The organism is Weissella sagaensis (assembly GCF_010306265.1).
GTDB lineage: Bacteria > Bacillota > Bacilli > Lactobacillales > Lactobacillaceae > Weissella > Weissella sagaensis.
In genome coordinates, this window is sequence record NZ_BLKA01000001.1 from 57672 (window position 1) to 173014 (window position 115343).

A 115343-nucleotide genomic window follows, 5' to 3' on the forward strand; every position below is an offset into this window, starting at 1 on the left:
ACTGCTGGTAAATCATCTGTTGTAATCGTTCGTGCTTGGATATTAATTAATTTACCATCTTGCATTTCAAAATCAATCCGACCGATGTGATCACCATAACGACCGGCTGCAGCTAATAATGAATTGGCATGTTTTTCACCATAGGCAAGTAAGTGATGTGTATGCGCGCCAATAATAATTTGTAATTCACTATACCGTTCTGCTAAATATCGGTCTGTTGGCAGTCCAAGATGTGACAATAAAATATTAATATCTGTTTTACCAGCTAATTGTGATAATACTTTAGCTAACGCTTGATCGACATCTTCCGGTTGCCATCCCAATAATGGATACGTTAACTCAAATGGCGCAGTGAGTCCTAAAACACCAATTCTCGTTCCTTTTGGTGTCGTGATAATTTTGTATGGTAATGCCCAATCAGGTAGTTTTTGTGTTTGTTTATCCGTCATGTTCCCCAAAATTACTGAGAAATTGGCGTTATCATATAAATGATTAAGCTGTTCATGATTTAGACCAAGACCTTCATTGTTACCGATTGTTACGCCATCATAACCAATTTCATTCATCAAATTAACATTGGCTTGCCCACTCGTTGCTTCAGTTAGCGGATGTTGTCGATCAATAAAGTCGCCAATATCAAATGTCAACACACTCCGTTTATCACGAGTCAGTTGGCGCTTACGCGTAAGTAAATATCGTCGAATTTTAGGCCAACGTTCCAAATGTGAATGCAAATCATTGGTATGTAAAATTGAAATTTTATCTGACATTTTTACCTCCGTTTTGCAAAATCATCGTGTTTACGTTGCATGATGGTTTCGATTTCTGTAAAAGTTAATGGACTCCCCCATGTTGGTCGCTCTACTGCTGTTAAATAATCTAAGTCAGCACTATCAATACCCACATTTATATTTTCAGGAATGGCCACCATTGTATGATGAATATGACCATGCAAATTAATACTATTCTGACTCTTACCAAAAATTAATGGATAATGTGTTAAAAAAAATTGATGATGGTTCGCTTTAACGATACAGCCTACATCTTCGAAAGTATACTTGGCCCGACCATCACTTAGAATTGGATTATGATGACTTAAATATTTAAATAACGACCGTGCATCATGGTTCCCCTTAATCAAGGTAATATGTCCATTGAGCTGTTCCAAAATTTCTGCAACTAATTCGTTGGCACGTCTTTCAGGTCGTACGTGGTTCATCATCGCCACATCTCCTAAATGATAAACTTGATCATTTTTAGACACACGTGTATTCCATGCAGTTATCAAACCTTCATGTTCACCATGAATATTATCGTACGGTCTTGGTGAAAAATGCTGACTAGTTAGTAAGTCTTCATGATAAAAATGTGTATCTGCCGTAAAAAACTCCATCATCAACCTCGTTTCTTAACGCAATTTACCTTGAGCATAGCTATTTAACCACTTTACTAATTGATCAAAATTATCAGGAAAGTCATTGTATCCAACAATTGTTCGCTGCTCTTCATCTGCCCTTTTGATGGTTAGCCCCCACTCTTGCACAATGCCGGGCTGTTTTTTAGCGTAATCGTCATGCCAGTCAGCTATCAACGCTTCTAATTGTCGTTCAACACTCGACCATTGAAAAGTAATATTTTGCCAAACATCAGCAAAAGGACGTAAATTTTTATCGATTGTAATTTGCAATCGATTTTTTTGAGAAAAATCAAATTTTTCATCAGTTATATCCATGATATCTAAATCTAATGCAGCCGGTGCATTAATATAAAAAGCATGATCAGCAATCTTTTTAGCGTAGATATAATCAAATCCGGTTTCTAAATTACCTTGATAAAAAGTTAAGTATTCTAATGTCATATTATTTATCAATCACAATTAAATCAGTTGTGATCCCCTCAGTTAAGTTTTCAAATCCATCGGCCGTTACAACAACATCATCTTCAATCCGGACACCACCAATATTTGTCACATAAATGCCTGGTTCAATCGTTAAAATCATACCCGCTTTAATTTGATCTTCTGCTGGTGCATTGACTGATAAAATAGGCCCTTCATGAATATCAAGACCAACGCCATGCCCAGTTGAATGCGTATATTGGTCGCCGTAGCCAGCATCAGTAATAATATCACGTGCTATTTTATCAACTTGACTAACAGCAACACCATCTTTAACTGCTGCAATCGTTGCTTTTTGTGCCTCTAAAGTCACATCATAAATTTCTTGCAATTGATCATCAATTGCGCCGAATGCAATCGTGCGCGTAATGTCAGATGTGTAACCATCAACATAATAACCAAAATCAATCGTCACTAATTCACCATTTTCAATTGGCTTATCTGAATATGTGCCGTGCGGCAAAGCACCTCGATACCCTGAGGCAACAATCGTATCAAACGATGGCTTATCTGCGCCATGTTGTTTCATTTTGTAATCTAATAGATTAGCAATCTCACGTTCAGTCATTCCCACATGTAGTTCTGATAACATGTCATTAAAACCGGCTACAGCCACCTGAGCTGAATGACGAAGCTTCTTTAATTCTTGTTCATCTTTTATTTCACGTAACGCTTCAATTAAATTAGGAACCGGGGCAATATCAGTACCAACAAAATTTTCATCAATATAATCAAAATCTCGAAATGGCAATGAATCTTCAAACCCCAACTTATCAATTTTAAAACGACGAGCAGCTGCCATTGCAACACCCCAGTAATTACGGGTTACTAATAATTCAACACCTTCTGGTAATTGATCACGATAAGCATCTTCATAACGTGAATCCGTAATCAAAGCAACTTGGTCAGTACCAACTAAAACAAGACCATCACCAGTACCACCAGTAAAACCAGTTAAATAGGCCATATTCATGCCATCAGCAATTAATAAACCATCAATTTTTAAAAGTGTAAACACTTGTCGTACATTTTCAATTCTCGTTGTCATCTTTGCCCTCATTTCTATACTAACTGTATTATAACAAATTGTATCACGTGCTTATTGATAAACTATTGGTTCACTGATTAAACAGTGATTGATAGTCCGCCAATTTAAAGTTACGCCAATCCCAGCATTTACTGGCACAGGTAAATATCCATCTTTAACATAAGGTAAATTATCTGCAATATCAGTCTCATAATAATGATCAAACTGAGCACTATCTACCGGAATCGTATTAGCCCCCGGTAGACTAGCCAAAATTAAATCAACTGCACGTCCTAATCCAGTACCTAGCATGCCACCAATCCATGGCGTCATCTGTGATTGATTAGTCAATTGAATGGCTGTTTTGGTTTGCGTGATGCCCCCCAGTTTTCCTTGCTTGAGTGTTAAAGCTGCCGTGGTATGATGGGCAATTGCTCTTTTGACATCAGTCAGGTTATTTAACGACTCATCTAAACTCAATTTTAGCTGCGATAATTTTTCTTGTGTCTGCTGATGTTTTAACCATGCCGTTGCTGCATACGGCTGCTCAATCATCGCTAGCCCAGCCTGGTCTAACAGTTGCAAGTCTGCTAATCTATCAGAGTTCCAAGCAGCGTTTGCGTCTAATGAAAACATCTGGTTAGGAAAGTCCTTTACCAAAGCTGCAACCATTTGTAGATCAGTTGTCTGATTAATTTTTATTTTGATTCGTTGGTAACCTTTTGCAATCGCATCGATAACTAGTTGTTGCGTCATTTCCCAATCTACTTGCATCCCAATTGCTTTGCTTACCGTAACTTGTTTGATTTGGCCACCTAACAAAGTTGCCAAAGATTGCTGGGTTTGCTTACCATACGCATCCCAAAGTGCCATTTCGATAGCGGCTTTAGCAAATGATAACGTTGTTTTGGATGCTAACCATGCTGCACCATCTTCTGGCCTGTCAAATGTTTGATCAATTAACAACTTGCTGAGTTTTTGCACCATTATTAACGATTGTTGATGTGTCTCATTTACATATTGACTATCAGCAAATGATTGAATTTCACCATATCCCACAACACCAGTTGTTAATTGCACCGCAACAAGTGTAATTGGCCGATGCTTAGTCGTACCATGGGCCGTTTTGAAAGGAGATTTTAACGTTAACATCAATGGATAAAGTTTAATTTTTTGAATTTTCACTGCAGGCCCTTTCCACCATCGTTATTAATCAACCACCAAGTTATTTAAAATATCTGTCACGGTCACCGTTTGTTCAAAATGTACGTTATGCCCGGCATGCGGTATTTGATGCCAAGTGACTTGTGGTAATTGTTGACTCATGCGTTGGTTAATCCGTGTAAACTTCCGATCATTCATTCCTGTTATCAGTGTAACTGGTACCTGCAGTAATGACAATTGTCCCCAAAAGCTGGGCATAGCACCTGTCCCAAAAAAGTATAATGAATTTGAAACATTTTCGGCGTATTGATTAACCCGTTGGTCATGCATGAATTTTTGTTTTGCTATTGGTAAAAGGCGTTGACTATTAAATAGTGGTAGTTGTTCCCATTCCGTAATAAATTGATGCATACCAACTGTAACAACCTTTGCTGCTTTTTTGGCATCAGCAATAATACGTTGTTGGCGTAATCTTTGTGTTGCTAAACCAGCTGTGCCACCTTCCAAAATGAGTTTAGTAATTCTTTTAGGAAATACCGTTGCATATGCTAATGCTAACCGCGCACCCATTGAATAACCAACTAAGTTAACCTTTTGAATGTCCAATTGATTCAATAACGCATTCAGATCATTAACTTGTTCACGCCATCGAAATCGTTGTGCCGGTTTAACCACTTGCGCATTAGGACCGAATCCTAACAAATTTAAGTAAATTCGTGTCCCCTTGGGTTGAACATTCTGATACTCAGCCATGCTCCCCATAAAACCATGCATAAATAGCCAAACTGGTTGACCTGCTCCTGCAATCATCACGTCATATTCATAATTATTTATGACAATTTTTTTGTTCACAATAGCGCCTCTTTAATAGCTTGCGTTAGTTTTTGATGTGCAACCACATTTTGTTCACGATTACTCTTAACTTCAATAATTCGTAAACGAGTTGCCGGTGTGTGCACTAACTCGTATAACAAATCTAAATCATCTACCAACTTATATTCTGCATCATAAAGCCGCGCAATCCGCTCAATTACAATTGGTAACGGTGTCCCAAACATTGGTTCAAAATAAGCTTTTGCTGCTGCTTGTGGCAAGAAAGAAAAAATCCCACCACCTTGATTGTTAACGACTACAATCGTCAATGGTACATGGGCCTGATGACTCAACATCAACCCATTCATATCATGGAATAAGGTCAAATCTCCAGTTAGTAGTGTTGTGGGTTTGCCTGTCATCGCCATACCAAAAGCTGATGAAATGGTTCCATCAATGCCATTAGCACCACGATTAGCAGCAATTTTTATCGGATAATTTGGGACATAATAATTATCCATATCACGGATTGGCATTGAGTTAGCAATAAATAATTGTCCGTTTTCTGGCAAATCAGCTAAAGCAGCTGGAATTTGATATTCCACACCTTTTTCGTCTATTTTCGTCATAAGTGACATTAACGTTGCGGATACTTTTTGCCATTGTTCTAAGAAAGTTGCTTTTCTTACACCCGGCTCAGCAAGTAAATCGGCTACTACTGCATCTACATCTGCAACAACTGTTGTTTGTGCATGACGTGCATGATCATGACCAGCATGTTCTTGACCAATTTGCACAACTGGAATTTTAGCATCACGTAACCAAGCTATTACTTTAGCTGAAACCGGTGTGCCACCAAAACGTATCACAATTTCTGGTTTTAAGTCATCCTTTATGATATTTGCTGCCAATAAACTATCGATACCATTAATGGCATATTCACTAGGTCTAAAATTACTTAATACATCTGCTAGAACGGGTAATTGATAATGCGCTGCTAATTGTTTTAGTTTAGCAATATCCCAACCAACTTCATCGGGTCCTAACAACATCATTGCTTTAGGTTTTCGTAACAATGCTGCTAATGCCTGTGCGTTCTGCCAACTCATTTGTTGTTGACCAACTAAAACACGTTGTGCTGCCACCGTTGGCCAAGATTCACCTAAAATTGGCATCAGTGGCTTGCGTAATGGTAAATTAATTTGAATTGGACCAGCTGGCTTAGTTATTGCCAAACCGACTAATTCTTGCACACGATAATCAATATAGTCTGTAACATCCTCATGATCATCTTGTACAGTAATGGCTGTAAACGCTTTTGTATGTTCACCATATAAGTTTGTTTGATGCACTGTTTGTGGCGCTCCTACTTCCTGTAACTCTTGTGGACGGTCGGTTGTTAGTGCGATTAAGGGAATATGTGAAATACTTGCTTCCATGATTGCTGGTAAATAATTACCTGTTGCTGTACCAGATGTTGCTAATAAAGCGACTGGTTGATGTGTTGTTTTAGCAATGCCTAGGGCAAAAAATGCTGCAGAACGCTCATCCACGTCTACCGTAACACGGACATCATCACGCAACTTTTGCATCTCAGCTAATAGCAACGCAATCGGTGTTGTTCTTGAACCTGGTGACACAACGAAATCACGGACTCCTTGCAAAACAAGGGCAGTTAGTAAATGTTTAATATTAGTGGTTAAACTATCAGTCATGTAATGTTTGCTCCTTTAATACATTCATCATCGGTAATAATTTTAAATCCGTTTCTTGATATTCCATAGCAGCATCAGAATCGGCTAAAATACCAGCACCCGCAAATAAGTTCACTAACTTATTGCGATACCACATTGACCGAATACCAACAATAAATTCACCATCCCCATCTGGCATTATCACACCAATCGGACCACTAAATAAGCCCCGTGGATATTTTTCAATTGCTGCAATCGTCTCTAATGCCCATGTGCTTGGCTTACCACCTAAGGCAGGGGTCGGATGTAATTGTTTAATAATTGCCAATAAACTATTATCAGCAGACAAAGTGCCAGTGATTGGGGTGTATAGATGTTGCACCTGTGGATTTTTTAAAATTTGTGGTGTCTCTGGCATTTTCAACTGTGTAATATTGGCAGCCTCTAAATTAGACTTAATAGTCGCGACAACCGTTTGATGTTCACGACGATTTTTTTGATCATGCCATAGCTCATTAGCTAGTGCTTCATCAGCAGACTCATTTTCCCCACGTTTAATCGTCCCAGCTACTGCAGCCGTTGCTAGTTGACCGTTAGCAACTTTCACCAGCCGCTCTGGTGTTGCAGAAACGAATAATTCCCCACCATGCTTTAATACAAAATGATAACTCGTTGGTTGTGTCTTTTGTAAACTTTTAATGATTTGACGCTCATTTAATGCTGCCGTTAACTGAATTTCTCGTTGACGTCCCAAAACGACTTTTTCATGCACCATATTTTGTTGCATGTCATCAATTGCGACTTGAATCCGTGTATGCCAATCTGTTTCGTCTTTTATAGTTGCAAAATCAGTCCCACTTGATTGTGTTTGCCGTACAAGGTCGATTTTTTGACCCATTACTTGTTGTTTTACAACATCATAAACAACAGCTGGTTGGAAAAAGTAACCGTTCATTAATCGAGAATCATTAATTTGCTGCTCGTCAAAAGCAAAGCCACCAAAAACTGGTTGTAACTGATTTTTTTGAACTTTAGCTAACCAAATTTGTGCTTGTTCAAATGAACCACCAATTAACTCAGCTTGTTTACCAAAACCATAGTACTTTGTTTGCCCGTCAGGGGATGCAAAATACACAGCATCATTCGCTAATTCAAATGACCACTGTAAAGCTTCTTCAGTTACAAATGTCATAATAAGACCTCTCCTTTTAATCTGTTACTTATCGATTTTTATTTTATTGTTCAAATTATTTATCATATCTTTTTTACAAATTTTTTCATAATTATAGTATACAATATGCCTTAACGATACACCCGTTTTCACCAAGAAATCCTATGTAGTAACGATAAACAAAAAAGACCTACTAATTAAATTAGTAAGTCTTTTTAACAGCTAATTACTTAGCAATAATTTCTTTGTATTCTTCACGAGATACAACTGATACTTGGCGCTTGTCACGGCCCATACGACCGAACTTTACAACACCATCAGTCAAAGCAAACAATGTATCATCGTTACCGCGTCCAACGTTCACACCTGGGTAGATGTGAGTACCACGTTGGCGGTAAATGATTGATCCAGCTTTGATGTCTTGTCCGTCGGCACGCTTTGTACCTAGACGACGACCAGCTGAGTCACGACCGTTGGCTGATGAACCACCACCTTTGTGGTGAGCAAGCATCGTCAAGTTATTCAAATTTAATTGCATGATTTAAATCCTCCTATCCGATGGCTTAGGCAATTGAGTCAATGACAACCTTAGTATAAGGTTGGCGGTGACCTTGCTTAGCATGTGAGTGCTTCTTTGGCTTGTACTTGAAAGTAACAACTTTCTTTTCCTTACCTTGCTTCTCAACAGTTCCTGAAACAGTAACACCTTCAACATAAGGTGCACCTAATTTGCCATCAGCGAAGACAACTTTGTCAAAGACAACCTTGTCACCTTCGGCGGCGTCCATCTTTTCGACGTAAATTACGTCACCGGCAGAAACTTTGTATTGCTTTCCACCGTTCTCAATGATTGCATATGATGCCATGAGTCTGTAGACCTCCATAAAAAATTTTTTGTAAAAACTTAGACTCACCAATACCCGCGGACTAAATTAATCACTTAATACAGGTATTGAGTGGTTGCAGTTTGTGAGATACCACAAACACAACATAAAATATTATAACCTAATGCATAATGAAATTCAATCATAAGATATTAATTCACGCCATTAATATAAACCTACCAATTGAAACGAATAAATTAAGCTATTGCATTTTCCCTCTAACCAAACCATGTTTAAAACGAATAACATTGTAACGAAATAATTCAATCTTGTGTGGTATATTATATTAAAATAATATTTTAGAGGATTAATATGAAAAAACATGTTCAACCAATAATTATTCTTTTAGTAATTGCTATTTTTGTTACCAGTCCCATTATTTTAAACAAAACTCCAATCTTGGGTGTTGATGGCTATTTCCATTATGGACGTTTATATGAAAGTGCCATGCAAATTAAGCATTTAAATTTTTCGATGCTTAATCTGTACTCATTTCAACAATCAGGCCGGATTGTTAATGCGCTATATAGTCCTTTTTTGACCTACTTGTTAAGTATTATATTATTAATAGCGGGTTCTTGGTTAAAATTCCAAGTTATTATCAATATATTAGTCTTATTATTAGCAGGACTAACCACCTATTATGTGTCACTAAAACTTGGTTTCAATAAAACCATAAGCATCGGTTTAGGTATTATTTATTTATCTTCCAATGCTATCGCTTCTTTTTTAATTGTCTCTGGTTGGCGTTCGATTGGTTTAGCTTTGCTCCCACTAATCATTCTGCCCATGATGGACATGTTACAAGATAACATAAAATTAAAAAATGCACTTTTCCTAGCATTGGCTGTTAGTTTACAAGTTCAAGGACATTTGTTGAGTGCATCTTTTGCAATTCCTGTGCTCATCGCACCCTTTATTATCGGCTTTATCAAAACACAACACAAAGGTGACATGCTTAAATATTTAGTAACTGCAGTCATTGTTGCCATTATTTTATGTTTGAATTCTATTTTGCCTTATTTGCAAATATCAAACCACAACACATTGGTGCCACCAACACGTATTGATGTGACAACAAACATCTTTAATCCATTCAATGCTTTATCAACTAATGGCATTCCTTTACTAGGTAATCACATTTCAATAGTGGAAAATATTTTAGCAGTCTTAGCTATTTTAAGTTTAACGATGCTTATTTTATTTTGGAAGCAATTACATACGCTCACTAAAATATTAAATTTATCTGGACTAACCTACTTTGTCTTAGGTAGCAATTTGATGCCTTGGTCATCAATACAAACTCATTTACCACAAATCATGCATTTTTTACAATTCTCGTTTAGATTGACATTGGTTGGTGAAATTTTCATTTTATTGGGTACTACTTTAGCCATTAAAGAATTGATAACGACTACCTTTAATGCTAATACTACTATGCCCTTTATCGTAACCGTATTAGCAATACTCAGCGTTATTAGTATAACTGTTTCCGTATCAAATAATGTGATTACAAATACAAGAAACACAACGACTATTGCCCAAAGTGCGGCTATTAATCAAAAGGATCTAAGATTACATCCAATAGATGGTCACCCTGTTAATACCGTTGTCGATCTTATGCCAACTTGGCATAACAAAGATCTCAGTCAATTCATAAATACCGTCGACCGTACAACGCCAGACTACTTACCAATTAATAAAATTGATGAAAATTTAGATTATTATAATTTATATACAGCTCATGTTTCTGAAAAACATAACTTATTCAAAAAAAGTGTTTCACCTCATGGTGTGTTACATATTTTTTGGACCCAAAGTCGGCGTCATGACATTGAATTACCTGCTTTTGTTTATCAAAATACTCTGGTGCATTTAAATCATCGTCTTTTAAAAAACACAACCATTACCAAAACAGCAATTGGTACGATAAAATTGCATGGTATGAAAGGTCATAATGAACTCACTTTGCAATATGAGTCATCTACATTATCAAAGTTATTCATTGTGTTATCTGATGTAAGCTGGTTGTTATTAGTAATCTTTTTATTATTTGCTAAAAAAATGGATCAAAAAAATTATAGATAGTTACTATATCCTTAAGCTCCTAGTATTTTCGCTTCTACAAAAATACTACAAATTAAAAATAGTCCTAGCAATGTTGATTTAACAACATTGCTAGGACTATTTTTTTTGCAACTGGTGGGGTTCGAACCCACAACCTCTCGGGTAGAAACCGAGTGCACTATCCAGTTGTGCTACAGTTGCATAGACAATAGATGCTACAAATATGCATCCGCCTCATCTATTGTACGTTTATTTTCATAATGAATCAAGCTTACTTCTCATTAAAAATTTTTTGAATTGTCTCATCCAATGCTTTCTGCGTCAGATTTAATTCGACTAACCCTAATTTTAAAAAAGACCGCCACGCATGCGCAAAGTCAGCTTGTCGCTTTTGATGGTAACTATTTAATAACATAGTCTTGATGCCCATATATTGATGTGCTAAATGACGTTGTGGAAATTTTTTAAACTGGTCAATATCCTCATCGGTCATCACCATCAAATGCGTCCATTGTTGCTTTAAACTAATTGTCAAAAATTGAACTAACGCTTGCGTATACAGATTAATAATTTCTTCTTCAGCTACTGACAATGTCTCACTTGGCACATTAATCATGATTGACTGTGTTGCCATCATTAGTTTACTTAATGTAACATCTAAATTCAAATAGTCATTTAACAAAATTTGTTTGGGACCAATTGGGACTGACCACTGATTACTAATCATATGTGACATGTCTTTGGTCAGCCGCAAATATTGTGCAATATCCAGTTCTGGCATCTACGCTAACTCCTCAACTGATTTTGGTATCAACACCTCTGGTTTAATAACCGGCTCATTGGCATCATTTGTTTCGGGATCGTTTACTGCCGTCTTTTCAAACACAAGTGGTTCGCTTTCGATTGCTAAATAACGTCGTTCTACAAGGTACCAAGCACCAATAAAATCATAATCTAGCAAAACATCTAACCATGAAATAGTATCCTGACCATCCATTACTTGAAAATGCCAGCGTTGTGCATTTGAAGCAGTTGCATCATTCACATAAAACAAACGCACTTCGACACCACGATCTAATACTAATCCGGCACCATTTGGAATCGCCTGTAAAAAGTAATTTGAATCAGCTGACAAGACAAACAATCGATCCAACATGCCCGCAGGCAATTCCTTTTGTTTCATTGGATACAAAAAATCATCTTGCGTTTCTAAAATATTATAATCAACTTGATAATCAAATTCTTGTTCCATGTAACGACCAAATGTCGTTAATAAATTAGCAATTGGTCGGATTCGTGCCGCTGTTGTTTTTTTACGAAAATTTTCCACCAACAAATCAGTAATTGCATCAGCATTAAAATAAATTTGCCGACGAGTTAGTGACCAATAAAACAAACGCTTTTGTGTCCCTAATTCAGTAAAATAAGCGCCACCATTATCATCATGATTAACTTCAAATTCAAAAGTCGCTGGTTCATCTAAACCAGGGAATACTAGCGTTAATTCTTCTCGCTCTGCTGGTGTCAAAATATCATATGTTGTAACTTTAGCAAATTGTAAAAATCGATCAAAAGCCAATAAATACCAATCAGCTTGCGAATATTGACGTGGCACGACAACCCATTCTGTATCTAAAGACGATGTCGTTAATTGTTGTGCCAACAAATGAACCTTCTTAGGATTATCCGCACTAGCTAATTCATTAACCTGTGCTAATAATTCTTGAATACGTCCAATATCATTTGCAAGTAAATTAACATATGAGTTAACACGTTGCTGTAGATGTTTAGTCATATTAAACACCTCCTTGCTCAGAAGTAGCTTTTAAATTTGATACATAACTTTCATACAAATTAACAACTGCTTGTTGGAAGTTATCAAATGTCCCAAATGCGTCTACAATTGCACGTTGTTCATAAATTAAGATTGTATCTTCCTTTGAATAGCTTAAAATTTGTGCGTTATTCTCTGCAATCAATGCGGGTACTGTTTGCGCTTTAGCGTCAGCTGCGTCTAAATGTTTCAATCGTTCTTTTAATACTTCACGTTGCTCAGACTGACCACGATTACCAAATAGGCCCCCACGTTCTTCGGTGGTAGATAATTGTGCTAATAATTGTGTTCGTTCTGCATCACGTTGATTTTGACCGTCAACAATTTTTTGCAATGTTTCATTTGCACGAGTGGTGTCTTCGATTACCTGTGCGTTATACCGCTGGCCACGTTCAGCTAAACTAACCGCCTTATCAAGCTTTTCATATTCATCATCGTCAAAAATAAAATTAACAGCCAATGGATCTAAAATACCAAAATGACGACGGTCCCACCAATTACCGAAGTATAATTGAAAAACACCCAGTTGTGTTTCTTCATAATAAAAAAATGGAAATGTTTTTGATAGATAACTAATTAATTTTTGACCTAAATGATGACTTAATTCATCACGAATATCATCCACTAAAGTTGCTAATGGCCGATTTGATGCCGTTTCTGATTGATGACGTACCTTTAAATCATACTTTTGATTGTCCAATAGTTCATAAATTTTGCGATCATCCCCCGATACAACCGCAGTTTGAATATCTGCTAAATAATCTAACTTGGTTTGTAACTTTTGTTGTAATCCGGATTGATCTGACGGTAAATCTGTCTGAATATATGGCGTACTTTCCATCTCAACCCCTCCTATTTTTATTGATAAATTATAAATACTGGCAAATAAAATCCGCCTATTACTATCATACAACGATAATGCAAAAAACAACGCTACTTAAGATTAAGTTAGCGTTGTTTTTATAATTTTTTTAGAAATTTTAGTATTGCTCTAGATAATTATCAATTTCCCATTGTGAAACTTCACGACGGTAAGATTGATATTCAAGACGTTTAGCATCAACAAAAGTACGTGCCATGTGCTTTCCGATAGCTGATTGAATAACTTCATCTTCCTGCAATTTGCTTACAGCTTCAAGTAATGTATCTGGCAAATCAGTGATACCTGCACGACGACGTTCACTTTCATCCATTAAGTAAATGTTACGGTCGACAGCATGCGTTGGCTCTAACTTGCGCTCAATACCATCTAGGCCAGCCGTCAAAATAGCTGCAAACGTCAAATAAGGATTAGCAGTTGGGTCAACAGAACGTAATTCTAAACGTGTTGAGTTACCACGAGAAGCTGGAACACGAACCATTGGTGAACGATTTGAACCTGACCAAGCAACATATACTGGTGCTTCGTAGCCAGGTGTTAAACGCTTATATGAGTTAACTGTTGGATTTGTAATGGCAGTAAAGCTAGCGGCGTGTTCTAACACACCACCTAAGAAATGATAGGCAGTCTCTGATAACTGTAACTCACCCTCTTCATCATAAAAGGCATTACCTGCATCATTAAACAATGACATGTTAACGTGCATACCATTTCCATTGATTCCTGAAATAGGCTTTGGCAAGAATGTTGCATACAAGCCATGCTTACGTGCAATGGTTTTAACAATAAGCTTAAACGTTTGAATGTTATCAGCAGCATCTAAGGCATCTGCATACTTAAAATCAACTTCGTGTTGACCAGGCGCAACTTCGTGGTGCGCAGCTTCTACTTCAAAGCCCATCTTTTCCATCTCAAGAACGATTTCGCGACGTGTGTTTTCACCCATATCCAATGGTGCCAAATCAAAATAGCCACCCTTATCATTCAAGTTCATTGTTGGCTTACCTTTTTCATCCAGTTTAAGAAGGAAGAATTCAGGTTCCGTACCAAGATTAAACTTTGAAAAGCCATCGGCAGTCATCTGCTTAAGCACACGCTTCAAGTTACTACGTGGATCACCTGCAAATGGTTCACGATCTACTGTATAGATATCAGCAATTAACCGGGCCACTTTTCCACCATGTTCATCTGTTGCCCATGGAAAAATCATGAAAGTTGCCAAATCAGGATATAGATACATGTCTGATTCTTCGATGCGTACAAATCCTTCAATTGATGAGCCATCAAACATCAAATTATTTGATAGCACCTTTTCTAGTTGTGAAACAGGCACCTCAACGTTTTTGATATTGCCAAAAACATCTGAGAATTGCAACCGTAAAAACTCAACATTTTCATCTACAATTTTCTGTCGGATATCATCTTTTGTGTATGCTCTACGTACCATTAAACTCACGTCTCCTTTATACTGTATACAACTTTTAAAATTTCTGCTGACCATTAAAACGCCCAATATTTAATAACTCATCTGCTAACATATGGCGTAAACTTTCTTCGGAAGGTGCTGTATTATTTTGCTTGCGAAGTTTCTTTGCATCTACTTCGCGAATTTCTGCTACAGTGTAGCCCGCATCTAAATACTCAGCAATTTGGAGTAGACGATCAACATCTTCTAAAGAAAAACGACGTTGTTTACCTGCACCTCTTTGCGGTTCAACCAAACCTTGTTGATCATAATAACGTACTTGACGATCAGTTAACCCCGTTAATTCTCGTACGACACTCATCGGTAAGACAGCCAAATCACGTCGTAATTCTCGTCCACTCATATTACCGACCTCCCTATGCTTAGCATAATACCACTCTCTAATACACAGATGTGCTTTGATGTCAGCTATTCTAACATAAAAGCGTTTAATTGGTCTAAAATTTGGTCTAGCTGGTCAGGTGATTGTACGATATCGTACCATTGAATGTCAGTAAATTGATTATTGAACCAAGTCATTTGTCTTTTCGCATAACGTCGTGAGTTTTGCTTGAGTTTTGCTACGGCATCTTCATAGCTACTAATTCCTGATAAATAATCAAACAATTCTTTATAGCCAATTGCTCGTTGAGCCGTACTGTCATCTGGTAGTGTTTGCACAAATTTTGCTTCATCTAAAATTCCCATCGTCATCATTAAATCCACACGTTGATTAATACGATCATATAAAACTGACCGCTCTGTTGTTAACCCAATAATTGATGCATCATAGCGTCGTTTCGGCTCTGGTTGCAATGATGAAAAAGGCTGACCAGTATGCGTGCTAACTAATAAAGCACGTATTAAACGGCGTATTTGTCCAGGTAAAATCCGTGTCTCACTAATTGGATCAACCACCTTAAGCGCCGAACGGACCGCTATTTCACCTTCTTCATGTGCAATTTGTGTCCAATGCGCGACAAATTCTGGATCTGAAACATCAGGCACAACAGCTAACGGTCGATCTCCTAACAATGCTTGAACATAAAAGCCTGTCCCACCAACTAGAATTGGCAATTTGCCACGTGACGCAATATCAGTAATCGCTTTTTGAGCAGCTTGCACAAATTTTGCAGCCGAATAATTTTCAGTTGGATTGGCAATATCAATTAAATGATGTGGTACTTGGGCTTGTTCTGCTGGTGTTGCTTTAGCAGTACCAATGTCTAACCCCCGATAAATTTGCATCGAATCACCTGAAACAATTTCACCATTAAATTGTTTCGCTAACTTTAATGACAAGGCTGTTTTGCCTACAGCCGTTGGTCCCACAATGACAACCAATTTTTGCATAATTAATTCCTTTTTTTATATTTAATTGCTTGATAGACATTATCCGTAATAACCCCTGCTACTGGTAAATGCATCAATAACCAAGTAACAGTTGGTCGATTAATCGTCCACCAATAAGTTGGTAATTGCCATGGCATAAAAATACGCAAAGGTAAATAACGATAATCCAAATTAACCTGTTGAATAATATTTTCTTTGGCGAGTTGCCAACATTTTCGATTAGGATAATGCCGTAAATAACCAATAGTAACTTGCTTATCTAAAGCACGCCATTCACGCAACGGTTGTTCCCAAAAAGATTGCAACATCACAGGATTTGATAATTGGCATGCCCTTAATTCTTGGTATAACTGATGCGCACCTTGGGCACCCTTTAATTCAATTAGTAATAACCCTTGATAATTTGTTTGCTTTACTAATGTCAAAAAATCACTAAATGTTGGTAAATCCGCAGTTGTCTCCTCATTAATATCGTGTTTGAGTACCAAACGATGATCACTTAATTGTACATCGATTTCTAGACCATCTGCTTCGATATTAATTGCTCGTTCAAATGCCAATAATGAATTTTCAGGTGTACCATGATCATGCACACCACGGTGCGCAATGACGGATTTTTTTAGTAATTGCATTCTAATACCTCTATTTATTAAATGGTTATAAATATGTTAAAATAATTTTAACAAATATTTGGAGGAACATAACATGAAAAAATTTGGGGCGGGCCTTCTAACAGGCGTTATCGGTACAATTGCAGCAACTGCAGCGACTGCTTTTACATTTCACAAAGTAGCAGTTGAGCCAATTGAGGAAGAAGAAGCAAAGTTTGAAGAAACAGAACGTAAATCTGCTCGTAAAGCTGCGCAATCACACGGTAACCGCTTTTAATTGTTATTACCATAATATCAAAAACCAGCTAGATGGTTTAAGCAATTATGCTTAACTGACCTAGCTGGTTTTCATTTATTATTGGTTTGACTTTACTTTCCCCTTGTAAGTATTGAAACCACCTTTCAATACATTTACTTGGTTGTAACCATCTTTGTGCAAAACCTTAGCAATACGGGCAACAAATTGGCCATTCTCATCGTAAAGAAAGACTGGCTTGTCTTTACGTAACGCTGCATGGTTTTCTTTTAATAACATATATTGAATGTTTCGGGCACCAAAGATGTGCTTTGATTTGAACTTAGCTGGTTCTCGAATATCAACAATATCATGGCCATGACTTTGTGCTTCAAAATCTTCACTTGATAATACTGTTGCCGACTGCTTTAGTAATCTATTAGTCCAGATACGACTACCGACCATCCACAATAACCAAATCAAAATAATTACAGATAACGTTATCCACATACTTTAATTCCCCGTTTCTTAATACAATCCTTCTAATATCATACCAAAATTCACGTCATAAATCTTTGAAAAAATAAGAATTCATGCGTATTTATTTAAAATTAAAAAACAGAGGTTACGACATAATGTCATAATCTCTGAAAATGCTTTTTCATCTATTAATTAGTGAATAAACGTCAAACCAGAAGCTGAGATTGTACGAGTGTGGTATGCCATACCAGCATAATTACCTTCTGAAATTGAAACTGAGTTACCATTAACTGCATCAACAACAGCAACGTGACCTAATGCACCAGCACCTAGCTCACCTGGGGCAAATACAACAACAGAACCTACTGCAGGTTGTCCATTAACAACACGACCAGCAGCAGCAGCAGATGAAGCCCATCCTGATGCATTTCCCCAGTTGTTACCAACCCATGATAGCGCATTCTTTACAAACCATGTACATTGACCAGCTGGATAAGAGTTACCTGCTGTATTATATGTTGGTGCTGCCACCTTTTCTGGTGCTACAGCTTGCGTTGTCATTACTGTTTTTTCTGCAACTGGTTGTGTTGCTTGTGGTGTCTCTACAGCTTGTGTTTGAGGTGTAGCCTGAGCTACTGGTTTTTGAACTTCAGCTGATTGTGATGTCATAGCCTTATCAGCACCATCAACGTCCAACTTCAAAACTTCACCAACACTAATCATGTGAATATCTGACACACCATTGGCAGCCGCAATATCATCAACTGATTCACCAGTTGCTTCTGAAATTGTTGAAAGTGTATCACCTGATTGTACTTGGTATTCTTTACCAGCTGTTAACAAAACTGACTTAACATCCTCAACAGTCTTAGCACGCCAAGAAGTGTGGCTATCACCATTATCTTTTGTGTCATCTGCTGACACAGTTGATGTTTGTGTCATTGGTAAAATAGCTGCGGCAGCTACAGTAGCAGCTGCTACCAGCCAGTTTTTGTTTGAACGTTGTGCATTTAAAGTCATTATTTATTCCCCTTGAATGTAATTACTCTCTGAAAGATACAAGAATTATATCAATTGGATTTAACATACAAGTTACATTGGTATAACAATTTTTAATAAAAACTTAGGATTTATGATGCGAATTCTTAATTAATCACTTAAAACACACTATAAAACGCATTATTCGTTTAATTTACCTAATATCATTAAAAACAAAAAAATAATTTGTAACATATTGTTACAAATTATTTTTGTTTTTTAATTAAACTTGTGCTTGGAGCGCTAATGAAGCAGCACCATATGCACCTGCATCATTCCCCAACTCAGCCAGCTTTACTTCAGTAACATCACGAGTCATTTTGAAAGCAAAGTCTTGGAAATTTTTCTTAACCTTGTTCAACAAAAAATCACCTGCAGCAGACACACCACCACCAATAACGATTGCTGAAGGATTTAAAATATTGGCAATATTAGCAGTTGCCAATCCTAAGTAAAATGAAACCTTATCAACAACTTCATTAGCTAAGTAATCACCTGTTTGTGCTAAATCAAAGACAATTTTTGATGTGATCTCATCACCATTGGCAACCATTGACTTTAGCTTTGAATCACCAGCGTATGCATCGGCATAATCATGCGCTAAACGAACAATTCCGGTTGCTGATGTATACTGTTCTAAACAACCATAGTTACCACAAGTACATAGGTAACCACCTGGCTCAACAATCATATGACCGATTTCACCTGCAGCACCCTTAGCACCATGAACTAATTTACCGGAATCAACGATTCCACCACCAACACCGGTACCTAATGTCACAAAGACAACTTCCGGTTGATTATTACCAGCACCACGCCATTGTTCACCTAATGCAGCTGCATTAGCATCATTATCAATTGCAACACTAAATCCTAATCCGGCCTCTAAGTCAGCTTTAACAGGTTGTGGTTCTTTCCAATTTAAATTAAAAGCACCCTGTACTGTACCCGTTTTTTCATCGACAGTTCCTGGTGTTCCCATACCCACACCAATAATGCGTTCTTTATCTAATTGGTAAAGATCTAAATGATAATTAATTGAAGTAATAATATCAGGGACAATATGGCTACCTTCATCCATAATGTTTGTCTTGATAGACCACTTTTGTTGGATATCACCTGTAGCCGTCATAATTGCAAACTTAATGGTTGTACCACCTAAATCAATTCCGATTAATTTATCTTTAGCCATAACTTCAAACCTCTTTTTAAAATATTATAAAATAGTCAACGCTTTCTTGACCATTATACCGACAAATAGCCAATTACACAACACAACGTGAAACCGTTTACAAACCATCTCGCTGTTTTTTTTCTTCATTTTCATGCTCGTGTCCTAATACTAATTTAACCTGAGCGTATCGCTTGTTATCTAACAAGCCAGCTTTATATAAATTATCAACTTCAATTGCTGCCAATTCAATATCCCATAAACGATTCCCCAAATGAATGTAAATATCATATTTTTTTAATAGCTGTAAGACGTCTAAAAAAGTTTTCATTTTATCACTCTCTCTTTTACTAACGATTAAAAATTTTCATTAATAATATCACAATGTAAAAAAACCAAACGGTCGTGCCCACTAACCTCTGTTTATTAGTCGCATGCTCCTTTAAAAACATAGGCGTTAATAAAAAGCCTGAAACTAAACCACCTATATGTGCCGTTATAGCAATATTACTACCCCAAAAAACCGGCAATAGTGACAAAATCACAAAAATACTTAAGGTCTTAGCTTGATATAACCAATATCCACCATTGTCCAACAAACCAAGTACAAAAATCATACCAAATAGTCCAAAGATAGCCCCTGATGCACCAGCTGAAATTGTATTAGCTGATCCAAAAGCCATACTGGTCAAGCTACCCGTTAATAGTGCAAGCACATAACTAAGGATAAATTTAATACTACCGACATATTGTTCAAGTAAACGACCTAAATAGTAAAGCGTAATCATGTTTAATACTAAATGCATCAGTGTTACATGCAAAAATCCTGCAGTTAATAACCGCCACCATTCTCCAAATAAAATAACTGCTGGTGTAAATAACGCCCCCATCTTATATAACACTGGTGCCATGATATTTATTTGTTGGCTAATGATGATTTCAACCCCAAAGACAACCACCATAATTGCAACTAAACTTACCGTCACAGGCGCTTGCCGCCACGCATGTTTAAAATTATTCATTATCTATTTCCTCATCTATTACAATGACTTGATCAACCATTTGATCGGTTGTTTCAAGTGGCCAAATTGGTTGACTAAAGACGTTAGCTGTAATTGATACGGCAATTTTTGTCGCAGTAACCTGTGGTAGCCATCGATCATAATAGCCACCACCAAAGCCAACTCGGTGACCATTCTGAGTAAAAGCAATACCCGGTACTAGCACAAAGTCTATTTCACTCGGTGTCACAACTCGGCCATCAACTGGTTCTAACATACCAAACTTATGACGTTCATAGCGGGTATTTTGTGTAATTGTCATAAACACCATTTGTTTATTAGGTAATACTCGTGGTAAAACAACCACCTTACGTTGTAATAATGCGGTTTGTATTAATAAATCCGTTGGTAATTCTTTTGCTTGTGATATTGTCAAAGCAACCACTTGTGCTGATTGCCAAGCTGGTAATGCTGTTACTTTACTAACAATCTGTTGCATAAAATAAGCATATTGTTCATCTGAAAAAACTGCTAAATTTGCTAAAGCTTGTTGGCGTACATTTTGCTTCGTTACCATAGACCCTCCATAAAATAAAAGCACTAAATATCATCTCCATTTTATTGGATGAATCTAGTGCTTTCGTTATAAACTATTTATCAGCTGAGCTTGCGTGTTCAACATCTTTCCAGTAAGCTGCATAAATGGCTTTACCAATTTTTTGGTTAACATTTTCAGTTGCCTGATCAACCCCTGGCACCACAACTGCCAAAGCAACATCAGAATTTGGCACAAATGAAATAAGCGAACTCGTCAATGTTGGTTGGCCATTTGTGAAAGTTTCAGCAGTACCTGTTTTAGCTGACACAGCTGGCTTAATATCCTTTAAGCCAGCACCAGTTGCATAACTAGAACTACTGTGTACAACTTCATTCATACCATCCCAAATTAATTGACGTTGATCTGCATTCCAATTAACCGTTCCCATAATTTCAGTCGGAATTGTGGTTGTCACTTTCTGATTTTTCGAATTATGATTCGTTATTGATTGCACGATATGTGGGCGAACACGATACCCACCATTTGCAATGGTTGCAACATACTGCGCTAATTGCATTGTTGTGTACGTATCGTATTGACCAAAGGATTCATCCAATGCCTTACCAATATCTTCACGCGTTGTCTTACCACGTAATCCCGTGATTTCACCTGGCAAGTCAATTCCCGTTTTAACACCTAACCCAAAACGTGAAAAGCCATCACGCATTGTTTGGAAGACACTTGTTGGTAATGAAGCTAATGACATGCCATCATAATAGTTTAAACCACCTAGTTTCAACATTACCTGCATCACATACGTATTAGATGACATCATTAGTGCTTTATCTGCTGTTAATGGCATATTACCACTACCATTTTGATTCCACCATGATGTTTTAGGTGATGTACCAGCAACTTTAATTGGCTGATCGGTCAAAACATTATTTTGTGGTGTAATGACATTGTTCATAAAACCAGTTGTAATCGTTGCCGGCTTAACAACTGATCCGACAACGTTTGCTTGATTAACTGTTGATAAAGCATCCGAAGTTAACGCACCGGTCGTTGCATCACGGTTAATTCCTGAAGAAGCATAAACACCACCTGTTTTGGGATTTAATACAACTGCATAAGCGCCAGTTGTATTGCCACCAGGGATATTATCCCGCAGAATTTTTTCAACATCATCTTGGAATTTATTATTAATGGTTAGATTTAAGTCACCACCAACTTGACCAGCATAAATCTTGTCTTCGGTTGTTTGACCATCCTTATTTGTCGTGACTTTAACGCGCCCCTTTGAGCCCTTCAAAGTATCTTCGTATTGCTTTTCTAGGTAGGACGTTCCAACAATATCATCACGCGCATAACCCTTCGCTAATAATTCATTGACTGAATCTGAAGGCAATCCACTCTTAGAAGTTGACGTTGCACCAATTAATGATTTAATGTCTTGCCCACCTGGATAATCACGTGTGTAATAAATACCAACACGCACACCAGGCATCTTTGATTGCCGTTCCCCAATATTAGCTATTTCCTCTTGAGAAACATCGTTTTCCTTCAAATAGACCGTTGAAAGTGAATATGCATTAGCCATTTTTTGGAAAATTTTCGCCTTATTAAGCTGGGCATCGTTCAATGAGAATTGTGATTTATGTTTTTCAATATAATCTGTTAAATCGTCAACATATTGATCGGTCCCAGGTGCTGCTGTGGTACCTGAAGCCGCCACAACTTTGGCCGCCCGTTTAGGCGACTGGATATAATACATCGCAAAATTTGCTGTAGATATTTGTTGGTCATCGTTTAACTTTAAATATGATCCAACTTGATTGGCAATATCATACATCCCTTTATTTGTAATGGTACGCGGTTTTGTATAGGTAATCGCCTGTGAACCTTTATTTGTAACGAGTACCTTACCTGTACTGTCATAAATCAAGCCACGTTGTACATTTATTTTTTCAATACTAGATTCAGAACTGGTAACCTCTGTTTTATATTTAGCACTATCTGTGATTTGTAAATTCACCAAGCGCCAACCTAATGCCACTAGCATCAAAATCACAATACCCATCAAAACATTCAATCGAACCGGGATTCGTGACATTGAGCCTTTTTTAATCTTTAGCCGGCCACTACGGCGTTTAGGAGATCGCATAATCTAAACCCTTTCCTTCATACTCTAATCTACTTATTGTAGCATAAAAAAAGACAATCATACCTTAACCAAATATGTAGATAATAAATTTTTCTCACGACATTATTATAAATCGTAGTCGAGCCGTTGTCATTTTTATGTTTTAATAGAGGTAATTGAAATTATTTTGGAGAACAATGTTATGTCTAAAACCTTTAATCCCCTTAAATGGCGATCTTCAACTAAAGCTTTATGGATTAGTTTCCTATTACCTGCGTTAATCATGTTAATTTACTTTGCTTGTCGCCACATGGCACCATTTGGTCCAAGTTCTATTTTAACTGTTGATTTGGGACAACAATATATTGATTTTTATGCTGGTTTTCGTCAAACTATCCTTCACGATCCTTTGCGGATTTTCTATGATTTTGCGAAAGGTCTTGGTGGTGAAACATATGGTGATTGGGCTTACTACTTGCTAAGTCCGACCAACTTTTTATTATTACCTTTTTCAAATGTGCATTTACCGGCCGCCATTTTATTCTTAACTGTTTTAAAATATGGCTTAGCCGGCTGGAGTTTTGCGTTTGCTTTACGCAAAGCACATTGGCAAACGGGTTGGCGTTTACCTTGGTTTGCCATCACCTATGCGATGATGGGTTGGTTTGTCGCTAATGACTTAAATATTCTTTGGTTAGATGCTGCTATTTTATTGCCCTTAATCGTTGTTGGGTTAGAATACTATCTCACCCATCAAAAAGCCTGGGCCTTTATATTGGCATTAACTGTCATTATTATCGTTAACTATTATATGGCTTATATGATTGGCATTTTCCTAATCCTCTATTTCATTTGGCGCTTAACTTGGCAGGCATACTCCCTTAAAGAGCGCCTCATCATGACCCGCCGTTTTATTACTGGTGGCCTCACTAGTATTGGATTGGCAATAATTGTTTGGTTACCCACTGCCTTTACGTTGATGAATAGTAAAGGACAACATATGCTTGATAATCTGAATTGGAAGTTTGATTATCAGCCAGCTGACATCCTGGGTAAACTATTTTTAGGGACTTTCAATTTTGATCAAATGCCGACGGGATTACCAAATATTTTTATTGGTAGTCTCCCAATTATTATCTTGTGGTTTTTCTTTACTTATAAATATATTCGGTGGCAGACGCGACTCACCGCATTTGTGATTACGACTATCTTAGTTGTTTCTATGATGTATGCGCCTTTAAATTTATTGTGGCATGGATTCCAATTTCCAGTTTGGTATCCTTATCGTTTTTCATACGTCTTTAGTTTCTGGATTTTATGGTTAGTTGGTTCAATATGGTCACCTGCATTACGGCTTTCTTGGCGCCAATTTTTCTCACTCCTAATTTGTGCTGGTGGCGTCATCTTGTATCTAACCACGCGTTTGGATGCATTAAATTTTTTGACCGATACACAGCTTTATATGGGCAGCGGGTTCTTTTTAGCCTTATTATTATTACATCTCACATCGATGAAAACACGTCTATGGTTACCTCTCGTCACTGTACTTGTTATTGGAGAAATGACATTAAGCACTGTTATGACGCTTAATAATTTTAGTTATTTGACGAATACCGAATACCAAACTTATATTCGTAGTTTAAATCAAATCACCAAAAATTTACCCAAAAGCGATCATGATTTTTATCGTGTTGCTCAGTCGTTCCAGCGAACCAAAGGTGATCCGCTTCAAGGTGGTTATAACGGGGCTTCTACTTTCAGTTCAGCATTAGAACATCAACAAAGTGATATCATGGCCGCCCTTGGTCAACCTGAAGGTGACAATTATATTGCTTACACAAGTGGCACACTATTATCTGACTCATTATTGGGGATGCGTTATCTCTTGCAGCCAACTGGCAATGAGCCTAACGTTAGTGGTACACCAACAAATATGCAAACTTATTCACGTTCAGATACCAACGGTTATTACAAATCAATCAAACAAACTAATCAGACTATCCTATCGCATAATGCGAATGCTTTACCGTTAGGTTTTGCTGCAAGTTCTAATGTACGTAACATTACTTTTAAAGAAAATGATCCACTTCGTAATCAAAATGTTCTTTGGGAAGGATTAAACGGTTACAAACAGCAACCTATTTTTGAAAGTGTAAACTTTTCTAAATCTAGTGCTAATAATGTCATTGCACCGACAACGATCACAGGTGCTTTTTTGAAAAAGCAAAACACTAATGCAAGTGCTAGTTTGTCCTTAACTTATACACCAACGTCAAATAATCCTTATTATCTAACGTTAGGTAATGCGGTTACGAGTGATAATGTCGACATTCAATTAAATGGTCAATCATTACCTGTTGTGCCAAGTCATCGTCATACAATCATCTTGCCGTTGCCTGCTTATACAAAAGGACAACCGCAAGAATTAACGTTCTCGCTTAAGAAAAAAGACGTTTGGTTGCAAAACGTTTCCTTATATCAAGGTCATGCTACGCGACTCACAAAACAAGCAAAACAATTACAACAGCACCCTTATGAAATCACAAAACAATCACCAACTAAAATTATTGGTGATATTACGATTCCAAATAAGGATGATCTCATGATGACAACAATTCCAGCTTCACCTGGTTGGGAAGTCATCGTTGATGGTAAAAAAGTTAAGACGATTACAATCGGTAATTTCTTTATTGGCGTGCCCTTAACAACTGGTCATCATGAAGTGATTTTTAAATTTAAAACACCCTTTTTCAAAATTAGCGCCATTATTTCATTAGGTATGATACTATTGATTACTGGAATAGCATGGTCTGAAAATAAGAAAAGAAAACATTCTTTGTCTTAAAACACCTCAAATCACTTTACACCCGCAATTCTGCGTGGTAATGTAAATCTTGAAACTTTGGGGATAACCATTAGTCTTAATAAAAATTCATTATATTTACAGGAGAACACGTCATGGCTGAAGAAAAAACATTTCCAATGACTCTCGAAGGAAAAGCCAAAATCGAAGAGGAATTAAACACACTTATCACAGAAACGCGTTCTGAAATTACTGGTCGTATTCAATTAGCTCGTAGTTTTGGTGATTTATCAGAAAATTCTGAATATGCGTCTGCAAAGGATGAACAAGCTTTTGTTGAAGGACGTATCAAAACTTTGCAAAATATGTTGGACAATGCTGAAATCATTGATTCATCAGAAATTGCTGTTGATGAAGTTGCTGTCGGTAAAAAGGTTACTTTTAAGGAACTACCTGATGAAGATCCTGAAACTTACAGTATCGTTGGTGCTGTTGAAGCTAATCCTTCAGAGGGTAAAATTTCAAATGAATCACCAATTGCTGCTGCCTTAATTGGTCACAAAGTTGGCGAACGCGTTACCGTTACTTTGCCAAATGGTTTTGACATGGCAGTTGAAATTATTTCAGTTGAAGTGGCTTAATCAACACCTAGTTAAAAAGCTAGCTGCGGATATTATCCGTAGCTAGCTTTTTTCTATTATTTCACTTTTGTTATCACTTGCAAAACTTCTTGCCCATATTTATCAGCTTTTGCTTGACCAATTCCTGATACAGTTAACAATTCTGCCATTGTTGTGGGCTTTTGGCGCGCCAATGCAACCAAAGTACGATCATTAAAGATAATAAATGATGGCACTTCAGTCTTTTTTGATAATGCTAAACGCCACTCACGTAATCGCTTAAACAATTGTTGCTCATCTTCATTTAAGTCTTCTTGTGTTAATGGTGATTCAGCAGTTATGCGGTCATCTGAAACTAGCGTTGCTTCTCGTTGCATAACTTTAATATCGCCGTGCAAAACTTGCAACCCTGTCTTCGACACTGTTAGTCCCCGATACTCACCCGTCACTTGTAAATAACCAGATGCTAGCAAAAAATCAATTAATGCAGCAATTCGTACTCGTGGTATGCCTTGCATTAGTCCAAACGTTGGTAACTTTTCAAAATGTGCCCAGTTAAACTTATCCGGCACCCGTCCTCTCAGCGTTTCAGCTGTCACCATTTTCCCAAAAGCATCTTTATTTTGACGTGAGTTACGCATCCGCACCACATGACTTAACACCTTTTGAGCATTTGTGGTAATATCCGTTACTGCTCGTGTATCTAAACAATTGGTACAATGGCCACAAGGTAGGGTCTCTTCACCAAAATAACGCGTAATATATTGTTGCAAACAAACCGTAGTTGCCCCATAATTGGCCATTTCTTGTAATTTTTTCTTTTGTAATCGTTGATATTCATCAGTTTGATTATCACTATTTTCAATAAAAAATCGTTGCGTTTGTAAATCGGCTGCCGAATACAATAAAATAGCTTCTGATGGCAAGCCATCACGACCAGCACGCCCAATTTCTTGATAATACGCTTCAATTGATCCCGGGATACTATAATGAATGACAAAGCGGACATTTGATTTGTTAATTCCCATTCCAAAGGCATTGGTTGCGACAACAACATTTGCACGATCAAACAAAAAATCATCTTGTGCCGTGGCACGTTCCTCATCCGACATCCCTGCATGGTAACCAACAACTGATAACCCTTGTCCCACCAGGTCCTCTGTAATACTTGTTACCAGTTTCCGTGTAGGGACATAAATAATACCTGCATCTTCTGTATGTTTTTTTAAATAGCGATACACATAAGCATCTTTATCACGCTTTTTCAAACCTGTTTCAAGACGAATTGTTAAATTATCACGAACAACACTGGTACGCACACTATGCTCAATTGCCAACCTTTTTTCTAAGTCATCCTGCACACGTTTTGTTGCCGTTGCAGTTAGTGCCATAACGCGCGGTGCTGACATTAAATTATTAATCAGATGCACCGCTTCTAGATAACTAGGCCGAAAATCATGTCCCCATTGCGACAGCACATGTACCTCATCAATGACAACCAAAGAAATATCTAATCGATTTAATAATGCATAAGTACCTTCACTCTTCAACCTCTCTGGTGCTAAATATAATAATTTTGCCTGGCCATTTAATAAATGATTCATTGCATGACGATATGCGTCATCATCTTGTGTTGAATTTAATGTAACGGCATCAATGCCATTAGCAATTAATTCATCAACTTGATTTTTCATTAATGAAATCAGAGGTGATATCACAACTGTTATGCCCGGTAACATTAATGCTGGAATTTGATAAGTCAGTGATTTCCCACCACCTGTAGGCATAATACCTAAGGTGCGTTCACCTGCCAACACAGCATCAATGATCTCTTCCTGCCCTTCACGAAAGGCATCATAACCAAAAGTTTGTTGCAATGTTTCTAGTGCTGATTGCATATTTCCTCCATATACTTATTCAGTAAAAATGAATTCAAAGAATTTTACCATCAAATTTACATTTTAAAAGCAGCAAGCTACCGATATCATAATTGGCACCTTGCTGCTTATTTTGACTTGACGATTAACTGCTCGATTAGCCGCAATTACTTTAGTTATTATCGGCATTACCAACGGCATCATTGGTATCTTGTACATCATCAGTCTTGCCCAAATGCTCATCATAATTAGCAGAATAATAAACCTTACCCGTCTTTAAATTAGCAACGAAGTAAAGATAGTGCTTATCACGATCAATTGGGTTCAAAACAGCATCAATAGCTTCTAATGATGGGTTATTAAATGGCCCTGGTCCAAATCCTGAATAACGATACAAATTGTAAGGGTTCTTACTTTGTACATCCTTATTAGTCAAGTTTGTTTTCTTTGTCTTCATCGCATATTTTGTTGCGACATCAGATTGTAATGGCATCTTATCATCAATACGATTCAAAAAGACACCTGCAATTGTTTGACGACTTGTTTGATCAACACCTTCACGTTCAACAAGCGAAGCAACAGTTAACATTTCGTGAACTGTCAAACCAGAGTCTTTAATGCTCTTAAAACGGTCCTTTAACTGAATGTAAGATTGCGCAACCATTTGGTTCACTAACTCGCGAACGTTGTTAGCATCTTTCCAATTATAAGTGGCTGGGTATAGATATCCTTCTAGATGATAACGAATGTCTTTGGCTTGTGCACTTGAAGCTTCTGAATCTAATAAACCAGGATAAGCATCCTTTAAACGGTTAAAGAAGGCTTTGTCATTCACCGCCTTTAAAAATTCAGCTTTCGTAAATTTCGTTTTATTGTTAACTTCAGTTGCAATGTCATCAATCGTTTCACCCTCACGTACGGTAACGGTCTCTTGATTATTTAATGGCGACGAAGCACCACCACTTTGCAAAGTTTTAACAATTTCAGCAACTGTGTCAGATGGTGCAAATAGGTAATAACCTGACTTTAAATTAGAAATATTATTAGCAGACACATAATGTGTAAAAGCACTCTTTGAGCGCAATAACTTGGCCTTATCTAATTTATCTGCAATTTCGTCTGTATCGGCACCCGCTTTAATTTTAACTTGCTTACTCTTCTTATCCTGTGTATTTAATGCAGAATAATCACGGCTATCTTGATAATGGATCACAAAACTCACGCCACCAACAATAATTGCTAATAGAATGGTAATAATCACGATAACTCGGCTAGTACCACGACGGCTACGCTTTTTACGTCGCCTGTGATTACCGTTATTCATAATAATTTCTCCTAAATATATCTTTTTTACCAATAATGACGACAACAAAAATAGTCGCCATTACGATAATTATATCAGTAATAGTGACTATTTAAAAAGCGCTTAATTATATCTTAACGTATTTCGGCACCAAACTGCTCAGCTAAAGCACTAGCAATGTGGTCAACTTTTTGACTTGTTTCATCATCAAGCATCGTTTGCTCTGCATTCACAAAAGTTAATCCAACAGCAATTGACTTCATGTCACTTGGCATATTTTCACCAGTATAAACATCAAAAATGACAATATCATGCAAGTGCTTACCACCAGCTTGTTTAATAGCCAATTCAATTTGTGCCGCTGGTATATCGCGATTAACCAAAATGGCCAAATCACGTGAAACTGCTGGGTAACGTGAAATAGCTTCATAACGACCAGTGACTTTAGGCAAATCAATAATCGCTGACAAATCTAATTCAAAGGCAAAAGTTTCATTGATACGATACTCTTTTGCTGTTAATGGATGAATCTGACCAACAAAGCCAATCAATACATTACCAACATAGATATCTGCGGTGCGTCCTGGATGCATATCCTCACGCACTGTATTAACAACAAAAGCAACATCATCAGCAAAGCCATAATTTGTTAACAATTGTTCCACGATACCTTTAATTGTATAGAAGTCAGCTGCTTGTGCTCGTTCTGCCCAAGTACGGTTTGTCACATTGCCTGTGATAACACCAGCTAAATGTTCAATTTCTTTTGGTTGCTTTGTTAAATCACCATCTGAAACAAAAACACGTCCTTGCTCATACAAGGCAACATCCGTTTGCCTACGTGCTTTATTATAAGCAACGTCATCTAACAAACTAGTCAATAAACTACTACGCGTTTGTTGACGGTCTTGTGACATTGGATAATCCAATTGCACTGGTTGACCATCGTGTAACGCAAAACGATTTGCCTTTTGTGGTGTTGTCAATACATATGAAATGGCTTGGTTAAGCCCTAGACCTTCCAAAGTATGACGGCTAGCACGTACCAAACGTTGTTGTGCAGTCAACTTACCAGGAGTTGTTTCACCCGTTGGTAAGGTAGTTGGTAAATTATCATAACCATACAAACGAGCAATTTCCTCGATCAAATCAGCTGCAATCGTTATGTCCCAACGACGGGCTGGTATGGTTACTGAAAAGATACCATCATTGACTTCATAATCAAAGAATAAACGGTCAAAGATGGCTGCAATTTCATCACTGGTAATTGTTGTTCCCAACACATGGTTAACATAGTCCACACTGACGCTAACAACTGGTGCCTTGTAAGCAAAATCTTGCGCAACAACACGACCAGCTGTTACTTGTCCACCAGCTAGTTCAGCCACTAAAGCAGCTGCATGATCCAAAGCGATAAAGGTATCTTCGACATTTACACCGCGCTCAAAGCGCATTGACGCCTCTGAGTGCAAGTTTTGGTCACGTGCTGTGTGGCGAATTGACTTAGGATTAAAAATAGCCCCTTCCAAAACAATGTCTGTCGTTTTTCCTGTTACTTCAGTAGATTCACCACCCATAACACCAGCAAACATTAAGGCCTCATCCCCTGATGCAATCACAATATCTTCAGCTGACGCTTCTCGCTCAACACCATCCAAAGTTTTAATTTGCTCTTGATCGTGGGCATGACGTACATGCACTTCTGATGATGGTAGCGCATTTAAGTCAAAGGCATGCATTGGTTGACCATACATCAACAACATGTAATTTGTGATATCAACAATATTTGAAATTGGACGAATCCCCATCGTCCACAAACGACGTTGCAACCATAATGGTGAATCCTTAACCTCAACATTCTTAACAACGCGGACAGCATACTTTGAAGCTAGTTCTGTTGGTGCTGTTGCGCTGATAACATCACTAGTTTTTTCATCAACTTCATGCAAGTCAAACGTTGGTAATGTTGGCTCCTCAGATAAAATAGCAGCCACTTCAAAAGCGGTCCCATTCATTGAAAATAGATCTGCACGATTTGGCGTAATCCCAGTTTCCAAAATGTCATCATCAAGGCCCAAAACCTTTAAAGCATCTTCACCGGGTTGTAATTGTGCTGCATCAACATCATTAAATACCCAGATACCATTTTCAAAATCTTTTGGTGCAATCTTATCATCAAAACCAATTTCTTGTAGTGCTGCTAACATACCGTTAGATTGTTCACCACGTAGCTTACCTTTACGAATTTTTTTATTGTCACCAATAACAGATCCGTGTTTAGCTAATACAACCATTTGACCTTCAGCAACATTAGGTGCCCCCGTTACAACTTGAATTGGCTCATCTTCACCAGCATCAAGTTGGGTAATTACCATATGATCTGAATCAGGATGTGGCACTACAGACAAGACTTTAGCAATCACAACTTTTTTCATGTTGCCTTTTGGTTGGTATAACCCTTCCACTTCTACAGCCGTACGAGAAATTTTTTCTGATAATTGCGCTGCTGGCAATTCAATTGGCAAATAATCGCGTAACCAATTTACTGAAACTTTCATTTTGTCTTATCCTTTCTGATCAAATTGGGTTAAGAAACGTACATCATTTAAGTAGAAGTTACGAATATCCTCAACGCCATACTTAAGCATTGCAAAACGATCAGGCCCCAAGCCAAAGGCAAAACCGCCATAGACTTCAGGGTCAATGCCTGATTTACGCAATACATTTGGGTGCACCATACCGGCCCCTAATACTTCAATCCATTCAATATCTTCCGGATTCATATCAGGTGTGACTGCGTTCCATGAAATATCAACCTCAACTGATGGTTCCGTAAATGGGAAGTATGAAGGCCTTAGTCGAATATCATGGGCTTCACCGAATAAATTATGCGCAACTGCTAGCAAAACACCCTTTAAATCACCCATTGTAATGTGCTTATCAATAACTAACCCTTCCATTTGATGGAATTGATGTGAATGAGTCGCATCATCAGTGTCACGACGGTATACCCGACCTGGTGAAACCATCTTTAATGGGCCTTTGCTAAAATCATGGGCTTCCATAGTCCGGGCTTGTACGGGTGACGTTTGCGTACGCATCAAAATATCAGGTGTGATATAAAAGGTATCTTGCATATCACGAGCAGGGTGATCCTTTGGTAAATTCATACGTTCAAAATTATATTGATCTTCTTCAACTTCAGGTCCTTCAATAACTTGAAAACCCATTCCCATAAATTGATCTTCAAGATTTTCAATAATTTGTTGTAGCACATGCGGCTGTCCTTGTTTAACAGCACGACCTGGTAATGTCACATCAATCGTTTCTGCTGCCAATTGTGCATCCAAGGCAATTGCTTCCAAATGCTCTTGGCGTTCTGCAATAGCTACTGTTAGTGCATCACGAACTTCATTAGCAAGTGCCCCAACAACTGGACGCTCTTGTGGTGTTAAATTCTTCATACCGCGTAACACTTCAGTTAGCGGACCTTTTTTCCCTAACCAGTGCACACGAACTTGATTTAATGTCTTAACATCTGCTGAATCATTAATTTGACCTAATGCTTCATCACGTAGTGTCGTGAGCTCATCTTGTAAACTCATATTCATTCTCCTTATACTTATAAACTATTATAAATAAAAAGCCCCTTCGATATTACTATCGAAGGGACGCTCATTAACGTGGTACCACCCAATTTTAGTAGTCAAAAGACTACCCTCGGTTATCTATTAACGGTGATAAACCGCATCAATGTTTAACTGATGAACTCCTGACTGAAATTCTATGTTTCCAAAGGCAGGCTTTCACCAACTCCTGCTCGCTAATCCATTGAAAAACACATACTAGGTCATTCATTGTTTCTTGCTCTATTGTACAAACTTTAACTTGTATTTTCAAGTTTCTATTTATTAATTGTTTGCCACTTATCTGACCATTCATGGATTGCAGCCATCATGTCACGCATTGATTCACCACGTGGTGTCAATGCATATTCAATCAATGCTGAATCAGAATATGTACGACGTTCAATAATGTCAGCGGCTTCTAACTCTTTTAGACGTTCAACCAAAACACGATCTGAACATTTAGAAACAGATTCTGCTAAATCTTTAAAACGTCGTGGGCCATTAACCAATAACGTTTCAATAATCATGCCGTTCCACTTGCGCCCCAAAATTTCAAAAGTTGCGACAAATTTATCACACAATTTATTCTCAGACATATCACCAGCTATTTTTTCAGTTGCTACTGTCATATGTTTTTCTCCTTCATTAACTAAATTTCTTTTATCGTATAACCATTTTATGCTTTACTTACAAAAAATGCACGAAATAACTTTTAGTACATTACTTTTATTATAACGTTATAAGCAGCACAACGAAAGCTAAAGTTGACATAAGGTGTATACTTATTTATGACATTTTTTAGGAAAGACAGGTATCAGCCTACGTTAACACAAAAATCCAGTCGTATTTTAAATGCGACTTTTATTCAATTATTTATTATTCAAATTCTTAGTATGATGACCTTCTATAGTCTCTTTGTCATTATTGGTCCTTACGCTGTCAACACATACCATGTTAGTACAACGATGGCCGGCCTAATTACTGGTATGACGATTATTGGTACGATGGTAGCGCGTTTTGGAGCTGGAATCATGACTGCCAAATTCAGCGCTAAAAACTTAACCATTATAAGCATGATTATCTTAGTACCTACTTTGTTAGCCTATCAATATCATGGTGGCATTGGTGTTTTGTTACTGATACGGTTTATTCAAGGACTTGCTGTTGGATTAACTGGAACTGTCACAAACACAGCTGTCGTAAATGTTATCCCCACTACTCGTCGTGCTGAAGGAATTGCTTATTTCTCATTAGCAACAATTCTAGGTACTGCTTTTGGTCCGTTCTTTGCTTTACTAATTGAGCAACACGCTTCATATGCCGTACTATTTTGGAGTGAATTTATTATTGGCATTATTGCTTTAATCGCCTCATTTCTAATTGATCCCAAAAAGGTCGTTATTAAAGCAACCCCTACAACCCAAAAATTTAGCTGGCAAACTTTGATTGAACCTAAAGTATTAGGTATTTCTTTAACTCTTGGTTTTGTAACTTTCGGTTATGCTGCGATTCAATCCGAACTTGATTTTTATGCAAGTGATTTGAACCTAACCACATTTGCCTCATATTTCTTTTTGGTTTATGCCTTTGCTGTTTTGATTTCACGACCAGTTGTTGGTCGTTTAATGGATAGTAAAAACGAAAATTATGTTGTTTATCCCGCTTTGATTATTTTAGCCATTGGTCTTGTATTTTTGGCGCTAATGTCAAGTGGTTGGATGATGTTACTGGCTGCCATCTTTATTGGATTTGGATTTGGTAACTTCCAATCGGCTGTTCAGTCAACCACCACCCAAATGGTTCCAGCTGATCGCCTAACGCAAACAACAGCTACTTACTTTATCTGTTACGAATTTTCATTAGGCTTTGGTCCTTCAATCATTGGCTTTATTCAACCAATATTAGGCTATCAAAATCTATTTATCATGATGGCAATTATTGCTGTTATCGGTATCGGACTTTATTACTTTATTCATGGACGTAAAGTTTCAGCTTAATTTTATACAATAAAATACCAGTCGTTATTGATTTATCTCAATAACGACTGGTATTTATTTTTATCTTAAATTAAAGTTCTGCTAATTTAGAAATCAAAATAGCTCCAATAACAACCATAATTGCACCGACAATAATGAAGCCCATTTGACGCTTTGTTTTCTTCTCTTTCAAGATGAAGATAGCCCCAAACGTTCCAACAATAATACCTGTTTGTGATAAGGTCGTTGCTGTTGCTTGACCAACATCTGGGTTACCAGTTGAAATGAACATAAAGACATTTCCAAGTGCCCAAACCAAACCAGTAATTACTTGACGCCAAGTACCTGACTTAAACATATCACCAGTTTCTTTAAAGAAGAAGATGACAATTAAGATAGCTCCCAAAATTTGACCAAGTGATTGGGGTGCCACAATTGCTGTCATGTAGTCCAAACCATTGTTTTGGTTGTGCATGGCATCAGAAATATAGCCCCACTTGTTCAACAAATTAGGAATAACAAAGTAGGCCATGAATCCAAGCGTTGAAACGATTACAGCTGTAACCCCTCCCTTAAAATCACGTTCTGGATTCAAATCTTTTGGTGCATTTGTATCACGTACTGTTGTGAATAAAGCACCAATCGTTACTAATGCAATTGATAAGATTCCAAAGAACCACATCCGACCTGTATGCCATTCACCAAGAACAGCTGCAGCCATTAAAGCATTACCAACAATTTGACCAGAAGTTGATAATGGGTTACCAATTGATACCCCTAACTTCTTAAATCCAATTAATTGACCGACTTGACCAATAGCCCAAACCAATCCTGATAAGAAACCAACAAGCCAAATTCTTGAATTAAAAGCGTAGTCTACCCCAGCATTTGGAATAACAAATGCAAATAATGTCCCAAATCCTAAAATTAGGGCACCAATTGTCATTCCCATAATACCTTGAGCAGCGGTTCCACCAGCTTTGGTGGTTACAATACCAACCGACCCCCAGGCCAGAGCAGGAACTAAAGCGATTAAAATCGACATTTTTCTTTCCTCCACAATCAAAAATATAATCAAAAAATATAAAAATTCTTTCATAAGAGAGAATACAACATTGAAAACGATTGCACAAGTATAAATATTAGATTTTGGCATATGATATCTGCAAAAAAGCGCTGTAAATCAAGCATTATCAGCAGCGTCAGTATTTAAACGCTATCTTTTATCACCGTTATTTAATCCAATTGTTAAATTTATATTTTATAGCCATAAAAAAACGAATTGCATCTAATTTAAGACACAATTCGCTTCGATTTTTGTTAGTTTGTATGAAATAGTCGCTTCATGCGTGCTGAAGCCGGCGAGAAAAATTCAGCTACTGCTAAATAATCATCAACTAAATCAACTAATAAACTCTCACGATAATGTGGTAATTCACTAGTAGCGCCCCACATATGTTTCAAAATGATATCCTTTTCCATTGGTGATAGGTGCGTAATTTTCTCTGCATTACGCAATGCTACTCGTGGATGGATAAATGCATGTGAACCCAACTCAAACTTGGTTTCACGCCAATCATAGAAAAACAAATCGTGTAAGACACCCGCACGAGCAACCGCTGTTGCATTAAGTCCAAAGCGCAATGCTAGTTTATAACTAACATAAGACACCGTAATACAATGTGTTAATCGATCCGAATGGTGATGCTGCGTATAGTTAGCCATTTCTTGTACCTGTGGATGTGATAACAAATCTTTTACGATATCTTTATATACTTTATCTTTTTCCCAGTCTAATACCATAGCGTTCCCCCTCGCATAAGTATAGATTACCTAATCAAACTTTAACGAGCCTTTAATGAGAACATTGCTACTCCAGCAGCAACGGCAACATTCAAAGATTCTGCTTGACCAGTAATTGGAATATAGAGGTTTTGCGTCGTCATACCAGCTAATTCTGGTTGCATCCCCTGTCCTTCATTCCCCATAATCAACGCAAATTGCGTTTGCGCAGGTATCGTAAAGACATCTGCAGCTTGTGGGTCTAACTGTGTACCATAAACATTCATACCGTTTTGCGTAAATGATGCTGTCCATTTTGCCAAATCCCCGGTCGTTGTGACCAAGTGAAATTGTGACCCTTGCATCGCCCGTAACGCTTTAGGTGAGTAGGGATTAACTGATCCTTGACCAAAAACAACACCAGCAAAGCCTGCTGCATCAGCAGTTCTAACCATTGTCCCAACGTTACCAGGGTCTTGAATACCATCTAAGAATAACCAAGCACCATCGTGAATAAACTGTGGTTCACGTGTTGCTGTTGGTAATGAAACCTCTGCAAAGATACCTTGTGGGGTAACCAAGTCAGATAGCTTCTTAGCAATTTCATCGGTAATTTCAAATACAGGTACTCCTAATGGCAATTCCTCCTGATGTTCTGCCAATTGTTCAGCTGTACCCATAAGTGCATGTAATTTACCCTCATGATTAATTGCTTCTTGTACTAAATGCCAACCGTCAAGTAAATATGTTTGACTAGCTTGACGGCCTTTTTTCGTTTGTAGCTTTTGCCATGTTTTAACACGGCTATTTTTTACTGATTTTATAATTTCCATAAACCCATTATACGCTAAAACGAAGCCGATTGCTTATGATATAATTTATTGTGGGTTTTAAATCACATTTTGTTGCTAAAGAAAGAAGGATAACATGCCAGTTTTAGATTTAAATGACACGGCTGCTGTCAAAAAATATGAGTCATTTGTACAAAACTCACCATACGGACAGGTTAATCAAGACCTTGGTTGGGCACAAGTTAAAAATAATTGGGAACCTCGCTATGCTTACGTGACCGATGAAACCGGTCAGATTATTGCTGCCATTTCAATGCTGTTAACGCAAACAAAATTAGGTAAAAAATTCGCCTATGCGGCCAAAGGTCCTGTTATGGATATTACTGACTTAGACTTATTAGATCAATTAATGGTTGAAGCTAAAAAAGCACTTGCTGATGACGATGCTTATGTCCTACGCATGGATCCAGAAGTTGCCTATTCAGACGAATTAAATGCCGCACTGCAGACACATGGTTTTCAAACTCGTAATCGCAATGTTGCCGATGAGGGAATGCACGCGACAATTCAACCCCGCTTAAATATGGTGTTAGATTTAACGACTAAGCCTGATGCAAAAGAAACCTTTGATTTATACCCCTCAAAAACAAAATCGAAGCTAAAGCGACCAATGCGTGATGGTGTAACCGTTCGCTACGGTAGCGATGCGGCTGCACTAGATGCTTTTTATGAGACCTATGTAAACATGGCTAATCGTCATGGTATTACATATCGACCAAAAGATTATTTTGAACGTATGCTAACTACTTTTGGTGGTGAAAATGGTATAATGCGCATCTACATGGCCGAGCGTGAAGGTGAACTACTTTCGACTGGGATTGGGTTTAAATATGGTCGTAAGATTTGGTATATGTATGCCGGATCAAATGATGGTCCTACTTATTACGCACCTTATGCCGTGCAAACAGCCATGATTCAATGGGCATTGGACGCTGGTGTCGCCTTGTATGACATGGGTGGAATTGCCTCACAATCAACAGACGATGGTCTTTATGTCTTTAAACATACTTTTATTAAAGCTGATCCACGTGAATACATTGGCGAAATTGATTTCGTATTGGATGAGAGCGCCTATACAACATTAGTTCGTAAATAAATCGCTTAACCAAAAAAATAGCACATCACCAAATTTATGGTGATGTGCTATTTTTAACATATTTCTAAAAGATTAATACTTAACACTGCCGCTTTTATTCAGGGTTTTGTTCAGCTAATCGCCAACGTAAATACGCATTCATAAAAGGATCTAAATCGCCATCCATCACACCTTGTGGGTTTCCTGATTCAAAATTATCACGATGATCTTTAACCATTCGGTATGGTTGGAAAACATACGAACGAATTTGTGATCCCCAACCATTTTCCAATTGATCACCGGCAATGGCTGCCCGTTCTTGCTCTTTTTTATCCATTTCTAACTGATATAGCTTAGCACGCAACATGGCATATGCCGTATCTTTATTTTGGAACTGCGAGCGTTGTTGTTGTGATGCGACAACAATCCCTGTTGGCATGTGTGTTAAGCGCACTGCTGAAGAAGTTTTATTAATATGCTGACCACCTGCTCCAGAAGCGCGATAAACATCCATCTTGACATCTGCTGGGTTAATATCAATGTCAACTGAATCATCTAATTCCGGCATGACATCAATTGATACGAATGATGTATGTCGTCGACCAGCAGAATCAAATGGTGAAATACGAACAAATCGGTGAACGCCACGTTCTGAACGTAAATAACCATATGCATTATGACCACTAATTTTCAAGGTCACCGAGTCCACTCCCGCCACATCGCCTGGGTGATAATCCATAATATCAACTTTAAAGCCGTGTCGTTCTGCCCAACGTGTATACATACGTTGCAAATTGGCACCCCAGTCAGCTGATTCCGTTCCACCAGAACCAGGATGAATCTCTAGGATGGCATTATTTTTATCATATGGTTCATTTAACAGTTGTGCTAATCGATAAGCTAATAAATCTTCTGTCAACTGATTCAAATCAGCAACCATTTCTTGAGCCATATCTTCATCAAAAGTATCATTCAACAATTCTATTGCCGTCTCAACATTTTCAACACTATCTGTTAATTTTAAATAATCATCTCGCCGTCCTTTTAAGACATTATTTTCATCAATTATTTTTTGTGCTGCAATGTTATCTTGCCAAAAATCTGGCGCAATCATTTTAGCTTCATTAGCCGCAATTTCATCATTTAAAGCATCCAAATCTAGTGATTCACCAAATTTTTCAATTTCTGCGCTCATTTCTGCTAATTTATGTCGTGCTTCAGCAATTTCCATGCCTGCTCCTCCAATCATATTTAAAAATTGAGGTTGAGATAATTATCCCAACCTCAATCAATACATTATTAAATAATATATATTATTTACCGAACATTTTGACGAATTTCCGATTTCATAAATAGACGCGTCACATCATATTCAACGCCTGAAATCATATCATTAAACATTCTAAAGCCTTCATTTTGATATTCAATCAATGGGTTCAATTGTCCATAACCACGCAGTTGTATGGAGTCACGTAGTTGGTTCATAGCTTCCATATGATCAGTCCACTGAGCATCAACAACACGTAGAATCACAACCCGTGTAAATTGCAATAAGCGCTCTTCATCATCCCCAAGATCATGTAACTTTTGGTCGTACATCAACTTGGCACGACGATAAATTTCGTCTGCAATCGCTTGAGGCGTTTTCTTATCTAACAAATCATCAACCGAAATTGAGTCAACTGGTACAATCGTTGATTGTGCAAAATCAACCAATGCTGCTAAGTCCCAATCCTTTGGCTTACCCTTAGTTTGATTTTGAACAACTCGATTAATCGTTCGTTCAACCATTGGCAACAACACATCACGTAATGATTTTTCTTCATCGATCACATGGTTACGATCCCTATAAAAGGCATTACGCTGTTGAGACATCACATCGTCATATTGCAAAACATGTTTACGTGAATCATAGTTATTCCCTTCAACACGTTTTTGTGCTGATTCTACTGACCGTGTAATCAAGCCATTACGAATAACGGCATCTTCATCACCCATATTCATGCTTTCCATCAATGTCTTAATCCGTTCACCACCAAAACGAATCATCAAATCATCTTCTAATGATAAGAAGAATTGTGAATAACCGGCATCACCTTGTCGACCCGCACGACCACGTAATTGATTATCAATTCGCCGTGACTCATGACGTTCTGTACCAATAACAGCCAATCCACCAAGATCAGTAACCCCAGGGCCAAGCTTAATATCGGTTCCACGACCAGCCATGTTCGTTGCAATGGTTACAGCACCACGTTGACCAGCATTCGCAATGATTTCAGCTTCCCGAGCGTGGTTTTTAGCATTCAACACATTATGCGGAATACCTGCATTATCTAACAATTGTGCAAGCAATTCAGATGTTTCAACTGCCACAGTACCAATCAAAATTGGCTGTCCTTTTTTATGTAATTCCGTTACAAGCTGCAATACTGCGTTAAACTTTGACTTCAAGTTTGGATACAACAAATCCGGTTCGTCAACACGTTGAATGGGCTTGTTAGTTGGGATGGTCGTGATTTCCATATTATAAATTTCACGGAATTCGTCAGCTTCAGTTTTAGCTGTACCAGTCATACCAGACAACTTATTATATTGACGGAACAAGTTTTGGTACGTAATTGAAGCCATGGCACGATTATCTTCTTGAATTTGCACTTGTTCTTTCGCTTCAAGCGCTTGGTGAAGACCATCAGAAAAACGACGACCCTCTTGAATACGTCCTGAAAAAGCATCAACCAATACTACTTCTCCATCACGCACAACATAATCTTTGTTGTTAAACATGGTGTAATTTGCACGCAGTGCTTGATCAATGTGGTGAGTCAAAGCTGAATTACCAGGTCCATAAAGGTTATCTAAGTTAAAGTACTTTTCACCTTTGGCAATTCCCTTATCGTTTAGCAAAACAGATTTCGATTCATGATCAACCTTAAAATCCACATCCTCAACTAATGATTTTGCAAATCGATCAGCACGGATGTACAACTGTGTACTAGTTTGAGCAGGTGCACCAGAAATAATCAATGGTGTACGTGCCTCATCAATTAGAATTGAATCAGTTTCATCAACTAGCGCAAAATTCAAGCCACGTTGTACACGGTCTTCCTTACGTGCAACCATGTTATCACGTAAATAATCAAATCCAATTTCTGAATTAGTTGTATAGGTAATATCATCCAAATAAGCTTGGCGCTTTTCGTCAGGGGATAATTCAGTCAAATTAATACCAACAGTTAAGCCTAACCATTTATATAACTGACCCATTTCTTCACCATCTCGTTGTGATAGGTATTCATTAACCGTCACAACATGAACACCTTTTTGAGGCAAAGCATTTAAATAAACGGCCATTGTTGCCGTCAAAGTTTTACCTTCACCAGTTTTCATTTCAGCAATATTACCACCATGCAATACTGTTGATCCCATAATTTGTACCCGGAACGGATACAAACCTAAGACACGCTTTGCTCCCTCACGTACAACTGCAAAGGCTTCTGGTAAAATGTCGTCTAAGGTGCTACCCTTTTTTAATAATTCACGGAAATATGGTGTTTTTGCTTGTAGTTCTTCATCAGATAAAGCTGACATTTCGTCGGCATATGCTTCTACTTTATCGGCCACATGACCCAAACGACGTAATGTTCCTTTATCACTTTCAATAATTTTACGTAATGGATTAGCCATTTATATCTTCCCTCTCATCGGTCATTATTAGCTTTTTACGCTAATTATACTAAGTATCATTCTAACATACTGCTAGGCATATGTAACAGGTATAGTCACATAAAATAAAAGAGACGATGCCCATACATCATCGTCAGGGCATCATCTCTTAATTTTTATTACAAGAATTCACGAATGTTTGCTAATGTTTGCTCACGTCCAAGTAGTTCAAGTAGTTCACCTAAATTAGGACCTTGTTCTTCACGTGTTGTTGCAATACGCAATGGATTCCATAAGGCACGACCCTTAACATCCAACTCAGATTGAATTTCACGGATAGCCTTCAAAACGGCTGTCGCTGTAAAGATTGGCATCTTTTCAATCTTTTCAATAAACAAGTTCAACATAGCAGTAACATTATCAGCGTTCATCCATTCCTTTGCTGAATCAGGAATATCACTTGCTGCTGGCATTTCAAAGAATACTGGCTTTATAAGTGGCACGATTTGGGCAGTAAATGATACACCGTCCATATAAACGTTCATCACTGAACGTAACCATTGCATCTTTTCTGCCGTTAATTCTTCTGGCTTAACAACATCTGAATAAACTAATTGTTCAATTAATTTATCAAAGACCATGTTTTGGTCAGCTGTCTTAATCCATTGGTTATTAACCCATTCTAGCTTTTTATTATCAAACTTAGCTGGTGATTTTGATAGACGTGCTTCATCAAATAGCTTTACCAATTGCTTCTTGTTAAAGATTTCTTTTTCACCAACCGGTGACCATCCCAACAAAACAATAAAGTTTAACAAAGCTTCAGGTAAGTAACCCAATGCGCGGTATTGTTCGATAAATTGCAAAACCGTTTCATCACGTTTTGATAATTTTTTACCTGTATCAGCGTTAATAATCAAAGTCATATGTCCAAAGATTGGTGCTTCCCAATCAAAGGCATCATATATCATCAATTGCTTAGGGGTGTTTGACACATGGTCATCCCCACGCAAAACATGAGAAATTTCCATCATGTGGTCATCAACAACTACAGCAAAGTTATACGTTGGCATACCATCAGCTTTTTGAATAACCCAATCACCACCAACAGTTGATGAATTAATTTCGATGTGGCCTTTTACAATATCATCCCATGCATAATCCTTATTTTCAGGGACACGGAAACGAACAACATAAGGCATCCCCTTAGCAAGTGCATCTGCTTGGAAGGCTGCAATTTCTTCTTCAGACATATCTGCATATTCATATACATAATGTGGTGCTTGCTTAGCAGCAACTTGTGCTTCACGCTCAGCAGCTAATTCTTCTGAAGTTTTAAATGAACGGTAAGCCAAACCACGATCCAACAAGTCTTGAATCAATGGCTTATAAATTGACAAACGCTCAGATTGTCGATAAGGACCGTATTGTCCAGGATTAGCGGGTGACTCATCCCAGTCCAATCCCAACCATGCTAGATTGTCCAACTGTGACTTTTCACCGTCGGCAATATTACGAGTTTGATCAGTATCTTCAATACGGATAATAAATTCACCCTTGTGATGACGGGCAAATAACCAGTTAAATAATGCAGTACGGGCATTCCCAATATGTAAATGTCCAGTCGGTGACGGTGCGTAACGCACACGAATTTTCTTTTCGGTAGTCTCAGCCATGCTAATCGACACTCCTCTTTTATCTTATAGTTCTATAATAATACATCGGTTACTAATATACCGCGCTTTGGCGTGTGTTTCAATGTGTTACTCTGAATAAGTCATTATTTTTTTAAATATCAGTTAATTAGCAATAACAGTCCCAAAAATCATGCGACCAGCATCAGTCTGCAGAGCTGATGTCACTTCTACTGTCACTGTTTCTTGCAAGTGCTGCCGACCTTCTTCGGCAACAACCATTGTCCCATCATCTAAATAACCAACGGCTTGCTGACGCTCAGTACCATTTTTAACCAATAAAACAGATAAATGATCACCAACAACAACACGTGGACGTAGCGCACCAGCTAACTCGTTAATATTCAAAACCTTAACATTTTGAAACTTTGTGACTTTGTTCAAATTATAGTCATTCGTAACTAAAGTCCCATTTGTTTCTTCAGCTAAGCGAATTAATTTTTCATCAACTTCGCTAATATCTTCATAATCACCTTCCCACATTTCTAAAGGCACATAATTTTTTTCGCGAAGTTCATTTAAAACATCCAAACCACGACGACCGCGAACACGCTTCAATGACTCGCCAGCATCAGCAATGTATTGCAATTCGTACAACACAAAATTTGGTACTAACAACGTCCCTTCAACAAAGCCAGTCTTTACTAAATCTACAATTCGACCATCGATTAAAATATTTGTATCTAATATTTTATAATGATGATAATTTGCTTCAGTTTCAGTTAAAACATCACCTTGTTCACCATCATTTTGTGGGCGTATTTTCTTTGTACGACTTGTCAAAACTGTTGGAATCAACTTCCGCCATTCATCAATTCGCGTTGTTCCCAATTTATAACCAAGATACCCCAATAATGCCATCACAATGACAGGGACAACAGCACTTAAAAAGAAATTATCCATGTTTTGCAAAGGTACTGTGATAACAACGGCAATGACCAAGCCAATTAAAGTTGACAATGAGCCAATCAATAATAACAATGGTGATTGTTTGTTCAAATAGGTTTCAATTCGATGAAGTGTACGATCAACTGGACGCCATAACACAAAACTCAACAAATAAAAAATAATAGCACCAAAAATAAAATCAAAAATAACGTTATTAATCCATACATATTTCGTTAAATCTAAAATATCCCAAATTACTGGCATTAACGTTAGTGCAATTGCACCACCAGCTAAAATGAAAATACTTTGAATGATTCGTTTCCGTAACATAACCTACTCCTTTCTTTTATTAATCAAGTGCAATTTTTAAAGCTTCCGCTAATGTTTTTGCACCAACAATTTGTATTCCTTGTACCGCTGTTAACTGTTCCGTAACGTGTTGTGGCACAAACACTCGCTTAAATCCGAGTTTTTTGGCTTCATTGACGCGTTCAACAACATTTGGCACACGTCTTATTTCACCTGTTAAACCAATTTCACCAATAAACGCATCAGTTGCGCGCGTTGGCTCATCTTTATAACTAGATGCAATCGCTACTGCCACCGCCAAATCAATGGCCGGCTCATCTAACTTTACGCCACCAGCTGCTCTAACATACGCATCCTGATTTTGTAATAATAAATTAGCCCGTTTTTCTAAGACTGCCATCAACAATGAAACTCGATTACGATCAATACCTGCAGCAGTTCGTTGCGCATTTCCAAAGACAGTCGGTGTGACCAGAGCCTGTACCTCTACCAAAATTGGTCGAGTCCCTTCCATAGCAACAACAACAGCTGACCCACTTGCATCAGCCAAACGTTCTTCTAAAAAGAGATCTGATGGGTTAGCAACTTCCATTAAGCCACCATGTTGCATGTCAAAGACACCCAATTCATTGGTTGACCCAAATCGATTTTTGACTGCTCTTAATAAACGAAAACTACGTTGATTATCCCCTTCAAAATAAAGGACGGTGTCAACCATATGTTCTAATATTTTTGGTCCTGCAATGGCCCCCTCTTTGGTGACATGGCCAACAATAAATATTGTAATGTTGTTCGTTTTAGCAATCTGTAGTAATTCTGCTGTCGTTTCTCGAATTTGTGATACTGATCCAACAGACGAACTAACATCTGGTTCTTGCATTGTTTGAATTGAATCAATCACGACAAAATCAGGTTTGCTTTCATCAATCGCTTGCCGAATTTGTTTCATATCGGTTTCTGGGAATAACAAAAAATCAGAATCCCCTCTAACACCTAAACGCTCAGCTCGTAGCTTAATCTGTGAGGCACTTTCTTCACCAGCTACATATAAAATTTTACTACCTGCATTAGCTAATTGACCAGATATTTGTAGTAACAAAGTTGACTTACCAATACCCGGATCACCACCAATTAATACCATTGACCCCGGTACAATCCCGCCACCAAGGACACGATTAAATTCATCATTCTCTGTTTTTATTCGTGGCGTTTCTTCAATATTAACTTCGTCTAGTCGTTCCACCTTTGCAACTTGACCTGCTAAATTGACACGTGATTTACGATCAACTTTTTCTGGTTGCATAACTTCTTCAACAAACGTTCCCCAAGCACCACAGTTGGCACAACGTCCCATATATCGTTGTGATACAAAACCACAATTAGAACAAACAAATTGGGTTTTTGTTTTTGCCATAATTCACCTCCTTCTATTTAATACCAGAACTACCAAACCCACCTTGACGTGTTTGCTTTACTTGCTGTTGATCATTGTCCGTTACTAAGAATGGCATAAATATTCCCTGACCAATCCGTTCACCTTTTTTAATTGTGATATCTTTAAGCCCCCAATTAATCATTTGAATAAAGATTTCTCCTTCATTTTTGGGATTATCGACATAATCTGCATCAATAATACCAACACCATTTGGCAAAATTAATCCCCGCTTTAACGGGTTTGATGAACGATTAGCAATCAACAAATACTCATTTTCACCCATATATGCCTTAATACCGGTTGGTACAAGTAATGGTTTTAAAACCTGGTTTGCTTTTTCATCATCAACTGTTGTTATTGTTTCATTATGCCTAATTTGCCATAAAATTTTCAAAAAGGGCAACCGCCAAATTGATGGCAAAACAAAATTTTCAGCAGCCTGAAAATCATATCCAGCTGCTCGTTGCGTTGCGCGCACCGGTAAATTCAAATTATCATGTTCATACTTTTTTACGACCGAAAATCCTCGTTGCATATTATACTATTCCTCTCAACTATGTTCTCACAGATAAGTATATCTTAAATTTATGAAAATTAAAAAGCACTCGTCAAAATAACGTGTGCTTTCAAATAAACTTAATCTTTATAAGCTAATTTTTGATATTCTTCGTGTCTAAAAAAAGCTTGGCGTGCATAAGTGCAAACCGGCTTTAACTGCACATCAGCTTCTTTTGCACGATTAACAACTTCGGCTAATAGTTGACCAGCAATCCCTTGCCCACGCAAACTAGGATCAACATAGGTATGATCAATTGACCATACCTTTCCTCCTAAAATAGCTGGGAATAATATCTCAGCATCGACAATACCATCTGTTTCATGAAACAGGCGACCGGGTTCATACGTAAAATTCATATTAAGCCTCCTCTTACTTATTATAACTAATATTTCATGTTAATTGCTGAGAATAACTATCGAATAGCACCAACAAAATCCGGTAACCACTTTCGTGAAATATACTTTATAACAACTTTTTCAGATAACATATCAACAGTAATGTACTTACCACCACCAATATAAATACCAGCTGTAGTTGGTAGAGCTGCAGTCCCCCAGACTAGTAAGTCACCCGGTTGTGTTTCATTAATAGGCAATTGCGCCACTGCTTTCATCTGATTACTGATTTCATTTGGAAAGCCAATTCCTTCTACGCGATTAAAAATATATTGAATTAAGCCAGCTGTGTCAAAGCCACTTTCCAGACTATTACCTTCTTTTTGATAAGGCACACCCAAAACATCATTAACCACCGATCTTAAGGGAACACACAAACTTTCCATAATCATCTGCAACATCGTTCTTTGTATACGTGCCCCCGTCATTTTACGAGCAAATGTTGAAGCAGTAATTTCAACTGGCTTATCTGCTAAGGGTGGTTCGAATAATATCTCAGCATCAATAACTTCATAATCATTAAAATGAATCACTCGTCCTGGTTCTATTTTAAAAGGCATTGTTTTATTCTCCTTAATTAAAGATATAAAAAAAGACTCGAAAGCGAGTCTCCTTAAATAATAGCTTTTTTATTATTGGTGAATGTAACCTGAAACTGATGAAGTAGAAATTGTACGAGTATTGTACAATTTACCTGCATAATTTGATTCTGAAATAGTAATAGTACCATCACCATTTACAGAATCTACAACAGCAACGTGACCATAACCACTAGCACCACCAACACCTGGTGCAAAGTATGCTACGGCACCAACTGAGGCAGTACCATTTACAGTGTGACCAGCGGCTGCTGCTGATGCTGGCCATGCTGAAGCATTACCCCAGTAGTTACCAACCCAGCCCAAATCACCCTTAACAAACCATGTGCATTGTCCATATGGATATGTGTTTCCAGCTGTATTTGTTGATGCAACTGATGTAGGCTTTGCAGTCGTAGTAGCTGCAACTTGTTGTGGTTGTGCAGCGGCTTGTGATGCTGCAGCTGCTGATTCTGCGGCTGCCTTTGCATTTGCTGCTGATGTTGCTGCTGATTGTTGTGCAGCGGCTGACTCTGCAGCTGCCTTTGCATTTGCTGCTGACGTTGCTGCTGATTGTTGTGCAGCGGCTGACTCTGCAGCTGCCTTTGCATTTGCTGCTGACGTTGCTGCTGATTGTTGTGCAGCAGCTGATTCTGCGGCTGCCTTTGCATTTGCTGCTGACGTTGCTGCTGATTGTTGTGCAGCAGCTGATTCTGCGGCTGCCTTTGCATTTGCTGCTGACGTTGCTGCTGATTCTGCAGCGGCTGACTCTGCTACTGTCTTAGCATTTGCAGCTGATGTTGCTGCTGACTGTGCGGCGGCTGACTCTGCAGCTACCTTCGCATTTGCTGCTGACGTTGCTGCTGATTGTTGTGCAGCGGCTGACTCTGCAGCTACCTTCGCATTTGCTGCTGATGTTGCTGCTGATTGTTGTGCAGCGGCTGACTCTGCAGCTGCCTTTGCATTTGCAGCTGATGTTGCTGCTGATTGTTGTACAGTTGCCTTAACGTTTACTTCTGATACAGCTTGTGATGCTGCTGGTTTAACAGCAACAGCTGACTTTGAGAAGTTAATTTGATCACCAACATAGATAACTGATGATGCTTGTAAATCAGGGTTAGCGTTTAGTAGTTCAGACAAAGTCATACCATTTGCATTAGCAATTGCCCACAATGAATCTCCTGCTTTAACAGTATATGAACCATTGTTTGAAACTGACTTAGTTGCTGTTTCTTTTGCTGGTGCAGCTGATTGTGCTGATGATGAACCGGGCAATTCAACCTTTTGACCAACATGAATCAAATTAGCATCAGCGATTTTGTTAGCTGATACTAAATCATCAACTGATACATTATTGGCTGCTGCCAAAGCATATAGAGTGTCTCCAGATTTAACGGTAATAGAATCAGCAGAAGCTACGACTGAGCTTCCTGCCAATGCTGCTGCCGCCCCAGCAGTTGCTAATAGCGTGTTTTTTACAGATGCGTGCATATTTAGTACTCCTTAGTCCTTAAAAATTAGTTACTTAAACTTATATTAAATAAGAAACACCTAAATTGATATTTCTTAAGATTTTCTTGATTTTTACTACATGCTACATTGTACGTTAGAGACTTTTCAAAAGAGTTCAAATAACATTTCATTTGTGTTACATTCCATAATTGTTTTTTTGGGTTCGTTCGTATTTTTTTATTTATTAACCATTAATTCAGCTATAAATTCAATCATAAGCATACAAAAAAGCGACGGTATAGACCGCCGCTTCATTTAATATTTATATTTTTAATTCATATTTTTGTCTGAATCACGTTGTGCTGTTATCACAATTTGGCCATCGTCCATCTTTGCCAACAAATTTTTAACTTCTGGATTATCAAGATAAAAATCAGCTATTTGATCTTCTAAATGCTCTTGAATAACGCGACGCAATGGTCGTGCACCCATTTCTGGATTATAACCTAAGTTAACAAGCTCTTGCTTAACATCATCCGTCATCGCAAGATGTAGCCCCTTCTCAGAAATTGCCTCATTCATTTCAGTAATCATCAAATCAACAATATGCAACAAGTTTTGCTTTGACAAAGCGTTAAACTCAATAATACCATCGAAACGGTTCAAAAATTCTGGCTTAAAGTATGGTGCTAATCGTTCAAGTAACTTATTCGTCGTTGGTTCATTATCTTGATCAAAGCCAACCTTTGTTCCTTTAACACCAGTTCCAGCATTTGAAGTCATAATGATGATTGTATCCTTAAATGAAACGACATGACCTTGCGCATCGGTTAAACGACCATCATCTAGTATCTGTAAGAACATATTCATAACATCTGGATGTGCCTTTTCAACCTCATCTAGTAAAATTAATGAGTAAGGATGGCGGCGGACAGCCTCAGTCAATTGACCAGCTTCTTCATAACCAACATAACCAGCTGGTGCACCAATTAACTTTGAAACAGAATGCTTCTCCATATACTCTGACATATCGAATCGAATCATACTATCTGTGGTACCAAACAATTCCTTAGCAAGCTGCTTAGCTGTCTCTGTCTTTCCTACACCTGTTGGACCAACAAACAAAAAGCTACCAATTGGTCGACCTGTTTTATTAAATCCAACCCGATTACGACGAATTGCTCGCGCAATCTTTTGAGTTGCCTCATCTTGACCAATAACATGTGCAACTAGATTATCACCTAAATGACGTAATTGATCTTGCTCAGACGCTGCTAATTCACCAACTGGAATGCCTGTCTTTTCCTCAACAATCTTTTGAATATCCGCAACTGTCACTGTTTGAGCGGCTTCATTTTGCGGTGCTTGTTGTTTAACAGCTTCTAATTGTAATTCTAAATTATTAATTTGATCACGTAAATGACTAGCCTTTTCATAATCTTCACGTTCAATTGCCGATTGCTTTTGTGCTTCAGTTGAATGGATCTTATTTTCTAATTCCTTAGGATCCGCAATCTTTACTGATAGATTTTTCTTTGAACCAGCTTCATCAATCAAATCAATTGCCTTATCGGGTAAGAAACGATCAGCAATATAACGATTTGATAGGTTAACAGCTGCAGCTAACGCATCATCAGCGTACTTTACCTTATGGTATGCCTCATAACGTGATCGAATTCCTTGGATAATTTGTAAGGCTTCTTCGGTAGTTGGTTCATCAACTTGAACCGTTTGGAAACGACGTGCAATCGCAGCATCTTTTTCAATTTGGCGGTATTCATTCAACGTTGTCGCACCAATTAATTGGAACTCACCACGAGCTAAAGCCGGCTTTAGAATATTACCAGCATCCATAGATCCTTCACCAGCTGTTCCAGCACCCATAATCTCATGAATTTCATCAATGAACAAAATAACATCATCACGCTTTGAAACTTCATCCATCAACTTTTGCATCCGCTCTTCAAATTGACCACGAACCCCTGTACCTTGTACCAAGGATACAACGTCCAACCGAATAACTTCTTTACCCTGCAACTTTCCTGGCACCTTGGCGTTGACAATTGCTTGCGCTAAACCTTCAACAACAGCTGTTTTACCAACACCAGCTTCACCAATTAAAACAGGATTATTCTTAGTACGACGGTTTAAAACCTCAATAACACGCGCAATCTCATCATCACGTCCAATGACTGGATCAAACTTACCTTGTCGTGCTAACTCAGTTAGATTAATACCGTATTGATCTAGTAAACCATTACCCTGACCATTATCATTGCCTCCCCCGCGACTCATTTGTGGACGTTGTCCTTGCTGAGCACGTTGCGCCTGTTGTGCACGTGCCACGCCTTCATTATTCATCATACGAAAAATATCATCAAAACTTGAAAAACCAAATGGATCTTGTACCATAATACGGCCTCCTTATATTCTTTTTTATATTCATTACTCCCAATACAAATCAACTGCCAAATTCTCTTTGACCTTTGTTGACCTTATCTACATTTTCTATATTAGCACTCTATGTTCGAGAGTGCAAATAAAATATTTATTTTTTCAAAACTAAAAAAAGATTGGTTCATCATTGCTCTGATAAACCAATCTTTTTAATTACTTTTGTGCAACATTAATATTTAATAACTAGCTTACCTAGCATGTTTCCTGGTGCAACTTCTTTTTGAGCATTTATAATTGTCTGAGCAGATAGCCCATCCAATGTCTGCGTTACCGTTGATTTAACGAAGCCATCATCAACCAGTTTTGATAATAAAGCTAATGCTGCACCCTGACTAGCGATATTTTGTCCAGCATTCGTCTTAGCAAACATAAATTCCCAATCAAGTGATGCTGCTTTATTTTTAATCAACCCGACAGGTAACGGATTCATTGATTGTACAATAGCACCTATATGGCCAAACGTCCCCACCAAATCTGCCACTTTCTCAAAATGTTGATCCAACGAGTGTAATACTGCAATATAAGGTATTTCATGGTAGCCTAGCTTTTTAACTGCTTGCACGTAATCTTCTCGGTGGTTAACTACTTCATCAGCTCCCATTTCTTTAACCCATGCAATTGTTTCGCCACGTGATGCAGTTGCAATAACTGTCATCCCTAACCATTTTGCTAACTGAATCATGATTGAGCCCACACCCCCGGCACCATTAATAATTAACAAAGTTTTGCCATGCGCACTATCAGCCGTCATCTGGATACCAAACTTATCAGCTAACATTTCATACGCTGTTAAAAACGTAAGTGGTAATGCAGCTGCTTCAATATCTGACAACGTTGTTGGCGCCTTAGCAATCAACCCCTCATGAACCGCCTCAAATTCTGCATTTGAACCTGTGCGACCTAATTCACCAGCAAAAAATATGCGATCACCAATTTGATAATTAACAACAGCACTTCCAACACCAACAATTTTACCGACCGCATCAAAACCTAGAACACGTTCTTGTTTTGCAGCCTGTGCTCCCTCTAATTGTTTAATATCTACTGGATTCATAGCAGTTGCCGCCACTTTAACCAACACATCATGATCAGTCAAATCAGGTTGTGCAATGTCTTTATCAATTAACGGTGTTTGCTCATCAGCAGTTGTCACAACTGCTTTCATTAATTTTCCCATTTCTTATCCCTCTATTATATTAATTACGCAAAATTACTCATTAGATATATCATACTATGGTAGTAAAAAAATAGCGATTACAACCCATTAAATCATTGTAATCGCTATTTTTAAAATTAATCTTGTGAACCTTCAGCTGCTGCAACACCTTCTTTTAGGCCATCCATATCAACATGGTGCTCACGGAATTCTTTATCATGAATTGGTAAATGTAATTCATAATTATCAAAAATAGTTAAGTCCCCTGTTAATTCATTGGCATCAAAGCCCAATACATGACCACCAAAAGTACGATCATCACTCAAAAAGTGAACGTGCCAACCGGCAGCAACTGTTCCTTGATACAATTCTGGTGAATAGTAACCAATCAACACACCATCAACATCATCTTTTTCAAATTCACGTTGTGTATGTGTGATTTCTGATAATGAAGGAAATGGACGCTCAGACTTAGGCGCTGAACGAACTTTCATGTGATTAAAACTACCACGCAAAACTACACCTGAAAAAGTATTTTCTAATTGACGATCACTAATTAGAGAAACCATTTCTTTCATATTACCAGCACTAAAAGAAACCTTTTGTTTTTCATCACTAGTATGATGAACAGTTGCAAATGGTACTGTCTTCTCCATATCTGTTACATGATGAATTTGACCTTCGCCATCCATATAGTAGACTTCACCATCTACCATAATCATTTCACCATCTAAACCATCAAACGTTCCAATACCAGCATCCCCATGTTGCTTTAATTCAGCTAAGGTTGCCGAACCGCCTAAAACTTTTCCCATCAAAGCGGCTAAGGTACTGTGTTGATATACTGTTGCCATATTTATACACTCCTTTAATTTGATAAAAAGCGCCCAGAAACCTGGACGCTTTTCTATTTATTCTGCATCAATCAATTGAGACATCAATTCATAGTTGTGTGAGTAATCTACTGGGATTTCGACAACAACTGGACCTTCAGTTGCAAATGCTTCATCCAAGACCGCATCCAATTGGTCTGGTGAATCAACACGCAATCCCTTAGCCCCTGTTGATTCAGCATACTTTACAATGTCAATCTTTGAGAAGTTAACTCCGGCTGATTCACCATTGTACTTAACTTCTTCTTGGAACTTAACCATATCGTAATGGTAATTATCTTGCCATACAATGTGAACAGTATTCAAGTTAAGTTGCACTGCTGTTGCTAGTTCCATTCCTGAGAAGAAGAATCCACCATCACCAGAAACAGAAACTGCCTTAGCATTTGGACGAACCAAAGCAGCTGCCATCGCCCAAGGTAGACCAACTCCCAAAGTTTGCATACCATTTGAGAACAACAAGTGACGAGGAACGTATGACTTAAAGTAACGTCCAAGCCATAGGTAATGTGAACCAATATCAGAAGTCAAAGTCATATCATCAGTCATACGTGCTTGTAATGACTTAATAATGCTCAAAGGATGATTCAAGTTCTCTTGTGCCGGCGTAAAGGTTGGCTTTGCAGCTTCCTTCAAAGCCTCCTTGAACTCAGCTAACTTAGCTTGTGATGCTGCTGGTAATTCATATCCTGCAATTTGTGACTTCAAATCGATCAACGTATCAGCCAAAGTTCCCACAAGCTGACGTGCTGGTGTAAAGTTGTTATCAATTTGAACAGCTTGTGTGTCAATTGCAACAATGTGTAAGTCAGCATTCTTATTCCAATTACGTGGTTCGTATTCAATCGCATCATAACCAACTGTGATAACCAAGTCTGATTGTGCCAACAATTGATCACCAACTTGATTACGGAAGAACCCAACACGACCAAAGAACGTTGATTCCTCTAATTCACGAGAAATGACACCAGCACCTTGATATGTTTCGACAACCGGCAAAGTTGTTTGTTCTAGTAAAGCATGCAATGCTGCTGTTGTATTGTCATCAGAACCACGGGCACCAACTAACAATACTGGCAATTTAGCAGCCTTAATTTGTTCAGCAAGCCAAGCAATATCCTCTGAAGCTGCTGCACCATAGCGAGCAGGTTTAACTGCAGGCAAAGCAGCTGTCGTAACTTCTGCTTCATCAACATCTTGTGGCAACGAGACAAATGATGCCCCTGGCTTAGGACCATTAGCTGCTGCAATAGCATTAGAAATTAATTCTGAGATATTATTAGGGTCTTGAATTTCAACTGAATAATTAGTAATTGGTGCAAACAATGTTGCTGATGGTGTACTCTGATGTGTCAAACGATACAAATCTTTTCGTTGCACTTGACCTCCAATTGCCAATACTGGATCATTTTCAGCAGTTGCCGTCATCAAGCCAGAAGCCAAGTTTCCTACACCTGGTCCTGATGTCACGATAACAACCCCAGTTTTACCAGTAATACGTGCAAAAGCTTGCGCCATAAACACAGCATTTTGTTCATGACGTGTCACAATTAACTTAGGTGCTTTTTCTCCTGCTTTAGGATGATCTAATTTTTCAAACAATCGATCAATTTTAGCTCCCGGAATACCAAAAGCTAAATCAATACCATGGTTGTTCAAACTATCGACAACTAAGTCAGCACCTGTTTTCTTCTCTTCAGACATGTACTTCTACCTCTTTAAAATATATTATATTTCCAATAAGTGTCATTAAATACATTGTAGCGCTTTATTTCGATATTTTGTAGCCATATGCAGTTAGTATTCACAAAATCTTCTAACTCTTTTTTATGATAAAGCGTTAATGGTAGCTTTTGTAACGCTTACAAAAATAATATATTTTAAATGCTATTTATTTGATGATTAGTGCAAAACAAAAAGCACTAATCATATATTATATGACTAGTGCTTCCCGCATCTGTAAAACTGGGCATACTGGATTCGAACCAGTGCATGATGGCACCAGAAACCATTGCCTTACCGCTTGGCTAATGCCCAAAAACAACTATTCAATCATACAACATACACTAAATAAATTCAAGTCCGTATAAACAAAAAGTATAAATCAAATATATTTTTTAATCATCACACTTATAAACTGCAACTAACCTTTACTATTAATTTGAAATTTCTCATCAAAACGCATCATAAATTGTAAAACATCAACGGAGCGTTCTTCACCTAACGCTAATAACCACCCTTCAAAGCGAATTTCGATACGTTCACTTAGAATTGTCTCTATTTTTTGACCACGTTGTGTTAGATGTAATAATTGTCGCCGTCGATCCATTACATCAGCTTCTTGCCAAATATATTGTTTACGTAGCAACATTTTTATTTGTCGTGAAACTGCAGCTCGTGTGACTTGGCGTTTAGCAACAATATCAGTTAGTGTCAAGCCATCATGTTGTGCCACACTATGCATAATTAAATATTGTTCAAAAGATAAATCATATGCTGCTGCCGGCCCAGCCACTGTATCATTCAAATATTTTAAAGTTGATAGGTAAGCATTAATATATTTCGTTACTAGTGTCATTAGTTCTTCCCCACAAGTTTTTTGTCATAAATTAATTCTATCGAATTCCTACCTATTTTATTAACTAATTTTTTCAAAAAAAAAGATTAGTACGTTGTTTTGTACTAACCCCTTATGACACATGTCCACAAAAAATAAAGCCTTAGTATATCAATAACACTATGTAAACTTATTTTGCTTGGCACTATACTTCGCCAGAACCTCGCCTAAATCGTCTTATAAGTGAGGCCATACCATTTTTATAAACACTGACTCATTATTCTATCGAACAATCATAACTGTTACAGGCGCATGATTAGCGATATAACTTGATTGTGATCCAAAGTACTTCTCAGTACCTTTTTGTGAATGTGATCCAATCACAACCATATCTGGCTTTACAGATGGAATAACATCTTTGACGATAACTTCTCCCGGCGTTCCTTCAGCAATGCGAATATCTACATTGGTAACACCATTTTCTATTGCCGTCTTACGATAACGATCTAACGCACGACGAACGTCGTCTTCAGCTGCTGTCGTCTTTTCCTTTGAAAAGAAATCAAAGACACTTAATTGTCCCTTTTCAAAAATTGATACGATTGTTAATTTAGCCTCATCTTCACGTGCTTGGTGAATGGCGTTAACTAAGGCCATTTGGCCCAAGTCTGAATCATCTACTGCCGCCAAAATATGTTTAAACTGCTTCCCTATTGCCATATTCTCGTAGTCTCCTCTTGTAATCAAGCATACTTACTGTCATTCCTTTTAATGATAGGTTACCCCTATATTTATGATTACCCCTGTATTTAGCTACCAAAACCGCAAAACTTGGATTATCACACAAATAGCAATGCACACCTTACTGATAAAAATAACATCAGTAAATATGCCTCCTTATTTTTTGGTACACCTAATTATCTAACTAGTCGCACTAAAAGTAAAGTTATTGTTGGTTTTTAGTTTTTAACTGCTATTCCTATCACAAATGGGATATCGCTTGACAAATCACGAAAAATAATGTAATTTAGAACAGTTGAAAAAATTAGATAATCAAGCACTGCCTTCTTTCTAACACGGCGGTGTATAAGGGAGGATATAACTATGGCAGTTCCTGCACGTAAAGTTTCAAAGCACGCAAAGCGCACTCGTCGCGGCGGTCAAGGCGGATTGAAGACGTCAGCTATTCACATGAACGAAAATGGTGTTTACGTACGTAACCACCACGTTGCCGCTGATGGCACTTACAATGGTAAGCAAGTTGTTTCACCTAAGTAAGCTCATTATTTATTAGTCTATATCACAAATATAGTATTAAATAAACGATTATGGAAGCAGGGAATGGTTTTGACCATTCCCTGTTTTTTATTATAGTATCAAAAAAGAAGCCAGGGTTTTAACCCTGGCTTCTTTTCATTTTATTACATTTCTTGTTCAAAATCTTCTGGCTTATATAACTTCAATACCTTAGTGAATAACAAATCAACCACAATTCCAGCAATTATTGGAATAATCGCCCAAATCAAGATAGCTGGTATAACACCAATAACATTTGTTTGGAACGCTTTATCAGCTGCATCACGAACAACAGATTGAATTGGTGAAACAAATCCTATCCAACCAAATCCAGCAGATGTTGGTGTACCTTGAACGTTCATCATACTAATTGGCAATGCAGAAATTCCAGCTGCCACCATAAATGACAATAACATAATTGGCTTTCTAAATACTGCTGGCATCATACCCTTCATCGCACCTAGAAAGATTGCCACTGATGTTCCCTTCTTATTAACCTTGATTGAATTAATTAACAAGACAACTGTTGTTGCGACAATTCCAACTCCAGCTGCTGCTGATCCTAAACCAGACAACGTAATTGCCAATGCAATTCCAACAGTTGAAACAGGTGTCACAATGATAACTGCAAATGCCATGGCAATGATAATCGTCATTGGTAATGGTTGTAGATCCGTTGCTAATTGAACCATCTTACCAATCCAAGTTGTAATCTCACCCACATAAGGTGCAATTTCCTTACCGATTAAACCAACACCACCGCCAACAACGATTGGGCTTAAAATAATTGCCAATGATCCAAATCCGCCTAGATATTTAGCAATTAACCAAATTACCAAAACGCCAATTGCTGCAACAATCATCGCATTTATCACATCTCCAGCACCTGCAGCAATGTATACTGTACTTGGTGCCGTTGTTTTCACTTGGGTAATCGGATTTTCAAATCCAGCTGGAACTGATGCCCACTTGATTGAACCACAAGCTGCACCAACTGCAATTGCCATAACACCAACATCTAGTGCCTTCATGTTAAATTGCATGGCAATTGCCAACCCAATTAGTAATGGAATAAACGATGAGAACAACGTTAAAATTGCGCTCAAATCAATTGCCCATCCCATACCGTTTTGTACAAACGGGCGAATAATATACTTTAGAACTGCCGAAGGTAAAACACCTATCAAAATTCCTTGGGCAGACCCACTCAATACCTTAAAGAAAAAATCCTTAAACTTTAGTTCGTAAGAACCATCAAAAACTGCGCTAGTCATAATCTTAGATTACCTTTCTAATGTGACATATCACATAGTCAACGTAATGAAATCCCACAATCATCACGACGTAACTAACAACTTATTTAATTAATACTTTACTTCATTGGCTGTTTCATCACCCTTAATAAAAGCTAATGAAGCATTCATTGATTGCGTTACCATCTCGTAGACAGCCTTAGTTGTATAGAAAGCAGTATGTGGTGTAACCAATACATTTTCACGAGCAATCAAATCTGCAATCTTTTCATCAGGCAACTTGTCATTTGACCAATCCTTATTAAACAAGCCAACTTCCTTTTCATAAACATCCATTGCTAGACCAAAAATCTTGCCTGAGTCTAAGCCATTAATTACGGCATCGATATCCATCAAATCACCACGTGAAACATTAATTAAGACAACATCATCCTTCATCTTAGCAATTGTTTCATCATTAATCATGTGATAATTTTCTGGCAAACTTGGGACATGCAATGAAATAACATCTGATTGTGCATACAATTCATCTAATGAATCAACATAGATACCTTCTGCTTCTAGTTCTGGATTACGATAAACATCATAACCAATTACTTTAGCACCGAATCCTTGTAAGATATCAATCAACACATGACCAATGTGACCAGTTCCAATAATACCAAACGTTTGCATACGAACTTCACGTCCAATTGTTGGTGCCCAACGCAAATCATGGTTTTCAATCTTATGATCTAAGGGCTTCGTTTGACGCAAAATACGTGCACCTTGAATGGCTGCATGTTCGGCAATCGCATTTGGTGAATAAACAGCGACATTTGAAATCGAAAAATTAAAGCGACGTGCCGTTTCAAAATCAATATTATCTGTTCCAACATTACGTAGTGACATCTTGTTGATTCCAAGCTCGTGCAAGGCAGTCAATGTTTCGGGGGTATATGCTAATTGTTGATAAACATCAACTGCATCTGCACCAGCTGCTAGTTGTGCTGTTTGTGGATTTAATAATTTATCTGTATAACCAACTTCTACCTCTGGATGGTTTGTCATCCATTCCTTTAATGCAGCTTGCTCATCTTCTCGAATACCATACGCAAAAATTTTCATTGTTTTAATTCCTCCAAAGCTTTTCTTAACACTTATAATTATAAATGTATTTGTGAAAGGTTCAACATAACGAATTCATTCCAACGTTTCAATATGGGACAAATTGGTTAGATAGTAACGGTTACAATTTTAATTTTCAAAATTAAAAACGCTTACATTAAAGTTCATTTTTTCACAATAAACACATTAATTTATTGAAAAACAATCATTGTTACACCTAATATTATCCATATAATTGTTGTTATATCAACTATTTCCTTCTTTTTGTAAACAATACAAAAAAAGATACATTTCTGATCATTTTCCAATGAACAAAAACATATCTTTGTCAATATCACTTTTTTACTGCACTAGCAAAAAAACGATTCAATTTATTCTTTTTCTTTAGCACTAGTCATAATTTTATCAACTAGACCATAAGCAAGTGATTCTTCTGCATCTAACCAGTGATCACGTTCTGTATCTTTTTGAACGTCTTCAAATGGCTTACCCGTATTGTTGGCCAAAATTTGATTCAACTTCTTACGTGTCTTCAAAATTTCTTGGGCAGCAATTTCAATTTCAGTTTGTTGCCCTTGAGCACCACCTGATGGTTGGTGAATCATAAACTGTGAATTAGGCAAAATAAAGCGCTTGCCCTTGGCACCGGAAGATGCAAGAACGGATGCCATTGATGCAGCCAAGCCAATTGTAATGGTTTGAACATCTGCACTAATGAAATTCATTGTGTCATAAATTGCCATACCAGCATTAACTTCACCACCTGGTGAGTTAATGTACATGTATATATCCTTATCAGGATCTTGAGCATCTAAGAATAACAACTGCGCAATAATAGCCGTTGCCATTTGTGATTCAATTTCACCATTAACCATAATAATACGGTCAATTAACAAGCGTGAAAAAATATCATATGAGCGTTCACCATGAGATGATTGCTCAATAACATATGGAACTGGTGTCATTTATACTTTCCTCCTCAAATTCAAAGTCAAAACATATTACCATTCTATCATTTCGTCAAGAATGGTCAAACTGTATTTAACTAATTCATTTATCCTCTTTGTAATTCCTTGGGCAACCGGCCGGTATCTCTAATTTCATCAGCCATTTTCGTCAACTTTCGCAAGCGATGATTCACACCAGATTTCGAAATAACACCAGAGGGCACATATTGGCCTAGAGCTGATAATGGCTCTTCACGATGTAATAAACGAATTTCTGCAATCTCTTTAAGTTTTTCAGGCAACCGTCCCAGCCCAATTTCTTCATCTAAGAACAAAATATCATCTATTTGTTTTTGACTCGCATTAACTGTCTTATCTAAATTAGCATTTTCTGCATTAACTAACCGATTAACCGAATTACGCATATCCCGAATAATGCGAACATCTTCCATACGGAACATGGCATTAGTCGCACCGATTACCTTCATCATATCGCCAATTTTTTCGGCTTCTTTCAAATAAACAATGAACCCCGATCGACGTTCAACAACTTTCGCATTTAAATCAAAGCGATTCATTAAACCTGCCAACTGTGTTGCTTGTTCTTCATATAATGAATATATCTCTAAATGATAACGACTGGTTTCTGGATTATTTACTGAACCCGCTGCTAAAAAAGCACCTCTAAGATATGAGCGAGCCTTACCTTCTGGTACTAACCATTCATCTGGAACAGTTGGCAATAACTCAAAATTTTCAAAAATGTGTAAATCATCCAATAAACTACTAACACCTTGCGTAATCCGAACAACATACAAGTTATTCTTTTTTAATTTCATTTGGCGTCGAACCGAAATTTCAGAAGGCAATCGATAAAATTGCTGTAGCAACCCTAAAATACGCCGGGCCGTAGCTGCATTTTCAGTTTGGACATTCAACGTAAAATGTTGATTCGTTAATCCAAGTGAGCCATTCATTCGTAACAATGCTGATAACTCAGCTTTAGCATTATCTGGATTACTAATTTCTAAGGTGGTTAACTCCTTTTTAACATCACTTGCAAATGACATTAGCGCCACCTCCTACTTCATTTCATTTATTCATCAGCGGCAATTTGCATAATCAACTGTGCAACAGCATCCCCATCATGAAAAGCGCCGTCATCACGTAATGCTAATAAATCACCTATAACTGGGGTAGCACCTTGTTCTTTAACTGATTCTGGATCTGAATCAACCTGTAAAGAAATCTCGTTCCAGCGCTGCCAGTCAATATAATCTTCAGGAACTTTACCTGTATTCATAATAACAGCATCAACAACGCGTTCACCCACGTGCTCATTAATCGCTTTTACATGGTCAGCATCTGTAAAATTATCGGTTTCACCTTTTTGCGTCATGATATTCGCAATATACACAATTTTAGCTCGCGTTGCGCGGAGTGCTTCAGCAACATTAGGCACCATTAAATTAGGTAAGATACTAGTAAATAAACTACCTGGCCCAAGGACTACCACATCTGCTTCTAGAATTGCATTAACCACTTTTTTTGGTGATTGTATATCATGGGTAGCTGGTGCCGCTTGTGGCGTTACCCAGATATGGTCAATAACCTTATGTGCAGCTGTAATTTCGGCTTCACCTGCTAAATAGGTGCCGTCAGTAAACGCAGCATGCAATACAAGCGGTTCATTTGCCACTGGATAAACGTGTCCTTTAACTTGCATAATTTTAGCAAGAACTTGAACCCCATCAAAAATATCATGTTCTTTTTCAGCCATGGCAGCAATAATCAAATTACCTAGCGAATGATGTGCCAGCATTTCGTCTTCTGGCTTAAAACGATATTGAAAAATATCAATTAGACTCGCTGGCAATTGTGATAATGTTGCCATAACATTGCGAATATCTCCAGGTGGTACCATTTGTAGATAATCACGTAGGGTTCCCGATGAACCACCATCATCAGCTACCGTAATAATTGCGGTTAAGTCATTCTCATATTTTTTCAAACCATTTAAAACAACTGGTTGACCAGAGCCACCACCGATAACAACAATTTTTGGAGTACGCTTTACACTATATTTTTCAGTCATGACTGGTTCGCACTCTCCTTTCGTCGTTCAATATCACGATGATGTTCGTTCACAACCCAATTGGTAGCTAAGTCTTGACTTAATCGATGGGCAAAGGCCGTTGATCGATGTTGCCCCCCTGTACAACCAAAAGCAATCGTGAAATTACTCTTGCCTTCTGCTTTATACTTTGGTAGTAACCATTTAATTTGATTACTAATCCGTTGATAAAATTCTTCAGCGTCATCGGTATGCCAAACGTAATCGGCCACTGCACGATCTAACCCCGTTTGATTTCTTAACGATGCAACATAATAAGGATTAGTTAAAAAGCGGACATCCAGTATCATATCTGCATCTAATGGTAACCCATATTTAAAACCAAAACTCATAACTTGAACCATAAAAGTATTCGCTTGATCATCTTTTGACCCAAAATGCTGTTGAATATAATTACGTAGTTGTCTTGGTGCAAAGTCATCAGTATGGATAACACCGCTTGCCAAATCATGAATTTCGCTTAATTTTTGTCTTTCTAATTGGATACCATACAATGTCCCACCTTCACCAGAAAGTGGGTGAGAACGACGTGTTTCTTTATATCGTGCCACCAATTCTTCGTCAGATGCATCAATATAGATAATTTTCATATCATATTTATTGTGACTATTTTTTCTTAATTTATGAATTTCTTCATCTAAATCATCAAAGAACCGTTGTGAGCGTAAATCAATCATGACTGCAGCACGTTGAATATTTTCTTCGTCAGAAATCATTTGCCAAAATTTTGGTAGCATAGCTGGTGGTAAATTTTGGACCGTAAAGTAGCCAAGATCTTCAAATGCCTGGATAGCAACAGTTTTACCTGCACCACTCATACCAGTGACAATGATTAATTCTTTTTTGCCCATCTAATCCTCCCCCTATCTTTTAATCCTATCCATTGTATCATCTTAAGACACACCCGGGCATGTTTTAGTCATGCATTTATCAAACAACACGACAATATAAAAGTTGTGATACTCAAAAAGAGCATCAAACATGGTAGATTGATGCTCCTTAAACTTATTTCATGATCATCTTAAAAAATAATTTTTTGTGATATCACTTATTTACTTTTTAGTTGTTTGACGATTTGCTTCGTGCAATGCTTTAAGCGCACGCTTACGTGTTTTAATATTTGGGCTCTTCATTTTGCGTCGAGCTGATGCTGTATCCATTTTTTCTGCCATGATAGTTACCTCTCAATGCGTTTTAACTTACAAAATATAAGTATAAATAGTTTGCTATTAAATTGCAAGGATTCACGTTCAGCCTAACGATCGTGCTCGTTGACGATCACGCGCCATAATTGGACCTAAATATCGACCTGTATACGACTCAGGTGTTGCCGCAATTTCTTCTGGTGTCCCAGCTACTAGTACATAACCACCGCCTTCACCACCTTCAGGTCCCATATCAATTAACCAATCTGCCGTCTTAATGACATCTAAGTTATGTTCAATAATCAAAACGGTATTACCACTATCAACTAGTCGTTGTAATACCTCTAACAAACGTGAAATATCAGCCACGTGCAATCCAGTTGTTGGTTCATCAAGGATATAAACTGTTTTACCAGTAGACTTACGTTGTAATTCAGATGCTAATTTCATACGCTGTGCTTCCCCACCAGATAAGGTAGTAGCTGCTTGTCCTAATTTAACGTAACCTAACCCAACATCAACCATAGTTTGTAATTTACGACGAATCTTTGGAATTGCCGCAAAAAAATCAACCGCTTGTTCGGCTGTTAAATCTAAGACATCAGCAATTGTTTTACTGCGATACGTAACCTCTAAAGTTTCTGAATTATAGCGTGTTCCACCACAAACTTCACAAGTGACGTAAACATCAGGCAAAAAGTTCATTTCAATCTTAATGACGCCGTCACCCTTACATGCTTCACAGCGACCACCTTTTGTATTGAAAGAGAAACGCCCTTTTTTGTAACCACGTAATTTGGCTTCATTCGTTTGTGCAAACAAATCACGAATATCATCGAATACTCCTGTATAAGTCGCTGGATTCGACCGTGGCGTCCGACCAATTGGACTTTGATCAATATCAACAATTTTATCGATATTTTCATAACCCGTTAATTTACGATACTTACCCGGCTTTTCAGAATTACGATTAATTTCCATTTTAAGCGCCCGCTTTAAAATGGTATTAACTAGCGTAGACTTTCCTGATCCGGAAACACCTGTTACAACCGTTAATTTACCCAATGGAAAATCTACTTTAATATTCTTTAAATTATTCTCAGATGCGCCAGTCACCGTAATTTTTTGACCATTACCTGAACGACGTGTTGTTGGCACTGGAATAAATCGTTTACCTGATAAATATTGTCCCGTTAATGAATCTTCATTGGCTTGAATTTCATCTGGTGTTCCAACCGCCATAATTTGACCACCGTGCTCACCAGCACCAGGACCCACGTCAATCAGATAGTCAGCTGCTCGCATCGTATCTTCATCATGTTCAACTACAACCAATGTATTACCTAAGTCACGCATTTGTTTCAGTGATTGAATTAAGCGCGCATTATCACGTTGGTGTAACCCAATTGAGGGTTCATCTAAAACATACATCACGCCTGATAGATTAGAACCAATCTGTGTTGCTAACCGAATTCTTTGTGCTTCACCACCTGATAGCGTCCGAGCCGAACGTGACAACGTCAAATAATCTAGTCCAACGTTTTTCAAAAAACGCAAACGATCTTTAATCTCTTTAACAATGGGTGCTGCTACTTCTTGATCTTGTTGTCCAAAGGTTAAGTGTTCAAAATACGCTAATTCTTTAGCAACTGATTGTTCTGAAATTTCACCAATATTTAACTGACCAACTTTAACCGAAAGTGCACCTTCATTCAAACGATAACCATGACAGGCATTACACGTTAATTCGTTCATATAGCTACGCATTTGCTCACGCGTAAAGTCTGAATTTGATTCACGATAACGACGATTAATGTTATTCATAACCCCTTCAAAATTAACATCCACATCACGTACACCACCAAAATCATTTTCGTAATGAAAATGGAAAGTATTTTCTTCATCGCCATACAATACCAACTGACGCTGTTCGTCCGTTAAGTCTTCAAAAGGCACATCCATCGGGATATTAACTGATTCTGCAAATTGACGTAACATCTCGGGATAATAAGATGATGAAATAGGATTCCATGCTGCCAAAGCACCCTCTGCTAAAGTTTTACTTTGATCAGGTATCACCAAATCAATATCAACCTCTAATGTTATACCCAAGCCCCCACAAACTGGACAAGCGCCAAGTGGTGCATTAAAAGAAAATAATTGTGGTTCTAATTTCCCGACTGCAAACTTTTTCAAGGCGCCTGTATAATGATCAGAATAGGTTAATTGTTCGCCACCAATAACATCAACTGTTACTAGACCATCAGCTAACCGCATTGCTGATTCAAAAGATTCAAACAGACGTGCGCGTGAATTGTCACGTAAAATAATCCGGTCGACCACAATCGCGATATCATGATATTTATTTTTATTTAATTCAATTTCATCAGTCACCTCATGCATCTCCCCATCCACTAAGAAACGAACAAACCCTTCTTTTTGAATCCGTTCAAAGGCTGTTGCATGTGATCCTCTTTTATGCCGAATAATGGGAGCCAAAATCTGCATTCGGCTTCCTTCATTTAGTTGCTCTGACAAATCATTTAACATTTGATCAATTGATTTTTTTACAATAATACCATCAGTTGTTGCATCTGGCTTACCTACTCTAGCAAACAACAACCGATAGTAATCATTAATTTCTGTAACGGTTCCCACTGTCGAACGGGGATTTTTAGATGTTGTTTTTTGATCAATTGAAATCGCTGGACTCAAACCATCAATAGCATCAACATCTGGCTTATCCATTTGTCCTAAAAACTGACGGGCATACGATGACAAGCTTTCGACATATCGTCGTTGTCCTTCAGCATATAACGTATCAAATGCCAATGAACTTTTTCCTGACCCAGATAAGCCTGTCATGACAACAAATTTATCTCTAGGAATTGCAACATCTACATTTTTCAAATTATGCGCGCGGGCACCATGAATCTTTATCCAATCATTGACCATAAAACGTCTCCTTTGCTCTGCTCTACTGCTTATATTATAACGCTTTTAGCAATTTTTTGTTAGTTAAAACCTAATCCATCACGCCATCATTAATTTTAACGAAATATAGCCCGTTTTTTTACAATTTTTTTAATAATTATCAACCAACGCTTATAATTTCACGTATAATAGACTGTAATATTACTCAACGGAGGTCGTCAACTCATGAATCATAAGGCTGCCAAAGCATGGTCTTTGCGCTGGATTGCACAACATCTTGCGTCACTTATTTTATTAATTGGTGCTGTGTTAGCTGCTGCAATTGCTTTAACGGCGTTAGTTATTGGAGTTGAAGAAGTCATTGCGCTTATCTTTGCTCAACGCTTTATCAATACCTATACCAACGTCTATGGAAATGCTTGGTCAACTATTTTTTGGCATTTCACCATCGTCTTTTCACTAGTGACATTTTGGTCTGCTGTTGACACTTTTATTCCGGAAAATAAAGAATCATAAGTACAATAAATAACAAAGGACGCCTACATAGTGTAAACGTCCTTTTTACTTTGCTAAAAAAATTTAGGGGTTGCTGTTTGATGATTCATTTCTGGCACCATTTGAACATCTAACAATTGTGGCGATTTTAAATTATTCCCTGCTAACAAGGCCTGACCAATACCAGCTTTAACAATTTGTTGTGCGTGTGCTTGCAATACTGGCAATTGCGCAAGTTCACTCGCTGTATTTAACTGGTGCACTAAATAATGACCAAATTGTCCCAGTAACTGTGGCGCAAGATCTAACGGACTTTGTGTTGTGAGCATCAAAAATAATCCCAATTTACGTCCTTCACGAGCAATTCTAAAAATCCCCGTCGTCTCTAAATTGTCAGCCATCAAATAGCGATGTGCCTCATCAATTAATACTGTTACCGGCACACTATGTTTTAATTGTTGCTTTTCTCGTAAAAGCGCTGTCGTTAACAAAGACACCAACACCTTACCAAGCGCTAAATTATCAGCAAATATTGAACAGTCAATTACTAAAATTTTATGGTCGCTTTTATGACTTGCAAATAACCGCAATAAGTACATCACATCTGTCTGCATGTCAGTTGCTTCAACGCTCGCCTCATCTACCATTGGCATATGGAATAATCGCTGAAACCGTGGCTGACTGGTTAGTCGTTTAATTCGCCGAATAAGCGGTAAACATTTTTTAAAACCTGCTTCATCAATTTCTTGCCCAATTAAATCAAAATCATCTACAGGTACTGCATATTCTTGGCGTAATTGTTCTGGTAATAAGTTGATATCAACGGGTTGTGGATAATGATACAAACGTTTAACATCTGCCTCAAAAGCTTGCCACGATCGATTTACTTTTTTATAAACTCCTGGTTGGCCGATGATATTTTTTTGAATCTTTAAACTCGTTAGTGCATCCGTTAATTTTTCCTGCACATCTGAATCAGTAACACCAAATAATAAGTTAAAATCCGCCCCTGTTAACTGTTCATAATCAATGTACGCATTGTAACCAAGTTTAGCAACAACTGCATTTGGTAAATGTTGGTATTCCCCTGTTGGATCAATAATCATCGTTGTTTGATTAGCATTCATCAATCCATGCAATATTGTCATTGCACTCGTTGATTTACCGCTACCAGTCGCCCCTAAAATCAATAAATGTTGCTGTAATAAATCATCAGCCGAAATCGTTAACTGACTTGATAATGGTATTGAAATCATATTTTCCCCTTCTTTATTTGCTTAAATTAAACGGATAATATCCCACAGTATATTTAAGAGCCAAACCCCTGACGTTGCAATAAACAACCATTTTATTTTATTCCGTCTACCAAAAATTGCGCATGCAAATAGAAGCATGAAAATCCCATGATACCAAATGACATGTGGTGTAAACACATCAAATAATGAATAAATTCCTAAAAGAATCATCATTACACCAACTAATATCAGTACCCCATCACTAAAAATGCGTTTCTTTTTCACGTCACTTACTCCCTCATATAAAATCACTAATTATATGTTACCTTTTGTCAGCTCATAATGCGATAGAAATCGCTTGCAAATTTACAATTTAAATGCGACAGTAGTGTTAGATTATTAAGGAGGATGCATTTATGTCAATTCCAGAAGTCACATTAAATGATGGTCACAAATTACCAAACTTAGGACTAGGAACATATCAATTAAAAGGTGGGTCAGGACTACAACAAGTTCTAGCTGCTATTAAAAGCGGTTACCGGCTAATTGATTCTGCTACAAATTATGATAACGAAGGAATCGTTGGTAAAGCAATTCGCATGTCCGGCGTACCTCGTGCAGAATTCTTTGTAACTTCTAAACTACCTGGTAAGTATCATGATTACGAAAGCGCTCGCGATGCTATTCAAGAGTCACTAGCTCGAATGGGACTGGATTATTTTGATCTATTTATCATTCACTGGCCTTTGCCAAAGCGTGGTCTATATGTCGAAGCATGGCAAGCCTTAGTTGATGCACAAAAGCAAGGTTTGATCCGTTCAATCGGTGTTTCAAACTTTGAACCTGAGCATCTAGATCGTATTATTGAAAAAACTGGTGTGACACCTGCTGTTAACCAAATCGAAGTGCACCCCTACTGGGTTCAAGAAGAAAACTTATTAGAAAACTTACGTCGTGGTGTTAAGGTACAAGCATGGAGTCCTCTTGGCCGTGGTAGTTCTGCATTAAAGGAACCTATTGTACAAGAAATTGCCGATAAGTATGGTAAGTCAACGAGTCAAATCATTACCCGTTGGCACCTTGATCGTGGCATTATTCCTGTTTTACGATCAGCAAATCCAGCTCACCAACGTGAAAATCTTGACGTCTTTGATTTTGAACTAACAAACAGTGAAATTACTGCTATTAATGACCTAAATCGTGCGGATGGCCGTATTGATGGTCAAGACCCTAACGAGTATGAAGAATTTGAGTAAAAAATAAAGAGCGGATATAACTACCGTTTTGAAGTCTAAAATAAGTCGTAAATTTGGCATGTTGCCGCAGCGTAGCGTAGGCGCGTGACATATTTATTACTTATTTTTGACGGACTGGTAGTTTATCGCATTTATACAAAGAGCGGATATAACTACCGTTTTGAAGTCTAAAATAAAAGCCAGTGGCTGATGCTTATAGCATCGTCACTGGCTTTTTCATTTGCTAACTAATCCATCATCAATTCACGCACACGTTCCTGTAACTTAGGCACAATTTCAGCCTCAAACCACGGATTTTTACGTAACCAAATATTGTTACGTGGGGATGGATGAACAATTGGTAAATATTTCGGACCAAAAGTTTCATACCTTTTAATAACAGCTGTCATGGACTCTGTTTTTTTAATTGGCAAATAATAATGCTGTGCGTAAGCACCAACTAAAATAACAAGAGCAACTTTGGGCATTTCAGCTAACAGCTTTGGATGCCATTTAGTTGCAAAATCTTTACGAGGTGGCAAGTCACCATTTTTCCCCTTACCTGGAAAATAAAAATCCAACGGCAAATTACCGATTTTTCCACTATGATAAAATTCGTCAGCTGTAACCCCCATCCACTCACGTAGACGATCACCACTTTTATCATTAAATGGTATACCAGTTTGTTCAACTTTTGCTCCTGGTGCCTGACCAATAATCAAAATACGGACGTCCGGACCAACTTGATAAACTGGTCCTATTCCACGTTCCGTATAAACTTTATTTTGTTCATCGGCCATAATCGCCTGTTTAATGGCATCACTCATTTTTAACCTTCTTCTGGCATAACTCCTAAAACAATGGCACTATAAGGACTCATCTTGACACGCTTATCACGAACTTGGACATCCCCAGCTTGCTGAAGCGTTTGCCCAGTTTGTACCAAATTAACACGCGCCGCTTTTGTACCTAAGTTGACTAATACCGTCAATACTTGTTGACCTAAGCGACGTTGATAACCAACCACTGTATCTGGCAGTGACCGCATTGGCTGAAAATCACCATTAATAATTACTGGTTCCCAGTCTGAATGATGGTGTAACGCACCTAACGCTTGATAATATTTTAAAACAGATTGATTATGCTGTTGCTCACTAGCAACATTAATGCCGTCTCGGTCATTACCCATTGCAAGCCAAGGTTGTACATCAGAAAAGCCACCATAGACACTATCATCCCACTGCATCGGTGTCCGCGCATTGTCACGTGACTTATGGTTAACTGCTTCTAATGCATCTGCTGCAGTATAGCCATCTTGTAAGGCCGTATTATAATTATTAATTGATGACACATCATTGAAATCTGCAATGCTTTGGCGTTCAAAGTTCTTCATACCAATTTCTTGTCCTTGATAAATGAAAGGCACACCTGGCAAAAAGTAATACATTGTCCCTAATGCTTTAGCGGCCTGGGGTGTTTGATAATTTTTATCTGGTACGAGCTTCGATAAGACACGTGGCTGGTCATGATTTTCTAAAACATTTGCTAGCGAACCTTGTGCGTTAGCCGTTGTTTCTTGCGCATCAAAGAATGCATTTCTCAAATCTATTGCTGTCCAATCAGCACGACCACGATACCATTCATCATCATTTTTTACATCAATATTCATATATGAAAAATCAAAGACCATTGAGAAATAACCATCAGGTCCCACAAAATTTGGTAATTCTTTATCAGACAAACCATAGGCTTCACCAACAGTGACAGCATCATACTTATCAAACGTTTCTTGTTTCAATTCCGTTAAGAATTCACCCACTCCCGGTCGGTTACGTCCCTTCTTAACAACTGATGCTAAGCCATCCACATCATCAGCAGGGATACTTAACCAATCTAAGTCCTTTTTAATATGCGTAATGGCATCTACACGAAAACCAGCAACCCCCATCTCTAGCCACCAATTAATCATGTCATAAATTGCTCGACGTAGCTTTGGATTTTCCCAATTTAAATCAGGTTGCTGTTTGGCAAATGTATGGAAATAGTACGTATCAGGATCATTTGGGAGTGGCTCCCATGTTGAACCACCAAAGATACTGCGCCAATTATTAGGTTTTTCACCATTACTTGTTTTCTTGAAAATATAATAATCACGATATGGACTATCAGGATTTGCCAATGCATCCTTAAACCAAGCATGTTGGTCAGATGTGTGATTAACAACCAAATCCATAATAATTTTAATATCACGCTGCTTTGCTTCAGCTAATAATGCTTTAAAATCATCCAGCGAACCAAATTGTGGATCGATGGCTTGATAATCCGAAATATCATAGCCCATATCTACCATTGGTGATTGATAAATGGGCGAGACCCAGATCATAGTAACACCAAGGCTCTTGATATAATCTAAGTGACTAATGATTCCTTGAATATCCCCAATACCATCATGATTGCTATCTTGAAATGATCTTGGATAGACTTGGTAAACAACTTCGTTTTGCCACCATTTTGTTGTCATATTATAATTCCCCCACTATAAAAATGCGATGATGTTCTTTTTCTATCTACTGACATCTTAACAGGTTGTGTAAACGTTTACAATCAATAAAGATAGTCTTTTCAGACTACTAAATTTCCCACACTCAAATATGAAAAGCCATCCATAATCAGCACTGCATTTGTTATAATAATCATACAAACAGGAGGTTAATTATCATGACTACAAGCATCGATTATTGGATTAAAAACTTGCATTTAGAACCTCATCCCGAAGGCGGTTACTTTACTGAAACAACCAAAAGTGAGCAAACGCTTGCTTTGCCTCAAGGAACACGCACTTTATATACATCGATTATTTTCTTATTAACATCTGAAAACCCATCACACTTTCATCGGTTGAAATCTGATGAAACATGGTTATATCATGCTGGTAAACCATTAACAGTTCATTGTATTTTCCCCGATGGTCATTATGAAGGCATCAAGATTGGTCCTAACATCGAAAAAGGAGAAACATTATCGTTTACAGTACCGCACGACACCATTTTTGGCTCAAGTGTTGATACTGGCTTTAGTATCGTCAGTTGTATAGTAGCGCCTGGCTTTGACTATCAAGATTTTGAACTATTTACACAGCAAGACTTATTAAGCGACTATCCACAACACAGTCAGATAATCGAAAAATTAGCGTATAAAGAAATTCCGAAACACTAATAAACTAAACAAACAGACTGGGGTGTTTTTAATATCCCAGTCTGTTTGTTTAGTTTATTTTCTTCTTAATGCCAACAAATCATGTGACAAAGCAGCAGTTTGTGTATAAATACGTTTATAAATTTGATAATATTCATCATATTTTGCCACACTTGCCGGATTGGGTTCATATGTTTTATCAAAACTTGTAAAGGTATTAGCAGCATCTTGAACGCTCTCAAACCAACCTAACCCAACTGCAGCTAAAATAGCGGCTCCCATACCGGGTCCTTGCTCATTTTTCAATGCAACAACCCTGGTATTAAATATATCTGCTTGAATTTGCAGCCACAAAGCAGATTTAGCGCCACCACCAATTGCCACAACTGTCTCAAAATTTGAGCCAGTATTTTCATAAATTGCAAATAAATCTTTAAAGGAATAAATGATACCTTCCAACACGGCTCTGACAAAGTCACTTCGCGTTTGCGTACCATCAACACCAATAAATGAACCGCGAATATCACCATCTCCACGTTCACCAACAATGTATGGTGTAAATATTAATCCATGTGCACCGATGGTAGATTCTTGCGCTAAGGCAACCATTTCATCAAATGAAAGGTCACTTGCAAATGTTTTCTTAAACCATGACAATGAATAGCCCGCTGATAAAGTCACGCCCATTGAATAATATTTGTGAGGAATTGCATGGTTGAAAAACGTAACTTTACCATGGTAATCAATATCAGCATTATCTTCATACTTTAGCACAACACCTGATGTCCCAATTGACGACATTACCATATTAGGTTTTAAGATAGCTGCACCTACTGCACCAGCTGCATTATCTGCGGCACCACCGATTACTTGTGTTTTTGTTGATAGCCCTGAAAATTCTGCATACGTATCAGAGATTGGCCCAACATTATCAATTGATTGAATAATTTCTGGAAACATGGTTGCTGACAAACCAAAAGCCTCCTGCACTAAATTAGACCAGGTTCCTGTTGCAACGTCTAATGCTACAGTACCAGCTGCATCCGAAATTTCCATTTGTAGCTTTCCCGTCATGCGATAACGTAAATAGTCTTTTGGTGTCACAATCTTATGAATTTTTGCAAAATTTTCTGTTTCATTTTCTTTTAACCATAAAAGGGATGGTAATGTAAATCCTGCCTGTGCTCGATTACGAGTAACTTGTAAAAAGTCATCCCCTAACTGATTATTGATCTCTTGTACCTGCTTTGTAGCACGCGTATCATTCCATAAAATTGCCGGTCTAATGACCTTGTTAGCTTTATCCAACGTGACCAATCCATGCATCTGACCAGAAAAAGAAATCCCTTTAATTTGTTCAGCTGTAAGATGGTCATTTAAAATTAAACGAACAATCGCCACAGTTGTCCCACTCACCCATTCTTGTGGATTCTGTTCACTATAACCTGGCGCCGATTGTAATAATGGATAACTGTATGTTTCTTGAGCTACAATATTTCCTTGTCGATCAACTGCAGATACTTTAACTGCAGACGTCCCCAAATCAACTCCTAATACAACATCTTTTGGCATCGTGTCCCCTTTTTTTGATAAATTAATTTCATATATGATATCTTCAAGCTTACTAAAAATTAACTAAAGATACTACCTCTCATAACTTTTCCACACAAAAAGCCAACCAACTATGGACAGCTGATTGGCTTTTACGATTCATTACAATTGTGCTTCGATTTCATCAAATACTTTTTGAACACCGACCCCAGTTAATAAGGAGACCCCATTAATAACCTTATCCTTAATGGCACTTGGTACCATAGTTGTTGAAACAACAATATCATAATCATCATTTTCAATTGCACTAACTTCATCGGCAATCTTTGATTGTAAAAACTTTACTTGATCAGTTTTGCCAACTGATGCTAGATAATCCTTAATCTTTCCAGTTGCAACAGTTGATGTTGCAATTCCAGTTCCACATACGACCATTAATGACTTTGCCATGATTATATCTCCCTTTTTAAACTAAAGCCGCTTTATTCTGAAATCGGCTTATCTGACTTTCTAAACTTATTTAACCAAATCATCAAGCCTAGTACAATAGCAAATACAATTGCCATACCACCCCATGACATCAACTTTCCCATACCAACAATTAGTAAGGTCGTCCAAGCACCACCATCTGATAGAACAGAAATTGATGTTGCACCGTTCATTGCGAAGTGGGCTGACTTAGCAGCTGATGTTAGCAAAGGTGCAATCCATGATGCAATATACAATGAAACTGCTAAATCAATAACACCCCCGACAACAATTCTAAACACGTTTCCACCAAATACAGCAGCCATAACAGCTAACATAAATGGAATAGTTGCCAAATCACCGAACGGCAAAACACGATTACCTGGTAGGATAACAGCGATTAGTAGTGAAACTGGCACCAAAATCAATGATGCTGACAACACCGCTTCTTGACCAACAGCTAAGGCTGAATCCATACCAATATATAAGTTACGACCAGGGAATTTCTTTTGAACCATCGTATTAGCTGCTTCGGAAATAGGTGATAACCCTTCCATCAAAATAGCAACCATTCGTGGCATCAAAATTAGGACAGCTGACGTTGTAATTCCCAAGTTTAACATCTTGGTCAAATCATATTGTGCCAAAGCACCAATAACAATTCCAATAATTAGTCCCATAACAGCTGAATCACCAAAAATCCCCAATTTCTTTTGAATTGTTTCTGGTGTCCAATGAATATTTTTAACACCTGGAATACGATCCAATAACCAATTAATTGGTAGTGCTAATACGAAACCGGGCGCTGAAGCACCTTGTGGGAATGAAATGCCTTCTAAGCCATAATGCTTTTGAATCGTTGGCGCAGCCAAATCAGCTAAGAAGTAAATCCACATTGCATGGACGATCATTGTAAACAAACCTAAACCAAAATTATTAGTTGCTGCATAAACTAATGAACCTGAAAAGGCAATGTGCCAGTAATTCCATAAATCGACATCCAACGTTTTAGTTAGACCAATGACCAACAAGAAAACATTTAAAGCGACACCAATCGGAATTGCTAAACTTCCTAGTGTTGTCCCATAAGAAATGGCTGACGCTGCTGGCCAACCAACATCAATTGCATTTAATGACAACCCAAAATTCTTCACCATTGCTTGTGCAGCTGGTCCTAAGTTATCAGTTAGTAACCCAATAATTAAGTTCAACCCCGTAAAGCCAATTCCAACCATTAACGCGGCCTTGAATGCCTTACCTGGCTTAATTCGTAATACTAATCCAAAAATAAATAGTAGTAGTGGCAAAAATACTGTTGGACCAGCATCTAGTAACCAATTAATTACTGCCATAATTTTATCCCCTTTATTCTATTCCTGCATCTTTTAAGATTTGAACAACTTCATCTTCAGTTGTTGCTGCTAATAATTGCTGTATTTTTGCTTCATCTTGAATTAAAGCAATTAACGTTTGTAACATATCTAATTGTGAATGGGCTTCTTTCAATGCCAACATAAAAATAAATTTGACTTGTATTTTTTCTCCGTCACCCATTTGTAAAAATTGCACTGGTTGATGCAACCGCATAAATGCAATTTGATCATAATTAACATGTTCAGCATCGGTATGTGGCATCGCAATCCCAATTTTATCTGTTGCTAAACCTGTTGGAAATTCAACTTCACGTTTCAAAAGCGCTGGTTTATACGATTCTTTAACTGCCCCGCTTTTTAATAATTGATTCGCAAGCTTTCCCAAAGCATCTTGATTATCAGTTGCTGATTCATCTAGTAAAATAATTTTATCTGACAACACGATTTGCCACCTCCTTTATAAGTATTTTGAATGCTTCCTCTGATTTAATATGCCTTAATTTTTCCAATGATTGTTCTGCTAGTAATCCTTGTAAAATTTTGATAAGTTGTTCATCGGGTTGACTCTGATCAATGATTAACACCAAAGCCAATTGTTGTTTATCTTTGATTAAAAACAACCCCTGCGTCTTAATATTTGCTAATTCAACATGCGGTATACTAATCCCTTGTGCGACTACCGTACTACCAAGAGCTTCACGTTCAAGCATCGCTTGTTTTACGTGCTCTTCACTCAACTTAAAACGTTGCGCTGTTAATTGTGCAATCATTGGCACAGTTGGCATTGCGGGAATTGATAAAAACTCTAATTTAACCATATAGTAATTCCTCAACACGTCGCCGATCACCTTCATTAAACAAGGCACTCACCTGAATAACTGGTGAAATTGGTTGAAAATGAATTGCAACCGTGGATATAACCAAATCAACTTGTTCAAAGTGTTTTAAATTGATTTCATAATCACGTGCCGAAACAGTACCGACTATTTCAAAATCTGGAAAAGCTCGACGTACTCGTGTTTGTAACAATTGTGCTGTTCCAATACCCGTTGAACACATTAGCAGAACTCTTTTTCTAACACTCGCTTCTTCTAAAGCTCGAACAACATATAATGTTAAAAAACCAACTTCATCATCTGAAACGTGATAAGACGTACCGGCTAGTATTGTTTTTACCTGTGTAAATGTTGCATTATAGCTAAACTGAATATCGTTCAATAGCGGATTAACAATTAGTATGTCCTCTTTTAAACGATGAATCATTGGTCGAACATGGCCAATCAGAGCATTTTTCAAATTTTCAACATTCACGTGATTTGGTAATGACAATTCATCAACCAAATAAGCTACTAATTGGTGCGCCTCACCATCTTGACTATCATCTAATGTTCGGTCATAACGTAATCCGACTAAATATAAGACAAGATTATTAACCTCCTCAGGGTTAATAACAACATGTGCATACTCACTTATATTATTAACTACTTGACGAGCAACTCGTAGTAATAACTCATCATAATGAACCTTTGACTGTTCCTTAATGATTGACTCACTATTATGTTGCCTGACTCTATCCAACAAAATGTAGAGGTGTGAAAAAATATTAACAGTATACGGATCTAAAATTTCAACATCCAATTCCTTTTCAATCAGTGTCATTTGTGAACTAATAAAAGCCTGATCTTTTTTAGTAATATCTGGAAAAACACCGGCTAATCCTTCAACAACTTGTTGCGTAACTGTATTTTCCAATAAAAAATAATTTAATGCTTTACGCACTTGTGACTCTGTTCCAACCACTTTTGCGTTACCAGCAGATCGATCAATACTGATATGAAATGGTATGAACAGCTCATTTAAAGCATTTAAGTCACGATGTAAAGTTGACTCCGAAATATATAACTTTTCTAACAAATGCCAGCGGTTTAGTCCACGAGGAAATGAATGTAATAAATTAATAGCTAAATCAATTTGACGTTGCTCATCTTGTTCCGTTGCTGATGTTGATATTTTGTTATCTATCAAACGGTAGCCTCGGCCTCTTTGTGATTCCACAACCATATCAATTTGATTAAGTTTATTAATCGTTCGGTAAACTGTCTTTTTTGACACATTAAAAGTCCGCGAAATGGTTAAGGCATCCACAAAATCAATTTGCTGCCCTAAAAACATCAATATTTTATTATCTAAATTATTGCTGCTCATTCTTTCACTTCCTTTCTACATGTATAATTATAGCGCTATTTTTTGTAAGCGGTTTCTAAAAAATGGCCATTGCTATGGCCACTTATCCATTAAAAAGACATTTTATCTACCATCTTATCGCCAGATAGTGTAAAATATGGCTAATCATCTGCATAGGAGGGATCATGGGAAAAATACAACTTATTGGTAAGGCGGTTAAAATCGCAGCCCCTTTCGTTATCAAGGCTGCTCCAGCAGTTATTGAACAAGTTAATAAAATTAATGAACAGCAAAAAGAAAAAAAGAAGGACTATATTAAAATACCTGACGTCCTATCGCTCCCCATTAATGAAGCAACTGAAGTCTTAACAAAATACCATTTCAACTATTCGTTAATCAAACTACCAGCTAGCGGGAAGATTGCTTTGCAACCTGCTGATACCGTTCTAAAACTTACGCCTAAAGGTGGTAGTAATGTTTCACCTAATACATTCGTCAAACTGTATTATGCTGATGAAACAATTATTAATGAAAGCATGCAAAAACGCGACGCAACCCTTGCTAAAAAAACTGCCACAAAAGAAAAACACAAAGCACAAATTAAAAAGGTTGCTGATAAAGCAAAAAAAATAACAAAACATTAACCTAAAAATCTAGATGCACAATCTAGATTTTTTCGTATATACCAAAAAAAGGATCAATACATCTGTATCAATCCGTTAAATCTTTACTATTTAAGCTTTGAAAGCTTCATCAATTGCCTTGAATTCTTCATTTGACAACTTAACATCTAACGATTTAGCCAAATCCTTAGCTTGCTCAGCATTACGTGCACCCGGAATAACCAAACCAATGCTTGGATGTGCCATGTACCATGCCAAAACCACGTGCGTCATTGAAGCATCATGTGTCGCTGCAATATCTTTGATAACATCAAGTCCTTTGATAATTTGATCAAACTTCGCGTCATCCAAACGATCAAACTTGGCACGATCATCAGCACCATAACGACCTGTTAATAGCCCTGATTCCAATGGGAAATATGGCACAAACTTAATGTCATGTTCATCCAAGTAAGCAAAACGTTCTACTTCCTCATCACGATGCGCCAAACTATAGTAATCTTCATCAAAGTCCACTTTACCAGTAGCATTAGCTTCCTTTAGTTGATCAAAACTGAAGTTTGACACACCAATTGCACGAATCTTACCTGCTTGTTTTAATTCATCTAATGCTTCTACAGCTGCTAACTTATCTGAATCATCATCTGGGAAGTGAATAAAGAAAATATCAATATAATCTGTCTTTAACCGCTTCAATGAATCTTCAACTGTCTTAACCAAAAATTCTGGACTGTTATCTGGTGCTAAATCCTTATCCGGATTTTGAGCACCTTTAGTTGCAATAATAATTTTACTACGATCGTAATCCTGGATAACATCCCCAATGATTTCCTCTGAACGACCAACACCATAAACAAAAGCTGTATCAATGACATTAATACCAGCATCCAATGCTGCACGAACCAAATCATATCCATCTTGCTCATCTAAATTATCAAATAGATTATGTCCACCAACCTTGTTGGTTCCTAAGCCTAACTTATTTGCAAATTCTAAAGTCATCTGAATACCCCTCTATTGTTATATTTTTTGTATGAAGCTAATGCCTCATTTCATGTTTATGATAACATACTTTTCTTAAGTTAGTAAAAAATTCTATTTAGATTAAAACGTCACTTGCTCTAACACTAATAACGAACGTTTACGTTCAATCCCCCCAGCATAACCAGTTAATGAACCATCGCTACCAACCACACGATGACAAGGAATAAACAAGACAAAAGGGTTTTTACTAACCGCATTCCCCACTGCCCGCGATAATTTATTAGCCTGCGCCTCATCACTAGTAATCATCTGACAAATATGTTTATAAGTCACTGTCTGTCCATAAGGTACTTGTCGCAAGGCTTGTAAAACTTTTTTTTGGAAAATTGTGCCATTCATCTGTATGGTTAAACCACTATCATCTGGTTGTTCACCAGCAAAATAAGCTGACAACCATTTCTTCGCTTGCTTTAATATTGGTGTCTCTGCAAATATTGCTGAGGATAAATCATATTTACTACCAAAATGTTTCTGCCCCTCAAACCAACTTCCTAATAAAAATTCATCATCACTCAACAACGTTATCTTTCCTAATGGTGTATTAACAACTTGAACATATTGCATTATCTGTTTGTAATCTCCCTTATTGTTCCATCAAACGAATCACATAATTTAATTTCTTAACATTAGTTTCGGTTGCTTTAATCATTAAACCTTCCAACATCGTTATCACTAATAGACATTGTAAACGGCTTCGATTAATTTGATGCGCAACCCGTGCTGGCCAATTTATAAATGGTAATAATATTTTATCAAAATGGTCACCATGACCAAAAGCATATTGGGTCATCCACAAGCTCACTACCTTAGTTGCCACTAGCTGCTTCATAAATTTATCTTTATGCTTATTAATGTTTAAAACGGACCCATCCACTAAAACAATACTGGTCTGCATTCCCCGTGTCTGAACATTGCTAATATATCTAGCATTAATCCATGTTGTCGGACCACTTTTATAACTAGTAACTGGAATCAAAGCATAATTTTGCATAATCCAACTACGCATTTGTCCAGTTAAATCTGGCGGTAATAGACGATAGTACGCCTCGACTTGTTGTCCCCGCTTAAAAGCGGTTTTTTCTTCTAATCGTTTCAGTAAATGATTTGTTGAAACGTTAACGTCAACAACCATCCCATCAGTATAATAAATTCGTGAAACTGAACGTTGATAACGATCGTGTGCTGCAACAATCATCAATGTTGTTTGTGGACAAATATCGCCTGTTTCAGCAACGGACATTAAAATATCTGAACAATAACCCTTTTCTGATACTGTGACTGTATATGCCATTTTTCTTATTCCTCTATTCAAAATTATGCATAATGATTTTCATTTATCACTTGCTGTAATAATTTTAAACGGCGGTAATAAGTCATGCGATGCATTTTTAAACGTAAACAACGTTTAATCACCGTATCATCTGGATACATCACAAAATCAGTTACCAATTGTTTCAAATGTGTTGCCTGTCCATGGCAAGAAATCAACTTATCAATTGTCATTAAAAGTTCCAACTGTATAAAACTTTGTTCATCAGCAATCACTTCTGGCATCTCATTTGTAAATAGATGTCGTGTTTCGTATCGTTGTGAACCGCGTTGTAAATCACGCAAACGCCAAAGTAACCATTTAAATAACGTTGGATTATCGCGTGCTTGAAACACTTCACCAGCTAATAAACGTTTTAAAACAAGCAATCGTAATTCTTGCAAATAATCCTCAAAGTTAACACTGTGACGATACACACCACCTGCTTTAAGGACACCATAAATCAATAATTCATACTGTTGTAATTTCGCTGCCAATTCTTTAGTCATTGCAATTTCCTCTGGTCATATTTTGTGTTACCATAACACCCAAAATTGTTTGCATAACCACAGAAATAAGCAATATCACCAGAGAATATATGTTTACACGTATTTCCTAGGCATTTCACATATTGTACTAGCCATAGTTTTCATTCATTTTTATTATAAAAAGGGTAGACAGCCAAAAGCGTCTTAAATTGATATGCAAGATAAACATAAATCACCCCATATAATAACATTTATTCCCAATCCAACACTGCTTCAATACTATAGTTGTCACTACCACTAAGTAACTGTGAAACACAACAACGATTCTCGACCTCACTAACCAATGCTCGTGTTTGAGGTAAAGTTTGTCCAGGCACACAAACTTGCGCATGAACTAAAAATTCATAGCGTCCTTTCCCTTTTACGTATGAAATTTTTGCATGTGCCTTCGCTTGTTCATTAATATGATGTTCTTGTAAAATTACTGCCATCGTACCAACCAGACAAGTACACAACGACATCCCCAATAATTGTTCTGGATTGGTACCTGGTTCATCACTCAACGGACTACTCGTCTCTACAGAAATGCCGTTTTCAGCATAAGCATGGCCATTTAATCCTTCAACATTATATGTGTCAGTCGTGTACATTGCTTTATCCCATCGTATATCGTTTTTCATTACTAGTTCCCCTTTGTTTTATATAAGCTAATTGTAACCACTTTCTAAAAATAAAACACACATCAGCATCAATAAAAAATGTCATACACTGACACAGGTATGACATTTTATAAAATTTTCTATTGAATTATGCTTTATTTCTTAGTAACATCACCCTCGGCATCTTTTTTGACTTGCATATCGCTCATCGGAATATAACCCAATTTTTTAACTGTGCTCTTCATTGTATTCGACTTCATAAATTTAATATATTTTGTCGTATTTTTATCTGTTTTCTTTGTTGTATACATGTGCTCATATGCCCAAATTGACCACTTATTTTTTTGCACATTTTTTTCTATTGGACGTACTTTATCAATTGAAACAGGCTTTAAATTTTTAGCCTGACTACCTGATGTATACGAAAATGCTAAGTATGAAATTGCCCCTGGCGTTGTTGAAACAATCTTTTGTACAGCACCATTATCATCTTGCTCTTGTGAAGTTTTAGCAGTTTTACCATCTAAGACCTCTTGTTCAAAAGTAAATCGTGTACCAGACCCTTGGGCACGATTAATGACGGCAATCTTTTGGTCTTGACCACCAACCTCTTGCCAATTCGTAATTTTTCCTGTGAAAATGTCACGTAGTTGATCCATTTTTAAGTTAGATACTTTAACGTCTGCATTAACAACTGGCGTAATACCTACTACGGCTACTTTATGATCTTTTAATTTTTTAGCATCAATGCCATCTTTTTGTTCAGCAAAAATATCTGAATTACCAATCGTCACATTACCTTTACCGACTTGACTTAATCCAGCACCTGAACCACCACCCTGAACATTAACAGTTACGCCAGGATTACGATTACCAAATTCTTCAGCAACTTGCGCAGCTAACGGCTGTAGCGCAGTTGAACCAACCGCAGTTACCTGTTTCGTTGATGCAGCATGAACAGTAGTTCCCGTTAACCCACCAGCAGCAATGATTCCTGCTGTTCCTACTAACAATAACCCTTTTTTCATCACAAACTCCTTCTATGGTAGTTATAGTATCAAAAACAATAAATCGAATCAGCGTTGTCTTTTCGACACTTTTATTCTATTAAACATTTGTCATGGTTTAATAGGGAGTTCATGTTGGTTTGGTGTTATTTGTGTAAATATTTACCTTACAAACTTTTTGTTTTGTAAATTTACCAAAAATATCCTAAATTTTTATTTTTCAGTCCCTTTCATTCAACTTGCATGTCATAATAGTATTTATAAATAAAATTTTTTTGGGAGATTTATATGCTTAGTATGAACGACTTGATTCAACAACTACAAGACATCAAAGAGGCTTCATCAGAAGTCACTAAAGTACCTGGTGCCAAGACAATTTACTTAGGTGCTGGTTGGTTTTCAGAACAACAAATCGATACTTTAATTGCTTCATATAAAGCATTAAACAATAATCCAACGATTAGTTACGTTCATGTGCCATTACTTAACCAATTTGGTGGACAAGCTTTTGACGAAAATGGCGATTTTGAACCTGATTTTAAGTGGGCTGTTGCTACATATGATGCCGATATAACAGCCATCCAAAATTCTGACGTTACGTTAGGTGTTATTACAGCCGGTAATGAAGATAGTGGTACCGCATTTGAATTAGGTTATGCAAATGCTCTTGGTCGCCCAACAGTTGCATTCTACGACGGAGATTGGGTAGCTAATCCAATTAACTTGATGCCAGCTATTGGTCCCTCATCATACGTTCGTTCAACAAATGAGCTAGCAACATTTGACTTTATGAGTATTGCATCACGTATTTATGATGGAAAGATTATTTAAAATAATATATTGCTGTTAAATCACAGTATAAAAAATAAGGCCTATACATTGAAGAAATTCCCAATGTACGGGTCTTATTTTAATTATTAGAATAACAAAAAGTTTGTAATCCCACTTTAAATTTTAGAGTTACAAACTTTATTTCCGCTAATTTCGAATACTAGTTACCTCGACTTAATAAATCTTGTTTAATTTGTTCTTCTTTTCTCTCAAACTTTGGATACATTAACATAATTGCTGCACCAATCATGAAACAAATAGCAGGTAGCCAGATGAATGAAAACTTAATACCCGCTAATGCTGACGCAGTCTGTTGATGATGAGCTACATAACCAGATGCCGACATAATTTTAGAAGGCAAGAAACCACCTAAACCTGAACCCATTTTAATACAAAATGCACTACCAATTGCTGTTAAGAATCCGGCGGAACGAATTCCTGTCTTCCATTCACCGTAATCAACAGTGTCAGATAGCATGGCAAATGGCATTGAAACAGCAATTCCTGTTCCAATAGATGTAAAAATCCATGCTGCTGCAATCAGTGCAAAGCTATCACCGACAAATCCCATAAGAATTTGCCCAATTGTAGCAATAGTAAACCCAATAATTAATGTTTGTCCCTTTGAAAATTTTCTAACCATGAATGGAATTAATATATTCCCAACTACTTGGAATAAAACTAATCCGTTCAATAATGAAGCATAATTTTGATGACCTAAATTATATTGTGCATAATAAATAACTGTTGAAGTACGTACTGTATTTCCCAACCAGTACATTACATTTGCTAATACTATAATGATCCAAGGCCAGTTTCCCATCATAGATTTGAAGCTATCCTTAACTGGAATACTTTGTGTTTCTACTGGTCCAGAATTAACCTCTTGTGTTTTAGCAAATGCAAAAACAAACATTAGAATTCCAATAATAGAATAAATCGCAGCAGTTATCGCAAATCCTTTTTGATCATTACCCCCACCAAAAAATGCCACAAGTGGCAAAGTAAATGAGGCTGTGACAAAATAGCCAATATTTCCCCCAACCATACGGTAAGAATTTAATTTCACGCGTTCATTAGAATCACTACTTAAATTTGGCAAAATAGACGTAATTGGCGTTGAAATTCCGGTATAGATAATACCAGTAACAAGATAAGTTATTAAAGCATAAATACCTTTTTGTGTAGCTGATAAATCAGGCGATAAAAATGATAGTGTTAAAAAAATACCAAACGGCGCTGCTAACCACAAAAACCATGGCCGACTTTTACCATATTTTGAATGTGTATGATCAATAATTAATCCCCAAATGGGTGCATCTAATGAATCAATAACACGCGCAATTAATAAGATTGTTCCAGCTGCACCGACTGATATTCCAAAAACGTCAGTATAGAAGTAAAGAATAAAACTTGTTAGTGTACAATAAAGCAAATTTCCGGCTGTGTCAGTACTGGCATAAGCTAGAATATTTGTCATGCTTAATTTTTTTTGCATTATTTTTCTCCCCAAAAAGTATTTTTATTTTTTATATGTGGCACGATATGCTTTTGGAGACATACCGGTTAATTTTTTAAAACGATTAGTAAATGAAATATAAGTTTCAAAGCCAATAAGTTCTGCAATATTCTTGATCAATTTGTTTGTATGAATCAAATATTGTTTAGCCGTTTCTACCCTTAATTCTTCTAACAATTCCATTGGTGTTTTACCATAGACTTTTGTCATGACACGTGCAATGTAATTTACATGCAAATGGAAATTTTCTGACAAAAGATTATTATCAACATGTTCAGAAAGATGTTCTGCCAAATACAGATGAACTTTTTCAGCTAATAATGTGGTACGATCTTTTGCTATTCCCTGAGTATCGATATATTTCAAGAATTTCAAAAATAACTCTTCGGTATACCAAATACTATCGATACGGTGACTAGCGGTACTTTTTTGAATATCGTCCAGCAAATCAAATATTAGTTCTGGTTCAGCAATTTTTCCCAGTTTTGGTAATTGTAAAGTATACGACTTTTGATGGAAGTGTAATTCTGGAATTGGCAAATCTGACACAAAGCGCATCGGAAAATTGGCTTGTTGCCATCTAGAGTCTGTATAGATGTGCATCCAAAAGAAACTTGTTTCCTCTTCACAAGGTTGCCAAGAACCATGTTCTGCATTTGGAAGGAGTATAAACATTTCATTTTCATGAATCGTATATTGCTTTGAATCTTCACGTAAAAATAAAGTACCTTTTTTTACAAAAATTAAATCAAAAAAACCAATATTATAGCGATGCACATGACGCTGCCCTGCCTTGAACATCGTATAATTTCCTTCGATAAAACTTGGGAATGGTGGCATTGAAACCGAAATAATTTGTTGATTCATCTGTTTCCACCAATCCATCTTCAAAACGGATAATAGATAAGTTACTTAATATCAAATAAGTAATTTTGAGCTAATGTCGATTCAGTTAGTTGCTTGGTACCTGTGTCATCAATTAGCCAAAATTCTTTTTGGTATGGCGCAAAACTAATGACCTTAATTCGATTTTTTTGTTGTTCATATGTCCCATTAATGACTGACCAATGATTGTCCTGATGCACTAGATAGGTCCTTTGTCCAATCCCATCAAGATATGCAACTAGCTCCTCACCCATGTCCCAATCTGGCGTCTCGTTAGCGCTATTAAATAATTTTTTGAAGATACCACCATCTGAATAAAATGTTGACTGACCAAAGCGGTTACGAGACAAATCTGGTCGATTAAGATGTGGTCCGGCAACCGCATACGTTGATGCGGCCATCCCTTCATCTAATTTCGCTGTGGTAACTGAATTTGTATCATAACAATACATAATTGCTGCAGTTGCACGATAGCTAGCTTGTAAATAAGCAGGATTTTTTAATGCCTCATAAACTTTAAAAGTTGCTGCAGCAGTGACACCCCCCCATAGCGAGTGAATCATATATGCAAGTGCTTCCCACCAACGATCTGGGTTTTGTACTCGAAAGTCGTTTGAATAACCAATATTCGCTAATAATAATTGGCCATACATCCTTGCACCATCTTTAAAACCAGCTTCACTTAATGCACCAGCAGTTGGTCCAAAACCAGCATTATCAAAATAATGTTCCGTAATAGCAGCTTGATATGTTGTACGATTCTCATTAATTTTATTGGTGACTTGTTGCCAAAGGTTATTAATTTTTTCATAATAATCTGTTAAGCCATGTTGCTTCAACTTTTTGAGTAAATCTTGGATATATAGAAAATAAACACCCAACATACGTGCTTCTTCTTTCCCACGTTTAGTTTCATGAAAATCAGGATTAACACGTAACATAAAAACATCAGCAGCCCACTGTAAATAGTCCTCAGCTGAATTTAATAATAAGGTCTCATTATCAAAGTCTGATAATAGTAGGAACAAGTGAGCAATATATTCAAAATCCATACAACGATAGAAATCACCATATAAATTATTTGGCTTTTTAAAGTCACCATTAATAAACCATTTTGGACGCACATAATTTACCGCACTCGCTTCAACTTGTTGCACCTGTTGCTTATCTAAAGTTCCCATCAAATTTTTCTTCAAAACAAGACTTAACTTACCTAATGATTCACCTTGATTAGATATTGGTGTAAAAGCATATGGTGTTTTCCCATCTTTACCTTGGTACAATTTTTCCGAAATATATTTTACGCGTTTATCAATGACTTCGTTTAGTGGAGTCATAACATTTAAAACAACCGAATCTTGTGTACCATCTGAAAAATCAAAAACTATTTTATGTTCACCAAGCATAACTGGTTTAAATGATACTTGATATTGATTTGATAATTGTTGTTGAAATTGTAATTTTACTTCTTGTTTACCGCCTTCACCAGCATAAGCTATTACAGAAACTAATTCATGAGCATCCCCATTAACTGTTAGATAACTTGGTTGGTGCAAAATGTTCAATGGTTGATACGAGATTGTTGGTTGGCCTACTTTACTAGCGTTTTTATAAAATTCTTGCTCCGAGTCATTTTTTTTCATCACATAATGCCACGATATTGAGGCACTGGCTTTTACTGTAACCGGACTTTTATCATAAATCCAATCATTATTTTCAAAATGCTCATCATACCCACCTGCGAGAATGAGCTGATGAAACAGCATACCGTCTAACGAAGGTGAAACATTTTCAAAGAATAAATTATTATATGCTGCATAAGTTCCTATCGACAATGTTTGTCCATACGTTTGATAAATGCCAAGATTACCAGATTGATTATCGCGTCTCACTGCGTTAATTTTTGTAAAATCACGTGATATTGATGGATACACTGCTGCTGATTCATGAATGTTTTTTGCAACATTTTTATCTCGAAACATAACATATGCTAATGATAACCAAACACCAAAATTATTAATTTTAATATTCTCTGATGTTAAATTATCTAAACTAATATGCCAATTTAACTGATCCTCAATTGATAAATCATATTCAAATGTTACTTGTATTTTTTTTAATAATTCATAGGTAACCACTACTTGTTGTTGCTTCGTTATTACTTGCGGTTGATTATCAGTACTATTGATTGTTTGACCATCAATTGTAATCGTAAATTCACCAAATAATTTATCTGACTCATTAAATGACGCTTGTTTCAAATACTCATTATCAATAACCCAATTCATATGATAGGGATCATCTTTCATAACTAATGATTGTACATAACCTCGGGGATGTACCTGCATTTGCAGTTTATTATTCTCCATTTTTGACTCCTTTAGCCTCTTTTAATTAAGCTACCTCTGTAGTTTAGCACGTTAATGACAACGCTTACATCACCCATATACAACTAAAAGTTATATAATTTCACACAAAAAACCGTCCCTCTATGTTACTAGAGAAACGGTTATTTACATTTGTTATCTAACGTCAACTTTGTTAAATCAACATCATTTATTTTTCTGTCAAAATATAACGGTGAATCAACGCCCCAATAATCGAACCAACAAACGGTGCTGTTAGATATACCCATATGTCTTGCATAGCTAGACCACCAGCAAAGATTGCAGGGAACAATGAACGTACAGGGTTCATTGAAGCACCCGTTAAGTTACCAGCAACAAAAACTAGTAACGCAATCGTCAAACCAACAGCAATTGGTGCTTGTAGATTGTAAGTCTTAGTCTTAGGATCATTCAAAACCAAAATAACAACTAACAATACTGTCGTCAATATAACCTCAACGAAGAAAGCCATACCAGCTGAAATATTTGGAAATACTGTCGAATTCAAATGATTTTTAGCAACTTCTGTTGACCACTTCAAGCCAGCGCCATTTAGATAAGCTTGATAAGTAAACTTTAGAACAAACCCACCAATCAAACCACCTACTAACTGTGAAACAATATAAATGATTGTCTCTGTACCCTTCATTTGCTTGTTCAAAAAGTTCATAAAGGTTACTGCCGGATTAAAGTGAGCACCCGACAAAGGTCCAAAAGCATAAACCAATACAGCTAGCAAAACTCCCCATCCAATAGATGGTCCTAATAGGTCATTGTATCCGCCTCCCATAATAACTAAAGCGGGTCCAAAGAATACTAGTAATGCACTTCCAAAAACTTCCCCAAATATTTTCTTTTTCATTTTATTTACCCTTAAATAGCATCTTTAACCATGCTCAAGAATGCAGCAGGTTCGAGTGATGCACGCCCAATCAACAACCCATCGATATCTTCTAACCCAAGAATTTCCTTTGAATTTTCTGGTGTTACTGAACCACCATATTGAATCCGAATCTTGTCAGCAACTTCTTGTGTGAACAAGATTGCTAATGAATTACGAATTACTCGTCCAGCATGTTCGATTACTTCTAAGGATGGTGCTTCACTGGCACCAATTGCCCATGCTGGTTCGTAAGCAATAACAATGTTTTCTGCCTTAGCTTTATCAACACCAGCTAAGCCAACCGCAATCTCCGTTAAAGGTGCCATGTCTTCATCATCTGGATTATAACGTGTTGTATCTTCGGCGATAGCAACAACTGGTACCAATCCATTACGAAGCGAAGCCGTCACCTTTAAGCCCACTGATCCATTTGTTTCTTTAAACATCTTACGACGTTCATAATGACCAATAATTGATCCTGAAACATTGATATCAGCTAACGCAGCAGGTGAAGTTTCACCAGTATAAGAACCTTCGTCAGCCCAATGAATGTTTTCTGCAAACACATCTACTGGAATATCCAATTCTTGGCTGCGTTTTACCATTTCATGCAGGTAAATATCTTGTGCTGCAATACCGACTTGGACTTGTTTTGGATCAGGTAATTGCCCTTTAATCTCTTGCAAGAAGTCGTAAACTTCGGCTACTTTTTTGTTTGTTTTCCAATTTCCAACAATCAAAGGAACTCTCTTCGACATTATTCTGTCTCCTTCTTTAGCGCTCTTAGTTGTGCCTCATCACGTAAACGTGTATATTCTTCTGTCATCGCTTGTTTTGTTTCATCAGACCAGTCAAGAATTTTAGCCATCTCATTGATTACTGGTGTTTCAAGCCGATCTAGGTCTTCTGATTTAAACAATAGATAATTTGTACGACGCAAGAAGTAATCTATCGGACGCAAAACAAATTCTTTATCAATTGCATAATGCAACATACTTGTTTCAGCTACTGATAACTTAGGTGCTGAAACACCTGTTTTGATATATTCAATTATTTGCGGTGTGTTAGATCCATACAAGTTAGCAATTTCTTTAGCCTTAACTTCGTTAACATCATATTCTTCTAACATTTCAGCATACTTTTCAAGTTCAGCATCAACATTTTGGAAATCAAAATGACCACCTGACACTGGGTAGGTTGTTGAATCTACCGGTGTAATATCTGTTGCAAACTTATCAGCAAAAATTTCAGTTAAAGCTGTCAAAGTTTCTGAAGCCATCAAACGATAATCTGTTAACTTACCACCAGATACGTTAACAATGCCATTTTCAACCTTAATCTGGAAACCACGCGAGACACTTGAAGCACTCTTATCCCCACTGGTTAACTGCTTTAGTTGGTCATCAATTTCTTGACGTTCGATTTCATTATTAAAGTATTTATCTATGTTAGCACCAAGTTCATGCAAACTTTCATCGGATGCTGTCTTTTTAGTTGTATTACCATTATAATCACCTGCACCACCAATCAATGGTCGTAGCCCTGCCCAACTAGCTTGCACATCGTCAATTGTAATGTGTGCTTTAGGGAAGTGATTATTAATCGTTGCCAATAAGTAATCAACATCGACTTGTTCAACCTTTGGATGCAAATAATCACCAGTATAATCAGTATCAGTTGTTCCAAAATATGTTTTATTAGCACGTGGAATAACAAATATCATACGACCATCATGGAAACCAGAATCAAAGTATACTGTATTTGGTACTGGCAAACGATCTTGGTTAATAACTAAATGAACACCCTTAGTAGGACGAATGGTATCTTTTGTTTCTTCATCGGCAATTTTCGTAATTGTGTCATGCCATGGACCAGCTGCATTAATAACAACTTTTCCTTTAATATCAAATAACTCTTTCGTAAAAGTATCTTCAACACTAATTTTTTTGCCATCCCCATCTGCTACAACAGCAGTCGCCTTTAGATGACTAACAGCTACAGCACCATCATGAACAGCTTGTTTAATATTTTCAATTGTTAGACGGGCATCATTGTTTTGGTAATCTAAATAGATTGCTAATCCAACTAAGCCTTTATGATCTAACATTGGTAAATAATCACGGGCTTCTTCTGCTGACAATAAACGATGTACAAATGGACTATCTGCTGGCACTTCTGCCAACTTGTCATAAATTTCCATTGCAATTTCGGCGCTCATTGGTGTAAATGTTGCTTCAGCATCATCATAAAGCGGCATCAACATGTGTGCTGGTCGCGGAATATGTGGCGCAACATGTTGTACTCGTGCACGTTCACTCACTGTATCAGCAACAACATCAACATCGAAAGTCTTTAAGTAGCGAATACCACCGTGGACTAACTTTGTTGAACGACTACTTGTTCCTTCAGCAAAATCTTGCATATCAATAATGGCTGTTCGTAATCCAGAAGCTGCTGTTTGAAGCGCAATACCGGCTCCAGTAATTCCAGCACCAATAATAACAACATCAAAATCATTTTCTTTTAAATTTTCAATTGCTGCTATTCGCTGGCTACTTTTAAATCCCATTATTTTGTCCCCCGCTTCTTAGGCTTAAATGCCCGTGTTGCCTCCACAGCCAATTGCCATCCTTCATATAATTCTTCTGCATGATCATTTGCCATTTCAGGTTCAAATGATGTTGCTTGTTGCGTCATCGTCTTCAATTCATCAATATCTTTCCAGAATCCAACTGCTAGTCCTGCTAAGAAAGCTGAACCCATCGCTGTTGTCTCAACGTTAGCTGGTCGTGATACTGTCGTTTGTAGCAAATCTGACTGGAATTGCATTAGATAGTTATTCAACGAAGCACCACCATCTACGTGCAACTTAGCAATATCAAGATTTGTATCATGACGCATTGCTTCTACAACATCACGGCTTTGGTAAGCTAGTGATTGTAGTGTTGCTTTAACAAAGTCTTCACGCGTTGTTCCACGTGTCAAACCAAACACTGAACCACGAGCTTCTGAGTCCCAATATGGTGCCCCCAATCCAGTAAAGGCTGGTACAACATATACTTCGTCTTCATCAGTAGAAGACTTTGCCATCTCTTCACTTTCAGGACTTTGTTCGATAACTCGCATACCATCGCGTAGCCATTGCAATGCTGAACCAGCCACAAAGACTGAACCTTCAAGTGCGTAAGTTACTTTACCATCAATACCATAAGCAATTGTCGTTAACAAACCATTCTTTGAAATTTTTGCTTCGTCACCCGTATTCATAACGACGAAAGCACCAGTTCCGTAGGTATTCTTAACATCACCCTTATTAAGCGCTAATTGACCAAACAATGATGCTTGTTGGTCTCCTGCGATACCGGCGATTGGTACTTCAGCACCGAAGAAATGAACAGGAATAGCTTTTCCGTAAATTTCTGATGATTGGTGAACTTCTGGCAACATTTGAGCCGGAATATTCAATAGGTCCAAAAGTTCTTGGTCCCACTTCAAGTTTTTAATATCAAACATCATTGTACGTGAAGCGTTTGTGTAATCTGTAATGTGAACACTACCACCAGTTAGCTTCCATACCAACCATGAATCAATTGTTCCAAACAATAATTCACCATTTTCAGCACGGCTTTGTGCCCCGCTTACTTGATCCAAGATGAAACGAATTTTAGTAGCTGAGAAGTATGCATCCGGAATCAAACCTGTCTTTTCTTGAATCATGTCTTGGTAACCATCAGCAATTAACTTTTCTGCAATTGGTGCCGTTTGACGTGATTGCCAGACAACAGCATTGTAAATTGGCAATCCTGTTTCCTTATCCCAAACAATCGTTGTCTCACGTTGATTAGTAATACCAACTCCTTCAATATCAGTAGGTTGAATACCAGATTGAATCAAAGCGGTTGCAATAACAGCTTGAACAGCAATCCAAATTTCATTAGCATCTTGTTCAACCCAACCTGGTTGTGGATAAAACATTGAAATTTCACGTTGTGCAGATGCAATAACTTGACCCTTTTTGTTATAAATCACGGCACGTGTGCTTGTTGTTCCCTCATCAATTGATAGTACATACTTTGGCATAATAATATCCCCCCATTGGATAAACTAAAATTCTACTTAAATATTAATACTACATTTAAAAAACGTTTAAAATGTAAGCGTTTTCTTTCAACACATATAGCTTACAACGGAATAAAAAAATTCACAATGTTTAATTTTTATTCAAATTAACTTATTAAAAAATTCACAAAAAGGTCTTTTTTATTTTATTCATCACACCCAATTAAACTAAAGCTATGCCAAAAGTTGTCTCCTTGCAACGCATCAAACATTAGTTATACTACCGTGTGAAATAATTTTACATTTTTATCACGCCTATAATTCTTAACTTGTAAGTATTTAACAAATCAATATGAACTTTTTTTATAAAAACTTTTTTTCACAAAGTCATTTAGTCCCAAACAAACTAATTATGATCCCTTTACCTCATTTATTTGTCATCCACTCATTTATCATTTTACAAATTCAATATCTTTTTCATCACAAAAAAATAGCTGAACATATGTAATTTGCTCAACTATTTACCTTAATAATATTTTATTTTTGTTCAAGCGGTGCAATCATAGATTCAATATGCATGGTCATTAATTGTTCTGCTTCTACTGCATTATGCGTTGCAATCCCTGCTGAGATTAATTGATGATACAACGCAGCTTTTGTTCGCATTAATGGTAATGTATTGGTCATACGACGACCCGATATTTGATATTGTTCAATAGAATTAGACATCGTTTGTAGTGCAGGCTCTTGTGCCCCTTCTGCAATTAACTGATGAAATAATAAATCTGTTTTTAGAAAATCATCATGTATGTGCATTTCAGAGTCTAATTTGTTTGCTGCTGCCTCTAATTCGTTACATAAATGTTCATCTGCCTTTTGTGCACAATAATATGCTTGCTTTGGCTCTACTAACAAGCGTGCTTTTAACACTGACAGAAGCGACACATCTTGATTGACTGAAATCATTTGCGTTGCACTCGAATTAGGATCATTACGTAAATAAATTCCGCGCCCATGTTCAATACTCACAATATTTTTATTTTCCAAAGTATGTAGTACTTCTCGAATGGTCGTCACGCTGACCCCTAATATTTGTGCAAGTTGTTTCATCGATGGCAGTCTTTGGCCTGGTTGCCATTCACCATTTATTATTTTTTCCTTTAGTTCTCGTAATGCTTTTTCATAAATTGTCTCTTTATAAGCTTCCATTTTATAATCTCTCCTACCATCACGCTTATACTAATGGTACTTTATTTAAATGTTAAAAACCACTAATTAGCTAAACACTAATTAGTGGTTTTATAATTTATTACATAAAGACTGATAGCGTCATGACAGCTCCTAAACCAACTACCCCAATCACACAAGTTAATGGTGACCAAGCAGTTAGCGTTTCTTTCAAAGATAAATTAAAGTATTCTTTAACCATCCAGAAACCTGCATCATTAACGTGACCGCCAAATATACTACCAGCTCCAACTGATAATACCATTAAGGTCGGACTAACACCCGAAGCTGCAATCATCGGTGCTACTAAACCAGCACCCGTTAACGCAGCAACAGTTGATGATCCCAAACTAACACGTAGTAGAGCAGTAATTAACCAAGCAGCCAATAATGGTGACATGTTAATAGTAGCAAACATCTGTGAGATATAATCTGAGATGCCACCTGATACAAGTACTTGTTTGAAAGCACCACCACCACCAATAATAAATAACATCCCTGCAATTTGAATAATTGCATTTTCCACTGTTTGACCAATACGTTTCATACTAATATGCTGCTTAATTCCCATTGTATAAATGGCAAAAACTAATGATACCATCATTGCAAAATCAGGATTTCCAACTAAACCAAAAATATCGTGAGCCAAACTACCTTTGGCTACTGTAAATTCAAGAATCGTTGATATCCCAATTAAAATAACTGGCATCATAGCAGTTAATACACTAATACCAAACTTAGGTGTCTTATCTAAATCAAATTCTTCTATTTTACCTAAACGGGGATTTTCTGTCTGTATTTTGTACACTTGTGGATACAACTTACGTAAAAAGTGATTATAGACTGGTCCAGATACAATCACTGTGGGAATTGCAACAACAATTCCTAACAAAATAACGTGACCAATATTTGCCCCAAAGACTTGTGAAATAGCAGTTGGTGCCGGATGTGGCGGAATAAATCCATGCATAACATTTAACGTCGCTGCCATTGGAATGGCTAATGACATTAATGGCATTTTCAATTCACGCGCAATAATGAATATAATTGGCAACAACACTACTAAACCAACCTCAAAGAACAATGCTAGTCCAATGATAAATGATGCTAAAATTACGGCTATTTGAATTCGCTTACGCCCAAATTTTTCAATTAAAGTGTGGGCAATACGATGGCCACCACCAGCGTCTGAAACCAACTTACCAATCATTGATCCCATTCCAAACACAATAGCCAAACTACCTAGTTGATTACCTAAACCTTCCGTAATTGTTGTAGGGACTTTATCCAATGGGATTCCCAAGGCAAAGGCTACAACAAAGGATGTGATAATTAATGATACAAAAGTATTAAGCTTTAGCTTGGTAATCAAAAAGATTAACAATAAAACCCCTAATACTACTATTAGTAATGGCATGATTTTCCCCTTTTATTCTACAGATGATGATCAATTGTCAAAATTACTTACTAACGGCTAATAAAAATTCTTGTATTGAGTTGTCTAAAGCTTGTTCATCCATATTTTCTAAATCCTGTTTATTAAAGAAACTAGATCCGATACCCAAATATTCAGCACCTGCTGACATGAATGATTGACTATTTTTAATATCAACGCCCCCGACTGCCATAAGTCGTAATCCAGGCATTGGTCCAGAAATTTGTTTGAAAAAAACAGGACCTACCGTAATCGCTGGAAATACTTTAACAATATCCGCACCTTTATTGACTTCTGTTTGTATCTCTGTTGGCGTCATTGCACCAGGAACCGTAATCACATCATTTTGTTGTGCTAGTCGATAAATGTCCTCTGAAAAAGCTTGGGGTCCAAGCATAAATTTAGCACCTGCTGCAATTGCTTCTTGTGCCTGATTTGCTGTTGTAACTGTACCTACCCCAATGTTTACGCTGTCACCATACTGTTTATTACCGTCTGCAATAACTTTTAAATGATCTGGATTATTTGTCGTAACTTCAACCCCTACTTTTCCTTCATAACGGCTCAATAACTTTATAATAAGCATGGCTTGTTCATAACTATAACCACGCATAATTACTGTTAACTTTGGATAGTTTTCAATATTCATTATATTTGTCCCTCATTTTAAATAATGTCTCGCATCTTTGCGATTGCCATAATACCAACACTGGCTAATTCAGGTACATCAATTGTCAAAATATTACCAGTAAAATAATCATCGTTATTTAACAATACCTGTAGCGCATCACGAAGAGCAGGTTTACCAATAACCACAAAAGTATCATCTGCGTTAATATCAAACGCTTGTGTCGTTTTTATCGCTGTAACATCATTTTGTAAAACAACACCCAACAAATAATTAGCCATTTGATTACGCGTGTAATTGGTATACAAATCTAATAATCGAACCGTAAACGCTGCTCGTCCCAATCCATTTTTGGCACAACTCTCAGCACCAAGAGCTAGTGTTTTGACATCAAGTTCATCTGAAAAATTATGCTTTAGTGAGTCTGATAAAATTGAATCTTTGGTTAATAATGAAATTAATTCACCAGCCATTGATGTAATAGAACCGGCAATTTTACCGTCCTCATCAATTTTAATAAATTTTGTATGAGAACCAGGCAATACTAGAATAAATGGCTTTTTGGCCTGTAATTGCGTTAATGCCCCAAATGCCTCAACCTCTTCACCACGCATGACATCCATTTGATCAATATTTTCAGATGTGATTGTTTGGACGTCATTTTTGACACCTGGTACAAACCAAATTGGTTGCGAACAAACTTCTGGAATCATAATCTTTTCCATATTGGCTGCCAAATCACTCATGCTTACCGGCGCTGATTGATGTGGTATCTCAGCTAATCCTAAATTAGATGTAATCATCCCTGACGCTATAAATTTAACATCTGAATTCAATTCAACTTGAGCTGTTGTTAATAATTCATCAATTGCTGATTTAATTGTTTGATGTAAGGTATCCTTACTACCTGTAATAGATGTACTTTTCACCCCAACAGGTCGTGCAACTTTGGCAATTTTTTTACCATCTTGCCAAAGCATCACTCTTGTATTTGTGGTTCCCGTATCAATCGTTACTAGGTTCATCATACTTAAACACCTTTCTGCTTACCACTCAGCAATAGAGCCGTCTTCGTGACGCCAAACTGGGTTATGCCAATTTGTGGTTTCTTTTGCCTTTTCACGAACTAACTCTTCATTAACTTCGACACCTAAGCCTGGTAAGCTTGGAATCTTTACCATACCGTTTTCATATTCAAATACTTCTGGATTTTTAACATAATCCAACAAATCATTAGAAGCGTTGTAGTGAATACCTAAACTTTGCTCTTGGATAAATGCATTATAAACCGTAGCATCAACCTGTAAACAAGCTGCTAAAGCAATCGGTCCAAGTGGGCAATGGAAGGCAACCGCCACATCATACGCTTCAGCCATTGAGGCAATTTTTTTACATTCGGTAATTCCACCAGCATGTGATAAATCTGGTTGAATAACATCTGCATCACCTGACTCTAATAGTTTCTTAAAGTCCCAGCGAGTAAACATTCTTTCACCCGTAGCGATTGGGGTTTTTGATAATTGACCAATTTTACCAAGTTCTTCATTATTTTCTGGTAAAACAGGTTCCTCAATAAACATTAAGTTATAAGGTTCCAATTCTTTTGCCAAAACTTTTGCCATTGGCTTGTGAACACGTCCATGGAAATCAACTGCAATACCGAAATAAGGGCCACAGGCTTCTCTAATAGCCTTAACGCGCTCAACAACTTCTTGAATTTTTTCATAACTATCAATCATTTGTAGTTCTTCAGTGGCATTCATCTTTATTGCTGTGAAACCAGCATTTTTACGTTCCAATGCAGCCTCACCAACATTACTTGGTCGATCACCACCTACCCAAGAATAAACTTTGATACTATCACGGACGGCACCACCCATTAATTCATAAACAGGTTGTCCTAATGCTTTACCTTTGATATCCCACAAGGCTTGGTCAATACCCGCAATCGCACTCATTAGAATGGGACCACCACGATAAAAGCCGCTACGATACATTTTTTCCCATGCATCTTCAATACGGAATGGATCAGAACCAATCAATGAATCCATTAGTTCATGAACAGCAGCTTCTACGGTTGCAGCACGTCCTTCGATAACGGGTTCTCCCCAACCACTAACGCCTTCATCTGTTTCAACTTTTAAAAATAACCAGCGTGGTGGTACAGCAAATGTTTCATAGTTTGTAATTTTCATGATTTAACTCCAATAATTTTTATTTTAGTAAAAGATATTATCTATTTAATTAAGATAGTATCTTTATCAACAGAATCATTGTAACCGTTTTCAATATAGTGTGTCAAGCATTAAAAGCAAACCAAATAGGCTATAACAATTATTGACGTCATGAAATAGATATTATCTTTCTAAGTCTATTTGGAAAAAGAAAATCTAATAACCACTTAATAAACACATTAAAATAAAACTGGTCGGAAAAATTTCAGTTCAATCCCGAAATCTTTCCGACCAGTTATCTGATTAAATTACCTAACAATTTTTGACGTTCAATTCATTATTATTTTTTTTTTTTAATTTTAAAATAATATCTAAGTAAAACACCTATAAATATTATTAATAATATTAAACTTGTTATTTGCCTATTTTCTATAAAAGGCTTTACAAAAAAATCTGTGAACAAACTGCTAATCAAAATTAATATAAAAACACTACCAATTGCGCTTGATGCATACTCAAATGCTTTTAAATATATTGATTTCATCTTGTCCTTTCGCAATTATTGTTGACCAGCTTTTAGTACTGAACCCGCATAATAGTTATAATCAAACCAAATACCATTTTTAATATTGCTTGCTGCTATACCCGCAATACTCATAGCAGCAATAATCGCTTTAGTCGGTGCATATACGCCACCAATTGCAAAGCCAACTTGCAAAGCATTTCTTAAATCTGCTGCTTTAATCCATATGCGCGCGTAATTCCAATAAAATTTAATGGCTGTTTTACCAGCTGCACGTCCATATTGCGTTATTAATATCATCTCTCCATTATTTGGATCAACTACAGAAATATCTGTATTAACATCCTTATCATCCGAAATAGCAAGTGAAATTTGTTCATTTGTGTTTTTCACCTGTACAATAACTGATTGATATTCTACACTCGTCAACTGTTGATGCAAACTATCATCAACATAAAACTGATTTGTACGATTGTTAAAATTAATGTACCTATCTGAGATATCAACTACCCGATTAGACAATTGAGAAGTTGATCTTTGTTCAGTGTCAATTGAACTTGCATTTACAGAAATGCAAGAATTAGTTGATATTGTACTAATCCCCAAAATGGCAACACTAGATATAACAATTGGTTTAATATATTTTAACACGATATATTCCTTCTTTTTGATACAAATATAAGCATACAGACGGTTAATTCATTAACAAACTAACCTGGATTAAAAATAACATAAATATAAATTAAATTTATTGAATTATTACCTTTTTTTACATTATAAAAAAATGTGATAATGAAATGTATTAATGAACTACAAAAAACACTAAGTAAAATTAACATATGGATACTTTGATTGCGTGACATATAAAAAGACTCCTAGAGGTTATTGGTAAAGGAATCATCTTCCTTCTTCCATCAATATCTCTAGGAGACTAAAGCATACTATCTAAATTCCACAATCTATTTCACAAATCTACATCATTATCCAAAGAAGCTAGTAATTTTTTCTGCATCTAAGTCTTTTAAAATTTCAACAGTCAACTCAACTGCATGTTGGAAATCATCTAATGATGCCCAGTTATACGCTGTATGTTCATAACGCACTGGAATACCAATCACGATGGTCGGCGCACCGTTCCAGTATTGAATAGGCGCACCATTTACACCACCACCAGTTCTTACTGAACGCGTATATGGAATATTGTGTTCATCTGCAATCTTAGCTGCATATTCCTCAAATAATGGATTTGCAATAAATGACGTATCCATATCACGTAACATTGGGCCGCGCTTCAAACCAGTCTGAATTAACCAATCTTCTTCAAATGTGTCATCACATGGACATCCTTCAAATACAATTGCCAGATCAGGAGAAATTTTATTTGCCGTCACCTTTGCACCACGTGTACCAACTTCTTCTTGTGTTGATAGTGCGACAGCGACATCAACATCTAAGCTTTGACCATGCACTTGGTCTAGTACATCAACTAACGCTGCTGATCCAACCCGATTATCAAAATCCTTGCCAAAGAATAGTCGGGTTGATGGATAGTACTCACAATCAACATCAGGAAAAATTGGACAGCCTGTATCAATCTTAAAATGCTTAATCGTTTCATCACGACTTGTTGAACCAACATCAATTGACATCTCAGCAATCTTTGGCACCTGCTTCTTCTCCTCATCCGTCATAAAGTGTGGTGGCTTACTAGCAACAACACCTCTAATATATTGACCCTCTTTATTACGCACTCGCACCCGTGTTGTTGGGACATTAGTTGGTGCCCAACCACCTAATGTGACGAATTTAATCAAACCATTGGGACGTACAGCTTGTGCAATAAAGCCAACAGAATCAGCATGGGCATCAATTTGCACCACCGGCTTTTGACCCGTATTTTCCGTGCGATCAACGTAACTATTAAAGATACCATCACGGCTAACTTGTCCGTAAGGCGTAGCACGCTCTTCAAAATACTTTGCTACTTCAGTCTCAAAACCTGGTACCCCATTTAAGTCAGAGAATGCTTTTACTAATTCAATCTGTTCTTGTTCTTTCAAAATTTACCCCCTAATATATACTCATTATTTACCCGTTACATAAGCTAGCTTGTAACTATAATGTCCGTTAATTTGGTTATAACCAATGCCTTTTAGACGTGGGTTAACTAAGTCCTCATTATTTGTTTGATAAATTGGTGTAACAACTTGATCCTTCATCAAAATCTTTTCAGCCTTCACTAAATCATTCCAACGCGCTGTTTTATTAGCTGCATTCTTATTCAATGAATCTGTAATGGCTTGATCATATGCCTCATTTTTCCAACCAGTATGGTTTTGCGCACTATCACTTGGGAAAATTTGCAAGAAAGTATACGGATCAGCAAAGTCAGCTGACCAACCCTGGAATGAAATATCAAAGTTACCTGCATTAACAGAAGCAATGCGGCTCTTCTGTGGTACCTTTTGCAATGTCAATTCAAGCTTGGGTAAGTTTTTTTGTAGTTGATCTTGAATAAAGACAGCAACTTGCTCAGAAGCACTTGCATCAGCAGTAATCACCGTTGCACTAATTTTATCTTTGCCAACTTCTTTTAGACCTTCAGCAAATAACTTCTTTGCTAACTTTGGTTTATACTCTGCCGTATTTTTAACCTTTGTCGCATCATAGAAATCTTCCTTGCCATTTGGTTTTGTGGCGACTTGACGTGGGACAAAGCCAGCAGCTGGTTTTGAACCATTCTTTAAAATTCTTTCAGTTAATTGCTTACGATTAATTGAAAGTGAAATGGCTTGGCGAATCTTTGCATTCTCCAGACCATTATTCTTTTTCAAATTATATTGCAAGTACGATGTTGCAGCTAAATTACGTTTCACAACATCTTTATGCTTTGATAATTGTTGTGCTTGCTCGCCAACTAACGTCATTTGATCTAACTTCTTAGTTTGATATAAATTATAAGCAGTTGAAGGATCTTTAATAACTGAGTAATTAATCTTGCTCAACTTAACATGCTTTTTATCCCAATAGTAGGGGTTTTTATTTAACGTCCATTGCGTTGTCGAACCAGACCAGCCCTTACTTACAAACGGTCCATTATATAGCGTTGTTTTAGATGATGTTCCATATTTATCACCCTGTTGTTCAACGAACTTTTCATTCAATGGCGCTAATGTTTCACGCGCCAAAATCATTTTAAAGTACTCTTGCGGTGCCACTAACTGAATCTGTAATTGATGCTTATCAGTTGCCTTAACGCCCAAAGTATCCGGTGTCTTTTCACCATCTTGAATTGCTTTAGCATTTTCAATGTTATCGAATAAATAAGCATACTCACTAGCCGTCTTTGGATCAACAGCTCGTTGCCATGCGAAAACAAAGTCTGCAGCCGTTACTGGATCACCATTACTCCACTTAGCATCTTTGCGAATATCAATTGTGTATGTTTTTTTATCCTCAGAAATCTTCGTCTTTTGTGCTAAAGCTTTCTGTGGTCGTCCTTTACTATCATAAACATACAAACCTTCTGTAATATTATCTAACTGTGTAAAAGCATTTAATTCTGTTGCCTTTGCAGTATCCAACGATGAAATTTCAGTACTAGAATACGTACTAATAACCTGTTTCGCCTTGGCATCAGCTGTATGCGTTACTACCCCAATTCCAGCGATGACACTCGTCGCTAGTACGGCCGTCTGCCAGCCTATTTTATTAATTCCCATTAACCTTACCCCTCTAACAAAAAAATTGCCCAATAAATTAAAAATTTTTAATTTTCTAAATTATATCTAATATTTTGGGAGTAAGCAAGCGTATTAATCACTTATAAATCATAAGGAAGCGCACGTTTTATAAAAAATATCATTAAAAAAAGTAGCCATAACCCTTAAGTTATAGCTACTTTTTAATTTATTTCTAATTTAAAACACTAGGTAACGCTTACTTTATTTTGGCAATACTTCAACTGTTGCATTTCTTGTTTTTTCTGAGAGCATTGGCGCAACATATGGACTAGGGTCATATTTGACATGGTATGCCTCATCAATTTTATCTAAAATTGTTGGATCCTTTTCTGATTTAAAAATCACATTCAAACGCTCACCATTTGACACAATATTACCGTCATGTTGAGCCACTGCACTTTGATACCATGATGAATGTACACCATTATAAGCACGAACAAACAAACGTCCATCCACAACAACAGACCAAATCCAAGTAGGTGTGCCGGCTACCCCACTAGCACGAAATGGCGCAATATGAAAATCATCATGATCGTTAAAATATGTTAATCGTTCTTTATTCCAAGTCATATTATCCCTCCATAGCTACAGTATAAACCATTTAAATAATATTCACCTATTAATTACTTTTCAGGAAATATAAACGTCAACTTAGCTTTCGGATTAGTTGCCGTAACAATATTTCGATAAAAATCCGTTGTTGATTGCTCCAATAAATCATTATATTTAGCAACATATTTTTGTTTTGATTTTGTATCTAACACTTTATTAATCATTTCAGTTTCACTAACATCAGCAGTAAATGAACTAAAAACACCATTATGCTCATCTAACACCTTAAAGTTAGGATTGCTGTAACCAATAAAAATAAATTTTTTAACAGTTATTTTATAAGTATTATCTCCAGTTGCCGTTATTTTGACATCTTTCCCATCAATACCCAATTCAGCATCAAATGATGCTTGCATAATTTTTTGACGATTAGTACCAACAATATCTTGACCAAATAGTTTAGTTGTCCGTTTTTCATTTAAAATTTCAGATAACCCTAAATTAACCATAACAATTTTTTTCTCTTTGGTTAATGATTTAACAGTCAAAGTATCTTGTGATACGGTTTGCGTTTTAGGCGTTAAATTACTTTTATTATTCTGATGGCTGATTTTATATGAAGCCAATGCAATACCTGCCCCTACCAAGAGACTAATAATAATCCCTAAAACAAAGCCGAATCTAACTGGCTTTCTAATATGTCTTTTTATCAAAAGAATTCACCTATTTTCATCTTATTCATTTCATTATATAAAAAATGGTGAATAAAAGCATTATCAACTATTTTTACTTCAAAAAATCACGGGCAATATCTTGATAAGCATTGATTAATTTCAAATAACTACTAATCGTTGTGTACTCATTTAATTGATGAGTAACTGCATCACCATCAGGGCCAAAAATAACTGTTGGTAAACCAACATTATTCTTCACAAAAACGCTTGCATCCGTTGCACCATTCATAATGGTTAATTCAACTTGGCGATCATCAAATGATTTTTGTGCTGCCCGTTGCACCGTTTGAATAAATTCATTATCTTGTTGTGTTTCAACAGCTTCAAAATTATGAATAATTTCCAATTCAAGTTTGGCATCATATAAATCATTTAATTGATCAATGGTCTCTTGAATTCGTAAGATAACTTTAGCATTATTAAACGCTTCTGTTGGTCGAATATTTCCTTGTAACTCTGCTTGCGCAGGAATTGTATTGACTTGCTCACCCCCACGAATAACAGTAATACTATGTTGCACTTTACCCAAATAAGGGTCTTGTGGTGCATCATCAAACAAATCCTTTTCCAAGTTAATATAGTTTACTAATCCTTGAATCGCATTAACACCACGTTCTGGTGTTGAACTATGAGCAGCTTTACCAGAGCTTTTAATACGATAATTAAAACTACCAGAATGGGCATAAATAATTTGGGCATCGGTTGCTTCTCCAATTACTAGAGCATCAGCATCATCAATTGCATGTTGCTCGTTCAACCGATAAGCACCTTGTGCACCATACTCTTCGCCTGCTGTCACAATCAAACGCAACGTTCCATTCAAATTCACATCAGAATTTTCATACAATTCAATTAATGCAATCACTTCCGCAGCTAGACCACTCTTCATATCAGCAGCACCACGTCCGTACAATTTATCCCCATCAATATGTGCTTCAAATGGACTATACTCCCAAGCTGATGCATCATCAATTGACACCGTATCTTGATGTCCGGAAAATACCAGTGTTTTAGCATCAACACCATGATTGCCTATTTCTGCTTGCAAGTTAGCACGATTCTCGCCAAACTCATCAATATTTGCTTTAATACCGTGATCAGCTAATAATTGTTGCAAATACTTAGCAACCTCAATTTCATTACCATTGACTGTATTGATGTTAACTAAATCCTGTAAGATTTTAATTTTTTCTGCTTTTTCCATTGTAAAATGCTCCCCTTTAAATTTACCATTATGCATAAAAAAACTTCCACCCCTTTATAAAAAGGGTGAAAGTTTCACTGTACCACCTTAATTCCATACTTTTCTCACAAAAAGTACCTCTTTAACTCATTAAAAAATAAGTTAGACGATAACGAGTCTACCGTAACAATTGCTTACACAACCATTAATGCTCCGAGTTCATCTTCATTTTTCTTGCTTCAGGTTTTCTCAACTACCAACCGTCTCTGTTCAAGCTAAGCAAAAACTACTCTTCTCTTCATAGCTTTTTCTAATCATTATTTAATGAAATATTACGCGTTTTCGGAAATTTTTTCAAGATGTTAGTTAATGATATCCATTGATTAGTTTTCTGATTAAAAAATAAATTCATAAATAATAAAAATATATTAACTTCCTATCATCTAGAAATCACAAGAATCATAGTGACTAGCCAATGCTTTTTTATCAGGATAATCATTTTTATTTTTGGGTAATTGTAACGAAATACCATTATATTTCCCATAAACAGAATTTATTAATGCAGGGGATACCTCAACAATGTATTCATCATTAATTCTAATAAGTTTTTTATCAAATAGTAAATGTAAATCACTTCTTAATAACAGTCCATTCTTGCTCACATTAGTTTCTTTGCCCATATACGGGGAAATATGTGCTGCTTCTAACACTGACTCAACATTCACTTTAGAAATCACACATTTTTCATCATAAATGCGCAATAATTTATTACGAAATGAGACTTGACCTTGACGAATTATAATAGCTCTTTCTTGTTTCTTTCTAGCATCTACAATATTTTTAAAATTAAATTCTTCCTTTACTGTAGCTTCATTGCTAAAAGTTAATATATCTTCTATTTCTGATTCCGACTTATCCATATCGATTAGTTTTTCATCATTTGCAATTTGAATAATAAAAAATCCGTCATACCATGACAAAATCATACCAATAAAGAATTTATATATATTTTGTCCATCTTTTTTTCCTTCTTGTTGTATGACAATACCTATTGGAATTTTTTTATTCATATTTTGTGTTAATGCAATATTTGTTGCTAAATTAGCTTTATCATGAAAGATACCATTATCTTTAGTCGATTGTTGATGATACAAAAATATTCCTATTTTATCTTTATTTGTAATGATTTCAGAATCCTGATATGGTCCTTTAAGAGTCTGTTTTATAGAAGTTGCAAAATCATTATCCTTAGCTTTAAATATTCCCATTGCCGGACTTACAATTGAATTATTTTTACTAGTTTTTTTGCTTTTTGGTAGTTTTCCTAATGTACCATGTCTATGCTAAAACCATTCCAAAACATCTTTTTGATCATTTTCTAAATTTTCAAGATACCTATAAATATTTTGCATTGTATTTCCCTATACTGTCTGACTAATCTTATTATCCATTATAAGTACAGTATAAACTATTTTGTTAATCCCATTAACTTTTCCCGCAATATATCATTCACTGCATAAATATATAATCCATGCACGCCACGTGTTAACAAGACATTAACAACGTTCTTTAAATATGTTTTATTTTCAGCAGTATTATAAGTGCCCTTTATTTTGCGAATTTTTTGATGGTCCATTGATTTATCAGCATCAATATCAAGAGCATTATTTTCTTCATTCCATACTACAGACGGTCCAAGAATAACCCCTACATAATTTAAATCGATACCTTGGACTGTAAAATCACTACCTATTTCATAAAGACTACTCTCAATTTCCTGCCACGGAATTTGCTTTTTTTGTGCTTCTTCTACTTCCGGTAACTCTAAGTTCCAAGGGACAACTTCGTCCCCAAATGTCACATTCCAAAAGCGATTGCCATTCTTTGGCCTTGAACCTTGTGAATATTTCCAATCATAAGTAGCCACCATTCTACTTAAACCGTTATTTTGATTTTTTATTTCTATTGCTTTTCTAAATGCACCTCCATCATCAAAAAATTTAATCTCATAACTTTTATCCTTAGGTATGGTAACTAATGAGTTTTTATCAAAATGTGCTAAATTTTGAATCCATTCGATGGTATTTTGATTTGCATTAATACGCCATTGCTCATCTAAATTAACCATAACAGTCTTATCACCATTCAAAATATCTATTAACTTATCATTATCTGCTACTTTTGATCTAGCCGATACAAGTTGATTAGAATCATAAATTAAAACTAATGTTTTAGCTAATTTATGTAATGCAATCAGTTCTGGGACCCACGTCTCTGCTTTAGCACGACTATAATTTCCACTCCACAACAAATGTGCTTCATCCACCAATAAAATATCTACTTTATTTCCTTTATTAACAAATGTCGAAACATCCATTACCATATTTTTATCCATATTAAGCTTTCTGGCAATTTGCTCATATGTCCGACGCTGTTGTTCATGCCTTACTAACAATGCCACTGAAGATTCATGACTTGTTTTCCCTTCATTTTCTATAACTTTTACCGGATTTTTCCAAAAACCGTAGAATAGTTGGGACATCAATACTGTTTTTCCTGATCCAGCAAGTCCTTCTATTTTAATAACCGTATTATCACTTATTTTATTCAATGTCTCACTAATTTTTTGAGTAATTATCTCTTTTGCCTCTAATTGTTTTAGACTTAGTGACTTAAAAGGACTATTAGCAAATAGCGCTGAATTGTGTACTTCTTCCAAACTAGATACAACATTTCTTCGCCTTAACTGTTCCCAAATTTCAGGGAAAATTGCTGTTCTATACGCATTTCGCTCATAAAAATCCGCTGATAAGCCGTTATTACGACCATTATAAATTTTAGAAAACTTTGGATCACCTAATAATGAATCCATAAACATTTGCTCTAATTCTAAAGTTGCTGATTTATTAAATTTTGAATGCCCTACAATATACAATATTTCTTTATTATTATCAGCATCTTTTTTAATTTTATTCAACTTGTCATTAGTCGCATTTAAGTGCTCATTTGTTCTTCTCACGATCGAACTAGCTTCACCCACGTATGCTAGTTGCTTAACCATGTTACTGTATTTATTGCGCTGTTTTCCTACTCCTAAATAAAGTGTCGGAAAATTCATTAATACTTTAGTATTTTCATATTTTTGAAAATCATCTATTCCTCTCTTAGAATAATCAATTTCTTCTATCATTAGATTATCATCACTTAAAAATCCAAATAATGATAAAATTTCTGCAGCATTAAAATCCAATATTTTAAAATACTTAGCTATTAAATTATTAGGTATTGCGCGTTTATTATTTTCCCAATTCTGCACTGCTTGCCGTGTAACATTTAATTTAATCGCAACATCATCTTGAGTAAGTCCTAATGTAATTCTTTTTGATTTTATTAAATTATATATTTCCATATTTTAATTATCGCAAAACAAAAAAATATACAAAGCAACAATATGTTGCTTTGTATATCAACCAAATAGGTATTTAAATTTTGCCAACCCTTCAGTTACTTACTATAAACTTACCGATACACACTAATTAATTTTTGTAACTCTTTTTGTGCATCACTATCACCTGACACAACAAAACTCTGATCCGGATGGTAATCACTAGCTGTACCATCATCACTGTATTCACCGAATCCAGTTGTTAAACTAACTTGTCCATCATTTGTTTTTAGCTCATAAACTTTACCGTTGTCGCCAAGAATATATTTTGTAATTGGTTTACTCATATCTGCCTTGTCTGAATAACCACCCGCTGTTGATTCAACAATATCATTTTGACGCCCAGTTGCACCATCTTTCATCGTTAAAAATACCGCACCGCCAATGATGTGAATGGGAAATGCCGTTGGCCCCGGATTATTTTCATCTTGCACTTGCATTTGCCCATCTGGCGTATTGGCGTACCAATCACCTCTTCCAGCGGCACCATGACCAAAGTAGTAATCGTTCACGGCCATATTACCAATAGTTGCCCGTCTATCAGCCCAGTTTAAAAACGCTTCATTGATTTCTTGTTTTTGAGCATCTGTTAATTCAACGAGTTGTGTATCTTTAACAGACGACTGACTACTACTAGTATCTAAGTCACTGGTTGTTTGATTACTAGATGAACTTTCCTTATCTTTTTTATCCTTTAACACTTTATTATCAATACCATCTAATTTTTTGGACATCGATTTTGTTTTAGCTTGCTCAGCTTTTAATGTTTTATCTTGTGTTTGTTGATGGGCGTAAACGCCACCTACACCAATGCCAATAACTGCTACAATACCAATGATACCTACCCAAACGCCTTTACCCATGACCTAATCCTCCCATACGTTTTATACTAACCGATATTATAACATTTTGTTATACACAAAAACTTCTAGAACAACAAAAAACTCCCAAGTCGGTAAAACCAACTTGAGAGTTATTTTTATATTCGGATCTTGAACAATCCCATAAAGTGTAATAAGTAAATATTAACGCTTTGAGAATTGTGAAGCCTTACGAGCTTTCTTAAGACCTGGCTTCTTACGTTCCTTCTTACGAGGGTCACGAGTAAGTAGACCGGCCTTCTTCAATGAAGCGCGGAAGTCAGGATCAACTGTCAATAGGGCACGGGCGATACCGTGACGGATTGCACCAGATTGACCTGAGAAACCTCCACCGTTAACGTTAACCAAAACGTCGTAGTTTCCTAGAGTTTCAGTAACGTTAAATGGTTGCACCATAACCTCACGCAAGTTAGCGAAAGGAATGTATTGTTCTGATGAAAGACCATTGATCGTAATGGCACCGTTACCAGGTACTAGACGTACACGGGCAACAGAGTTCTTACGACGGCCAGTTCCAGAGTATTGTACTTGAGCCATGATTAAACTATTCTCCTTTCGTTAAATTAAATAAGGTTGGTGATATCCAACACTTCAGGGTTTTGAGCTGCGTGTGTGTGCTCTGAACCAGCAAACACGTGTAGCTTCAAAGCTTGTTGGTGACCAAGAGTACCCTTTGGCAACATACCTTGAACTGAAAGTTCGATCAAACGTTGTGGGTTCTTCTCGCGCAAGTCACCTGCTTGACGCATCTTCAAACCACCAGGGTGATTTGAGTGGTGGTAATAAATCTTATCAGTAGCTTTCTTACCAGTCAAAGCAATCTTACCAGCATTGATAACGATAACGTTATCACCAGTATCGATGTTTGGTGTATAAGTAGGCTTGTTCTTACCACGCAAGATTGATGCTACGACAGTTGACAAACGTCCTAATGCAATATCAGTTGCATCAACGATGTACCACTTGCGATCGATCTCACCTGGCTTTGCCATATAAGTTGTACGCATGGAAAATTTCCTCCAGTTTTCTGTTTGTTTACTTTACCAATAATTAAAAAAGTCGTACCAGGACATTCCCATTTGCGGTTGGTAAACAATACCGAATACTATATTATCTCCTTTTAGATAAATAGTCAATGGAATGGCCTTGACAAGTTTGCCTTTTTTTAATATTTAACGTCCATTAAATATAATCCTTGTGCTGGTGCAGTAAATTGCGCTTGTTGACGGTCTTTTACTGCAAACAAGCGTTGGATATCATCGACTGGTCGAACACCATTACCAATCTCTAATAAGACACCAACCATAATGCGAATTTGGTTATATAAAAAGCCATTTCCTGAAAATTCAAACCAAATTTCATCCTCTTCAGGTTTAAGCCACATTTTTGCAGAATACACTGTTCGCACGGTCGTTTTTTGCTGGAAGCCTGAAGCAACAAAGCTTAACCAATCATGCTCACCAACATAATCCCCAATTGCTTGTTGCATAAGTTCTGGTTTCAAACGACGATGCCAATGGCCCGTATAATTCCGCTTAAAGGGGTCGATAAATTCAGTTGTTGAAAAACGGTAAAAATATGTTTTATCGTGGGCACTATATTGTGCGTGGAAGTTCTCTGACACCTTTTCAACTTTTTTAATGCCGATATCATACGGTAACATCGTTGAGAGCCCTTTACGGACAGCCTCAGCAGGAATATCGAATGGTAAATCGAAATGGGCCACCTGCCCTTTAGCGTGCACACGAGCGTCGGTACGCCCTGATCCTTGTACCCGAATATGCTCAGCTGGGTTTTTAGCCATCTTATTAACGACTAATTCCATTTCAGCTTGCACCGTCCGCTTATTTGGTTGGACCTGCCAACCATAAAAATCCGTCCCATCATAAGCAATGGTTGCTTTATAACGTGGCATGTTTAATCCTTTCTACATCATCCAACGAGTTGCAATTAAAACAACTGTAAAGATAATAAAACCAATAATCGCAACTGTATCTTGTCGATGCCATGTTAGTACACGATACTTTGTTCGTTGATCACCACCACGATAACCACGCGCTTCCATTGCATCCCCCAACTCAATTGCTCGTTTAATAGCATTCACAAACAACGGAATCAAAAGTGGCACGAACGACTTAATACGTGTCATTAAACTACCTTCATTAAATCTAACGCCACGTGCACGTTGTGCATTCATAATACTTTGTGCTTCATCCATTAGTGTTGGCACAAAACGCAACGCAATGGATAGCATCAAAGCCAACTCTGAAACAGGTAAGCCAATTTTTTTAAATGGTTTCAACAAGCTCTCCATCCCATCAGCAACAGCTAGTGGTTGTGTTGTTAAAGTTAAGATTGTTGAAAACATGATAATAAGCATAAACCGAACAAAGACAACAATACTGTTAATTACCCCATCAGTGGTAATTTTAATAAACCACCAATGAATTAGCACATCACCCGTTTGCACGAAGAACAGTTGGAATAGTGTTGTAATGAGCATCAATAAAATCAATGGCTTAACACCACGAATAAAGACACCAACACCTAAACCAGTTAACATAATTGCCAATAAAGTAAAAACCGTTGCAAACGCATAGCCAATTACATTATTCGCAAAAAAGATAACAAAAATAAAAGCAATACTCAAAACGAGCTTGGTCCGTGCATCTAAACGGTGAATCCAAGAATCACCCGGCATATAACGGCCGATAATCATATTACTAAACATGATTTGCCTCCCTTTTTAGCTGCGTAGCTAACTGGTCAACTAGTTGATCGATATCCAGCACATCATGTAATTGCACACCCTTTTGGGACAATGCATCAGCGAATTGTTTAGCCGCTGGTACATCTAATTGTTTTTCACGTAACCATGCTTCATCAGCAAAAATAATTGCCGGCGACCCTGACTTAACCACCGTCCCATGCTCAAAGACAACCACATGGTCAGCATATTGCGCCACGTATTCCATTTGATGTGTAATCAATACAACTGTCATTTTCTTTTCTTTTTGTAAATCCGTAAACAACTGCATTAATTCCTGTTGTCCTTTTGGATCCAAACCAGCCGTTGGTTCATCTAAAATCAATAAATCAGGTGACATAGCAATCACACCAGCAATCGCAACACGACGCATCTGGCCACCAG

General features: G+C 37.0%; 109 protein-coding genes, 2 tRNA genes and 2 other annotated features (2 of these 113 cut by a window edge). Of the genes, 12 read left to right on the top strand and 99 right to left on the bottom strand.

From position 1 onward, the window contains the following. The 10 genes from G7Y65_RS00295 to rplU form a co-directional block, all read right to left on the bottom strand. On the bottom strand, positions 1-770 hold the 5' portion of the coding sequence (locus G7Y65_RS00295) for a bifunctional metallophosphatase/5'-nucleotidase (protein WP_042491633.1). It extends 607 nt beyond the left edge of the window; the window shows 770 of its 1377 coding nt (coding positions 1-770); it begins with the start codon at positions 768-770; its stop codon lies beyond the left edge, outside the window. Between the two features lie 2 nt (positions 771-772). After that, a complete protein-coding gene (locus G7Y65_RS00300; protein ID WP_165314468.1) occupies positions 773-1393 on the bottom strand; it encodes a metallophosphatase in 621 nt (206 codons plus the stop codon). A gap of 15 nt (positions 1394-1408) precedes the next feature. Beyond that, positions 1409-1858, bottom strand: coding sequence for a hypothetical protein (locus G7Y65_RS00305; RefSeq protein ID WP_042491636.1), 450 nt, complete (start codon positions 1856-1858; stop codon positions 1409-1411). A 1-nt stretch (position 1859) separates the two neighbouring features. Next, positions 1860-2957, bottom strand: coding sequence for an aminopeptidase P family protein (locus tag G7Y65_RS00310; RefSeq protein WP_338117071.1), 1098 nt, complete (start codon positions 2955-2957; stop codon positions 1860-1862). A 39-nt stretch (positions 2958-2996) separates the two neighbouring features. After that, a complete protein-coding gene (gene menC / locus G7Y65_RS00315; RefSeq protein WP_240006066.1) occupies positions 2997-4109 on the bottom strand; it encodes an o-succinylbenzoate synthase in 1113 nt (370 codons plus the stop codon). 24 nt (positions 4110-4133) lie between these two features. Next, a complete protein-coding gene (gene menH, locus G7Y65_RS00320) occupies positions 4134-4940 on the bottom strand; it encodes a 2-succinyl-6-hydroxy-2,4-cyclohexadiene-1-carboxylate synthase (RefSeq protein WP_052348358.1) in 807 nt (268 codons plus the stop codon). Beyond that, positions 4937-6616 (bottom strand): 2-succinyl-5-enolpyruvyl-6-hydroxy-3-cyclohexene-1-carboxylic-acid synthase, encoded by a 1680-nt coding sequence (gene menD, locus G7Y65_RS00325; protein WP_165314469.1) that lies wholly within the window; start codon positions 6614-6616, stop codon positions 4937-4939. Before menD ends, menH begins: the two co-directional genes overlap by 4 nt. Next, positions 6609-7787, bottom strand: a complete 1179-nt coding sequence (locus tag G7Y65_RS00330) for an isochorismate synthase (RefSeq protein ID WP_042491641.1) — start codon at positions 7785-7787, stop codon at positions 6609-6611. The genes menD and G7Y65_RS00330 overlap by 8 nt, the downstream gene beginning before the upstream one ends. A 205-nt stretch (positions 7788-7992) precedes the next feature. Further along, the gene (rpmA, locus tag G7Y65_RS00335) at positions 7993-8304 is read right to left on the bottom strand and encodes a 50S ribosomal protein L27 (RefSeq protein WP_042491643.1); all 312 of its coding nucleotides are present in this window, start codon (positions 8302-8304) and stop codon (positions 7993-7995) included. A gap of 25 nt (positions 8305-8329) precedes the next feature. Further along, positions 8330-8632 carry a 50S ribosomal protein L21 gene (gene rplU, locus G7Y65_RS00340; protein WP_042491645.1) on the bottom strand — a complete coding sequence of 101 codons (303 nt, stop codon included), beginning with the start codon at positions 8630-8632 and terminating at the stop codon, positions 8330-8332. Positions 8633-8662: 30 nt separating this feature from the next. Further along, positions 8663-8738 (bottom strand) — a sequence feature (ribosomal protein L21 leader region). Positions 8739-8962: 224 nt separating this feature from the next. On the opposite strand from rplU, the gene G7Y65_RS00345 reads away from it, so the two are divergent. After that, positions 8963-10738, top strand: coding sequence for a putative glycosyltransferase family protein (locus G7Y65_RS00345; RefSeq protein WP_165206519.1), 1776 nt, complete (start codon positions 8963-8965; stop codon positions 10736-10738). Between the two features lie 106 nt (positions 10739-10844). On the opposite strand, the gene G7Y65_RS00350 is transcribed toward G7Y65_RS00345, so the two are convergent. From G7Y65_RS00350 to G7Y65_RS00385, 8 genes are all read right to left on the bottom strand, one after another. Continuing rightward, positions 10845-10918 (bottom strand) — tRNA-Arg (locus G7Y65_RS00350). A 70-nt stretch (positions 10919-10988) separates the two neighbouring features. Further along, entirely contained in the window at positions 10989-11498 is a 510-nt protein-coding gene (locus tag G7Y65_RS00355) for a dUTPase (protein WP_141926896.1), read from the bottom strand. Continuing rightward, positions 11499-12512 (bottom strand): hypothetical protein, encoded by a 1014-nt coding sequence (locus G7Y65_RS00360; RefSeq protein ID WP_240006067.1) that lies wholly within the window; start codon positions 12510-12512, stop codon positions 11499-11501. A gap of 1 nt (position 12513) precedes the next feature. Then, the gene (locus tag G7Y65_RS00365; protein ID WP_042491651.1) at positions 12514-13392 is read right to left on the bottom strand and encodes a hypothetical protein; all 879 of its coding nucleotides are present in this window, start codon (positions 13390-13392) and stop codon (positions 12514-12516) included. A 139-nt stretch (positions 13393-13531) separates the two neighbouring features. Beyond that, on the bottom strand, positions 13532-14878 hold the full coding sequence (gene glnA / locus G7Y65_RS00370) for a type I glutamate--ammonia ligase (protein WP_042491652.1): 1347 nt from the start codon (positions 14876-14878) through the stop codon (positions 13532-13534). A gap of 34 nt (positions 14879-14912) precedes the next feature. After that, positions 14913-15260: a MerR family transcriptional regulator gene (locus G7Y65_RS00375; protein ID WP_137600437.1), complete on the bottom strand. Its 348-nt coding sequence runs from the start codon at positions 15258-15260 to the stop codon at positions 14913-14915. Positions 15261-15325: 65 nt separating this feature from the next. Beyond that, a complete protein-coding gene (gene miaA, locus G7Y65_RS00380; protein ID WP_042491656.1) occupies positions 15326-16249 on the bottom strand; it encodes a tRNA (adenosine(37)-N6)-dimethylallyltransferase MiaA in 924 nt (307 codons plus the stop codon). A 2-nt stretch (positions 16250-16251) separates the two neighbouring features. Continuing rightward, the gene (locus tag G7Y65_RS00385) at positions 16252-16881 is read right to left on the bottom strand and encodes a glycerophosphodiester phosphodiesterase (RefSeq protein WP_042491658.1); all 630 of its coding nucleotides are present in this window, start codon (positions 16879-16881) and stop codon (positions 16252-16254) included. A 73-nt stretch (positions 16882-16954) separates the two neighbouring features. Here G7Y65_RS00385 and G7Y65_RS00390 point away from each other — a divergent pair, with 73 nt between their 5' ends. Then, positions 16955-17137, top strand: coding sequence for a DUF3042 family protein (locus tag G7Y65_RS00390; protein WP_042491660.1), 183 nt, complete (start codon positions 16955-16957; stop codon positions 17135-17137). 78 nt (positions 17138-17215) lie between these two features. Here G7Y65_RS00390 and G7Y65_RS00395 read toward each other — a convergent pair whose 3' ends face one another. The 7 genes from G7Y65_RS00395 to G7Y65_RS00425 all read right to left on the bottom strand — a co-directional run bounded on the left by G7Y65_RS00395 (position 17216) and on the right by G7Y65_RS00425 (position 23487). Further along, positions 17216-17605, bottom strand: coding sequence for a rhodanese-like domain-containing protein (locus G7Y65_RS00395; RefSeq protein ID WP_165314470.1), 390 nt, complete (start codon positions 17603-17605; stop codon positions 17216-17218). A 162-nt stretch (positions 17606-17767) separates the two neighbouring features. Beyond that, a complete protein-coding gene (locus tag G7Y65_RS00400; RefSeq protein WP_042491663.1) occupies positions 17768-18595 on the bottom strand; it encodes a CHAP domain-containing protein in 828 nt (275 codons plus the stop codon). Positions 18596-18836: 241 nt separating this feature from the next. Then, positions 18837-19805, bottom strand: coding sequence for an ROK family glucokinase (locus G7Y65_RS00405; RefSeq protein ID WP_137600436.1), 969 nt, complete (start codon positions 19803-19805; stop codon positions 18837-18839). A gap of 97 nt (positions 19806-19902) precedes the next feature. Beyond that, on the bottom strand, positions 19903-20115 hold the full coding sequence (locus G7Y65_RS00410; RefSeq protein WP_042491666.1) for a YqgQ family protein: 213 nt from the start codon (positions 20113-20115) through the stop codon (positions 19903-19905). A 19-nt stretch (positions 20116-20134) separates the two neighbouring features. Continuing rightward, positions 20135-20806 carry a rhomboid family intramembrane serine protease gene (locus G7Y65_RS00415; protein ID WP_052348359.1) on the bottom strand — a complete coding sequence of 224 codons (672 nt, stop codon included), beginning with the start codon at positions 20804-20806 and terminating at the stop codon, positions 20135-20137. Then, the gene (locus G7Y65_RS00420; RefSeq protein WP_042491668.1) at positions 20799-21362 is read right to left on the bottom strand and encodes a 5-formyltetrahydrofolate cyclo-ligase; all 564 of its coding nucleotides are present in this window, start codon (positions 21360-21362) and stop codon (positions 20799-20801) included. The genes G7Y65_RS00415 and G7Y65_RS00420 overlap by 8 nt, the downstream gene beginning before the upstream one ends. A gap of 73 nt (positions 21363-21435) precedes the next feature. Further along, entirely contained in the window at positions 21436-23487 is a 2052-nt protein-coding gene (locus G7Y65_RS00425) for a peptidoglycan D,D-transpeptidase FtsI family protein (RefSeq protein ID WP_137600435.1), read from the bottom strand. Positions 23488-23668: 181 nt separating this feature from the next. Between G7Y65_RS00425 and G7Y65_RS00430 the strand changes: the two genes are divergently transcribed. Together G7Y65_RS00430 and greA are read left to right on the top strand one after the other, a co-directional pair. Next, positions 23669-26311, top strand: coding sequence for a YfhO family protein (locus G7Y65_RS00430; protein ID WP_165314471.1), 2643 nt, complete (start codon positions 23669-23671; stop codon positions 26309-26311). 113 nt (positions 26312-26424) lie between these two features. Continuing rightward, on the top strand, positions 26425-26910 hold the full coding sequence (gene greA / locus G7Y65_RS00435; protein WP_042491672.1) for a transcription elongation factor GreA: 486 nt from the start codon (positions 26425-26427) through the stop codon (positions 26908-26910). 56 nt (positions 26911-26966) lie between these two features. Here greA and recQ read toward each other — a convergent pair whose 3' ends face one another. The 5 genes from recQ to G7Y65_RS00460 all read right to left on the bottom strand — a co-directional run bounded on the left by recQ (position 26967) and on the right by G7Y65_RS00460 (position 34327). Then, positions 26967-28787: a DNA helicase RecQ gene (recQ, locus tag G7Y65_RS00440; RefSeq protein ID WP_042491673.1), complete on the bottom strand. Its 1821-nt coding sequence runs from the start codon at positions 28785-28787 to the stop codon at positions 26967-26969. Positions 28788-28938: 151 nt separating this feature from the next. Then, the gene (gene mltG / locus G7Y65_RS00445) at positions 28939-30090 is read right to left on the bottom strand and encodes an endolytic transglycosylase MltG (protein WP_165314472.1); all 1152 of its coding nucleotides are present in this window, start codon (positions 30088-30090) and stop codon (positions 28939-28941) included. Positions 30091-30203: 113 nt separating this feature from the next. Beyond that, the gene (gene pheT / locus G7Y65_RS00450) at positions 30204-32627 is read right to left on the bottom strand and encodes a phenylalanine--tRNA ligase subunit beta (protein WP_165314473.1); all 2424 of its coding nucleotides are present in this window, start codon (positions 32625-32627) and stop codon (positions 30204-30206) included. A 6-nt stretch (positions 32628-32633) separates the two neighbouring features. After that, the gene (pheS, locus tag G7Y65_RS00455) at positions 32634-33674 is read right to left on the bottom strand and encodes a phenylalanine--tRNA ligase subunit alpha (protein ID WP_042491678.1); all 1041 of its coding nucleotides are present in this window, start codon (positions 33672-33674) and stop codon (positions 32634-32636) included. 59 nt (positions 33675-33733) lie between these two features. Further along, positions 33734-33936: a binding site (T-box leader), on the bottom strand. Positions 33937-33973: 37 nt separating this feature from the next. Then, on the bottom strand, positions 33974-34327 hold the full coding sequence (locus G7Y65_RS00460; RefSeq protein ID WP_042491679.1) for a winged helix-turn-helix transcriptional regulator: 354 nt from the start codon (positions 34325-34327) through the stop codon (positions 33974-33976). Between the two features lie 159 nt (positions 34328-34486). Here G7Y65_RS00460 and G7Y65_RS00465 point away from each other — a divergent pair, with 159 nt between their 5' ends. After that, the gene (locus tag G7Y65_RS00465; RefSeq protein ID WP_141926900.1) at positions 34487-35695 is read left to right on the top strand and encodes an MFS transporter; all 1209 of its coding nucleotides are present in this window, start codon (positions 34487-34489) and stop codon (positions 35693-35695) included. A gap of 70 nt (positions 35696-35765) precedes the next feature. Here the strand turns inward: G7Y65_RS00465 and G7Y65_RS00470 are convergent, their stop codons facing one another. The 3 genes from G7Y65_RS00470 to G7Y65_RS00480 all read right to left on the bottom strand — a co-directional run bounded on the left by G7Y65_RS00470 (position 35766) and on the right by G7Y65_RS00480 (position 38289). Then, positions 35766-36719 (bottom strand): GRP family sugar transporter, encoded by a 954-nt coding sequence (locus G7Y65_RS00470; protein WP_042491681.1) that lies wholly within the window; start codon positions 36717-36719, stop codon positions 35766-35768. Positions 36720-36994: 275 nt separating this feature from the next. Continuing rightward, entirely contained in the window at positions 36995-37477 is a 483-nt protein-coding gene (locus tag G7Y65_RS00475; RefSeq protein ID WP_042491682.1) for an HD domain-containing protein, read from the bottom strand. 41 nt (positions 37478-37518) lie between these two features. Next, positions 37519-38289 carry a TrmH family RNA methyltransferase gene (locus G7Y65_RS00480; protein WP_165314474.1) on the bottom strand — a complete coding sequence of 257 codons (771 nt, stop codon included), beginning with the start codon at positions 38287-38289 and terminating at the stop codon, positions 37519-37521. 94 nt (positions 38290-38383) lie between these two features. Between G7Y65_RS00480 and femX the strand changes: the two genes are divergently transcribed. After that, entirely contained in the window at positions 38384-39403 is a 1020-nt protein-coding gene (gene femX, locus G7Y65_RS00485; RefSeq protein ID WP_042491686.1) for a UDP-N-acetylmuramoylpentapeptide-lysine N(6)-alanyltransferase, read from the top strand. Between the two features lie 94 nt (positions 39404-39497). Here femX and prfB read toward each other — a convergent pair whose 3' ends face one another. The 16 genes from prfB to G7Y65_RS00565 all read right to left on the bottom strand — a co-directional run bounded on the left by prfB (position 39498) and on the right by G7Y65_RS00565 (position 58141). Continuing rightward, on the bottom strand, positions 39498-40613 hold the full coding sequence (gene prfB, locus G7Y65_RS00490; protein WP_042491689.1) for a peptide chain release factor 2: 1116 nt from the start codon (positions 40611-40613) through the stop codon (positions 39498-39500). A gap of 86 nt (positions 40614-40699) precedes the next feature. Next, the gene (gene secA, locus G7Y65_RS00495) at positions 40700-43069 is read right to left on the bottom strand and encodes a preprotein translocase subunit SecA (RefSeq protein ID WP_042491691.1); all 2370 of its coding nucleotides are present in this window, start codon (positions 43067-43069) and stop codon (positions 40700-40702) included. Between the two features lie 158 nt (positions 43070-43227). After that, on the bottom strand, positions 43228-44724 hold the full coding sequence (gene gltX, locus G7Y65_RS00500) for a glutamate--tRNA ligase (RefSeq protein WP_137600428.1): 1497 nt from the start codon (positions 44722-44724) through the stop codon (positions 43228-43230). A gap of 123 nt (positions 44725-44847) precedes the next feature. Then, on the bottom strand, positions 44848-45960 hold the full coding sequence (locus tag G7Y65_RS00505; RefSeq protein ID WP_042491695.1) for a PIN/TRAM domain-containing protein: 1113 nt from the start codon (positions 45958-45960) through the stop codon (positions 44848-44850). A 19-nt stretch (positions 45961-45979) separates the two neighbouring features. Beyond that, complete coding sequence (radA, locus tag G7Y65_RS00510) at positions 45980-47353, bottom strand: DNA repair protein RadA (RefSeq protein ID WP_042491697.1); 1374 nt, start codon at positions 47351-47353, stop codon at positions 45980-45982. Between the two features lie 13 nt (positions 47354-47366). After that, complete coding sequence (locus G7Y65_RS00515) at positions 47367-47909, bottom strand: dCTP deaminase/dUTPase family protein (RefSeq protein WP_137600426.1); 543 nt, start codon at positions 47907-47909, stop codon at positions 47367-47369. Between the two features lie 101 nt (positions 47910-48010). Next, complete coding sequence (locus tag G7Y65_RS00520) at positions 48011-48289, bottom strand: GNAT family N-acetyltransferase (RefSeq protein ID WP_042491700.1); 279 nt, start codon at positions 48287-48289, stop codon at positions 48011-48013. Positions 48290-48345: 56 nt separating this feature from the next. Next, positions 48346-48888, bottom strand: a complete 543-nt coding sequence (locus tag G7Y65_RS00525) for an NlpC/P60 family protein (protein ID WP_042491702.1) — start codon at positions 48886-48888, stop codon at positions 48346-48348. A gap of 72 nt (positions 48889-48960) precedes the next feature. Then, complete coding sequence (locus tag G7Y65_RS00530; RefSeq protein WP_165314475.1) at positions 48961-50397, bottom strand: LysM peptidoglycan-binding domain-containing protein; 1437 nt, start codon at positions 50395-50397, stop codon at positions 48961-48963. A 291-nt stretch (positions 50398-50688) separates the two neighbouring features. Continuing rightward, complete coding sequence (locus G7Y65_RS00535) at positions 50689-52770, bottom strand: ATP-dependent Clp protease ATP-binding subunit (protein ID WP_206222670.1); 2082 nt, start codon at positions 52768-52770, stop codon at positions 50689-50691. Between the two features lie 214 nt (positions 52771-52984). Further along, positions 52985-53992: a zinc-binding alcohol dehydrogenase family protein gene (locus G7Y65_RS00540; RefSeq protein WP_052348361.1), complete on the bottom strand. Its 1008-nt coding sequence runs from the start codon at positions 53990-53992 to the stop codon at positions 52985-52987. A gap of 116 nt (positions 53993-54108) precedes the next feature. After that, entirely contained in the window at positions 54109-54825 is a 717-nt protein-coding gene (gene budA, locus G7Y65_RS00545) for an acetolactate decarboxylase (RefSeq protein WP_042491704.1), read from the bottom strand. Positions 54826-54882: 57 nt separating this feature from the next. Beyond that, positions 54883-56568, bottom strand: coding sequence for an acetolactate synthase AlsS (gene alsS / locus G7Y65_RS00550; RefSeq protein WP_042491706.1), 1686 nt, complete (start codon positions 56566-56568; stop codon positions 54883-54885). Between the two features lie 261 nt (positions 56569-56829). Next, positions 56830-56901: transfer RNA gene (locus G7Y65_RS00555), tRNA-Gln, on the bottom strand. 106 nt (positions 56902-57007) lie between these two features. Further along, positions 57008-57442: a MarR family transcriptional regulator gene (locus G7Y65_RS00560; protein WP_042491708.1), complete on the bottom strand. Its 435-nt coding sequence runs from the start codon at positions 57440-57442 to the stop codon at positions 57008-57010. Positions 57443-57703: 261 nt separating this feature from the next. Further along, positions 57704-58141, bottom strand: coding sequence for a universal stress protein (locus G7Y65_RS00565; protein ID WP_042491709.1), 438 nt, complete (start codon positions 58139-58141; stop codon positions 57704-57706). A 384-nt stretch (positions 58142-58525) separates the two neighbouring features. Between G7Y65_RS00565 and rpmF the strand changes: the two genes are divergently transcribed. Further along, entirely contained in the window at positions 58526-58699 is a 174-nt protein-coding gene (gene rpmF, locus G7Y65_RS00570) for a 50S ribosomal protein L32 (RefSeq protein WP_042491711.1), read from the top strand. Between the two features lie 143 nt (positions 58700-58842). On the opposite strand, the gene G7Y65_RS00575 is transcribed toward rpmF, so the two are convergent. The 8 genes from G7Y65_RS00575 to uvrA all read right to left on the bottom strand — a co-directional run bounded on the left by G7Y65_RS00575 (position 58843) and on the right by uvrA (position 68258). Continuing rightward, entirely contained in the window at positions 58843-59991 is a 1149-nt protein-coding gene (locus tag G7Y65_RS00575) for a PTS sugar transporter subunit IIC (protein WP_042491713.1), read from the bottom strand. A 90-nt stretch (positions 59992-60081) separates the two neighbouring features. After that, the gene (locus G7Y65_RS00580) at positions 60082-61077 is read right to left on the bottom strand and encodes a D-2-hydroxyacid dehydrogenase (protein WP_042491715.1); all 996 of its coding nucleotides are present in this window, start codon (positions 61075-61077) and stop codon (positions 60082-60084) included. Between the two features lie 371 nt (positions 61078-61448). Further along, on the bottom strand, positions 61449-62042 hold the full coding sequence (locus G7Y65_RS00585; protein ID WP_042491716.1) for an ATP-dependent Clp protease proteolytic subunit: 594 nt from the start codon (positions 62040-62042) through the stop codon (positions 61449-61451). A gap of 89 nt (positions 62043-62131) precedes the next feature. Beyond that, positions 62132-63094, bottom strand: coding sequence for a DNA-binding protein WhiA (whiA, locus tag G7Y65_RS00590; protein WP_042491717.1), 963 nt, complete (start codon positions 63092-63094; stop codon positions 62132-62134). A gap of 26 nt (positions 63095-63120) precedes the next feature. Next, a complete protein-coding gene (locus tag G7Y65_RS00595) occupies positions 63121-64119 on the bottom strand; it encodes a gluconeogenesis factor YvcK family protein (RefSeq protein ID WP_042491719.1) in 999 nt (332 codons plus the stop codon). Then, positions 64116-65009, bottom strand: coding sequence for an RNase adapter RapZ (rapZ, locus tag G7Y65_RS00600; RefSeq protein ID WP_137600424.1), 894 nt, complete (start codon positions 65007-65009; stop codon positions 64116-64118). The genes G7Y65_RS00595 and rapZ overlap by 4 nt, the downstream gene beginning before the upstream one ends. Positions 65010-65210: 201 nt before the next feature. Then, complete coding sequence (locus tag G7Y65_RS00605; protein WP_137600423.1) at positions 65211-65330, bottom strand: putative metal homeostasis protein; 120 nt, start codon at positions 65328-65330, stop codon at positions 65211-65213. A 78-nt stretch (positions 65331-65408) separates the two neighbouring features. Continuing rightward, positions 65409-68258, bottom strand: a complete 2850-nt coding sequence (gene uvrA, locus G7Y65_RS00610; protein ID WP_042491722.1) for an excinuclease ABC subunit UvrA — start codon at positions 68256-68258, stop codon at positions 65409-65411. Positions 68259-68462: 204 nt separating this feature from the next. Between uvrA and G7Y65_RS00615 the strand changes: the two genes are divergently transcribed. Continuing rightward, positions 68463-68753, top strand: coding sequence for a hypothetical protein (locus tag G7Y65_RS00615; protein WP_042491724.1), 291 nt, complete (start codon positions 68463-68465; stop codon positions 68751-68753). A gap of 53 nt (positions 68754-68806) precedes the next feature. Here G7Y65_RS00615 and G7Y65_RS00620 read toward each other — a convergent pair whose 3' ends face one another. Together G7Y65_RS00620 and G7Y65_RS00625 are read right to left on the bottom strand one after the other, a co-directional pair. After that, a complete protein-coding gene (locus G7Y65_RS00620) occupies positions 68807-69988 on the bottom strand; it encodes an ATP-binding protein (protein WP_137600421.1) in 1182 nt (393 codons plus the stop codon). Between the two features lie 21 nt (positions 69989-70009). Further along, positions 70010-70252 carry a hypothetical protein gene (locus G7Y65_RS00625; protein WP_042491727.1) on the bottom strand — a complete coding sequence of 81 codons (243 nt, stop codon included), beginning with the start codon at positions 70250-70252 and terminating at the stop codon, positions 70010-70012. Positions 70253-70383: 131 nt separating this feature from the next. On the opposite strand from G7Y65_RS00625, the gene G7Y65_RS00630 reads away from it, so the two are divergent. Continuing rightward, entirely contained in the window at positions 70384-71223 is an 840-nt protein-coding gene (locus G7Y65_RS00630; RefSeq protein ID WP_042491728.1) for an aldo/keto reductase, read from the top strand. Between the two features lie 227 nt (positions 71224-71450). On the opposite strand, the gene G7Y65_RS00635 is transcribed toward G7Y65_RS00630, so the two are convergent. Continuing rightward, entirely contained in the window at positions 71451-72029 is a 579-nt protein-coding gene (locus tag G7Y65_RS00635) for a uracil-DNA glycosylase family protein (RefSeq protein WP_042491729.1), read from the bottom strand. Positions 72030-72031: 2 nt separating this feature from the next. Continuing rightward, positions 72032-73723, bottom strand: a complete 1692-nt coding sequence (locus G7Y65_RS00640; RefSeq protein WP_141926903.1) for an alpha-glucosidase — start codon at positions 73721-73723, stop codon at positions 72032-72034. A 197-nt stretch (positions 73724-73920) separates the two neighbouring features. Here G7Y65_RS00640 and G7Y65_RS00645 point away from each other — a divergent pair, with 197 nt between their 5' ends. Continuing rightward, entirely contained in the window at positions 73921-74418 is a 498-nt protein-coding gene (locus tag G7Y65_RS00645) for a cupin domain-containing protein (protein ID WP_042491731.1), read from the top strand. Between the two features lie 54 nt (positions 74419-74472). On the opposite strand, the gene xylB is transcribed toward G7Y65_RS00645, so the two are convergent. The 6 genes from xylB to G7Y65_RS00675 all read right to left on the bottom strand — a co-directional run bounded on the left by xylB (position 74473) and on the right by G7Y65_RS00675 (position 79994). Then, positions 74473-75969 carry a xylulokinase gene (xylB, locus tag G7Y65_RS00650; RefSeq protein WP_141926905.1) on the bottom strand — a complete coding sequence of 499 codons (1497 nt, stop codon included), beginning with the start codon at positions 75967-75969 and terminating at the stop codon, positions 74473-74475. A gap of 141 nt (positions 75970-76110) precedes the next feature. Continuing rightward, on the bottom strand, positions 76111-76398 hold the full coding sequence (locus G7Y65_RS00655; RefSeq protein WP_042491734.1) for a PTS sugar transporter subunit IIB: 288 nt from the start codon (positions 76396-76398) through the stop codon (positions 76111-76113). Between the two features lie 32 nt (positions 76399-76430). Beyond that, positions 76431-77768, bottom strand: a complete 1338-nt coding sequence (locus G7Y65_RS00660; protein WP_042491736.1) for a PTS galactitol transporter subunit IIC — start codon at positions 77766-77768, stop codon at positions 76431-76433. Positions 77769-77781: 13 nt separating this feature from the next. Next, positions 77782-78231: a PTS sugar transporter subunit IIA gene (locus G7Y65_RS00665; protein WP_042491737.1), complete on the bottom strand. Its 450-nt coding sequence runs from the start codon at positions 78229-78231 to the stop codon at positions 77782-77784. After that, a complete protein-coding gene (locus tag G7Y65_RS00670; protein WP_042491739.1) occupies positions 78218-78607 on the bottom strand; it encodes a PTS sugar transporter subunit IIA in 390 nt (129 codons plus the stop codon). The genes G7Y65_RS00665 and G7Y65_RS00670 overlap by 14 nt, the downstream gene beginning before the upstream one ends. Continuing rightward, positions 78600-79994, bottom strand: coding sequence for a BglG family transcription antiterminator (locus G7Y65_RS00675; RefSeq protein ID WP_165314476.1), 1395 nt, complete (start codon positions 79992-79994; stop codon positions 78600-78602). The genes G7Y65_RS00670 and G7Y65_RS00675 overlap by 8 nt, the downstream gene beginning before the upstream one ends. A 164-nt stretch (positions 79995-80158) precedes the next feature. Between G7Y65_RS00675 and G7Y65_RS00680 the strand changes: the two genes are divergently transcribed. Next, the gene (locus G7Y65_RS00680) at positions 80159-80617 is read left to right on the top strand and encodes a PASTA domain-containing protein (protein WP_042491742.1); all 459 of its coding nucleotides are present in this window, start codon (positions 80159-80161) and stop codon (positions 80615-80617) included. 90 nt (positions 80618-80707) lie between these two features. Here the strand turns inward: G7Y65_RS00680 and G7Y65_RS00685 are convergent, their stop codons facing one another. From G7Y65_RS00685 to G7Y65_RS00710, 6 genes are all read right to left on the bottom strand, one after another. After that, the gene (locus G7Y65_RS00685) at positions 80708-81598 is read right to left on the bottom strand and encodes an aldo/keto reductase (protein ID WP_165314477.1); all 891 of its coding nucleotides are present in this window, start codon (positions 81596-81598) and stop codon (positions 80708-80710) included. A 102-nt stretch (positions 81599-81700) separates the two neighbouring features. Continuing rightward, entirely contained in the window at positions 81701-82204 is a 504-nt protein-coding gene (locus G7Y65_RS00690) for a methylated-DNA--[protein]-cysteine S-methyltransferase (RefSeq protein ID WP_042491746.1), read from the bottom strand. Between the two features lie 19 nt (positions 82205-82223). After that, the gene (locus tag G7Y65_RS00695; protein ID WP_042491748.1) at positions 82224-82931 is read right to left on the bottom strand and encodes a hypothetical protein; all 708 of its coding nucleotides are present in this window, start codon (positions 82929-82931) and stop codon (positions 82224-82226) included. Positions 82932-82954: 23 nt separating this feature from the next. Next, the gene (locus G7Y65_RS00700) at positions 82955-83458 is read right to left on the bottom strand and encodes a hypothetical protein (protein WP_165314478.1); all 504 of its coding nucleotides are present in this window, start codon (positions 83456-83458) and stop codon (positions 82955-82957) included. 230 nt (positions 83459-83688) lie between these two features. Next, positions 83689-84117: an OsmC family protein gene (locus G7Y65_RS00705; protein ID WP_042491750.1), complete on the bottom strand. Its 429-nt coding sequence runs from the start codon at positions 84115-84117 to the stop codon at positions 83689-83691. Between the two features lie 134 nt (positions 84118-84251). After that, positions 84252-85124, bottom strand: a complete 873-nt coding sequence (locus G7Y65_RS00710) for a phosphate ABC transporter substrate-binding protein PstS family protein (protein WP_042491751.1) — start codon at positions 85122-85124, stop codon at positions 84252-84254. 267 nt (positions 85125-85391) lie between these two features. On the opposite strand from G7Y65_RS00710, the gene G7Y65_RS00715 reads away from it, so the two are divergent. Beyond that, positions 85392-85934 carry a nucleoside 2-deoxyribosyltransferase gene (locus G7Y65_RS00715; protein ID WP_052348363.1) on the top strand — a complete coding sequence of 181 codons (543 nt, stop codon included), beginning with the start codon at positions 85392-85394 and terminating at the stop codon, positions 85932-85934. A gap of 160 nt (positions 85935-86094) precedes the next feature. Here G7Y65_RS00715 and G7Y65_RS00720 read toward each other — a convergent pair whose 3' ends face one another. From G7Y65_RS00720 to G7Y65_RS00845, 26 genes are all read right to left on the bottom strand, one after another. Beyond that, positions 86095-87432: a glycoside-pentoside-hexuronide (GPH):cation symporter gene (locus G7Y65_RS00720; RefSeq protein WP_141926909.1), complete on the bottom strand. Its 1338-nt coding sequence runs from the start codon at positions 87430-87432 to the stop codon at positions 86095-86097. A gap of 24 nt (positions 87433-87456) precedes the next feature. Further along, positions 87457-88320 (bottom strand): helix-turn-helix domain-containing protein, encoded by an 864-nt coding sequence (locus G7Y65_RS00725; protein WP_165314479.1) that lies wholly within the window; start codon positions 88318-88320, stop codon positions 87457-87459. Between the two features lie 41 nt (positions 88321-88361). Beyond that, a complete protein-coding gene (locus tag G7Y65_RS00730) occupies positions 88362-90707 on the bottom strand; it encodes a hypothetical protein (RefSeq protein WP_042491756.1) in 2346 nt (781 codons plus the stop codon). A gap of 187 nt (positions 90708-90894) precedes the next feature. Further along, positions 90895-91587 carry an MIP/aquaporin family protein gene (locus G7Y65_RS00735; RefSeq protein ID WP_042491758.1) on the bottom strand — a complete coding sequence of 231 codons (693 nt, stop codon included), beginning with the start codon at positions 91585-91587 and terminating at the stop codon, positions 90895-90897. Positions 91588-91598: 11 nt separating this feature from the next. Continuing rightward, on the bottom strand, positions 91599-92366 hold the full coding sequence (gene tpiA / locus G7Y65_RS00740; protein ID WP_042491759.1) for a triose-phosphate isomerase: 768 nt from the start codon (positions 92364-92366) through the stop codon (positions 91599-91601). Then, positions 92366-94177: an FAD-dependent oxidoreductase gene (locus tag G7Y65_RS00745; RefSeq protein WP_042491761.1), complete on the bottom strand. Its 1812-nt coding sequence runs from the start codon at positions 94175-94177 to the stop codon at positions 92366-92368. The genes tpiA and G7Y65_RS00745 overlap by 1 nt, the downstream gene beginning before the upstream one ends. Further along, the gene (gene glpK / locus G7Y65_RS00750; protein ID WP_170999646.1) at positions 94177-95691 is read right to left on the bottom strand and encodes a glycerol kinase GlpK; all 1515 of its coding nucleotides are present in this window, start codon (positions 95689-95691) and stop codon (positions 94177-94179) included. The genes G7Y65_RS00745 and glpK overlap by 1 nt, the downstream gene beginning before the upstream one ends. A gap of 513 nt (positions 95692-96204) precedes the next feature. After that, the gene (locus G7Y65_RS00755; protein ID WP_165314480.1) at positions 96205-96876 is read right to left on the bottom strand and encodes a FadR/GntR family transcriptional regulator; all 672 of its coding nucleotides are present in this window, start codon (positions 96874-96876) and stop codon (positions 96205-96207) included. A 100-nt stretch (positions 96877-96976) separates the two neighbouring features. Next, a complete protein-coding gene (locus G7Y65_RS00760; protein ID WP_042491766.1) occupies positions 96977-98311 on the bottom strand; it encodes a gluconate:H+ symporter in 1335 nt (444 codons plus the stop codon). A 43-nt stretch (positions 98312-98354) separates the two neighbouring features. Further along, the gene (locus tag G7Y65_RS00765) at positions 98355-98978 is read right to left on the bottom strand and encodes a bifunctional 4-hydroxy-2-oxoglutarate aldolase/2-dehydro-3-deoxy-phosphogluconate aldolase (RefSeq protein WP_137600412.1); all 624 of its coding nucleotides are present in this window, start codon (positions 98976-98978) and stop codon (positions 98355-98357) included. 17 nt (positions 98979-98995) lie between these two features. Then, positions 98996-99985 (bottom strand): 2-dehydro-3-deoxygalactonokinase, encoded by a 990-nt coding sequence (locus G7Y65_RS00770; protein WP_052348364.1) that lies wholly within the window; start codon positions 99983-99985, stop codon positions 98996-98998. Positions 99986-100003: 18 nt separating this feature from the next. After that, a complete protein-coding gene (dgoD, locus tag G7Y65_RS00775) occupies positions 100004-101152 on the bottom strand; it encodes a galactonate dehydratase (protein WP_137600411.1) in 1149 nt (382 codons plus the stop codon). Positions 101153-101690: 538 nt separating this feature from the next. Beyond that, entirely contained in the window at positions 101691-102305 is a 615-nt protein-coding gene (locus G7Y65_RS00780) for a hypothetical protein (RefSeq protein WP_042491772.1), read from the bottom strand. A 329-nt stretch (positions 102306-102634) separates the two neighbouring features. Continuing rightward, a complete protein-coding gene (locus G7Y65_RS00785; RefSeq protein ID WP_042491773.1) occupies positions 102635-103714 on the bottom strand; it encodes a M42 family metallopeptidase in 1080 nt (359 codons plus the stop codon). A 24-nt stretch (positions 103715-103738) separates the two neighbouring features. Further along, positions 103739-105376: a peptide ABC transporter substrate-binding protein gene (locus G7Y65_RS00790; protein ID WP_137600410.1), complete on the bottom strand. Its 1638-nt coding sequence runs from the start codon at positions 105374-105376 to the stop codon at positions 103739-103741. Between the two features lie 222 nt (positions 105377-105598). Beyond that, on the bottom strand, positions 105599-105967 hold the full coding sequence (locus G7Y65_RS00795) for a DUF2255 family protein (protein ID WP_042491776.1): 369 nt from the start codon (positions 105965-105967) through the stop codon (positions 105599-105601). Between the two features lie 53 nt (positions 105968-106020). Continuing rightward, on the bottom strand, positions 106021-106662 hold the full coding sequence (locus G7Y65_RS00800) for a hypothetical protein (protein ID WP_137600409.1): 642 nt from the start codon (positions 106660-106662) through the stop codon (positions 106021-106023). A gap of 73 nt (positions 106663-106735) precedes the next feature. Then, positions 106736-107887 carry an ArgE/DapE family deacylase gene (locus G7Y65_RS00805; RefSeq protein ID WP_137600408.1) on the bottom strand — a complete coding sequence of 384 codons (1152 nt, stop codon included), beginning with the start codon at positions 107885-107887 and terminating at the stop codon, positions 106736-106738. Positions 107888-108309: 422 nt separating this feature from the next. Next, entirely contained in the window at positions 108310-109134 is an 825-nt protein-coding gene (locus tag G7Y65_RS00810) for an HNH endonuclease (RefSeq protein ID WP_137600407.1), read from the bottom strand. A 200-nt stretch (positions 109135-109334) separates the two neighbouring features. Then, positions 109335-111275: a DNA/RNA helicase domain-containing protein gene (locus G7Y65_RS00815; RefSeq protein ID WP_165314481.1), complete on the bottom strand. Its 1941-nt coding sequence runs from the start codon at positions 111273-111275 to the stop codon at positions 109335-109337. Between the two features lie 110 nt (positions 111276-111385). Continuing rightward, positions 111386-112174 (bottom strand): hypothetical protein, encoded by a 789-nt coding sequence (locus G7Y65_RS00820; RefSeq protein ID WP_042491783.1) that lies wholly within the window; start codon positions 112172-112174, stop codon positions 111386-111388. A 162-nt stretch (positions 112175-112336) separates the two neighbouring features. Then, the gene (gene rpsI / locus G7Y65_RS00825) at positions 112337-112729 is read right to left on the bottom strand and encodes a 30S ribosomal protein S9 (protein ID WP_042491785.1); all 393 of its coding nucleotides are present in this window, start codon (positions 112727-112729) and stop codon (positions 112337-112339) included. 26 nt (positions 112730-112755) lie between these two features. Beyond that, positions 112756-113199, bottom strand: coding sequence for a 50S ribosomal protein L13 (gene rplM / locus G7Y65_RS00830; RefSeq protein ID WP_042491786.1), 444 nt, complete (start codon positions 113197-113199; stop codon positions 112756-112758). A gap of 158 nt (positions 113200-113357) precedes the next feature. Next, complete coding sequence (truA, locus tag G7Y65_RS00835) at positions 113358-114107, bottom strand: tRNA pseudouridine(38-40) synthase TruA (RefSeq protein ID WP_042491787.1); 750 nt, start codon at positions 114105-114107, stop codon at positions 113358-113360. 12 nt (positions 114108-114119) lie between these two features. Continuing rightward, positions 114120-114923 (bottom strand): energy-coupling factor transporter transmembrane component T family protein, encoded by an 804-nt coding sequence (locus G7Y65_RS00840; protein WP_042491788.1) that lies wholly within the window; start codon positions 114921-114923, stop codon positions 114120-114122. After that, positions 114916-115343: the final stretch of an energy-coupling factor transporter ATPase gene (locus G7Y65_RS00845; RefSeq protein WP_042491790.1), read on the bottom strand. Its footprint extends 439 nt past the window's final position; the window shows 428 of its 867 coding nt (coding positions 440-867); its start codon lies off the right edge, out of view — the gene reads right to left on this strand; its stop codon occupies positions 114916-114918. Before G7Y65_RS00845 ends, G7Y65_RS00840 begins: the two co-directional genes overlap by 8 nt.

Excerpts from the sequence above, each read along its gene's own strand:
- G7Y65_RS00300 (WP_165314468.1), bottom strand. The coding sequence starts at position 1,393 with ATGGAGTTTTTTACGGCAGATACACATTTTTATCATGAAGACTTACTA.
- G7Y65_RS00305 (WP_042491636.1), bottom strand. The coding sequence starts at position 1,858 with ATGACATTAGAATACTTAACTTTTTATCAAGGTAATTTAGAAACCGGA.
- G7Y65_RS00310 (WP_338117071.1), bottom strand. The coding sequence starts at position 2,957 with ATGAGGGCAAAGATGACAACGAGAATTGAAAATGTACGACAAGTGTTT.
- menD (WP_165314469.1), bottom strand. The coding sequence starts at position 6,616 with ATGACTGATAGTTTAACCACTAATATTAAACATTTACTAACTGCCCTT.
- G7Y65_RS00330 (WP_042491641.1), bottom strand. The coding sequence starts at position 7,787 with ATGACATTTGTAACTGAAGAAGCTTTACAGTGGTCATTTGAATTAGCG.
- rpmA (WP_042491643.1), bottom strand. The coding sequence starts at position 8,304 with ATGCAATTAAATTTGAATAACTTGACGATGCTTGCTCACCACAAAGGT.
- rplU (WP_042491645.1), bottom strand. The coding sequence starts at position 8,632 with ATGGCATCATATGCAATCATTGAGAACGGTGGAAAGCAATACAAAGTT.
- G7Y65_RS00345 (WP_165206519.1), top strand. The coding sequence starts at position 8,963 with ATGAAAAAACATGTTCAACCAATAATTATTCTTTTAGTAATTGCTATT.
- G7Y65_RS00355 (WP_141926896.1), bottom strand. The coding sequence starts at position 11,498 with ATGCCAGAACTGGATATTGCACAATATTTGCGGCTGACCAAAGACATG.
- G7Y65_RS00360 (WP_240006067.1), bottom strand. The coding sequence starts at position 12,512 with ATGACTAAACATCTACAGCAACGTGTTAACTCATATGTTAATTTACTT.
- G7Y65_RS00365 (WP_042491651.1), bottom strand. The coding sequence starts at position 13,392 with ATGGAAAGTACGCCATATATTCAGACAGATTTACCGTCAGATCAATCC.
- glnA (WP_042491652.1), bottom strand. The coding sequence starts at position 14,878 with ATGGTACGTAGAGCATACACAAAAGATGATATCCGACAGAAAATTGTA.
- G7Y65_RS00375 (WP_137600437.1), bottom strand. The coding sequence starts at position 15,260 with ATGAGTGGACGAGAATTACGACGTGATTTGGCTGTCTTACCGATGAGT.
- miaA (WP_042491656.1), bottom strand. The coding sequence starts at position 16,249 with ATGCAAAAATTGGTTGTCATTGTGGGACCAACGGCTGTAGGCAAAACA.
- G7Y65_RS00385 (WP_042491658.1), bottom strand. The coding sequence starts at position 16,881 with ATGCAATTACTAAAAAAATCCGTCATTGCGCACCGTGGTGTGCATGAT.
- G7Y65_RS00390 (WP_042491660.1), top strand. The coding sequence starts at position 16,955 with ATGAAAAAATTTGGGGCGGGCCTTCTAACAGGCGTTATCGGTACAATT.
- G7Y65_RS00395 (WP_165314470.1), bottom strand. The coding sequence starts at position 17,605 with ATGTGGATAACGTTATCTGTAATTATTTTGATTTGGTTATTGTGGATG.
- G7Y65_RS00400 (WP_042491663.1), bottom strand. The coding sequence starts at position 18,595 with ATGACTTTAAATGCACAACGTTCAAACAAAAACTGGCTGGTAGCAGCT.
- G7Y65_RS00405 (WP_137600436.1), bottom strand. The coding sequence starts at position 19,805 with ATGGCTAAAGATAAATTAATCGGAATTGATTTAGGTGGTACAACCATT.
- G7Y65_RS00410 (WP_042491666.1), bottom strand. The coding sequence starts at position 20,115 with ATGAAAACTTTTTTAGACGTCTTACAGCTATTAAAAAAATATGATATT.
- G7Y65_RS00415 (WP_052348359.1), bottom strand. The coding sequence starts at position 20,806 with ATGAATAATTTTAAACATGCGTGGCGGCAAGCGCCTGTGACGGTAAGT.
- G7Y65_RS00420 (WP_042491668.1), bottom strand. The coding sequence starts at position 21,362 with ATGGTAACGAAGCAAAATGTACGCCAACAAGCTTTAGCAAATTTAGCA.
- G7Y65_RS00425 (WP_137600435.1), bottom strand. The coding sequence starts at position 23,487 with ATGCGATCTCCTAAACGCCGTAGTGGCCGGCTAAAGATTAAAAAAGGC.
- G7Y65_RS00430 (WP_165314471.1), top strand. The coding sequence starts at position 23,669 with ATGTCTAAAACCTTTAATCCCCTTAAATGGCGATCTTCAACTAAAGCT.
- greA (WP_042491672.1), top strand. The coding sequence starts at position 26,425 with ATGGCTGAAGAAAAAACATTTCCAATGACTCTCGAAGGAAAAGCCAAA.
- recQ (WP_042491673.1), bottom strand. The coding sequence starts at position 28,787 with ATGCAATCAGCACTAGAAACATTGCAACAAACTTTTGGTTATGATGCC.
- mltG (WP_165314472.1), bottom strand. The coding sequence starts at position 30,090 with ATGAATAACGGTAATCACAGGCGACGTAAAAAGCGTAGCCGTCGTGGT.
- pheT (WP_165314473.1), bottom strand. The coding sequence starts at position 32,627 with ATGAAAGTTTCAGTAAATTGGTTACGCGATTATTTGCCAATTGAATTG.
- pheS (WP_042491678.1), bottom strand. The coding sequence starts at position 33,674 with ATGAGTTTACAAGATGAGCTCACGACACTACGTGATGAAGCATTAGGT.
- G7Y65_RS00460 (WP_042491679.1), bottom strand. The coding sequence starts at position 34,327 with ATGACAGTAGCAACTGAAAAAATAGCTGGTGATATGTCTGAGAATAAA.
- G7Y65_RS00465 (WP_141926900.1), top strand. The coding sequence starts at position 34,487 with ATGACATTTTTTAGGAAAGACAGGTATCAGCCTACGTTAACACAAAAA.
- G7Y65_RS00470 (WP_042491681.1), bottom strand. The coding sequence starts at position 36,719 with ATGTCGATTTTAATCGCTTTAGTTCCTGCTCTGGCCTGGGGGTCGGTT.
- G7Y65_RS00475 (WP_042491682.1), bottom strand. The coding sequence starts at position 37,477 with ATGGTATTAGACTGGGAAAAAGATAAAGTATATAAAGATATCGTAAAA.
- G7Y65_RS00480 (WP_165314474.1), bottom strand. The coding sequence starts at position 38,289 with ATGGAAATTATAAAATCAGTAAAAAATAGCCGTGTTAAAACATGGCAA.
- femX (WP_042491686.1), top strand. The coding sequence starts at position 38,384 with ATGCCAGTTTTAGATTTAAATGACACGGCTGCTGTCAAAAAATATGAG.
- prfB (WP_042491689.1), bottom strand. The coding sequence starts at position 40,613 with ATGGAAATTGCTGAAGCACGACATAAATTAGCAGAAATGAGCGCAGAA.
- secA (WP_042491691.1), bottom strand. The coding sequence starts at position 43,069 with ATGGCTAATCCATTACGTAAAATTATTGAAAGTGATAAAGGAACATTA.
- gltX (WP_137600428.1), bottom strand. The coding sequence starts at position 44,724 with ATGGCTGAGACTACCGAAAAGAAAATTCGTGTGCGTTACGCACCGTCA.
- G7Y65_RS00505 (WP_042491695.1), bottom strand. The coding sequence starts at position 45,960 with ATGTTACGGAAACGAATCATTCAAAGTATTTTCATTTTAGCTGGTGGT.
- radA (WP_042491697.1), bottom strand. The coding sequence starts at position 47,353 with ATGGCAAAAACAAAAACCCAATTTGTTTGTTCTAATTGTGGTTTTGTA.
- G7Y65_RS00515 (WP_137600426.1), bottom strand. The coding sequence starts at position 47,909 with ATGCAACGAGGATTTTCGGTCGTAAAAAAGTATGAACATGATAATTTG.
- G7Y65_RS00520 (WP_042491700.1), bottom strand. The coding sequence starts at position 48,289 with ATGAATTTTACGTATGAACCCGGTCGCCTGTTTCATGAAACAGATGGT.
- G7Y65_RS00525 (WP_042491702.1), bottom strand. The coding sequence starts at position 48,888 with ATGCCTTTTAAAATAGAACCAGGACGAGTGATTCATTTTAATGATTAT.
- G7Y65_RS00530 (WP_165314475.1), bottom strand. The coding sequence starts at position 50,397 with ATGCACGCATCTGTAAAAAACACGCTATTAGCAACTGCTGGGGCGGCA.
- G7Y65_RS00535 (WP_206222670.1), bottom strand. The coding sequence starts at position 52,770 with ATGGTACAAGATCCATTTGGTTTTTCAAGTTTTGATGATATTTTTCGT.
- G7Y65_RS00540 (WP_052348361.1), bottom strand. The coding sequence starts at position 53,992 with ATGGGAAAATTAATGAAAGCAGTTGTGACAACTGCTGATGAGCAAACA.
- budA (WP_042491704.1), bottom strand. The coding sequence starts at position 54,825 with ATGGCAACAGTATATCAACACAGTACCTTAGCCGCTTTGATGGGAAAA.
- alsS (WP_042491706.1), bottom strand. The coding sequence starts at position 56,568 with ATGTCTGAAGAGAAGAAAACAGGTGCTGACTTAGTTGTCGATAGTTTG.
- G7Y65_RS00560 (WP_042491708.1), bottom strand. The coding sequence starts at position 57,442 with ATGACACTAGTAACGAAATATATTAATGCTTACCTATCAACTTTAAAA.
- G7Y65_RS00565 (WP_042491709.1), bottom strand. The coding sequence starts at position 58,141 with ATGGCAATAGGGAAGCAGTTTAAACATATTTTGGCGGCAGTAGATGAT.
- rpmF (WP_042491711.1), top strand. The coding sequence starts at position 58,526 with ATGGCAGTTCCTGCACGTAAAGTTTCAAAGCACGCAAAGCGCACTCGT.
- G7Y65_RS00575 (WP_042491713.1), bottom strand. The coding sequence starts at position 59,991 with ATGACTAGCGCAGTTTTTGATGGTTCTTACGAACTAAAGTTTAAGGAT.
- G7Y65_RS00580 (WP_042491715.1), bottom strand. The coding sequence starts at position 61,077 with ATGAAAATTTTTGCGTATGGTATTCGAGAAGATGAGCAAGCTGCATTA.
- G7Y65_RS00585 (WP_042491716.1), bottom strand. The coding sequence starts at position 62,042 with ATGACACCAGTTCCATATGTTATTGAGCAATCATCTCATGGTGAACGC.
- whiA (WP_042491717.1), bottom strand. The coding sequence starts at position 63,094 with ATGTCATTTGCAAGTGATGTTAAAAAGGAGTTAACCACCTTAGAAATT.
- G7Y65_RS00595 (WP_042491719.1), bottom strand. The coding sequence starts at position 64,119 with ATGACTGAAAAATATAGTGTAAAGCGTACTCCAAAAATTGTTGTTATC.
- rapZ (WP_137600424.1), bottom strand. The coding sequence starts at position 65,009 with ATGGGCAAAAAAGAATTAATCATTGTCACTGGTATGAGTGGTGCAGGT.
- G7Y65_RS00605 (WP_137600423.1), bottom strand. The coding sequence starts at position 65,330 with ATGGCAGAAAAAATGGATACAGCATCAGCTCGACGCAAAATGAAGAGC.
- uvrA (WP_042491722.1), bottom strand. The coding sequence starts at position 68,258 with ATGGTCAATGATTGGATAAAGATTCATGGTGCCCGCGCGCATAATTTG.
- G7Y65_RS00615 (WP_042491724.1), top strand. The coding sequence starts at position 68,463 with ATGAATCATAAGGCTGCCAAAGCATGGTCTTTGCGCTGGATTGCACAA.
- G7Y65_RS00620 (WP_137600421.1), bottom strand. The coding sequence starts at position 69,988 with ATGATTTCAATACCATTATCAAGTCAGTTAACGATTTCGGCTGATGAT.
- G7Y65_RS00630 (WP_042491728.1), top strand. The coding sequence starts at position 70,384 with ATGTCAATTCCAGAAGTCACATTAAATGATGGTCACAAATTACCAAAC.
- G7Y65_RS00635 (WP_042491729.1), bottom strand. The coding sequence starts at position 72,029 with ATGAGTGATGCCATTAAACAGGCGATTATGGCCGATGAACAAAATAAA.
- G7Y65_RS00640 (WP_141926903.1), bottom strand. The coding sequence starts at position 73,723 with ATGACAACAAAATGGTGGCAAAACGAAGTTGTTTACCAAGTCTATCCA.
- G7Y65_RS00645 (WP_042491731.1), top strand. The coding sequence starts at position 73,921 with ATGACTACAAGCATCGATTATTGGATTAAAAACTTGCATTTAGAACCT.
- xylB (WP_141926905.1), bottom strand. The coding sequence starts at position 75,969 with ATGCCAAAAGATGTTGTATTAGGAGTTGATTTGGGGACGTCTGCAGTT.
- G7Y65_RS00655 (WP_042491734.1), bottom strand. The coding sequence starts at position 76,398 with ATGGCAAAGTCATTAATGGTCGTATGTGGAACTGGAATTGCAACATCA.
- G7Y65_RS00660 (WP_042491736.1), bottom strand. The coding sequence starts at position 77,768 with ATGGCAGTAATTAATTGGTTACTAGATGCTGGTCCAACAGTATTTTTG.
- G7Y65_RS00670 (WP_042491739.1), bottom strand. The coding sequence starts at position 78,607 with ATGGTTAAATTAGAGTTTTTATCAATTCCCGCAATGCCAACTGTGCCA.
- G7Y65_RS00675 (WP_165314476.1), bottom strand. The coding sequence starts at position 79,994 with ATGAGCAGCAATAATTTAGATAATAAAATATTGATGTTTTTAGGGCAG.
- G7Y65_RS00680 (WP_042491742.1), top strand. The coding sequence starts at position 80,159 with ATGGGAAAAATACAACTTATTGGTAAGGCGGTTAAAATCGCAGCCCCT.
- G7Y65_RS00685 (WP_165314477.1), bottom strand. The coding sequence starts at position 81,598 with ATGACTTTAGAATTTGCAAATAAGTTAGGCTTAGGAACCAACAAGGTT.
- G7Y65_RS00690 (WP_042491746.1), bottom strand. The coding sequence starts at position 82,204 with ATGCAATATGTTCAAGTTGTTAATACACCATTAGGAAAGATAACGTTG.
- G7Y65_RS00695 (WP_042491748.1), bottom strand. The coding sequence starts at position 82,931 with ATGGCATATACAGTCACAGTATCAGAAAAGGGTTATTGTTCAGATATT.
- G7Y65_RS00700 (WP_165314478.1), bottom strand. The coding sequence starts at position 83,458 with ATGACTAAAGAATTGGCAGCGAAATTACAACAGTATGAATTATTGATT.
- G7Y65_RS00705 (WP_042491750.1), bottom strand. The coding sequence starts at position 84,117 with ATGAAAAACGATATACGATGGGATAAAGCAATGTACACGACTGACACA.
- G7Y65_RS00710 (WP_042491751.1), bottom strand. The coding sequence starts at position 85,124 with ATGAAAAAAGGGTTATTGTTAGTAGGAACAGCAGGAATCATTGCTGCT.
- G7Y65_RS00715 (WP_052348363.1), top strand. The coding sequence starts at position 85,392 with ATGCTTAGTATGAACGACTTGATTCAACAACTACAAGACATCAAAGAG.
- G7Y65_RS00720 (WP_141926909.1), bottom strand. The coding sequence starts at position 87,432 with ATGCAAAAAAAATTAAGCATGACAAATATTCTAGCTTATGCCAGTACT.
- G7Y65_RS00725 (WP_165314479.1), bottom strand. The coding sequence starts at position 88,320 with ATGAATCAACAAATTATTTCGGTTTCAATGCCACCATTCCCAAGTTTT.
- G7Y65_RS00730 (WP_042491756.1), bottom strand. The coding sequence starts at position 90,707 with ATGGAGAATAATAAACTGCAAATGCAGGTACATCCCCGAGGTTATGTA.
- G7Y65_RS00735 (WP_042491758.1), bottom strand. The coding sequence starts at position 91,587 with ATGAAAAAGAAAATATTTGGGGAAGTTTTTGGAAGTGCATTACTAGTA.
- tpiA (WP_042491759.1), bottom strand. The coding sequence starts at position 92,366 with ATGTCGAAGAGAGTTCCTTTGATTGTTGGAAATTGGAAAACAAACAAA.
- G7Y65_RS00745 (WP_042491761.1), bottom strand. The coding sequence starts at position 94,177 with ATGGGATTTAAAAGTAGCCAGCGAATAGCAGCAATTGAAAATTTAAAA.
- G7Y65_RS00755 (WP_165314480.1), bottom strand. The coding sequence starts at position 96,876 with ATGGAAGCTTATAAAGAGACAATTTATGAAAAAGCATTACGAGAACTA.
- G7Y65_RS00760 (WP_042491766.1), bottom strand. The coding sequence starts at position 98,311 with ATGCCATTACTAATAGTAGTATTAGGGGTTTTATTGTTAATCTTTTTG.
- G7Y65_RS00765 (WP_137600412.1), bottom strand. The coding sequence starts at position 98,978 with ATGAATATTGAAAACTATCCAAAGTTAACAGTAATTATGCGTGGTTAT.
- G7Y65_RS00770 (WP_052348364.1), bottom strand. The coding sequence starts at position 99,985 with ATGATGAACCTAGTAACGATTGATACGGGAACCACAAATACAAGAGTG.
- dgoD (WP_137600411.1), bottom strand. The coding sequence starts at position 101,152 with ATGAAAATTACAAACTATGAAACATTTGCTGTACCACCACGCTGGTTA.
- G7Y65_RS00790 (WP_137600410.1), bottom strand. The coding sequence starts at position 105,376 with ATGGGAATTAATAAAATAGGCTGGCAGACGGCCGTACTAGCGACGAGT.
- G7Y65_RS00795 (WP_042491776.1), bottom strand. The coding sequence starts at position 105,967 with ATGACTTGGAATAAAGAACGATTAACATATTTTAACGATCATGATGAT.
- G7Y65_RS00805 (WP_137600408.1), bottom strand. The coding sequence starts at position 107,887 with ATGGAAAAAGCAGAAAAAATTAAAATCTTACAGGATTTAGTTAACATC.
- G7Y65_RS00810 (WP_137600407.1), bottom strand. The coding sequence starts at position 109,134 with ATGGGAATATTTAAAGCTAAGGATAATGATTTTGCAACTTCTATAAAA.
- G7Y65_RS00815 (WP_165314481.1), bottom strand. The coding sequence starts at position 111,275 with ATGGAAATATATAATTTAATAAAATCAAAAAGAATTACATTAGGACTT.
- G7Y65_RS00820 (WP_042491783.1), bottom strand. The coding sequence starts at position 112,174 with ATGGGTAAAGGCGTTTGGGTAGGTATCATTGGTATTGTAGCAGTTATT.
- rpsI (WP_042491785.1), bottom strand. The coding sequence starts at position 112,729 with ATGGCTCAAGTACAATACTCTGGAACTGGCCGTCGTAAGAACTCTGTT.
- rplM (WP_042491786.1), bottom strand. The coding sequence starts at position 113,199 with ATGCGTACAACTTATATGGCAAAGCCAGGTGAGATCGATCGCAAGTGG.
- truA (WP_042491787.1), bottom strand. The coding sequence starts at position 114,107 with ATGCCACGTTATAAAGCAACCATTGCTTATGATGGGACGGATTTTTAT.
- G7Y65_RS00840 (WP_042491788.1), bottom strand. The coding sequence starts at position 114,923 with ATGTTTAGTAATATGATTATCGGCCGTTATATGCCGGGTGATTCTTGG.